This is a genomic window from Gallicola sp. Sow4_E12 (assembly GCF_052116305.1).
GTDB lineage: Bacteria > Bacillota > Clostridia > Tissierellales > Peptoniphilaceae > JBQKLI01.
In genome coordinates this window covers 1-96,654 of sequence record NZ_JBQKLI010000010.1, presented here as the reverse complement: position 1 = coordinate 96,654, position 96,654 = coordinate 1, and the positions used below count along the sequence as shown (strand labels likewise).

Here is a 96,654-nt window from a genome sequence, read left to right as displayed (position 1 = left end):
ATTTACTTAAACTAAATGGCAGACCAAGAAAATGCATAGAATTCAAAACACCTAAGGAAGTCCTTTTTAGTAGCTCACATTAGGTGTTGCATTTGAATTGACAATTCATCTACAAAAAAAAGAAGGTTTCCCTTCTTCCTTTTTACTTCATTTTTCTGCTGCCTGGTTTTACGACTTCTATACCTTCTTTACATAGAGGACAATCATCTGCGTCATATGTTTTTATGTCTAAAGAAACAGCAGGGTATAATTTTACTCCGATATCTTTGCCGCCTGTACGGTCTACTATAGAGGCGATTCCAACAACTTCTCCTCCGAGCTCTTCTAAAACTTTCTTCGTTTCCATAGAGCTTTTGCCCGTTGTTACTACATCTTCTACAATTAGGACTTTTTGTCCCTCTTTTATTTCAAAACCTCTTCTAAGAGTCATCTCGTTATCTACACGTTCTGTGAAAATTGCAGGAACGCCTAAAGCTCTGCCCAACTCGTAAGCAATAACAATTCCGCCCATTGCAGGTCCGCAGACAATATCTATTTCCTCGTCTTTTAATTTTTCTTTAATAAATGTACAGACTTCTTCTGCTTTTTCGGGATATTGTAATAATCTCGCACATTGAACATAACGGTCGCTGTGTTTTCCAGAAGAAAGTAAAAAATGTCCTTCTAATAATGCATTGCTCTCTCTCAGTAATTCTATCACTCTATTTTCCATAATAATCCTCCTCGTCGATTATATAATACCTCTGATTTCATCTAAAGATTTAATATTCTCATCTTTCATAAATTTTTCCATCCCTTCAATGATGTCTATCATAACTGTCGGTTCTATAAAGTTCGCTGTTCCTACCTGAATCGCTGTGCTTCCAGCCATTATAAATTCTATGGCATCTTCCCAAGATTGGATTCCGCCCATTCCTATTACAGGAACTTTTACAGTATCATAAACTTCTTTTACCATTCTAAGAGCAATTGGCTTAATAGCCGGTCCTGACAATCCAGCCGTAATATTATTAAACACAGCTTTTCTCTTATATATATCGATTGCAATGGCGTTGAAAGTATTCACTAAAGACAAGCAGTCAGCACCTGCTTCTACACAGGCATAGGCCATTTGTTGAATATTTTCTGCATTCGGAGATAATTTAACCATTAAAATTTTATCGGTTGCTTTACGAACTTCAGAAATTACCTTTGTAGCATCGGGACATCTAATACCAAAAGCCATCCCTCCCTCTTTAACATTCGGACAGGATATATTCAGCTCGATGATTTTAACATTTGTCTGACTGATTAATTTTATGCTCTCCACATAATCTTCTACCTGTGCTCCGCCGATATTTGCCAAAATTTCTGTATCGAAAGACTCCATAAACTCTAAATCCTTTTTAATGAATTCTTCTACAGAAGGATTTTGCAGGCCGATAGAGTTCATAATTCCTGAAGGAGTTTCATGAATACGGATCCCGGGATTACCATCTTTTTTAATCAAAGTTAATCCTTTTGTAGAGATTCCGCCTAGACGATTCAAATCCATATAAGTTTCAAATTCTCTTCCAAAACCGAAAGTTCCGGATGCCGCAATGACTGGGTTTTTTAATTCTACACCGCATATATCTGTTTTAAGCATCAAAAACCACCTCGCTCGCTTCAAATACCGGTCCATCATAACACACTCGCTTAACGCCCTCTGTCGTTTTTACTCCGCATCCTAAACATGCCCCTATGCCGCAGGCCATATGAGCTTCTAAAGACAAGAATACTTCTGAGTTCAGATCAAGTTCTTGAACCGCTTTCATCATCGAATTCGGTCCGCAGACATAAACTTGATCGTATTCATCTTTTACCAGATTCGTTACATATCCTTTCCTTCCAGTATTTCCATCTTCTGTTGAAATTAAAATTTCTTCCGTGAAGTTTTCAAATTCTTCCGTAAAGTAAGGTTCATATTTGAATCCAGCATATAAATCAATCGATCCTTCTAAGTTTTTTGCTAAATATAAAAGAGGTGCAATTCCAATTCCGCCGGCAATCAAGGCGGTCTTTTTACCTTTTTTAATCTCAAATCCATTACCTAATGGACCTAATAGATCGATCTCGTCTTCTGCATGGAGCTTAGATAATATTTCTGTTCCCTTTCCAACGATTAAGTATAAAAATGTAATTGTTTCGTCATCTCTGTCGCAGATACTTAAAGGTCTTGCAAGAAGTGGATAGCCGTTCCATGCTTTAAGCATATAAAACTGTCCCGGCTTGCCTTCGAATTCGCCCTTAAGAACCATTTTATAAACATCTTTGCCTGCCTTTTCATTGCTAAGAATAATTCCTTTTTTGTAACCTTTATCTTCCATAGATATCACCTCTCATTTTTTCTACGGCTTCTCTTGTGTATTCTTGGAATTTTTTCTCGCCATCTTCATGTTTTTTGTAGGCTGTGATAATTCCTCTAGAAGAGTTTACGACCCCGCCGTTAAAATCATCTAAATAAAGACGAATATCTTCTGCTTTGCCACCTTGTGCTCCATATCCTGGAATCAAGAAAAACGAATTCTTATAACGTTCTCTTATTTCTTTGGCTTCCTCACTATGGGTGCCGCCTACTACAAAGCCGATATTGCTGTAGTTATTTTCTCCTAAATAAGAATTGCCCATCTCATAAATGGCGTCTCCAATATGATAATAAAGCGGCTCCCCCTTATAATCCAAATATTCGATATCTTTCGCTCCCGGATTAGAAGTTCTCAGCAGCACAAAAATACCTTTATCGCCTTTTTCTACAAAATCTAAATAAGGAGTAATGCTGTCAAAACCCATGTAAGGATTAATGGTTATAAAATCTACTTCAAAATCGCCGCTAAAATGAGCTTTTCCATATTCTTTTGCAGTATTTGCAATATCTCCTCTTTTTACATCCCCAATGGATAAAAGATTTTTCTCTTTTAAATAAGATACCGTTTTAGAGTAGGCTTTCATTCCCTCAAGTCCCATCGCTTCATAATAAGCAATCTGAACTTTATAGATTCCTGTTATATCCTCAGTGCAGTCTATAATTTGCTTATTATATTCAAACACTATCTCCGCTATATCAGATGATTTTTCTTTAATAGAAGATGGGATATAATCAAGATTTGTATCTAAACCTACACATACAAATCCTTTTTCTCTTACATTTTCATATAAGCGGTCAATTATCATAGCAATTCTCCTTTATCGTATTTTAATTCTCCATTTACAAAGGTTTTAAGGATGCTTCCTTGTACATTCATTCCATTATAAGGAGTATTTCTAGATTTGGACAGAAATTTTTCAGAATCGATTGTTGTTTTTCCGTTTAAATCTATGATTGTAAAATCAGCGTCATAACCAGGCAAAATTCGTCCTTTACTATTCAGTTTCAAAATTTTTGAGCCGTTGTAGGACAATAGAGCGCTTAATTTTGATAAAGAAAGCTTTTCTTCTTGGACTAATTTTTTATAGCAGATGTAAAAACTAGTCTCCAAACCTACCATCCCCGGTGCTCCTGCCTCTTTATCTTCTTTAGAGTGGGGTGCATGATCTGTACCGATGCAGTCTACGACTCCATTTTTTATACTTTCAATTACAGCTTTAACATCTTCTTCCCCTCTTATCGGCGGATTTACACGATAATCCAGGTCGTAGAAAAAAAGATGATGTGGTGTCACTTCGCAAGTAACAGGATATCCCATTTCTTTGCCAAAAGCGATCGTCTCTAAAGAGTCTTTTGTGCTGACATGGGAAAAGTGGATTTTACAATTTGTTTTTCCAGATAAATAGACATCACGGATCGTGATAAGATCTTCTGCTAATCTATAATCAATAGGAGATAATTCTCCATCTTCCGCATGAACCATAATTCCTTTGTTTAAAGAAGCTGCTTTAAGCATTGCTTCATACATAATTTTATTTGACAGAATACCTTTCCCATCATCCGATAAAAATGGAATATCTTCAGAAAGGGATTCCATATCGATTAACTCTTTTCCCAACAATGCTTTTGTAACACTCACTACCTGCAGTATATTAATTTTTGAAAGAGATCTTCCCCTCTCCATTATATTATCATATAGTTCGCTATCATCTACTATAGGCTTTGTGTTTGCCATTAAATGAACTGTAGTGTAACCTCCTGCAAGAGCCGAATTGGAACCAGTTTCTAAATCTTCTTTATACAAATAGCCGGGATCCCGGAAATGAGCATGAAGATCGATGAAACCAGGCCATAAAGTTAGCCCTGTTCCATCGAATACTTCTTTTTCTCCACTGTCTAATTGTCCGATTTTTTGAATCTTGCCGTTATCAAATTCTATATCGCTGATTTCATCATAAAAAGGATCGATGATTCGAATATTTTTAATGATCATTATTGTGATCCTCTAAATGATATAAATGATCGCAATAATCACATTTATAAAGTTTCTTTTCTCGATTAACTAAAGAAAACTTATGAACAATATTTCTCTCGGTACTGGTAATACAACGAGGATTGCTGCATCTTAAAATATCTTCCACTATTTCAGGCAGACGAATATTTACTTTTTCTTTTATCTTTTCGTTTTCAATTATATTTACAGTAAGAGAATCATCTAATAAACCTAATATCGACAAATCCATATCGAGAACATTTTCGATTTTTATCATATCCTTAGTACCGAATTTTTTTGAACTTGCATTCATAATTAACGCCACTGTATAATCGGCCTTATCCAGTTCTAAAAATTTGAATATTTCATAGCCTTTTCCGGGCTGAATATGATCGATTACAATTCCCCTTGATATACTATTGATATTTAACATTATTCAACCCCCAATAATTTTAGTATCAACGCCATACGCGCTATCACACCATATCGAGCCTGTTCAAAATACATCGCTCTAGGATCATCATCGACTTCTACTGCAATCTCGTTGACACGTGGAAGCGGATGTAAAATAACCAAATCAGATTTTGCATCTTTCAATTTTCTATTATCTAAAATATAGCGGTCCTTTAGACGGATATAATCAGCCTCGTTAAAGAAGCGTTCCTTTTGCACACGGGTCATATACAAAATATCCAGCTGTCCTATGACTTTCTCTAATTTCTTAGCTTCTTCATAACTGCATTTTTTGTTATCCAGTTCTATTTTTAAATACTCAGGGATCTGGAGCTCTTCTGGAGATATAAATACAAAATGATTATCATCGTAATTGCTCATGGCTTTTGTTAAGGAATGAACCGTTCTTCCAAATTTCAAATCTCCGCAGAAACCGATCGTCAAACCGCTGAATTTTCCTTTTGATTCTTTTATTGTCAACATATCTGTTAATGTTTGAGTTGGGTGCTGATGACCGCCGTCTCCCGAATTGATAAGAGGTACAGAGCTGTAATGGCTCCCCCAGTTTGATGAACCTTCTTTAGGATGTCTCATGGCTATGACATCCACATAATTGCTCACCGTTTTTATGGTATCTGCTAGTGATTCTCCTTTTGAAGTAGATGAAGACTGGCTCTCTGAAAATCCGATACAATCTCCGCCGAGTCTGTGAATCGCAGACTCAAAACTTAAACGGGTTCTTGTAGACGGTTCAAAAAAAAGAGTCCCTAAAATTTTTCCCCTACATGAATTAGAAAAATTCTCAGGACTCTTATTAATGTCTTGAGCTAATGCCATTATCTCGTCAATCTCTTCAACGCTAAAATCATCCGTATTGATTAAATTTCTACCTTTAAGCATTGAAATACCTCCTTTATTATTAATCCTTTTTTATGGATATGCTAATCTTTTTCGTAATTAAAGATACCACAACTCATGATGAATAACAAGTAAATAAAATCATTATTCTTCTTATATTTTATATTCTCAATATTTGGGTATATATAAATAGAAATACTTAATCATCTTGAAAGGAGAATTAAATATGACTACTAATGAAAACAATCTAAAAAAAGACTCTAAAGAGCCGGCTAAAGGAACTTATAAAGCTTATAAAGACGATAAGCGCCCATTAGATAATGAAACAGATTCTGATATCTATTCAAACAGTACTTGCGAAGAAGGCGATACTAAGATGAAAATTCCAACTGAAAATTCTGTAGAAGATGCTAGAGAATGGACAAATGAAAATCAAAAATAAAAAAAATTCTGATCATTTTTTAATGATCAGAATTTTTTTATCTTATTTGTCCTTGACCTAATATAATATATTTGCTCGATGTCAGCCCTTTCAGGCCAACAGGACCGCGAACATGAAGTTTTTGGGTCGAGATTCCCATTTCGGCTCCCATTCCAAATTCTGATCCATCTGTAAAACGGCTGGATGCATTGACATAAACGCAGGCACTATTCACTCTTTGAGTAAATGCCAGGCTATTATTGTAATCGTTTGTAATAATAACATCTGAATGATGGGTTCCGTATTTTTCAATATGCTTAATAGCTGTATCTACAGAATCCACTACTTTAATAGAAAAAGCATAATCTAGATACTCTTTATAAAAATCTTCTTCTGTTGCCGCCGAAGCATTTTTGATTTTACCGATCGACTTCTCACAGGCATGCACATCGATTTTATACTCATTGATAATCTTCTCAAGCCCCTTGTAAAAGGAATCCCCGACAGTTTCATGCACTAAAATTGATTCCATGGCATTGCAGACACCGATTCTTTGAGTTTTTGCATTTTCAATTATTTTCAATGTCATATCGATATCAGCACTTTCGTCTACATAAATATGGCAATTTCCTTCTCCAGTTTCTATTACCGGCACTGTTGCATTTTGAACTACAGATTGAATTAGTCCTCTGCTGCCCCTTGGAATTAATACATCTACATATCCATTTAATTTCATCAATTCCTGAGCAGATTCCCGTGTAGTATCTTCGATAAGCTGAACACAGTTAGGGTCTGTGCCACAATTTTTAAAGGCTTTTTGTACCGCTTCTACAATTTTTTTATTTGTTTCTATGGCTTCTTTTCCGCCTCTTAAGATTAAAGAATTCGAAGACTTTAAACATAAAATACTACAGTCTAAAGTAACATTTGGACGTGCTTCATATATTATAGCAACGACTCCTATTGGCACGCTTGTTTGACCTATTTTAAGTCCATTAGCAAGGGTTTTCATATAATCCATCTTTCCAATTGGATCTTCAAGATCATAAACTACTTTTACTGACTCCTGCATTGATTTTATACGATCTTCAGTAATTAATAATCGGTCAAGCAAACCTTCGGTAAGACCATTTTTTCTGCCGTTTTTCATATCTATTTGATTAGCTTCAATAATTTCATTTGAAAACTCAGATAATTGATTGGATATTTCTTGTAGAATTTCATTTTTTTCTAAGGTAGTTTTCTCTAGCAGTTCATAAGATGCTTCTTTTGCTTTTTCACCTATATGTTTTAACATTCAGTTCTCCTTTTTCTAAAAATAGTTCCAATTTCTTCGCCGTCTACAATTCTGCGGATAATATTCATATCCTCGCCGCTTGCGATAACAACATCGATGTATTGATCTAAACAAAGCCTGCAGGCATTGATTTTAGTTACCATACCGCCAGTTCCGACTTTTGTATTGCTCCCTTTCGCAATTTGGAAAAGAGATTGATCAAATTCATTTACTTCTGTAATTAATTTGGCATCTGGATTTCTATGAGGATCATCGTCATACAATCCGTCAATATCAGATAAAATAATCAGCAAATCCGCATGAATAAAACGAGCAACTACTGCAGAAAGGGTATCATTATCTCCATATTCTATTTCTTCTGTAGAAATCGTATCATTTTCATTGACGATGGGAACTACATCCATATCCAGAAGTTTTTCAAACACATTAATTGTGTTTTCATACATGGTGGGGTCTGTTTCGATTTGACGTGTTATTAATAATTGAGCAATATTATAACCGAAATCATTCATAGCCTTTTTATATGTGTTCATCAAGACAACTTGTCCGACAGCAGATGTTGCCTGTTTGCCTATCGTATCTCTAGGTCTTTCTTCTAAACCTAGAAACTTCGTACCGCAGCTGATCGCAGCAGAGGACACTAGTACTACTTCTACTCCATGATTTTTCAAATCTGCGATAGCCCAAGACAAATCCTCAATTTTTGAAAGATCCACAGTTCCATTTTTATGGGTTATAGAAGAGGTCCCTACCTTAATTACTACCCGTTTAACTTTTTCTTCAAATCGTTTCATTTACCTTTCCTTTAGCTCCTGCTGTAATTGAGTAATTGATTTGGTTGAAATATTTTCCTCCGATATTTCAAGCAGTTCAATAATCTCCTTTAAATCTTTCTGATTTTTAACTTCTATTTCCATATAGGGATATGGATAGGTCTTCTCATCCCAATAATCAAAATCTAGTCTTGCTCCTTGGAATTCATAGGAATATCTTTCCTTAAACCCTTCATGCATCTGGTCAAACTGTAAATTTTTTAATATTTCTTTCATTCTATCCACATGATCAAATTCTACAGTATATTCATAATTTTCTCGGACTGTATCATTTTGTATCTTCTTTTTGAAAGTAAGCTGATTCTTCGAAATATTATTATCCAGATCTTTTAGCTGACGTATTCTTAGATAGGAATCTTCCTCTATTAAATCAAATGAAGAAGAACTAATTACAGTATTTATCTGCTTTTCATGAGCTATTTTTTTTGCTCCTAATGCTATAGCCCTTTTCTTTATCTTCTCGATATCTTCATTTAATATTTTGACTTCTAATTCCTGTTCCATTATTCTCCAAAAGCCTCCTTGTCAATAATGACAGTAACATCTGGATGCAGGTGCAGCAAAGAAGCAGGACATTCCGTTTTTATTTTTCCAGATCGAAGAATATAATCTGCAGCTTCTTTTTTATTTTCGCCGCTGATAAGAAGCAGGATTTTTTTTGCACTGAAGATTGAACCCATCCCCATGGTAATCGCTTTCGTAGGAACGTCTTTTTCTGAATTAAAGAAACGGGCATTTGCCTCTATCGTCGACTCTGTAAGATTTACAATATTTGTTTCCACTTTCAATTCTTCAGCCGGTTCATTAAATGCAATATGTCCATTAACTCCGATACCAAGTACCTGGATATCGACACCGCCTGACTCTTTCAGCATATTTTCGTATTTTTTTGCATCTTCTTCGGGATTTTCGCCATCGCCTTTTGGAAGATGGATATTTTCTTCTGGAATATTCACATGATTAAATAGATTGTCATGCATAAAATAGTCATAACTTTGATCATGATCTTTTGATAATCCAATATACTCATCGAGATTAAATGTAGTCACTTTGCTAAAGTCTAACCCATTCTTATTCGCTTCGATTAACTCTTTATACATCCCTACCGGTGTAGAACCTGTAGCCAGCCCTAAAACAGCCTTGTCGTTTTTTTTGATAATTTCAATAAATATTTTCGCAGCTTCTTTGCTTAACGTTTCATAATTTTGAGTTTTAATGACTTTCATTCTTTCACTCTCCTACTTTTATTGGATAAAATTCTAGATAATCGCTAGAAGTACATACGTATTCAATACCATTATACGTCCCTTCTTGTACATTTTGCAAACCATCTCCATGGAGATGGCCATATATACACTTTTGAACATTATATTTTTCCATGATTTTACCAAATTCGTTTGGAATTCTCTCTTCGGAAAAGGGCGGATAATGGAGCATGCATATTATCTTCCCGCCTTTCGTGCTTTGTAAACTAAGTTCAAGCCGCAGAAGTTCTCTTTCAAATATTTTCACATCTTTATCGATGAAGTCTTTATGGCTTTTATCAATCCATCCCCTTGTGCCAGCTATCGAATACCCGCTATGTTCAAATGAATTATTCTGTAAAAATGAAATCGTCGATAAATTCAGTTCATTTAATTTTTTTAATGAATTCCACCAGTAATCATGGTTGCCTTTCAATAATATTTTTTTCCCAGGAAGCCTGTCAATACGATTCAAATCAACGGCAGCTTCCTTTTCATTCATCGCCCAAGTTATATCTCCCGGCACTAATACTAAATCTTCATTCTGGATAATATTTTCCCAATTCAAAAAAATACGCTCCTCGTAATTTGACCATGAAGATCCGAACAATTCCATTGTTTTCTTTTTTGTATAATCCAAATGAAGATCTGATATGCTGTAAATCAATAGTGTAACCTCTTATAAATTCATATAATGGTATTCAATGTTTTTATTATCCAATAATTCTTTTTCTCTTTGCTGACAGGTAAACAATAGTATTTGACGATAATCACTGATTTCAGCTAGATAATCAAGGAGAATACCCAGCCGTCTTTGGTCTGTCCGAATGAATGCGTCATCTAAAATCAGAGGAAATTCGTCTTTAAAGATCTCTTCAATCAAGAATAAACGAATTAAAATCATAATCTGATCAAAGGTTCCAGAGCTTAAACTTTCTTCAGAGATATACTTATCGCTGCTGTTTAGAAAAGATAAATTAAACTGATCTCCCATTTTAAAAACAGCACCTTCCCCTCGCAATTCACTCATTAAAGTAGAAAGCATTTTATTAATTCTAGGGATATAATTCTTATAGATATTATTTTTTGCAAGATTAATCGATTCGATGGCAAGTTCGATCCCTTTTCTTCTATCATTATAATACTCTATTTTAACATTTAATTCCTCTACACGCTCTGTGGACTCTAACAATTGTTCAAGTTTTGGTTCCAAAAAGGATATTCTTTCCTTCAAAGCAGATATTTTCGTGCTGTTATCTCTAACCTTTTCGTTTATCGTTTCAAATTTCTCTACATCTTTCTTTTCCAGCTTCAGATCTCTCAAATAATTCAAACGTGTAAAATCAAATTCACTTTCTACTTGTTTTAAGAGTGATTTTTTTTGTATGCAGGTTTCAATAATTGATTTTTCTCTGTTCTTCAAATTCTCTAATTCTTCAAAAGTAAGAATATCAACTTTATCAATTTTGAATAAAAAAGCTCTAAGTTCCTCTGTTTTTTCATCTTCCTGGCGGATCAAATAATCTATCCGAAGATCATAGTCCTCTATCTGTTCTTGAATTAACGTATATTCGCTTGTTGAAGAGGCATCGGTATGTAGAGGCATATAATTCTGCAGCAGCTCTTTTGTAGATAGTTTAGGGAGATCGTAGTCCATCACCAAACTTTTTGTTTTCTGCTTAATCTCATCTTTTAATTTCTTTTGTGCAGAAAACAAAAGCAGAACTGCCAAGATCACCGCAGCCAATAATACTAACGATATATAGAACACATTGATTTGTCCGCTATAATAACTGTATAAAAACATCAGTAATGGAAGTATCGAAAAGAAGAAAATATATTGTATCCTTTTCGATAATTTTTTATTTTTCACATACCTTTTTTCAATTTCTTTATACCGATTTTCAACATCTTTATTAAGATGAAATTCCGAATGCAGTTTTTTTAACCGCTGGAAAGATTCTTTTTTAGCCGTGGATATTCGATCATAATCATTTTTAATTCGATCTAAAGAATGCAGGTTCGATATGTACTGGTCTATCTCTTCATCTGAGACAGTGTTCAATAAATGAGATGTTTTTATTTCCAATTCTAGAGATTTAATTTCATTGTTCAAATTATTCTTCATATTCATAGCCGATTCTAAACGGCTGCGTTCTTCGAATAAGGCTTGTGTTTGAGATAAGCTGAACTCCTTCTCTAGCAACTCCCTTTCTTCTTCTAATGCTCTTAACTGGCTTATGGAAATCTTATACTCTTTTCTTATATCTTCTAAAGATTCCAGCTCTTTCAGCAGATTCTCTCTTTCATGGTGCAGGGAGCCTAATGGTTTTTTCTTTGCCTTTGTTGTACCTATTTCATTTTTTAAATTCACTAAATACTGTAAACTGGAATAAGCAGAAAATGACTCTAAAGCTTGTGCAGAATGCTGAGTCAATTGATCTTGAAGTATTTCTTTTGTCTGATCTTCCATACTCAATAGATCTTCTTGTATCACAAAAACTTTTGAAAAAAGCTCGGAACCTATGCCGAAAAAAAACTCTCCAGGAAAAGAAAGATTGGACCTGGAATAACCTTCCAGCTCTGGACTAATATCTGTACCCGTTGTTTCATCATAGATGTAGTACTCTTTAGAAATAAAATCTCTATAAATCCTGTATTTATTTGAATTTGTTTCAAAAAGTATACTTCCCCGATAGTTTCTGCCCTCCCACGGCATATATTTATCATAATCAGCGGTAGTACGAAGAGTTCTTAAATAAGACTTCGCAAAACCGTAAAAAATTCCTTCTATAAATTTGAAAATTGTAGTTTTGCCGCTTTCATTTTCTCCATAAAGCACATTAAGACCTGTACTAAAATCGATAATCTGATTATGAAATTTTCCAAAATCGATTAAATTTAATTCAACTATTTTCATTTTTCACCATGTTCTATCAAAGCCTCCAATCCAACTTGCAATGCTATTTTTGAAGCAGGATCTTCTTTGCGCATTTTTATTTCATCAATGAATAAACCGATCAAATTAGACCGATTTAATTCATAAATCTTTTCAACATCATATTCTTGGCTGATATTATCAATTATTTCTATATATTCAAAAAAACCGCCCAACTGTTCCTTTAGGCTCTCCATATCAATTTCATATTCTTTAGATAATGACCCTTCTAAAATCAACCTCAAATAAACTTTATTTGAATAGTTCTTTTTTATTTCCGACAGTTCCCCTTCCAATTCATAATAATTAAAACTATTATCGATGGTAAAGACATGCTCCAAGAAAACACTCTTTGAAAGAGAGATTCTTTCTGTGCGTAAAACTCCATCTTCTATTTCTCCGTAAATAACACCATGGGCGCCTTTCTCTCCAAAGTCTAAAGGTTCTATCGAACCGGGATACATCGTTCTAGAATCGGCTGCCGCAGGCTTATGGATATGGCCAAGGGCTATATAGTCGAAAGGATACTTCTTAAGCTCTTTTCGGTCAATTGAAAGATATGGAGAATCTCGGTCATATACATCTCCATGGATAGCTAAGATATTTGTTTTCTCTTCATTCAAAAGCAGATTGTCTAAAAGATTTTCTTTTTTGAAATGCTGATTTTCAAAGGCTATTCCGTATATGTCCGCCTTCGGAAATTCAAGCTTTTCAATCCTTTCATTTTTAAACAAAAAAACATGATCAGGCATTTTCACAACAGTCCATAAACTGTCCTGCCGATAGGGATCATGATTTCCTGGTGTAATAATTATATTGATTTCTGGAATAAGATTAAACAAATCCACTAATCGCTTCATTTCGGAAAGTGTAAAATACTCTTCATTAAAGAGGTCTCCCGTAAGAAATATAAAATCAACTTCTTTCATTTTTGCTAGTTCAAACAAAGACTCTACACTTCTCCATATATCGTTACGCCTCTTAATCGCAATTTCTCTTAAAGACGAATGAGCAAAACTTGCGGATAAATGAAAATCTGATCCATGTAAAAAAGATAACACAATGCCTCCTATCCGTAATAACGGTATTTCTTCTTATGGTCTAAACGAATATATATCTTAAGCTGATCTTCTCCCAATTCAAATAATTTCATAAATTTGATCAGCAGATTACGAATTTGAATTGTATTAAAGTGGGTCTCGGCATATAATTGTCCGATTTTTACAGGTTTTTGAAGTTTTGAACTGTCTTTTGAAAAATAAGGTTTCTTAATCCCGTTATATCTGGCTTTCTTTTCTACTGAATAGAATAGTAAAGGATCCATCCTGCATAATTCTTGTAAAATCTCAATATAGAGTTCTTTGAAAGAATTAGCTTCTTTATATTTGTTTTCAATAAATGTATAACCTTTTGGTTTCGTATAAGTAAAATCATCGCTTAAAGTTAAAAAGTCTTTTTTATTTTCTTCATCTAATTCTTCAAACAAAGATAATTGTATCCCTTCTACCGGCAATATATTTAGAATTTCTTTAAGAAGTCTGCTAAATTCGTCTATTTTAGTATAGTAATCCCGATTTTCATATTGATCTGCTTTTTCAAAATCTTCCATCAAAGCAGTACAATGATCGTAAAGTTCCAATATTAATTGTGGGTTTTCGTTTTTAATCTGATCAAAATACCGCTTCATAATAAACCTTTCAAATAGTGTTCTTGTCTTTTACGAATAGCTCGTATAGATATTGTGCAAATACAGAAGGCTGGTTCAAATCAAAATGAAGTCCTTCTCCAGTATAAGGTATATCGCTAATGATCCCTAAACGATTCACAGGATTGGATTGGGGGACTTCCGATACGCTTTTTCTTAAGATCTCGAACTTTGGCAGCGGTTCTCCTTTAAGTCCTTCTATAATCATAATATCCTGCTTTCCTCTTTCTCGTTCGAGAATTTCTTTATAGTCAATTCTATTTTTTTCATAACGAATTTGTGCTATTTTTTTTTCGTTAAAAATAATCACATTCTTTGCCCCGGACTCAGCGTAAGAATAGGTATCTGTACCTTTTTGGTCTATAGAAAAATCATGTCTCCCATCGTGTTTTAGTACTGCGGTTTCTACGCCCATCTCCGACAAAGAGCGAAGAACTCCATTAATAAAGGTCGTTTTTCCAGTATTTTTTAAACCACAGATGCTTATGCTGTTTCCAAAAGATCGTATATATTCATTCGGACGATTAACATTGTCCAATAAATTTAGGGGAAAAGCCGTTTTTTCTAGGGGTATATATTTCACCCGAAGCATCTTTAGTAAAGAAATCAGCTTCAGCTTTTTTTGTTCTAGTGAAATTTTAAAAAACTCTGCCAGTTCTTTACGGTAAAGACCGCATAAAGGATGTATTTTTCCATTCAATGTAAAGAGAACACAGTCGTAATCTTCCTCTATAAAAAGTTCTAAAAAATCCGGTATTTCTTTTTTTATAAAGGGGAGATCGACTGCGCAAATAAAATTCCATCTATAGGAAGTCGCCTTTAATACTTCATAAATTCCGCCCACAGGTCCTGTTTCTGAAAAGCTGTCTTCTACAATAGTAATATCTTTGACTGGAAGAGAAGAAAGAGTCTCTTTATGATTTACTGATAGGTAGATGGGATATTTTTCCCACATCTTAATCTTTCTCTCTAAAAAACTGCAGCCAAAAAAATCAAGCTGGCTTTTAGCTGTTCCCATCCTGCTGCTTTTTCCACCTGTTAATATACTGATTCCTATCATAATTATGGAAGGTAAAAACCTTCTATCTCCTCTCCGGGTTTTATTTCTGTATTTGGCCTTTGGATAACCATAACATTGCAATCCACCATATTTGATATCACGGAGGATTTATGCACCTTATCTACTAGATAAACCTTCCCTTGTTTTTCCTTCGCCCGAACGAGTCTTGTTAAACGGCTTTTTTTAAGATAACCTTCTTCTATAACAAGCTTAAATCTTTTCAATTGTAAATCTTCGCTTCCATAAAAGGCAGATGCCACCGGCCAAAACAAAACATTAAAATTAGCTAATGAAGCATAAGGGTTGCCTGAAAAACAAAGCAGAAGCTTGTTTTTATAAGATGCTGCTAATACAGGAGTACCTGGCTTCATAGCTACTGAATGAAATAAAATCTCTGCTCCTATATGCTTCATTACATCTGGCATTAAATCTTTATCTCCTACTGAAACGCCCCCTGTAGTTAAAAGGATATCGCTTTCTTCCAAATTAGATACTATCTGCTCAGATAGACCTTGAATGTCATCGGAAGAAATAGATAGATTTTGAATTTCTATGCCGTTGTGAAGAAGATTTGAAGCAATAATATAATTAGTGCTGCTAAATATCTTTCCTGGTTCCAGCTTATTTCCTGGTTTCAGCAATTCGCTTCCGGTAGAAATCAAAGAAACCTTCATCGACTTAAATACGGGTACCCGATCCCTTCCTATACTTGCCAAAATTCCTAAATGAGTACTAGTAATTTTTGTTCCTTTTGAAAATATTAAATCGCCTTTTTTAACATCTTCTCCTATAGGGCAGTAATGATTGTAAGGCGGGATTTCTTCGTAAATCTCGACTTTGTGCTCTCCATAATTTGTCAGCTCCTGCTTTATCACAGAGTCATAGCCTTCTGGAATAAAAGAACCGGTCATTAACCGAACAGCTGTTTTTTCACCAGCCTTGATTGTAGAAAAATCACCGGCATATATTTTTTCTATAACAGTAATTTCTATAGGATTATCTTTTGAGGCGCCTTTTGTATCGATAGACCGCAAAGCATATCCATCCATTGCAGATTTCGGAAAATCCGGTACATTAATATCTGAATAAATATTTTCTGCTAAGATTCTTTCTGTCGAATCTAAAAGAGAGACGACCTCAATATCGTTTTGCCTGCGGACTTTTTCTACTAGTATTTGGACTGCTTCATTTATTTCTATCATATTAATCTACTCGATTTCTATTTACACAAGAATTATTTTTCAAATTCTTCCTTTAGTAATTCGTACAATACTTTCGCTTCTTCTTCCGACAATGTAATTCCTTTGCTCATTCTAGTATGATCGGGATTCCATTCTCTAATATCCATCTTCGCTTCTCTTTCATTGAAGCTGACAAAATTCAATTCTTTACGCCATCCCTTTGCATTTTCCGATAATACTCCAAGTTGTTCAACAATATCATATTTAAATTCAGCCATATTTTTCCTCCCTTATTGTGGTAATTCTACTGAATTAGGCAATATTGACATAAAAATATAATCTAATTCATCAATAGATACTTGTAATATAGAGATATCTTGATAGATCTGATCCCTAATCTTCTGATTATTCATTATTTTTATAGGTGTTGCAATCGACTTATCTTTACGCGATAAAGAATGAAGATTCTTTTTATCCATTTTTTTAAGCGTATTCAAATAAAACTTCATCATTCGCATTGACTTGAAATGTAGCGCATGATTTGCTCGTATAACAATTTCTTGAACTGCATCAAATTCCATAAAAGGAGTAGCTATTTCATTAATTTCATCAAACATTTTAAAGATTCGATTTAAATCCTCTCTGTTTTTTACATCCATGGTATACTGGGCATCGATATTAGAGGAACAGGATTTAATAAGAATCTCTTGTATTCTCAAATTATTAACATTGCTGTCTCTTTCTTCTTGATCGATTTTTTGATAAATGCTGTTAATAAAATTTTTAGTTTTCAAAAATTTGCTTTGCTGATGAAATAATTCTAAAGCTCTTGTTCTCTTCATTAATGTTCGCTGCAAAAAGCTTCTTTCTATTAAAAGATCAGAAAAACTTTTTTTTCTAAGTATTTCCATCTGTTCATTGCTTAAAGTGGTCGGTAATATTCTATAAAAATCGCTTTCGTTATTTATAGTTATATTTTTATTCATTTGTATATCACCCCATTATTCAATATTGTACAGATTATAATAAAAAAAGTAAAGTTTTTAGACCTTCCTCAAAGATTATGATATTATTATTTAGAGGTGATGAAATGAAAGATCGTAATAAAGCTCTTCGAATAGTAGCTCTGCTATTAGCATTGGCTATGATTATACCTATGATAATGGTGTTCTTTGTAAGATGATTATCACAAAAATAGGCTACGACGATAAAACAAATTTGTTTATAATCGAAACTCCGAAAGAATCTTTCCAGATCAGCTATGAGGATTATGAAAAATATCATCTTCAAAAAGATCAAGAAATTAATCCTGATCTCTACGATAAACTGAAGAATATCGCACTAAAAAACAAAGCTTATGCCGATGCAATTAATTTTTTGTCTTATCGAATCCGAACTGAAAAAGAAATCAAGGATAAATTGAATAAAAAATACAGCTTTGAAATTGTCTCTAGTATAATTGAAAAATTGACAAGAGAAGGTCTGATAGACGATTCTTATTTTGCGAGGGTTTATATTGAATCAAAATTAAATACAACAAATTGGAGCGTAAGAAAGGTAAAATATCAATTAGGAAATTTAGGAATCAGCAATGATGTTTTTGAAGAAGAGCTGTCAAAACTGGACTTTAGCACTTCTGAAATCCAAAACGCTCATAAATTAGTCTCTAAACAAATCGAAAAATGGAAATCAAAATACAGCGATACTTATGCTTTAAGAAACAAAATCTATGCATATCTCTCCTCTAGAGGTTTTAATTATGATACGATCTCTGCTGTAATGGAGGAATTCGTAAATGAGTAATTTTGTTTATATGCTGCTTTGCAATGACTTATCCCTTTATACAGGATATACAACGGATTTAGAACGCAGAATTCAACAGCATAATGCAGGAAAAGCTTCTAAATGCACTCGGTCTAGACTTCCTGTAGAATATATTTTTTATCATTCCTGCGATACAAAAAGCGAAGCTTTAAAGCTGGAATGTAAAATCAAAACCCTTAAAAGATCTCAAAAGATCGACCTTATTCAAGATGAACTGTTTAATCTTTTCACGCAGGACAAAGAATTTGATACTGTTTTTAAAAAAATAAAAAACAAGGCCTGATATATCCTATAGAGCCTTGTTTTTTATTTGTAGTGAACCATAATTTGATTTCTATCATTATATAATGTACTGTAGCCTGCATATAGACATAGAAACACTGTCAAAGAAACAACAGTTGCAATCGCTATGATGATCGCTATCTGATAAATGATCGCCGTCATCGGAAGAGTGCCTGATAAAATTTGTCCCGTCATCATTCCTGGCAGATTCACTATTCCCATGCCCAGCATACTATTTAGAGTTGGAAGCATAGCAGTTTCCATAGCTCTGTTTACAAAAGGAATTAGTATTTCTTTTGGATGTGCCCCAGCATTTTGAAGGGCTTCAATTCGAGCAGCGTTACCCCGGATCTGTTCTGCAAAGCTCTTTAATCCAAGCTGTACTCCTGTCATAGAATTCCCGAAAAGCATCCCCCCTATAGGAATAGCATATTGGGGATTAAACAGGGACACGCCTACTACAATATAAATAAAAAAGAGCAGAACCGCAGACCCCGAAAGACCTATAGATATTGCAATAATCCTTCTAAATCTTTTATTATCGATTTCAAAATTGCTGAGAACTCTGTAAATAGAAAAGACAATCATAGCTGCCAAATAGCCAAGTATAAAGACAGGATGGGGATTCTTAAAAATATAAGTCAATACAAGTCCCGCAAGCACCAGCTGCAGCGACATCCTAAACCCCGCCAGCACCAATAGTCTTGTTTTGTCGATACGGGAAAACTTCATGATCCATAAAATGATTAATAAAAGTATATAGACACTTCCAAACTGAACCAGACCAATTTCTGTTACATTTGAATTCATTGCTCATCCCTTCCAATACGGATAATTTCCTCCGCGAATTGTTCTTTCAACTGCTGATCGTGGGAGACTACTATTATAGTATTTTCTTTTTCTTTTCTTAAAGCTATTAAATTTTCAAAAAGTTCAGAAGCTGTTTTATCGTCTAATGCTGATGTCGGTTCATCCAATAACAGCACCTTCGGCTGAAAGGATAGAAAGATTGCCAAATATACTCTCTGCCGCTCTCCCCCTGATAATTTTGCACATAGGGTATCAAGAGGAAAATCTGCCATACAAAGAGCTAGGTAGTAGCGGAATTTTTCCTTTGAAGGTAGAGGCGTTTTTCTGTATTTGTAAAAACGTTCAAAATTTTCCTCAATTGTTCCGTCAAATAAATAGATCTGCTGGCTGACCAAAAGCACTTCCCTGCGCAGTTCTAAAGTATCCCATTGTTCTAATGGCTTTTTTTCATAAAGGATCTCTCCGCTTTCTGGAGAAATGGTTGCATTTAAGAGATGAAGCAGCGTACTCTTTCCTGTTCCGCTTCCTCCGATTATAAAGGTCGTTTGATTGGAAAATATCTCAATTGAATCATAGTTTATTTTGTCGTAGACCCTGACATTTTTTATTTCGAACAGCTTCTGCATCCTGTTTTATCTCCATTAAGCTCCAAAGTTTCCTGTCTTAGTTAAGTAAAATATTGCAATCGTACCCGGACCTGTATGTGCACCAATAGTACAACCAATATCAGATACAAATATATTAGATGCCCCTATTTCTTTTTCAATGATATTCTTTATTTTCTCAGCTTTCTCTAAACTATAGCTGTGATAGACATAAATCTCTTGTTTCTGCAGCTCTTCTTTTGTAGAATCTTCCAGCATCATTTTCGCAAGGAGTTTATATACTTTCGTTTCGCCGCGAGCCTTGTCGTAAGACTCTAATTTTCCGTTTTCTTTATTAATACGCATTGCAGGTTTAATATCCAGTACTCCAGTAACAATCTTTGCAGCTTTGGAGATTCTGCCGCCGCGGTATAAATAAACAAGATCTTCAGCACAGAATAAACTATTTAAATTATCAATTAAAAATTCTGCATACTTCTTCACATCTTCTAGACTATGGCCCTGATCTATATATTTTTGCAATTGAACAGCTATTAAAGATACACCGCCAGAAGCCCCTTTCGTGTCAAAAATATGGACATTATCCTCATTATTTTCATCTTTCAGTTTTTGATAAGCTATCTGTGCGGATTGGTAAGTCCCAGAGATGCCGGATGACATCGCTAAACAAAGCACAATATTTCCTTTTTCTATTTCTTCTTTGAAAACTTCATAAAAACTCTCTGGCGAAGGCTGAGATGTTTTATATACAGTACCTTCTTTCATATTTTTATACAATTCTTCTTTGCTTAGATCATAGTAATCTTTATATTCGATACCTTTATTGGAATCGATTACTGTTAAAGGAACAATCTTCATAATCTCCTGATCTATCCAAGTAGATGGAATATCGCTACCGGAATCAAGAACAATTTTTATCGTCATAGTATCACCTCTCCTAAATTATACCATAGAAAAATTATAATTTATGAAATTGACTCGATGAACAGTATTCTATATAATAGGACTGGAATTCAAAAATCGGAGGATAAAAATTATGTTAATTTTACCAGAGGGTTACAGCTCATCATTAGATATCATAGAAACTCAGAAAGCAATCAAGTCTATTAAAGATTTTTTTGAATCTAATTTGGCAAATAAATTAAATCTTACACGTGTTTCTGCACCTCTTTTTGTACCGCAAAGTACAGGGGTCAATGATAATTTGAATGGTGTTGAAGTACCGGTGCATTTCAAATTCCGAAATGGAGATCAAGTAGAGGTCTTGGAAATTGTACAATCTCTAGCGAAATGGAAAAGAATTGCATTAAAAAACTATAATGTTCAGCCCGGATATGGAATCTATGCGGATATGAACGCCATACGACCTTGTGAAATTACAGATAATACACATTCTCTTTACGTGGATCAATGGGATTGGGAAAAAGTAATTACAAAAGAACAACGTACTAAAGAATTTCTGATTTCAACAGTAGAGTCCATCTATGGCTGTCTTTTAGAAACTCAAGAAATGCTTAAAAATACTTACAGCGGATATTCCCCTGTATTAAAAGATAATATTCACATTAAAACATCACAGGAACTGGAAGATTTATATCCTTCTTTAAGCCCTGAACAACGAGAAAAGGCATTTTGCCGCGAACACGGCGCACTCTTTCTTATGGAAATCGGAGGAGTGTTAAATTCTGGAAAACCGCACGATAATAGAGCTCCAGATTATGATGACTGGAGCTTGAACGGAGATATTATTGTGTGGAATCCAATTCTCGAGGACTGCCTTGAGCTTTCATCTATGGGAATCCGTGTAGATTCACAGTCCCTGGTGGAACAGCTTCGTATTCAAAATGAAGAAGAACGATTAAAATTAGAGTATCACAGCATGCTGACAAGCGGTCTCCTCCCCTTGACAATAGGCGGCGGTATCGGACAGTCAAGAATTTGTATGCTTCTTTTACAAAAAGCTCATATCGGGGAAGTCCAATCCAGCGTATGGCCAGAATCTATGATTCGAGCCTGCAAAAACAACGGAATAAATCTTTTATAAAAATATAAGCTGATATCATATTGATATCAGCTTTTTCTATTTAAAATAACAGCAGCCCAGCTTTTCTAATACTTTCATAAACTCTTCATCCGGTACCGACTGAATGCTTATTTTTTCACCCGTGTTTGGATGAATAAATTCCAACCTGCAGGCCGATAAAAGCTGTGAGGATACCTTTAACTTTTCTTTTCTTAGACCATATACCGGGTCTCCTACTATAGGATGATGTATATATTTCATATGAACCCTGATTTGATGAGTCCTTCCTGTGTCAAGATGGATCTCTGCAAGACTATAATTATCATTGTTCCATACTATTCTATAGGAAGTATGCGCCTCTTTTGAATTTAAGCCGTTTACTGCCATCTCTGTGCGTTTATTCGGGTTTCTTCCAATAGGCGCATAGATATCTCCTTCTGTTTCGCTGAAATCTCCATTGCAAAGGGCATAATAAATCTTTTTAATCTTTCGTTCTTTAAAAAGGATCTGCAGTTTTTCATGGATTTCATTGTTTTTTGCAATAATAAGCAGACCTGTTGTATCTTTATCTAAGCGGTGAACAATTCCGGGCCTCTCCTCTCCTGAAAGGTTTGATAATTGATCAAAGCGATACAATAGGGCATTTACAACTGTATTTTCTCTTACAGAGTCCGTAGGGTGTACGATTTTCCCTTTCGGTTTAAATAAAATAAGCAAATCCTCATCTTCATAACGTATATCCAACGGGGAATTTTCCTTCTGTATTTTCATTTCCTCTTCAGGGAGCTGAATTCTTATAATATCGTCTTTTTGAACTTTATAATTCGACTTTCTTTTTTTTTCATTTACAAATACAGATTCTTTTATTATTTTTTGAAGTTTCGATCTGCTGATATTTTCTATATTTTTTGATAGAAAAAGATCAAGTCTTGAACCTTCGCCATCTTTTATTATAAATTTTAGTTCTTTCATTATATATTCTCTATTTGCCAATCTATGGGCTCTTCCTTATGCCGGATCAAAAATTGATTCGTCTTTGAAAAGGGTCTGCTTCCGAAAAATCCTCGATGAGCCGATAAAGGAGATGGATGAACAGACTTTAAAATAAGATGATTTTTGTTTTTAATCAATGGAATTTTGTTGATTGCGTTTCTGCCCCAAAGAATAAATACCATTTCTTTTTCTCTGCTGCCCAACAGTTCAATAATTCGATCCGTTAAAATATGCCATCCTAAATCTTTATGGGAATTCGCTTGGCCTTCACGTACTGTTAAGGAGGTGTTAAGCAGTAAAACACCTTGTTCTGCCCATTTCATAAGATAACCGTTATTCGGAATGCTGCAGCCTAAATCTTCATGAAGCTCTTTATAAACATTTCTAAGGGAAGGCGGAATTCTTGTTCCCGGAAGTACTGAAAAACTAAATCCATGAGCCTGGCCTTTACCATGATATGGATCCTGCCCTAAAATTACTACTTTGACATCCTCATAATCGACGCGTTTTAAACTTTCGAATAATAGTTCTTTGTCAGGAAAAACAGTATTGTGACGGTATTCCTCAATTAAGTTTTTCCTTAGTTTACGATAGTATTCTTTATTCCACTCTTCTCTTAAGAGTTCATCCCATTGATTACCAATTTCTACCACTCTCTTTTTCCTCCTTTTGAAACGATGACAGTATAAGAACAATACATCCTATCACTACAGCCATATCTGCTATATTAAAAATCGGAAACCCGTACCCGTTTGGAAAACGATAGGATATAAAATCAACAACAAAACCTCTAAATATTCTGTCAATCATATTTCCAACAGCACCGCCCAAAACTAACCCTATCCCTAATCTCATAAGAAGGTTTAAAGACTCTTTGTGTTTTAAATAAAAATAAACTAAATAGCCGATTATAAGAATTGAGCTAACCATCAAAAACCATTTCTGATTTTGTAATATACCGAAGGCTGCACCTCTATTTTCAAGATACACAAGAGATAAATGGTCTCCTATTAATGAAATGGTTCTTCCGTCTTTTAAATTGATTGCTAAATATTTCGTAATCTGATCTATAATCAGAACTGCTACAACGACAATTGGCAACATAATCTGCTCCTATACTATTTTTTTAATCAGAAGAATAAATTTATCTTTTCTGCTTTTCCCAAGAACCTCCGTTATATAAAAACGACCGTGCTTTCGGACAGAAATCATATCCCCTTTGGAAAGAATCTTGTTCTTGGACTTGATCAATTCATGATTGACTTTGACATATTCCTTCTGCAATAAAGTGTTGGCTTTGCCTCTCGAAATATGAAGAACAGAAGAAAGAAGCACATCGATTCTCATAGAACTGACGGTAACTTTTTTATCCATTGTACTATCTTCTTTTATTGGAATCTCTTCCTCGAAAACTTCCAATTTCACGCGATTTCTACCGACCTTTTCCAGATTCTGGATAATAAAATTTGTAATTGTTTTTTTTAATACTACATATGCAGTGTTCTCATCTATTATAATATCGCCTATTTTTTTTCGCTCAAGACCTAATCCCAAAAGAGATCCTAAAATAGAGGAATGTGTTAACTCCTGGGAACAGCTGATCTTAACAATCTGGACTTCTTCTCTAATATCTTTAGATTCTAAATATTCGCCCATTAAGACAACGGCTCTTTCACAGCCTTCATAACCGCCATACTTTATATAATCCATCTTCTGATTGTTCAATAATGAAACTGCATATTCCAGTTCCTTGGGATTAAAAAAATCTGAGCAGACTACGATTGGCTTGTTCAGTACTAAAACGAGACTATCAATAAACGAATCGATAGTCTCTTTTATTTCCGGATCAGCAATGTGGCCGATGATACTATTTTTTAAAGTACTCTTATTAATAATTCTATTACACCTCGCTCGATAAATGACAGGATTAGTACTGTCAGGATAGGAGACCAGTCGATAATACCTCTATTAAGTCCTATAGATTGCAGAAAGTTTCGCATCGGTGCTAAAAAGATTTCTGTGAAATCGTAAAGATATCGGATAATAGGATTATCCATTGGCGGTCTTATCCAAGAAAGCAGAATCCTGATTAGAATCGCATAATTTATAATACGGAATATAACGCTAACAAATCTATAAATATTCATACTTATAACTGATAAAATCCTTTACTTTGTATTTGGTCTTTGATTTTTCCATCAATATCTATTCCATTTGGAGCGATTACGAATATGTCTTTCGTCACTTTTTGGATTTTTCCATCTAAAGAGTAGATGCCGCCGCTTACAAAATCGAATATTTGTCGTTTTTTATCTAATTCAAGCATTTCTAGGTTAAGTACGGCTACTTTTCGGGATAAAATATCGTCTAGAACTGCAGGAGCATCATCAAAATGAATTGGTTCATGTATAATAATTTTTACTCTATCTTGTGCATTTTCTTTAATATTAACAATATTGGATCTCTTAATACGATCATAGCTGTTTTTATCTTCTTCAATCATTTTATCTTCTACAGCTTCTTCTTTATAAGGTGATTCATAGTCGTCGTATTCAGGATATTCCTCATACTCGTCATAGTATTCATCATTATACTCATCACCAAAACCTAACCATTCTTTAACCTTGCTTGTAAACTTTGCCATCCTAACTCCCCCTATTTTTTACTATAATCTCTTTCTCCAAATATGGATGTGCCAATTCGAACCATATTAGACCCTTCTTCTATCGCTACTTTAAAATCATGGCTCATCCCCATAGAAAGATATTCCATATCAAAATTGTTTAATTTTCTTGAATTAATATCATCATATAATTCTTTCATTTTTTTAAATATAGGTCTTACTTTCTCCGTATCTTCAAAAAATGGTGCAATCGTCATAAGACCTTTGATTCTAACAAAACTACAATGTTCAATTTTTTGAATAAACTCTTCGAGATTTTCCAAATAAATACCCGCTTTGCTTTCTTCTTCTCCAAGATTTATTTCTATCAGACAATCGACGATCTGCTCTTTTTGACGTCCTCTTTTTTCTATCTCTTTAAGCAGCGAATTTCTATCTAACGAATGAATCAACACAGATTTATCTATTACATCTTTAACTTTATTGCTCTGAAGTGCACCAATCATATGGATACGGACACTATCGCCTAGTTCTTTCTCTTTGCGAAGGATTTCTTGGACTTTGTTTTCTCCAATATCTGTAATGCCCCATCCTATTGCTTCTTGAATTTTGTCGCAATCTACAGTTTTAGATACTGCAATTAATGTAAAGGGCTCATTTTCCCGGTCTAAACGCTGCAGCAACTCTTCAATATCCCTGTTTATTAAATCTAAATTATTATAAATTGTCATAATATCACTAATTTAATAGTTCTCCTTCCTGAACGGCCTTTGGATTTAAAAGTATTTCATCGTAAGCCTCTACCGTTTTAATTTCTTTGTCTTTTATTTTTATAAAACCATCGTTCCCTGCATCCAACACATATTTATTATTCTTCTCGCTTAGAATCTGAATCGGTTTGAAAATTACTATACCGCTGGCATCGCGAACAAAAACACCGTCTTGATCTTCTTTTTTTAATATGGCTGATTTCGATACTTCAAAGGCATTTGTCTCATAATTGATGATCGACATCTTTAAGGATCTGTCACGTTTTATGTGATTAAAACCTTCATCAAATACCGCATTGATTTGTGTGAAATCTTTTCCAATGCTTAAAGACTTCACAATTCCTTTAAAAGAATTGTCGCCGATTGCAATTGTTATAGGCGAACCTATTTCATAAGACTTGTACAAATCTTTATTTCCAACGGATAAGCGTAAAATATAATTAAGGTTGTTTATAACCTTATATCCTTCTTTTTTTTCCGGGAATTTAGCTAACGCTGCTTCAGAAAAGAAAAAGTCATTGTCAATATCATTTACGATATCATAACTTAAAACACTTTCATAATAATCGATTCCATTGACTATTTCGCCAGTATTTAATGTGACTACATCTTTACCTTGCTTTGTAATGATATCTTGATGAATTTTTAATCGAGATAAACGATCATATATTTGATCTTCCGTTAAATTAAAGTTTCTAAAATTCTCCGAATACCAGTTATTGACATTCATCAAATTGTTCTGATCTATTTCTCGAAGAAGTACATCTAAATTCTCTTTTGTTAATTCTTTGCGCGATATTTCGTTTTCATCATAACTTACTAATAGTTCTTCTAAGGTTTTGATTTCGCTTTCTAATGCTTTGATATTATACCCTGTAGTATTTGAATAATTTTCGTTCGTTTCCATCGGCGTACCTACTGAAACTTTCTGATCATTATTTTTTACGGCTCCCGTTGTGTTATATACAACTTCATCCCGTATAATCAAAGCTGTCGTGTCGATAATAGAACTATAGGTTGATGGTACTGTTAAGGTCGCCGATCTATTTTTGTAGAAATGAATATATAAATTGTAGATTAATAAAGCGGCTAGAACTAATCCAGCTATCCTAAAGATAGGATTTCTCTTTTGTCTCTTTGGCGAGACTCTTCTTTTTTTTGAATTCATCTTTCCAGTTCTTCGTCTCTCCAAGTACTATCACCTCATCCATAAACATATATAATACTATAATAGCATAAATCATAATAGATGAAAACGAATGAGGCGGCTTCAAAAGGGTTGATTTCTATGTGCTTAAGATATCTTTTTTCTTATCAAATCTCCTCTGTTAACCTCTTCTTCCAGAGGCACAAAAAATACTTCACGAGCATGATTTGCCACTTCGATTTCTTCGCCTTTTTCATTGATCATTTGGGAAATATTACAAATTTTAAAACCATCTTCAGGCCCGAATATTTCCACCTCGTCCCCTTTAAAAATTCGATTTCTCTGCTCAATCTTCGCCATTCTTTTCTCTTTATCATAATCGAGAACTATTCCGACAAAATCATAATCTCTGATATAGGAGCTGTTCTCATATAATTGATCTTCTTCAGTCGGTTTGTTTAAGAAAAATCCTTGGGTGAAATCACGATAGCTGACTTTCTTTATTTCACTTAATAATCTTTGTGCTAATTCAGCAGTATATTCCCCTCTGTAATATGCATCGATTGCTATTCTATAAGATCGAATTACCGTCGCAACATAATACTGGCTTTTAACCCTTCCTTCGATTTTAAAAGAATCAATTCCGCTTTCTATTAACTGCGGGATATATTCAATCATACATAAATCTTTTGAGTTAAATATGAAGGTGCCGCCATCTTCTTCTACTATAGGATAATACTCATTCGGTCTTTTTTCTTCTACAAGACGATACTTCCATCGGCAGGCTTGTGCACAATCGCCTCTATTTGCATCTCTTCCTGTCATATAATTACTCAAAAGGCATCTGCCTGAATAAGAAATACACATTGCCCCATGGACAAAAGCCTCTAAATCAACATCTGGTACCGCATCTTTTATTTTTCTGATCTCTTCTAATGATAGTTCCCGTGCAAGAACAATACGCTTCATTCCCAATTCTTTCCAAAATTTTATGGTTAAAGAGTTCGTTGCTGAAGCTTGAGTGGATAAATGAACTTCCATTTCTGGAGCAATATCCTTTATCACTGAAAATATTCCAGGATCAGATATAATCAGTGCATCTATTTTAAGTTTCACTAATTTCTGGACATATTCTTCGATTCCCACTAAGTCTAAGTCATGGGGAACAATATTCATTGTTACGTATATTTTTTTATTTCGTTCATGGACATATTCTACAGCTTCTTTCATCTTCTCATCTGTGAAATTTTTCGATGCAGTTCGCAGTCCATAGGCTTCCCCAGCCAAATAAATTGCGTCTGCGCCGTAATCTATGGCCATTTTTAGTTTATCTAAATCTCCAGCAGGAGCTAAAAGTTCAATTTTTTTCAATATCTGCACCTCTTTAATCTTTAATTGTAATCGCCATTCCGTCATCAAGCGGAATAATTGAAGTAGAAACTCCTTCAAGATTTGTGATATATGTTAAATATTCCCTTAATCTGCGAACGATCGTTATTTTTCTATGTTCTACTAAATCATCTGATGCAACCATCCCTCTAAATAAAATATTATCAGAGAGAATTACGCCTCCGCTGTTTAAGCGCAGCAAAGCTTCATCAAAATATTCTTTATAATGGCCTTTTGCTGCGTCTAAAAAAACAAAATCGAAAGGACCCTCCAAAAATCGGACAGCCTCTAGTCCATCTCCGCAAATAGAGTGAATATGTTCTCTCGCATCTGCTTTTTGAAAGTTTTCTATGGCTTTATAATACATCTCATCTTTGATTTCTATAGTTGTAATATGACAATCCGGTTGTGCTTTATACATAATTAAAGCGGAGTAGCCGATTGCTGTTCCTATTTCGAGGATTTTCTTTGGTTTTTTCATTTTGACAAGAGTCTCTAAAAACCTGGCCACTTCAGGCTCAATAATCGGTACAAAATGCTTTTTTGCATATTCTTCCATCTCTAAAAGCTGAGGATCTTTTGTTTCTGTTAATCCTTGTATATATTCAGTAATATAATCTTTTGTAATATTTGTCATTTTTCACCTTTGCAAAAACTTAAGAAAAGCTTAGAATTTCTCTAAGCTTTTCTACTATACTTCTACTATTATCGGCAGAATCATTGGATTTCGTTTGATTTCTGTAAATACAAAGGACTTTAAAGCACCTCTGATTTTATACTTAATAGTGCTCCAGTCTCTTATCTGCTTTTGGCTGCAGTCGTCTAATACCTTAGCTACAACTGCTCTTGCTTCATCCATAAGATCAGTATGTTCTTTTACATAGACAAATCCTCTCGAGATGATATCCGGACCTGCTACCACTTCTTTTTTATCTTTATTAACCGTAACAACCACGACGATCAAACCGTCTTCAGAAAGATGTTTACGATCTCTTAAAACTACATTCCCGACATCGCCCACACCTAATCCATCTACTAAAACATTGTCAGCGAAACTTGTTTCAACGAGTTTTGCAGTTTTTGAAGTGAATTCAATTGTATTTCCATTTTCTGCAACAAATATTGAATCTTCATCCATTCCTAATTTCATAGCTAGATTTTTATGAATTTTTAAATGTCTCGCTTCGCCATGCACCGGTATAAAATATTTCGGCTGAACAAGACTATGGATCAATTTCAGTTCTTCCTGACAAGCATGACCGGACACATGAACATCTGCCAAAGATTGGTATATTACTTTAACTCCGATTTCCGTCAGTTTATTAATAACACCATATACTGTTTTCTCATTTCCCGGAATAGGAGAAGCAGAAATGATTACCGTATCTGAAGGAACTAAATGCACCTTTCTATGATCTCCATAAGCCATACGAGTCATAGCACTCATAGGTTCTCCTTGGCTGCCTGTAGTAAGCAGACAAATCTCATGATCTTCATAATTATTAATTTCATTGATATCAATAAACGTTTCTGGCTTTACTTTCAGATAATTCAAATCTGTAGCAACAGAAACGGTATTTAACATTGAACGGCCAGACAACGCTACTTTTCTTCCATTTTCTTCAGCTGCAGAAATGATCTGCTGGATTCTATGAACATTCGAGGCAAAGGTTGCAACTACTATTCGATCTGAAGCTTTAGCAAATAATTCCTTAAAGGTTTCCCCTACAGTGCTTTCACTTAAAGTATAGCCTTCTCTTTCAACATTTGTACTGTCTGCGAATAAAGCTAAAACTCCCTTTGAGCCAAGAGCTGCAAGTCTGTTTAAATCCATTTTATCCCCATCTATCGGAGTATAATCGATCTTAAAATCACCTGTAAAAATCAGTACTCCCATAGGAGTATGAATTGCAAAACTTACAGCATCCGGTATGCTGTGGCTGGCTTGAATAAAATCGATTTTAAATACACCCAGTTTGATGCTTGCACCTTTATCTACAACATGAAGACAATTTTTGCTGAGATTATGTTCCTTTATTTTATTCCCTAAAAGTCCCATAGTAAGTCTTGTACCGTATACAGGGATATCTAATTTTTTTAATACATAAGGAATCGCTCCTACGTGATCCTCATGTCCATGGGTTACTACTATACCTCTAATTTTATCTTTGTTTTTTTCTAAATAACTGATGTCGGGAATGACAATATCTACTCCCAACATGTCCTCATCCGGGAAAGTCATTCCGCAGTCCACTATAATGATATCTTCTTTATATTCAACTACAGTCATATTTTTCCCGATTTCTTTTAGTCCTCCCAATGGGATTACTTTTAATTTATTCGGTTTTCTTGACACTTTATATCTCCTTCTTATCCTCTTCAGGATTTTGACATTCGGAGCATAATCCATAGAATTTTAGTTCATGATCTTGAACAACAAAACCATATTTATTTAAAAGCCCTTTTTCTATCTCTTCTAACAGACTCTCTCTAACTTCTAGAACTTTACCACAATTATTGCAAATAAGATGATGATGCTGATGTTCCTTATCCTCATCTGCTATTTCATATCTATATCGATTATCATCGAAATCTAATTTATAAGCGATATTTAATTCCTCAAATAATAAAAGAGTCCGATAAACAGTCGCTATGCCGATGTCTTTATCCATTTTGTTAACTATAAGATGTATTTCTTCAGGGCTTAAATGCGTACCTTTATTTTCATTAAGCACTTCGAATATCAATTCTCTTTGTTTCGTAAGCTTATAGCCATTTTGGATGAGCAACTCATGTAATCTTTCAGATTTCATGACTACCTCCATTACTGTGTTTTTTCTTCTTTTAATTCCTCATAGATCGCACAGGCATCATCTAATTCATCTTGATCCTCGATCCCTATAAAATTTACTTCATTGTCTACGTACTGAATTTTAAAAATATAATTTTCGCCGTCTTTAGTTGATGTCATTACAGCATAATCATCATCGTCCATGCCGAATGTATCTAAAAGATCAAAAATTTCTACTTCCCCATTTTCATCCGTTAATTCTAAACGATTCATCTTTTCCACCTCTATTGACAGTCTAAATAATTTTGTAAAATATAAGATGCAGCTACTGTATCGATCTTCTTCTTGCGGTCTTTTCTGCTGACATTGCCTTCAATTAATATTCTTTCAGCAGATACCGTTGTTAGACGCTCGTCATGAAATACAACTTCAACTCTCGTTCTTCTTTTCAATTTTTCTACGAAATCCATAACTTTTTCGCTCTGGGGTCCTATTGAATTGTCCATATTTTTGGGAAGTCCTACCACAATTCTAGTTATCTCATATTTTTCGATTAAGCTCAGGATTTCCTTCACATCTTTTTTAATACCTATTCTTTCTATGGTATACAATCCTTGAGCTGTTATAAAAAACGGATCGCTTATAGCAACGCCGATGGTTTTGTCTCCAACGTCTAAACCCATGTATCTATTCATTTAAATCACCTTTATATAGAAATCTTCGCATACAGTAGCACAATAACCGCATAATACGCATCTGCTGCTGTCTACGACAGCTTTATTATCCACAAGAGATAAAGCCTTTTGACCGCATCGTTTTACACAATTTCTGCACCCGATGCAGTAATCTTCAATAATCAGTTTTCTTTTTTTATGGCTTAATGTGCTTTTAAGCACTTCTGGATATATGCCATTTTCCAATAAAGAAAGATTGCAGTCTATTTCCTCTTTAGATTGAAGTCCAACAGCTATAGAATCAATAAATTCGCATTTTTTCAAGAATTGAAAGGCTTCTTCTATCTCTGCTATTAAATGACCTCCTCCTAAAGGTTTCATACTATAGATTCCCTTCGAAAGAGCTTTTGACTGACGAAGGGCCTCTACCATATCTTCAGCCGTTCCATCTGCTATGCCTAATCCTTTTTTATTTAGAATCGGATGAAGAACTTCAATCTCTTTATATTTGTTCGCTCCAAGGACACCACTTACTCTGTGAGTGGATAATCCGACTGCACGAATGTATCCTTTTTCTTTTGCTTTGATGAGATACTCTAACGCTTCGTAATGGCCTTTTATAGTATGTTCTGATTCCTGCTCATGGAGAAGAAATATATCTATATAATCCGTACCCAAACTCTCCATAGCTTCTTTTAACGCTTTTTCTGCAAGCTCTTCATTCCACGCATAAGTTTTCGAACTAATAATATAGTCTTGTCTAGGAATATAATCTAAAGCCTTTCGGATATACTGATAGTTTTCATAAAGCTGTGCCGTATCTACAAATTTGATACCTTTATCGTATCCATAACAAAGGAGCTCTGCACCTTCTTCTACAGTAAGATTCGATTGAAAGGGAGTCATTGTAAGACTCCCGAAACATAAAGGCGAAACTTCTATATCGGTCTTTCCCAAAAATCTTTTCTTCATTTATTTCTTCTCAATAATACCTAAATCATTTAAATAATAATTTAGAAGTTCTTCCAATAATTCGTCTCTATCTACTTGTCTAATTAAATTTCTGGCATTGTTATAGCTTGTAATATACGTCGGATCTCCAGACAATATATATCCTATTATCTGATTTTTTGGGTCATAGCCTTTTTCCTGCAAAGATTGATAAACTTTTTCAAGAATATCCTTAATCGCTATTTGTTCTTCTTTCGGAAGCACAAAGCGGACCGTTTCATTTTTATCAAAATCTTTATCCATTCTAATCTCCCTTCTGATTATAACATCTGTTCAACAATAGTTTTAACTTGTCCTAATGCTTCATCCACTTTAGAAATATCTTTTCCTCCAGCTGCTGCGAAATCTTTTCTGCCTCCGCCGTTTCCGCCAGTAATCTGTGCAACTTGTTTGACAATATTGCCTGCAAATACACCCTTTTCTATAAGATCTTTCGTTACCATAGCAATGAAATTCAGCTTTCCTTCTTTAACTGTCGAAAGTACAATAACTCCTGATGCTATCTGATCGCGAATTTTATCTCCAAGTCCTCGAATGGTATCCATATCCATATCTTCAAACTGGAAAGCAACAACTTTGCTGCCGTTGGATAATTCAGCAGCCTGGTCTAGTACGTCGTTTAAGGACTTAGCGCTCTCTTCTTGTTTTAAATTATGAACCTCTTTTTGAAGACCTTTGTTTTCACTCTGAAGTTCAATAATTCTTCGATCAAGTTCTTCTGGTGCAGCTTTTAATAAAGTACCGACATTTGAAAGGACACGGTCGGAACTTGTCATATGCTTATAAACTTCCCTTCCAGTAATTGCTTCAATTCTACGAATACCTGATGCGACAGAGGACTCTGACATGATTTTCAACATTTGAATATCAGATGTAGTGCTGACATGGGTACCTCCGCACAATTCCACAGAATATCCATTGCCCATATTTACTACACGAACTACATCTTTGTATTTGTCTTCAAAAAGGCCTATCGCACCTTCCTCTTGGGATTCAACTAAGCTCATTTCTCGAACAGCAACGGGAAGTCCTAAAGCGATTTGTTCGTTTACAATCTCTTCGATTCTTTTTAAATCTTCTTTTGAAATCCCTTCGAAATGAGTTAAGTCAAAACGAAGTCTCTTAGAATCTACATAGGAACCTGCCTGATTGATATGTTCTCCCAACACTTCTCTTAACGCTTTATTTAACAAATGGGTAGCAGAGTGGTTTTTCATCGTATCCCGTCGTGTCATAATATCGACTTCTGCTTCTACTTTGTCTTTTACAGATAAAGATCCCTCAGCAACCTCTACATGATGAAGTATTGCAGCATTTTTGTTCTTCTGAGTATCTCTTACTTCAGCAAAACCAAATTCTCCTCTTAAAAAGCCGATATCTCCCACTTGACCTCCGCTTTCGCCATAGAAAGGAGATCGATCTAGTACTATTATACCCTTTTCTCCCTCAACAAGTCGATCTGTCTCTTTGCCTTCTTTAAATATCCTTAAGATTTTTCCAGATGAAGCAAGCTCGCTGTATCCTAAGAACTCTGTTCCATCCAATTCTTTAATTACAATATTGTCTGTTTTTTCCCAAGCCTCGTTATCCCCGTCTTCTCGAGCGCTTCGAGATCTTGTTTTTTGTTCTTCCATCAGCTTTTTGAATGTTTCTTCGTCTACTGTGTAGCCTTTTTCTTCTGAGATTTCTTTTGTTAATTCATAAGGAAAGCCAAATGTATCATATAATTTGAAAGCATTTTCTCCGCTGATAGTGTTCCCTTCTTCGCTGTCCATGATTGATTCTAAATGTTTTAGACCTTGTTCTAGGGTTTCTTGGAATTTTAATTCTTCTGTTTCCAGTATTTTAAAAATCCTTTCCTGATCTCTTGTTAACTCAGGATATTCTCCGCTATAAGAAGACATTACCGCTTTGGATATTTCTGTTAAGAATACACCTTTAACACCGAGAAATTTGCCATGGCGGGATGCTCTTCGGATTAATCTTCTTAATACATATCCTCTTCCCTCATTGCTTGGAATAATGCCATCATATATTAAGAAAGTAGCTGCTCGGATATGGTCGGCAATAATACGTATAGAAACATCTTTTACAGAGTCTTCTTCGTATTTTATATTTGCTTTTCTTTCTATTGCATCAATAATATTTTTAATCACAGATACTTCAAAAATGTTGTTAGCACCTTCTAAAACCAGTGCAATTCTTTCTAGTCCCATTCCAGTGTCGATATTTTTATGTTCCAAGGGATGGTATTCTCCGTTTGCATCTTTGTTGAATTGTGTAAACACCAAGTTCCAAACTTCTAAATAACGATCACAATCACAGCCTGGTTTGCAGTCAGGATCGCCGCAGCCGAATTCCTCTCCTCTGTCAACATGAATTTCTGAACAAGGACCGCAAGGTCCTTCTTCTAATTCCCAAAAGTTATCTTCTTTTCCTAAGCGAACGATTCTTTCTTCTGGAAGACCAATTTCGTTTTTCCAAATATCATAGGCCTCATCGTCTTCAAGATATACAGAAGCCCATAACAGCTCATCTGGTATTTCCATTTTTTCAGTTAAAAACTCCCAAGCCCAAGTAATAGCTTCTCGTTTGAAATAATCGCCAAAAGAAAAATTTCCCAGCATTTCAAAAAATGTACCGTGGCGATGGGTAATTCCAACTTGGTCTATATCTCCTGTTCGTATACATCTTTGAGAAGATGCAGCACGATCTTTCGCCATTTTAAATTCTCCGGTAAAATATCTTTTTAAGGGAGCCATCCCTGCATTAATAAGCAGTAAACTCTTGTCGTGTTCAGGAATTAAAGAGTAAGACTTTAGAATTAGATGTTCTTTCTCTTCAAAAAACTTCAAAAACTCGCTTCTAATTTCGTTCATGTTCAAATTTTTCATATATATAAATAACCTCCAAAATTATAGAGTCGAATCTGTTTCTTCCTCTTCTTCATCTTGAATAAAGAAGTCTTTCAAATTCGGCTTAATATGTTTAAAAATAACTTTTGCAGTTGCCACTACCGGCACTGATAAAACCATTCCGGGAACTCCAAACATTCCTCCGCCTATTACTAAACTCAATAATATAAGAATCGGATTCATCCCTATGCTGGCGCTTAATACACGTGGCGCTAAAATATTATTCTCTGCCCATTGTATAATGACAAAGAAAATCCCTACCCAAACAGCCTTAATCGGATTATCTAAAAGAGCTAAAATAAAGGCAGGTAAAAAACCTAAAAATGGACCGATATAAGGAATAATATCTGCAACAAACGTAATAATTCCGATGACAAGAGCAAAATCTATCCCTACAATCAAAAGCATAATTGTAGTTAAAACCCCTACAAAAAACGCCATAACAATTCTGCCGCGGACAAAATTTGAGTTTACATTGTCTATATCTGCAAAAATATTATTGACTTTATCCCGGCTTTTTATAGGAATTAAACCGCTTATATTTCGAATTATACTTTCTTTATCTAATATAAAATAAAAACATAGTATCGGTGCTAATACAATTCGAACGAGATTGCTGATAATCCCTGAAGCAGAATTTGAGAGACCGGTAAATCCTTCTAACGCTCTGGTTTGCAGATTTAAAAATAAATTTTTCATTTCTTCTGTCATTTGAGTAGCAAAAGTATTCATCATCGCATTCTTGCTAAATAAATTTTCGTTTATATTATTGATCCATAATAAAGTATCATTGATTAAAGTCGGCAGCTGAACCAGAAAATCCTTTACTTGCCGAACCGTCTGAGGGATCAGCAGCAGTCCTAAAACAGCAAATAATGCCACAACGCCTAAATAAACAATTAATATTGCCCATGATCTTTTTATCCCTCTTTTTTCTAATCTCTTTACAAGAGGATTGATTAAATATGCTAAAATTAATGCAATAATTATAGTTACAACAGTATCCATTAATATCTTATAACGATTAAATAAATACAATGTTAACAATACTAAAACAATAATTACAGCTGTTCTCTTAACAGAACTGAGGTCTAGAATAATTCTATTGTTTCTGTTAACTTTTTTATTCCCTATATTGATTAAATAATAAATCAGAAGACACACTAAACTGATTACTACAATATTCAATACATTTGATAACAGTCTTGGAACATCAAAAGGCATTTTCTCAGCTCCTTCCTTCGATAGTGTAAAACAATCTATCATCTATTATACTACAAGGGTAGAACAAAAAAAAGGAGCACGAAACGTGTTCCTTTTTTAACTATTTTACTACAATATTAAATATTTTACCTTTTATATAAATCTTTTTGACAATATTTTTGCCTTCTAAATGCTTTAGAACAGCTTCGTCTTTATTTACTCTTTCCATAATTTCATCTTCAGAGGCTTCAACGCTGATTCTAATAGTACTTCTCAGTTTGCCGTTTACTTGTATCGGCAGATCAATTTCGTTATCTACTGTCTTTTCTTCCTCATATAGCGGCCACTGTGTATCAGAGATTTTTCCTTGATATCCCTTTAACTGCCATAATTCTTCGGTAATATGAGGGGCTACGGGATTTAAAAGGATAAGGTATGTTCTAAATTCATCTTCTGTAACGCTTCCCTTTTTATTAAAATCATTTAATAAAGTCATAAGCTGAGCTATAGCTGTATTAAATTTCAGATTTTCGAAATCCTGGCCTACTTTTTTTATGGTTTTATGCATTGCTGTTTCTAAATCCGCAGAGTAGCCTTTTTCCTTATTAACATTGGCAGATGCATTCCACACACGTTCCAAGAATTTACGGCAGCCTTTTACTCCATTTTCGCTCCAAGGTACAGATTTTTCAAAATCCCCAATGAACATTTCGTAGGTTCTTAAAGTATCTGCTCCGTAATCATTTATAATATCATCTGGATTGACTACATTTCCTCTAGATTTGGACATTTTTTCCATATTGTTTCCAAGAATCATACCATGGCTCGTTCTTTTCCTATAAGGCTCTTTCGTTGGTACAACACCAAGATCATATAAGAATTTATGCCAAAATCTTGAATAAAGCAGGTGAAGGGTTGTATGCTCCATACCTCCATTATACCAATCTACAGGAGTATAATAGTCTAAGGCTTCCTCGCTTGCTAGAGCCTTGTCGTTATCTGGATCCGTATAACGAAGGAAATACCATGAAGATCCTGCCCACTGGGGCATAGTATCCGTTTCTCTCTTCGCTTTCTTTCCGCATGCAGGACACGTTGTATTCACAAAAGAATCTATTTTTGAAAGCGGCGATTCTCCGTCATCTGAAGGCTCATAGTTTTCAACATCTGGAAGCTCAACAGGAAGCTCTTCTTCCGGTACCGGAACCCATCCGCACTCATCGCAATAGATTAGAGGAATTGGTTCACCCCAGTAACGCTGTCTCGAAAATACCCAATCTCTTAATTTGTAATTCTTTTTCGCCTGTCCGATTCCTTTTTCTTCCAAATACTCGCGCATCTTAATTTTTGCATCTTCTACAGAAAGACCATCTAAAAATCCCGAATTCATCATGGTTCCTGTTTCTGTATCTGTATAGGCTTCTTCGCTGATATCTCCACCGGCAACAACCTGAACAATAGGAAGATCGAATTTTTTCGCGAATTCATAATCTCTTGTATCATGACCTGGAACCGCCATAATTGCACCAGTCCCGTAGCTCATTAATACATAGTCGGAGACATAGATCGGAATTTTCTTGCCTGTAGCTGGATTTACCGCCTCAAGACCTTCAATTCGAACGCCTGTTTTGTCTTTATTCAACTCTGTTCTTTCAAATTCAGATTTTTTAGAAACTTCTTTTTGATATCTGTGAATCTCTTCCATATTTCCAATTTGGTCGTGGTATTTATCTAATAGAGGGTGTTCAACAGCTATTACCATATAAGTAGCACCAAATAATGTATCCGGTCTTGTTGTATACACTGTTAAGGAGTCCTCTGTATCCGCAACTTGAAATTCCAATTCGCAGCCGTAAGAACGTCCAATCCAGTTAATTTGCTGCGCTTTAATCTTGTCTAAATAATCTACATCCTTTAGATCATCGATTAAACGATCCGCATATTTTGTGATTTTAAGCATCCATTGGCTTTTAATTTTATGAACGACTTCCGCTCCGCAGCGCTCGCAGACTCCTCCTACTACTTCTTCATTGGCTAGACCGCATTTGCAGGACGGACACCAATTTATAGGCATCTCTGCCTTATAAGCCAAACCTTTCTCGAATAGCTTTTGGAATATCCATTGGGTCCATTTATAGTACTTCGGATCCGTCGTATTGATTTCTCGATCCCAATCAAAAGAAAACCCGATTGACTTCATTTGTTCTTTAAAATGAGCAATATTTTCCGCAGTTACTATACTTGGATGTACTTTGTTTTTAATCGCATAGTTTTCCGTCGGAAGACCAAATGCATCCCAGCCTATAGGATAAAGCACATTATATCCCTGCAATCTTCTTTTTCTAGATACAATATCTAAAGCAGTATAAGGTCTAGGATGGCCTACATGCAGACCTTGGCCTGAAGGATAAGGAAATTCGATTAATGCATAAAATTTCTCTTTTTCTTGATCGATTTCTGTTTTGAAGGTTTTCTCTTCCTCCCAAATTTTTTGCCATTTTTTTTCAATAGCATTTGGATTATAAGTATCCATGTCATTCCTCCTGTATATGAATAAAACATATTATCGTTCTCTTTTAAACGCTTTTATCAGTATATCATTATTTAAAATAGCTTTCAATGAAGAGCCTTTAATTCTCTTTAATCGATAAATAGTTCCCCAGCAAAAACAAAAAAGAAAGCATAAATCCGCTTTCTTTTAAAAGATATTATTGTAATCCTTGATAATCAAGAAATAATCTCGTTCTGTCTTCTTTTGGATTTAACAGAACTTCATCAGGAGTTCCTTCTTCTACGATAAAACCCTGATCCATAAAAATCACCCAGTCTGCTACTTCTCTGGCGAAATCCATCTCATGGGTTACAATAACCATAGTACGATCTTCCTTCGCCAAATCCTGTATTACTTTCAATACATCTTTTGTTAATTGGGGATCTAAAGCCGATGTAGGTTCATCAAAGAATAAAACTTTCGGATCCATAGCCAAAGCTCTAGCAATAGAAGCTCTCTGCTTCTGTCCTCCTGAAAGCTGATAAAGAAACGCATCCCCTTTTTCTTCCAAACCCATTTTTCTTAGTAGAAGATTTGCTTCCTGCAAGGCCTGTTCCTTCGTTTTTTTCAAAACATGAACTGGTGCCAGCGTAATATTTTCTAGGACAGACAAATGAGGAAATAAATTAAAATCTTGGAAAACCATACCGAATTTTCTTTTAATTTTCTCTAGTTCCTCGCCTGATGCATAGACAACATCTCCACCTTCCATATCTGCTAAAACATCTTCTTCATACTGGATTTTTCCGGCATCGATAGCTTCTAAAGTTGCTGCACAGCGGATCATTGTAGACTTGCCAGAGCCAGATGGTCCTATAATTACAAGAACTTCCCCTTGCTCTACCTTTAAGCTGATATTTTTAATAACTTCTTCATTTCCAAAAGACTTTCTAATATTTGTCATTTCTAAAAGATTCATATTTTCCTACCTATAATAATTCAAACGATTTTCAAATTTTTCAAAAATAAAAGCTACTAAATAGTTCATCACATAGTAGAAGACTCCTACAGCAATTAAAGGCGTTAAAGATGATGTTCTCGCTGACATGGCTTTTGCAACAGTGAATGTTTCGCTTACTGCAATAACAAAGGCCAAGGATGTATCTTTCACTAAAGTAATTACTTCATTTGTTATAGAAGGCAGCACCGTCTTTACAACTTGCGGAAGTATAATCTTGAAAAATGTTTGTGAAGTAGATAAACCCAAAACCTTCGAGGCTTCGTATTGGCCTTTAGGAATAGCATCAAAACCGCCTCTGTAAATTTCCGCAAAATAACAAGCATAATTAAGGACGAAAGCTACAATTACTGCCGTGAATCGATCTAAGGTATTAAGCCCCATCAAATAAGCCGGACCGTAGTATACAAACATAAGCTGAAGCATTAACGGAGTACCTCTCATAATGGATATAAAGAAAGATGTTATCTTAGATAAAGGCATAAATTTTGATTTCTTTGCAAGCATAATGATAATCCCAAGAGGGATAGACATTAACGCTGTTAAGAAAAAAATTATTAATGTATTTTTGAAACCGCTGGATAATTCTGTAAAAACACTAATTATATTCATATTATTCGCCTAATGTAATAATATCCTCTGCGAAGTATTTGATGGATAATTCTTGCAATTTATTTTCATCATTTAATTCTTGCAGCGCCTTGTCAACTTTAGCTGTAAGCTCATCATCACCCAGTTTAAAACCAACTGCATAATCTTCTTCAGATAAAGCTTCCTCTATTACTCTAAACTTTCTTCCTTGGCTTATATTATATCGTGCAACTATTTCATCCATTAATACTGCATCGCAAGCGTTCACTTCTAAATCATTTAAAGCCGTCATATTTTCCCCAACTCTAGTTACTTCTCCAAGACTGTCTTTAAATTCTTTGTTCGCTTCTAATGCATTATCTGATGTTGATTCTTGCTGCAGTTCAACTCTTTTGCCAGCCAAATCGCTTAAACTTTGATACTCGGAATCCTCTAACACTACAAGAATTTGTCGGTTTTTCATATAAGGTTTAGAGAAATTATATTGACCTTCTCTTCCAGTCATTGTAAAACCATTCCAAATGCAGTTGATATTTCCTGTTTCCAACTCCGCATCCTTTGAATCCCAGTTTACCGGCTGAAGTTTAATATCCATGCCCATTTTTTCTGCTGCAAGTTTTGCTAATTCGATATCAAAACCTGTAAATTCTCCATCTTCACCTACAAATCCCATAGGCGGGAAGTTTTGATCAAATCCTACAATCAAAGTATTTCCTTCTGCCGTTTCTGTGTTCTTTTCGCCACCGCCGCAGCCGGCAAGGGTAAATGTTAATAATAAAGCAATAATCAGTACACCAATTTTTTTCATTTCATTCCTCCATATGTATATTCATTACAATACTATACTATCACACTGTTTTATTTTGGTAAATCTTTAATAAACTAATATTTACAAGAAGTTCACATAAAAAACACGTCTCTGCAAAGGAAACGTGTTTTTTATATTTGTTTTTTGTTTTTAGAATTCGCATTGACCTACAGTTCTTGGGAATGGCAGGACATCTCTTATATTACTCATGCCGGTAATATACATAACCATCCGTTCAAAACCTAATCCGAATCCGCCGTGCTTCACTCCGCCGTATTTTCTTAACTGGAGATACCAGTCATAGTCTTCAATGTTCATACCGTTTTCCACAATTTTTTCTTCAAGAATGTCAAGGCGCTCTTCCCTTTGGCTGCCGCCGATAAGCTCTCCAATACCAGGAACTAATAGATCTGTAGCAGCAACAGTCTTGCCATCGTCATTATTTCTCATATAGAACGCTTTGATTTCTTTCGGATAATCTGTAATAAATACAGGTCCTTTGACAACTTTCTCTGATAAATATCGTTCATGCTCTGTCTGAAGATCAACACCCCATTCTACAGGATATTCGAATTTTTCTTTGGAATTTTTTAAGATTTCAATCGCTTCCGTATAAGGAAGTCTTTTAAAACTTGAATGAAGTACATTTTCAAGACGTTCCATAAGATTTTTGTCTATCCGTTGGTTGAAAAATTCCATATCTTGAGGACATTCTTTCAGAACATAATCAATAATATATTTAACCATGTCTTCTGCTAAATTACATACATCTGTTAAATCCGCAAAAGATATCTCCGGCTCGATCATCCAGAATTCCGCTGCATGTCTTGCTGTATTTGAATCTTCTGATCGGAATGTCGGTCCAAATGTATAGATGTTTTTATAAGCCAATGAATAGGCTTCTCCTTCCAGCTGTCCACTTACAGTTAAATGAGCATTTTTATGGAAGAAATCTTGAGTATAATCGATATTTCCTTCTTCTGTTAACGGAACATTCTGAAGATCCATTGTTGTAACAGTAAACATCTCTCCAGCGCCTTCTGCATCGGATGTAGTTATAATCGGTGTATGCACATAGATGAAACCTCGTTCATTGAAGAATTTATGAATAGCAAAGGATAACGCGCTTCGCACTCTAAAAACAGCATTAAAGGAATTCGTTCTGGGTCTAAGATGCTGCAATGTTCTTAAATATTCAAAGGTATGTCTTTTTTTCTGTAAAGGGTATTTTTCAGAAGAGAGTCCTTCCACCACTATTTCAGTTGCCTGAACTTCAAAGTCCTGCTTTGCTTGAGGTGTTTTCACCACAATTCCCTTCACTGTTATACCTGAACTTAGATGAAGCTTTTCAAGTTCCTTGAAGTTTTCCAGTTCTTTTGGAACAACAATCTGCAAGGATTTAAATTGGGATCCATCATTTAATTCGATGAAACCAACATTTTTCGTAAAGCGGCTGTTTCGAATCCAACCGTTTAGTTCAACCTCCTTTTCTAAATATTGTTCATAATTGTTCCATAATTCGCTAATCAACATTCTTATCTTCCTCCCGCTGGGTTAATAAATTCATAAACTCAATAATGTCTTTTTCATACCCGATCTCTTTTGGATTATAAAATTTCTCATTCTTGAATTCTTCAGGCAGATACTGCTGTTTTACATATCCGCCATAATCATGGGGATATAAATATCCGGATCCTCTGCCAAGATCCTTTGCTCCGTTAAAGTGGGCGTCTCTCAAATAACTAGGTATCGTCATTTTTCCGCCTTGGTTAATTTTTTCTTCCGCTTTTAGTATCGCTAAATAAGAAGCATTGCTTTTGGGTGCTGTAGATAAATAAAGCACACCTTGGGCTAAATTAAGCTTACATTCCGGAAGTCCTATGACTTCGCAAGCTTTAAAGACAGACACTGCTATATTTAATGCATTGGGGTCTGCATTTCCGATATCTTCACTGGCAAAAATCACCATTCTTCTAGCAATAAATTTCGGATCTTCTCCTGCTATTATCATTTTGGTTAAGTAAAACAAAGCTGCATCCGGATCAGAGCCTCTCATTGATTTGATAAACGCAGAGATTGTGTCATAGTGTTCGTCGGAATTTTTATCATAGCTTACAGTGGGCCTGATTACAGAATTTTTAATAGAGTCCTCATCAATAATAATTTTTCCGTCTGTTTCTTCTGAAGATAGTACCGCTATTTCTAAAGTATTTAAGGCATTTCTGCCGTCTCCTCCTGAAATCTGCGCTAATAATTTCAAAGAATCTTCGCTGATATCGATATTCATATCTCCTAATCCTACCGGATTCTGGAGAGCCTTCTTGAGCATATTTATAATCTCCTCATCGGGCAGACGATGGAGTTCAACTATAAGACATCTGGAAACCAAAGCTTTATTTACCTCAAAATATGGATTCTCTGTCGTTGCTCCGATCAGAACTACAGTCCCGTTTTCAACGAAGGGAAGCAATGCATCCTGTTGGCTTTTATTAAAACGATGGATTTCATCTATAAAAAGAATTGTTCCTTTATTATAAAACTTCAAATTATCTTCAGCAGCTTTCGTAACAGCTCGGATATCCTTCACTCCTGATGTTACTGCAGAAAGTTTCTCGAATATACGATTTGTCTGCTTTGAAATAATCATCGCCAATGTTGTTTTTCCTGTTCCAGGCGGTCCATAAAAAATCATAGATGGTACTTTATCTGAAACGATCATTCTATACAAAGGCTTGCCTTTTGATAAAATATGCTGCTGCCCATAGAAATCATCAAGATTTTCTGGTCTGATTCTGCTAGCTAACGGCGCATTCTTTTTTCTTGTTTTTTCCAAACTGTATTCGAATATATCCATTTCCCCTCATTTCTTTGTTTTATATCAATAGACCTGCCTGCCTTATCCTTAAAGGATAACGATCTTTTACTATTATACAATAATTATTAGAATAATACATTTGATATAAAAACAAAATAATTCCACAAATTTATGCCAAGTAAAAAACAGAAGAGTTACTCTTCTGTTTTTCCTTTTATTTTTTCGATTTCTAATAAATAGGAATCAATATCTTTAAATTCTCTATATACAGAAGCAAACCGTACATAGGCTACCTGGTCAATATTTTTCAACCGCTCCATAACCATTTCGCCTATTAGAGCTGTTTCGATTTCAGATTGATTCAAATGATTCAATTCAAATTCGATTTCTTCAGATGCCTTTTCTAGAACTTCTAAAGGCACCTTGCGTTTTTCGCAGGCGTGAATCATACCATTTAAAATTTTATTCTTATCAAATTTTTCCCTCTCTTTATTCTTTTTTATCACGATAATAGAGTGGTTTTCGCATTTTTCATAGGTTGTAAAACGCTTCTTACAATCTTGGCATTCTCGTCTTCTTCTGATCTCGCTGTTATTTTCTACAGCTCTCGAATCGATAACTCTGGTACTTTGATGATTGCAAAAAGGACATTTCATTTCTTAGAATCCTCTTTTTCTTAAGAAAGAAGGAATTTCTATATCGTCAGAGCTGGAAGTTTCGCTTTTTTCTGTTTTGCCTTTAGATTCTTGAGAAGATTTCGGTGAAGTTACTTTATTTGCATCAAATCCAGTAGCTATTACAGTAATTTTGATATCATCTTTTAAGGATTCATCGATTCCTGCACCGAAGATTATATTTGCATCAGCATCTACTTCTTCACGAATTAAATCTGCTGCTTCAGTAACTTCGAACAAACCTAAGTCTGACCCTGTAACATTTATAAGCACTGCTTTTGCCCCGTCGATAGATGTTTCTAATAACGGACTTTTAATCGCAAGCTTTGCTGCATCAATCGCTCTATTTTCTCCTGTTGCTTGTCCGATACCCATATGAGCTATTCCTTGATCGCTCATAGTTGCCTTCACATCTGCAAAGTCCAAGTTAATCAAGTTTGGTACTGCGATCAAGTCTGAGATACCTTGAATACCATTAAACAATACTTGATCTGCCATCATGAATGCTTCGGCAATTGAAGTTCTTTTTTCCGCAACTTGTAATAATCGGTCGTTTGGAATAGTAATTAATGTATCTACCTTGTCTTTTAACTGCTCTATACCTTGTTCAGCTTGAACTTGTCTTTTTCTTCCTTCAAAAGCAAAAGGTTTCGTTACGACACCGACTGTTAAAATGCCCATCTCTTTGGCTGTTTCAGCAACTACAGGAGCTGCTCCTGTTCCAGTACCGCCGCCCATTCCTGCAGTAATGAAGACCATATCCGCTCCTTGAAGAGCCTCTTCAATTTCGTTTTTGCTTTCTTCTGCTGCTTTCTGCCCGATAGATGGATCTGCACCGGCTCCTAAACCTCTTGTCAGTTTTTCTCCAATTTGAATTTTTGTATCAATAATTGATGAATTTAAAATTTGACGATCTGTATTGATCGCTATGAATTCTACTCCTCTTAAACCTTCGCTGTACATTCTAGAGATAGCGTTGTTTCCGCCGCCACCAACACCAACTACTTTTATTGACGCCATGTCGTTATTGCTTACTTCCATTTCAAAACTCATTATTCTTCCTCCTTAGGTTCTCTCGATTATTGCTTATACTATAATTATATAGGAAATAAAACTTTCTGTCATAGAGATTCAAGCATATTTAGGCCTGTATTTTTTCTCAAATTTTATTGGTCTTAAAATCTAGTAGATTAACTTAATTACTTTAAAACTTTAAATATCATAATCAATTCTTGGTTTTATAGTACAACTTTACAATTTCTTCGATTATCCTTGTTTTTATCTTTGTTTATTAATTTTATTTTTCATTCTCTCTTTATACTTAAAGTACATCAAGGTCTGTTGTTTGCTGCAGGATTCTCTTCGGGAGCCTTTCTATCTTCACTGGAATTATTCTCTATATTTAAAGTATCTTTTTGATTCTTAGGGATTATAATAGGAGGCTGATTATTGTTTAAAATGACTTTTTCCAATAGAACTTCCTTCTTATTGCTCTCCTCTAAAATCTTTCTCAATACTCCCATTTTGCTAAAAATATTTTCAATATTTCCAAACTCCACAATAGTATTGTCCTTTAATATAATTTTCATATTCCCGGGGTTTGAAAGATCGATTTCTTTTATATATGGATACAAATTATATTCAACAATGGATTTATTTAAATCTCTAATATAGGAATCTTTCGGAAGAGCTTTTGTGCTGTTTAATTCTTCTATCATTATACCGGTAATTTTTATGATCTCTTCTTTTCCTTCATTGTTGTCTGGGGATATATCTCCGTCGCCGCTTATTGTATAGATTTTATTATTCGATTCAAAATAAGCAAAAGTATAATTTTCTTCCACCGTAATGTGAACTCTATTCGGAATATGGCGGTTAATCTTAACGGATTGAATATCTGGAATTTTTTTTACTGCTTCTTCCGATTCTCCTGTTTTTATCCTGAATAAATTATCTCCCTTTTGAAAGTTCACCGCTTCGATTATTTTTTCTTTCGTGTTTTTAACCGCCCCGTTAACTGTAATATACTGAATATTAAATATTGGATGAGTTAAACCCAGATAGACCCCTACCGCCGCAATGCCTATTACTAAAAATAATATCCAGCGAAATAGAAACAAAAAAGTATTTGCAACTTTTTTAACCTTTCTTTTTTTATGCTGTTTTTTATAATTAGATGAGATATGTGAATTTTTCTGCTGCTCTTTGTTTTTATCATCAACCATAATGTCACCTTATTTTCTTAATGATTTCATCTACAATAATTTTTGCAGCATTCGGCTTTGCAAGTTTTTTCGAAGCAGATTCCATCTCCTCAAGTCTTTGAGGAGAAGAAATAATCCGATTAATTTCTCGAAGCAAAATCGACCCTGTTAAATCTTTTTCCAAAATAACACTAGATGCCCCATTCTTTTCATATACTCTAGCATTATATTCTTGGTGGTTTTCTGTAGTATAACCTTTTGGTATAAGGATACTTGCTAAACCGACAAAAGATATTTCCGCAAGGGTAATAGCACCTGAACTTGTAATGATCAAATCCGATACATTGTAAGCTTTATCCATTTCCTTCATATAGGGATACACTTTAACATTATCAGGAATAGTTTCCGCATTTTTCAAAAATTCATCATAATTATTCTTACCTGTAACATGAATAAGCTGGATATTTTGATTCTTGCTAATATCCTTGAGTATTTCTAAAACAGCGTTGTTGATAGAGGCAGCACCATTGGATCCTCCAAAGCTGAAAATCGTCTTTTTATTCTTGTCTAGTCCAAAATAATTATAATCTGCACTTTTATCCCAATCCATATCTGCAAATCGATTCCTTATAGGGTTTCCAGTGACAACAGCGTTAGCATTTTTTTTAAAAAATTTTAAACTTTCTTTGAATGTAACAAAATATAGATCTACATAATTTGATAAGATCTTATTCGTAATACCAGGATAACTATTTTGTTCATGGAAAAGAGAAAATATACCCTTTCTTGCAGATGCAAACAGTACAGGTCCGCTAACATATCCTCCTGTCCCTATAACCGCATCCGGCTTAAATTCTTTTATTATTTTTTTAGACTCTCTCAATCCTTTGAATAACTCTTTCGCTGCTATGAAGGATTTTATATTCACTTTTCTTGGCAGTCCTTTTACATGGATCGTTTTAAAATTTATTCCCAAATCAGGGATAATATTGTTTTCTAAACCATGTGCAGTTCCAACATAAAGAATCTCGGTATTCGGATCTCTTTTTTTAAATTCTTCAATAATGGCAACAGCAGGATAAATATGGCCTCCTGTACCGCCGCCTGAAACTATGATTTTCATCTATTTGTCTCCTTCATATATGTCTGGCTATGAATATTTTGCAGTATTCCAATAAATGCTAAAAATATTATTAGAGATGTACCTCCTTGGCTGATAAGGGGCAGTGTAATACCTGTAGGGGGAAACAAACCTATTACTACAGCAATATTTAAAAAAGCCTGCAGTCCTACAATAAGTGTAATCCCTATAGCTAAATATCGTCCAAAAAGATCTTCGCATCGAAAAGCAATTTTTATGCCCCTATATATTAATACAATATAGAGAGAAATCACAAATACTGCTCCTATAAAACCTAGTTCTTCGCAAAGAATGGCAAAAATGAAATCGCTATGAGCTTGGGATAAGTAAAAGTACTTTTGGCTTGATTTTCCGATTCCTACGCCAAAGAGCGAACCAGAGCTTACCGCAAACAAAGACTGCACCAGCTGCCATGCTTCATCATCTCGATAAGCTAAGGGGTTAAATATAGCCCTGACACGGCTTAAACGGCTATAAGCGCTGTTTGAATAGAAAATAGCAATCAAGCCAAATATTACGACGAAAACACCTGAAACAAGAAAATGTTTAATATTTGACCCTGCTGCTAAAAATAATAACAAAACTGCTGCAATAATTACTATAGCCGTAGATAAATCCGGCTGAGTATATACGGCACCTCCTGCAAGGCCTGCTATTAATATCATCGGAAAAAACCCGTAGGCTAAAGTTTTTATCTTCTTCTGATTATTAGATAAGTACCAGCTTGAAATGCAAACCGCTCCGAATTTCAATACATCAGAAGGCATAAAGCTCATTCCGCCTATTTCAAGCCATCTTCTCGCATTATTTACAGTAGAACCCAAAGGGCTGTGAACCAAAAGAGCCAGAAATAGTGAAATAACGAATATCGGAATAGCATAATTTTTGAATATCTTATAGGGAAACTTCATGCAAAAAAGCATCACTACTATACCTGCAAGACCAAATAGCAGCTGCCGCTGAAAAATAAAGAATGGAGAATTATTTTCAGCTGCAGAAGCCGGCCAAGAGGAACTATAGACCATTACAAGACCTATAAGAAACAGCAGCAGTGTGACAATTAACAGAGATTGATCATATTTGCTCTTCATATTGCCACCTATAATTCTCTAACTTTTTTTTTGAAATCTCTGCCTCTGATTTCAAAATTATCATACATTCCCCAAGCAGCAGAGGCTGGAGATAGCAAAACGATATCGCCTTCATCAGATAAACAATGGGCTCGATTAACGGCTTCATACATACTTTCTACTAATTCTGCTTTGATACCATAATCCGCTGCATATTCAGCAAATAATTCACGAGTAGCTCCGAATAAAACTAAATGTTTCACTCGGTTTTTCATAACTTCAAAGAGAGGTGTCAAATCTGCTTTTTTATCATAGCCTCCCGCCAAAAGGATAATAGGACGATGAAAGGCTTCTATAGCTTTGATGCTGGCATCCACATTCGTACCTTTCGAATCGTTGTAATATTCCACCCCTTTTATCTCTCGAACAAACTCAAGACGATGTTCTACGGCTTGAAATGTCCGAATAGTTTGTCCTGCTTTTTCCATATCTAAATTCATAGCTAACGATAATCCTAATGCAATTAATACATTTTCAACGTTATGGCTTCCTTTTATAGGAATATCCTCTACCTTTAAAAGAAAATCTTTTTTTCCATCCAACTTTGAGTAGATTTTTCCTTCCTCTACAAAAACATCTCCTGATTGCTCGTTGGCGTTTGTTTTAATGATTCTAGAAGGTATCTCTTGAAGCATTTCATTCAACTCAGGATTATCTATATTAATGACCATAAAATCACTGCTATTTTGATTTTTAAATATATTCTTCTTTGCTTTTATATATTCCTCATAATTTCCATGCCAGTCTAAATGATCCGGCGAAATATTGATGATAGCTGAATACTGTGGATGAAATTTGTAAGTATTTGCTAGTTGGAAGCTGCTGCACTCTATAACAAAAACCTCATTTTTCTCTCCATTATAGATTTCCCATAGCATGCCGAGCCCAATGTTTCCAATAGCTTTTGCCTTTAATCCGCATCCAATTAATATTTCCTTCATCAACGTAGTAGTTGTTGTCTTTCCATTTGTCCCTGTCACAGCAACGATCTTTCTATCAGGAAAAAGCCTCGTAACAAGCTCCAAATCGCTTACAACTTCTAACCCTTTTTCCAAAGCTTTTTTTACAATCGGATTATGTACTGGTATCCCTGGACTTTTCAAAAGCACCTCTGCTTTTTCAAGACCTTCGTCGATATCCTTAATCCATGTATAGTTATAGCCCTCTAATTCTTTAAATACGTCTTTTAAATCTTCTTCATTTTTTTCATCATAAATATATACTTCATTTTTTAATGAGCATAGAGTTTTCACAGATGATATTCCGGAAATTCCCAGCCCATAGACTAAATATTTTTCCATTTAACTATCCCTTTTTATAAAATTTCAGACCTGCTTATAAATTATATCGAAACGGAGATTAGACTACAAGATAACAGGAAAAGGCAAAAGAAATTCTTTTGCCTTCACAATCGTCAGCTTCATTCAGCCGAAGTTGTATTTTCATTCCTGCCTCCTCCTGTTTCGGCATTTTGATCATTTTCAATGCTGTTTTCAAGAGTTTCATTATTTGTTTCTTCAGATTCATCATTTTTAATAATAATTTTAATCTTAGATCCAGGTTCTATTAGTGTCCCCGCTTCCGGTTCGGTCTTTATAATTTTCCCTTCAGTATCCCCGCTTAGTTGATATTCAATACCCAGCTCTTTCAATTGAGCTATTCCATAATCCATATTATCATTCACTAAATCAGGTATTTTGATCAATGCAAGACCGGATGGGTCTGCAACAAGTTCTACTGCAGTACCTGCAGAAACCTTAGTATAAGCCTGAGGCGACTGCTGTTGAATAATCATATTGATATCTGTAGAAGAATTGTAGATTAAAGATTGAAGACCTTGATCTCTTAACGTTCTCGTAGCATTTTTTAAAGTCATACCTGTTACATCCGGTACGGATATATTTTGTGCTGCAATCTCTTCATCTTGATTGTAATCTGCAGGATATTTATTTTCTCTGATAATATCTTCTAGTATATTCTTTGCTACAGGTCCGGCAACTGTATTTCCGCCGTTATCTCCCTGCGGTTCGTCTACTACTACTAAGATAGTGTATTTTGGATTATCTACTGGATAACTGATAAAAAAGGACGCATCTGTTTTATTGTCTTTATACTGGCCATCTTCCAATTTTATACTTGTACCTGATTTTCCACCAATCTTATAGCCTGGAATAGAAACAGTACTTCCTGTTCCTTCATTAATCACAGAATAAAGAAGCTCATTCATTTTAGCACTGGTTTCTTCTGAAATCACCTGTCTTTTTACAACAATATTCTTGTTGTCTTCAATTTTTACTTCTTCTTCATTTTTCTCTTCTTCTGATAAAACTAATTTAGGCTGAATGATATAACCGCCATTTACAACAGCATTCATCGCTGTAATCATTTGAATAGGAGTCGCAGATAAACCATGGCCGTAGCTCAATGTTGCAAGTTCAGCCTCACCTATAGAATCTACATTTTTGGGTATAAGCCCCTTTTCTTCTCCAGGAAGTTTTATTCCTGTTTTTTCCCCGAAACCAAAACCTGATAAATATTTAAAAAACTTTTCTTTCCCTATTTCCCGGATAATCTGAACAAATGCAGGGTTGCAGGAGTTGTTTAGCGCTTCGGACAGTGTCTGCTCACCATGAGGATCATACCATCTGTGGCATCGGATTTTAACACCTGGTATGTCTGTAATAAAACCTTCGCATACATATTTTGAATCTTCCTTTGTTGTCTTTTCTTCTAAAGCAACTGCCGCAGTAATAGCTTTGAATACAGATCCAGGCTCATACGTATCATTAATTGAAAAACTTCTCCAAATATCATAATAATAATTCGTGCGTTCTTCCGGATCCATTTCTTCTATCAGCTTTTTTTCTTCCTCTGTCCGTCCTACCCGAGGATTGTTTGGATCGTACTTTGGAAAATTTTCCATGCCTAAAACTTCTCCAGTTTTAGGTTTCATTACAATAACAGACATTTTTTTCGGATTATATTTCTTCATCGTTTCTTCGCCGTATTTATTAATGATACTTTGAATTTTATAATCTATTGTAAGAGATAATTCTTTTCCAGCTGTGGGTTCAAAAAGATTGCCTTGATCTTTTGGAACAGCTCTCCCATAAAGTATGTTTTTCCCGGGTGTCCCCCGCAGATCCTTGTCGAATGTGTTTTCTACTCCATAAACACCTTTATTTTCAAGATCAGTAAAACCAAGAAGATAAGATCCCATCTTGCCGTTCGGATAAAAACGATTTGTTTCACTATTGATTGAAATACTCTTATAATTATTTTCTTCGATAAGTTTATAGATTGCCTGAACTTGATCTATTGTAAGACCTGTAGCTAATTTTACCGGTTTCGTATCCTCCATTTTTTCTATTATGGCAGAACTGTCCAAATTGATTATGGAACCTAAAGACTCGGCAATTTTTGTTTTATCTTCTTCTTTTATAGACTGGGGAGTTACATAAACTGTATTCATCTTTACATTTTGAGCTAATATATTATGATTTCTGTCATAAATCGCTCCTCGACTCGCTGGAATATTAATGGTCTTTGTTTTTTGTATCTGAGCCTCTTTTCTATAGACCTCTCCGCCCGCTATCTGTAGTTGAAAGAGTCTAATAAAAAAAACGAAGCCCAATAATAGACAAAGGATAAACAATACAGCAACTCGATTCTTTGTTATCCTGTCGTTAGAATTTCGTTTTTTATTATATTTTTTCATATTTAATCCTTGTTATTTTATTCAACTTTATCCTTGGAAGAAGTATTGCTTTTATCAACATAAAGTTTTTGTGTTCTTCCTTCTAAATTCATCGACATATACTGGTCTTTTCTTGGATAATCCATGCCTAGACTGCTTCTTGCAATTTCTTCAATTCTATTAGAATCTTTGTAAGGCTCTAAATTCATAATTAAATAGTCCCTGTGTCCTTCCAATTCCGTTCTGGATACTTCAACTTGCTGCAATTCTTTGTTTTGTAAATTTACAAGAGTTGAACCATATGTAGCTAATAGCGCCATGGAAACAAAAAAGATAAACACGAAGACAGAGGCAGCCTTGTATAAAGCAAACGTTGATTTTCTTTTCTTTGCTGCTGCAGCTCTTTTTACCGTTTTGATTTTAACTTTTTTCTTTTCTCGAGGAAAAGTTTGAGGAAGGGCTTCATTATAATATTTTTTTCGAACTTCCATAATCCTCTCCTTATACTTTTTCACACACACGCAGCTTTGCGCTTCGTGATCTTGCGTTATTCTCTTTCTCAGTTTCCATAGCTTCTATTGGTTTTCTAGTAATGATTTTTACTTTTCTTCTATGATCGCATACACAAACAGGGATCTCCGGCGGGCAAATACAGTCTTTATTTAATTCTTTAAAACTGTTTTTTACAATACGATCTTCAAGAGAATGGAACGTGATAATACAAAGTCTTCCGCCCGGTTTGAGCCGTTCCACAACTTTCGGAATCACCTCTTCTAACACTCGAAGCTCTTGATTTACTTCTATACGGATTGCTTGAAATACACGTTTAGCAAAATGTCCTTGAATCTGTCTTTGTACTTTTTTAGGAATTGCATGATCTAAAACTTCAACCAGATCCAATGTTGTTGCTATTTTTTGATCTTGGCGTTCTTCAGCAATTTTCTCAGCAATTCTTTTACTCCATTTTTCTTCTCCATATTTATAGAAAATCTCTGTCAAAAATTCTTTCGGATATTCATTTACAACAGTAAATGCGCTTAATTCTTGATCCTGATCCATCCGCATATCCAAAGGAGCGTCTTTCATATAGGAAAAACCTCTTTCGCCTTCATCTAATTGATGTGAAGAAACTCCTATATCAAGAATAACACCATCCACTTTTTCTATATGAAGATCTTCCAACACCTTATCTATATGTACAAAATTATTTTTTACAAACACTGTTTTATCTTGATAGTCTTTTAGGCGCAGCTTCGCCGCCTTAAGCGCTTGCTCATCTTGATCGATACCAATGAGTTTTCCATTCTTTCCTAATTTTTTAACAATTTCTAAAGAATGTCCGCCGCCCCCAAGAGTTCCATCAACATAAATTCCATTTTCTTTTATGTTTAAATTCTCTATTGTTTCTTCTAGCAATACTGAGATATGCTCAAAATTCATATTATCATCCTTATAAATCAAGATCTGTGATCTTTTCCATTAATAAATCGTAATCCATTTCCTCTGCTGTAGAGTAGTTGCTCCATCTTTCTAAATCCCATATCTCAATTCGAGTTGCAACACCAATTAGTATTACTTCTTTATCGATTCCAGCATATTCTCTCAAATTAGGAGGAAGAAGCACTCTTCCTTGTTTATCCAATTGAGCTTCCATTGCACCAGAATAGAATAATCTTTGTATCGCTCTTCCCTCTCTTACTGATACGGGAAGGTTCAATATTTTTTCCCCAAAGTTTTTCCATTCTTCTTCAGGATAGACGAATAAACAGTGGTCCATTCCTTTTGTAATGTGGAAAGAGGCTCCCAAATCTTTTCGATATTTTGCTGGCATAATAAGGCGGCCTTTTGTGTCTATTGTATGTATATATTCGCCAATGAACAATTCAACCCCCGCCTTTTCGCTCTACTTTCCCCCACTTCACTCCACTACTATTATATTACTGAATATTGCCCATTTTTACAAGCGGACCATAAATTCAGAACCTATGTTTATTCCTGTATTTCAAGCCGTTTCTTAACGATTTTTCTATAATGTGGAGGAATGTGGTGTGTTTTTTGTTAAAAAAAGAAGAAGGTATGATCTTCTTCTTAAGAATATTTCTTTATTTTCTCTTTTCAAAAACAAACTGAACCAATAATGCCGCCACTCCCAAGAGCACAATAACTCCTCCTGGCTTTAAGCCCAGAAAATAAGAGATATGTATTCCGGCCATGGTATAGATTACAGCAAGTATCACCGCTGTAGTTACAGTGCTTTTATAGGACTTGGAAATCCGCATCGATAATGCCACTGGAAGAATCATAAGAGAGGATATCATAAGAACTCCTACAGCACGGGAGGCAACAGCTACTGTCAATGCCGTAATCAAAGTAAAAACAGTATTGATTCCATTTACAGACACTCCTGCAAGTTTTGCACCTTGTTCATCAAAAACGATATACAAAAGACCTTGATATAGTAATGCATATACCGCTAATACCACAAAGGATATCGCAAGGATAAGAAAAAACTCAGAGTTTGGTATGGCAACAATACTTCCAAACATAAAAGATTCTAAATTTGAAGTACCAGGAACAAAGTCGGATAATATACCAGCTAATCCAATCCCGGTACTCATAATAATTGCAGTGGAAAGATCCGAGCCTCTGGGAAATTTCCTTCTCAGTCTTTCCATTGAAAATCCAGCTAAGAGACAAACGGCAACAGCCCCTGCAATAGGATTCCAGCCGGCAATCAACCCGATAGAAACCCCTGCTAGGGATGCATGGGATAAAGCATCGCCCATCATGGATGTTCTCTTGTTTACCATAATTGTCCCTATACATGGAATTATTAATGAAATGAGCAGTCCAACCAGCACTGCTTTTCTCATAAACTCGTAACTATAAATCTCCATCAAGCAAATCCGTCCTTTCATCTAATTTTTTATAAGAAATTTCGAAAATACGATTGAGATGTTTTTTCATATAATCCAGTTCATGTGTGACGATTAAGATTGTTTTTTGATGAACTTTATTTAAATGATCCAGTATTTCAAATAATGTATCTTTGCTTTCCTTGTCTACTCCTGCTGTAGGTTCATCGAATATGAGCACCTCAGGATTATTCACTAAAGCTTTGGCAATCATGACGCGCTGCTGTTCCCCTCCGCTCATACGATTGTAATTATAATCCATTTTATCTGTAAGATTCACCATTTCCAACGCATATTTTGCTCGTTGCTTATCTTTCTTAGAAATAAAATTCAGCAGTTTATTCTTTTTATACAAATTTAAGGATACTACTTCCAGAGGCGTTATAGGAAAAGCTACAGTAGACTCTCTATTCATCTGAGGAACATATCCTATTAATTTTGAATTTATTTTCTCTTTTCCTCTTTTAATCAGAATTTCTCCTGTATCCGGTTTTAATTCTCCTAGGATCAATTTAATAAACGTACTCTTACCAGAACCGTTAGGACCAATAATGGCAGCATAATCCCCTTCATACAGATCCATGCTGATATCTTCTAATAAAGGGGATTCATTATATGAAAAATTTAAATTTTGAATATGAATTATCTTTTCCATAGACCTCCTAATTCGTCGCTTCTATAAAATGCTCTAGATTCTTTCTTAAAAGTGAAATATAATCTTCCTTTGCATCGACTTGTTCTTGGGAAATTCCTTCAAGTGAATAAATAGGGATAGACTTTCCACCAGTTTCTTTTACGATTGCCTCTGCAGTTTCGGAAGATGATCCTTCTCCATACAACACATCCGTTATCCCTTGTGTCTTTGCTTCTTCTATAATATTTTTCATCTTAGCCATATCAAGACCGCCCTCTCCATGAACTCCAGATAAAGGGATCTGTTGGATTCCATAATCTCTTTCGATGTAAGAAAAAGCTTTGTGAGGAACTATCATCTTTTTAATTTTTGAATGCGATAATTTTTCTGTATATTCTTGATCTAACGCGTTTAAATCATTTTTTAATGATTCATAATTTTCTTTAAAATAATTTTCATTTTCTTTATCTAAGGAAATCAATGCATTATAAACATTGTCGGCTTGAATAGATGCTTCTTTCGGGCTGATCCAAAAATGCGGATCATGATCTCCATGAGAATGTTCTTCCTCATTGTGTCCCTCTTCATGTGCATGATCGCCATGCGCCTCCTCTTCATGGCCATGTTCTTCTTCCTCTTCATGATCATGAGCTTCTTCTTTTCCTGAAATAAGATCGATGTTTTTTGAAGTATCGATGATATTAAGATTTTCCTGAGAATCTTTAAACTTCTCAAGCCAGCTCTCCAAACCTGCTCCATTAATAATTAAAGCCTCTGCCTTCGTTAAATCAGCGATTTGTTTCGCAGAAGGCTCCCAGCCGTGAACAGAACTTGAAACAGGCATGATGTTTTTAACTGTAAATTTATCTCCCGCTATCCTCTTAGTCATATATTCTAAGGGATAAAATGATGTGTATATCACCTTTCCGGAATCTGTAGTACTGCTCTGTTCTTTTTTACCAGTTGTTTGGAAAGCACTTAAAACAAATGCCAATACAAGCGCTATGACGATAAGATTTTTTCTTTTCATTATTTCCTCCTGTTTTTTAATGCAAATAATTCTCATTTGCGTTTAATTATAAAATACTTTATAATTATTGTCAATGAACATGAAGGAGTATTTATGAATACAGAATTGAAAGATTATTTAAAAAAGAAAAACTTAAAAGCTACTAAGAATCGGATTACGATTTTAAAATATATCAACAAAAGAAGAGACCCCTTTTCTGCCGAAGATATAAATAAAGATTTAATGGATCAAAACCCGATAAATCTGTCCACTATTTATAGGACCTTAAATATTTTCTTAGATAATGATATTCTCCAGAAAGTTGCTGAAATAGACGGAGTATTATATTATCAAAAATTACAAGAAAATCACCAGCATCAGCTTATCTGTACAGAATGCAAAGCTGTTGTTCCCATAGAAAATTGTCCGATTGCAGAATGGAAAGATTCCTTAGAAAAGATGACCGGCTATCAAATAGCCAGCCATCATTTAGAACTTAGAGGACTCTGTCCGAATTGCCAGCGAAAAAAATAAAACAAATATAATATTTCCGTTGGTTTATTACAGATACTTTTTCTATTTTATTATTCTTTTGGCGCCCAGATTTTTTCGATTTCTATAGCTAGACCATCTTCTCCATTCGTTTTGGTAACGAAACGAGCTGCTTCTTTCGCATCATAAGAAGCATTTCCCATGGCATAGCTTCTTTTTGCCCAACGAAGCATCTCTACGTCGTTGCCACCGTCGCCAAAAGCCATTACCTCAGTGTCTTTAATGCCAAGAATTTCGCACAAAGCTTGAAGTGCCTTTCCCTTATGGACTCCTGAGCCGTTGATTTCTAGATTACCTGGCATCGAAGAAGTCATTTCTATATCATTAAAATCTTTTAACTCTAGGAACAAGAATTCTTTCTCTTTTTCCTCCACATCTAGAACATTTATTTTTTCTATTTGAAGATTTTTCAATTCTTCCACAGACTGAATCGGATGAATCGCCTTCTTTAATTTTCTCATAAATTCATCTGATAATTCTGGATTTACAAAATGATTTAATGAATCCTCCAGCATATAGGATTCTCCCTCAGCGTATATTTCATATCCGCCGCCGTATTTTTCAATCAATCCAGTGAGCTTTTTCAGAGTGTCATATTCTAGGCCATTATTATAAATCTCTTTTTTCGTAGAGACATCAATGATCCCTGCCCCGTTTGAAACAATGGCATAGTCTACTTTATAGAGCTGTTTTATAACATCTCCCATGATGGAAAGGGTTCTTCCGCTTGCAATTACAATTTTTATCCCTTGCTCTGACGCCTTTTGGAAGGCTTCTCTATTCCTTTGAGATATGGTTAAATGATCTGTTCCCATCAGGGTCCCGTCTAGATCTGTAACAATCATCTTAATAGACATATTTCCTCCTATTATGTGTCTTCATTTTTAAACTTCTGCCACTCTTAATTTAACATAAAAAAGCTTTCTCAAAAACATTCTTTTTTATAAAACAAAAGACCAGAGCAGTACAAACTGCTCTGGAAATTATATCTATAACACTAAATGTATTTGTATCTACTATCTGCTGATTTTCTTTTTAATCTCAGCTATTAATTCCTGCAAATCCATGCCGGTATTTTTGCTCATCATTTTTATATCTGCTTTTTGCACCATTATTCTTGCTAATGGGGTTTTAAGCTTTGAAAACGCCGGGTGGATATCTTCCATTTCCTCTCTTAATTTTGGATACTGCTGGAAAAGCTCTTTTAATTTTGTATTTTCATTAATAGTATCCGCTGATAAATTCCCAGAGATTTCAGTATTTTCTTCATCCTTTTTAACATTCTTATGAGAGTCGCCGCCCCAATTCAGTAGTGTTTGCGAACCTTCCAGCTTTCGTATATGAGAAGCATCCTGCATCATTTCTAGAACACCTTTGAATCGCCCTTCTTCATCTCTCACAGCTGTGTAATGAATGTAGATAAATACATCTTCTTTATTAATCCAAAATTCTACTGTATCTTCTTCGCCGGATCTAAATTTCTTTAGGATTTCTTCCACGATATGAACGCTTGCTCTCGGATGGCAGTTTTTCACATTTCGGCCTATAACATTTTTGCTTCGAGGAAACACTCTATGTTTTGTATCTGAATAAAAGCGTACAAGTTCATTTTCATCTACATAGGATAAATCCACCGGCAGATGCTTAAAAATTAAATTGATTTGTTCAAGAGAAAGCTTTCCGGTTGCTACGTCAAGCTCTTCTGGTTTTTCCGATCCGATATTATATTTGCTTAATAAAGAAGCTAAATCCTTAGCAAAGGGCGAGTCTAGATTTTTTTCCTCTTTTTCCGGCTGTTTATTGGTGCTGCTTTCCACTTCAATCCATGCAAATCCGATTTCTTTATCTCCTTCAGCCATCTGTTTAAAGTCTTCACCAGAAAGCATCGATAAAGCAGTAGGATACAGTACAGATTCTTCCTTTTGCAATAAATCTTTTAGATCTTCTATAATCGTATTTTGAAGTTTAATAAATTCTTCTTCCTGATTTTCATCTAATAAATCTCTGGCTTCTTTTATTTCATCGCGAACAAAATCGTCTAAAGTCCACATCGTAGTCGTCGGCCGGTCAAAACCTTTCTTTTCCAATGTAGCATATAGCTGATTTTGTTTCCGTGAAAAATGTTTCTTAATTTCATCTAATTTATCATAGATTTCATACCATTGATTTTTAATCACTGGATATTGAACTAAATCTTCGATGGAAGAAATAATTTCTCGTATCACATCATTTTCTCTGTAATAACACATTATCGGATGATTCTTATCAAGATCCGGCCTATCTGTATCCATAATTCCTTTAAACAAATTAAGCATCCTTTGGATGTCTTCTTTTTGGCATTCATCGTCATCGATATGCTTTAACTGCTGTTCTGCCAAAGCAATTTCATAAGGCTTGATTTTGCCTGCTTTATTTAGCAATTCTTCTTTTGCTTCTTCCTCTGTAATCTCTCTTCTATTATATCTATTGCTGATTTCAAAGATAATTTCTAATCTCTTGTTGTCTGTTTTGGGCAGGTAATTTTCCATTTCCATAGAGTTAACTCCTTTTTAAGTTATCATTCACTAACATTATAACCTAAGTATAAGAGAATAAGAGAAGCAAAACTATGATTTAAATCATAGTTCGATAAAAACACCTATAAACAGGTGCTTTCCCGAAATGTTTTTTTATTTTAGAGCATCTCAATAAATGCTGCAATACGAGTATCTACTTGTCCACTGTCCGCTGTAGAATAATCTGTTTCTAATTTCATATAAGGAATCCCTGCATTTCTTACAGCTCTTTCCATCTTCGTCGCTTCAATATTAAAAGTATGACAAGCTTGAAGGATTACTTCGATGACGCCATCTCCCTTATATTCTTTAATGGCTTCTAAAGTATGATCCATTCTTCCATCATTCGGTGTAAGAACTGAGCAGTTTACCTCAAGATAACGATCGGATATAGCCCGCATAATATCCTCTGCTTCAGTATCGACCATCTGCATTTGAGTTCTCTCTCCGCCACAATCGTCTTTATAAACAATTACTCCGCCATTCGCTTCAATAGGACCGCCTATTTTTTCGATGACTCCGCTCATTGGACAGCCTGTTATTAAAATTCTCTTCGCATCTATGGATACAGGTCTCTCTCCTCTTTCGTACTTCTCCTTTGCCTCTTTCGTGAACTTTCGGATCGCTGCTATTTGATCTTCTAGCTTAAAGGAAAATGTACCCTTCATCACTTCCAAAAGCATATCTGTTCCCACTGCCATAGGAGGCTCCGCTTTTTGTATTTCAAACATTTCGATAAGAGCTTTCCGTAATTCGTTACGTTTAACGGCGGCCTGTCTTAGATCTTCCTCTGATATTTCAACATCGAATTTTTTCTCCAGTACTTCTTTAAAATACTGGCATTCCTGATACCATGATTCTTTCGAATGAGGTCTATCTGTTCCTTGTGGTAAATGAAGCACATGAACATCCTTTAGATCCCCTAAAAGCTCATACATTTTCTTTTTTCCATCGCAAGTAGTTTCTCCCACGATTAAATCCGAGAAATATGTAAAAGGACAAGTTTCTGTTTTCGCAAACCCATAGGTTGATTTTATCAGCGGGCAAAGATTTTTAGGCAGATCGATTTCTGCATCGGCTATCGGTTCGTTGCTTGTACCGCAAAGGGCAACGCTGGCGATACCACCTGCATCCATAATTTCATTCGGAGTATAGGAGCAAAGATATCCAGCAAGTTTTCCACCTTGTTCTTTAAATTCCATAGCTGTTATAAAGCTCTGTTTTCTTGTATCAATATATTCATCAAATTTTTCCGGCAATGATAAATTCTTTTTCATAATTCACTCCTTAACTTAACTTTTTCTTCTGTAAACCACCTAAACTATAGCAAATCAGAAAAAGATTAGCGAGTTAAATAAATCTTTATATCGTGATGGACAATTATCAAAATCATTTATTCCATTATGAAATTCGTATAGTACTTGTTCTCGTATTCTGGACTTTTAACATCATTTTTGCCTGCTTCTATGGACTGCAGCAGCCATGCCATATTTTCCCCTAAGGTCCTCATAGTCTGAAGCCCTTCTAGATCTTTTTTTGCCTCTTCCGGGTTTGTACCATGAACCATATTCCAATACTGGGATCCTGCCAGATGTACATTGTTCATTTGAAAATACTTGTTAAGCCGGTCGAAAGCCGCAGTCGCCCCTCCCCTTCTGCAGGTGACTATAGAAGCCCCTATCATGCCTTCCAGTTTCTTGCCTCCTGCGTAGCATAACCTTTCCATAAAAGAACAAATCTGACCTGTAGGACCTCCGTAATAGACAGGAGATCCTATTACAATCCCCTGATACTGATTCATCTTTTGTATAATAATATTAACATGATCGTCAAAGGTGCAGATCCCTTCTTCATCGCATTTGCCGCAGGCGGTACAGCCGGCGATCGGTTTTTGTCCAAGATAAAGAATATCCGTTTCTATATGTCTTTTTTCTAAAGTATCCGCTACTTCTTTTAATGCAGTATAAGTGCATCCATTTTTGTGTGGGCTTCCATTAATCAAGATTACTTTCATATGATCTCCTTTTTATTTCTTCATGAAAAAAGAAACGAAAATTTCGTTTCTTTTTTATAGTATTATTTTTCTTCAATTTCTACAGTTTCAATAATTACATCTTCCAAAGGTTTATCATTTCCATCACGCTCTGTTTTGCTGATAGCTTCCACAACATCCATTCCTTCTAAAACATGTCCAAAAACTGAATGGCGGAAATCAAGCCAGTAGGCTCCTCCAAGTTTTTCATAAGCATCCACTACTTCTTCCGGATAGCCTTCTTCAACTCCAAGATCTCTCATTTGAGAAATCGCATCCCCTGGAACAGAATCTGCAGTCACAATAAAGAACTGGCTTCCATTTGTATTAGGACCTGCATTAGCCATCGAAAGAGCTCCATAAAGATTTCTATAATCCATGTCGAATTCGTCTTCAAAGGATGACCCGAAAGAGCTTTCGCCTCCTCTTCCTGTACCTGTAGGATCACCTCCTTGAATCATAAAACCTGGTATAACTCGATGGAAAACAACTCCATCATAGTAACCGCTTTTTGCAAGGCTGATGAAGCTTTCTACAGCTTTAGGGGCTGCTTCTGGAAATAAAAGGATTTCTACATTTCCCTTATTCGTTTTAATAGTAGCGATCTTGTCGCCCTCTTTTGGTTGCGATAATTGTCTTAATGTCATATATTACCTCCTGGGTATTTTAACTCTATTATACCCTAATAGAGCCTTGCTATAAAGTTTCTAGGCTTATTTCCACAACCTTTATTGACAGATTTCTCTCTAGATATTAAGATTGAAATCAAACAATATAGTTCTCATATTCTATTCTTATGAATTAGATGAAATAAATAAAAAGAATGAAAAGGTGATAGTATGAACGAAACAGTCGATAGAAGAATAGAAATCCTTAAAATATTAGAGGGACGCACAAAACCGATCTCTGGAACAGAATTAGCAAAAATATTCGATGTTTCCAGACAAATTATAGTTCAGGATATAGCTATACTGAAAGCAGAAGAACATCCCATCCTCTCAACAAATCGAGGTTACAAATTAGTCGATGAAAATAACTGCAGAAGAATCTTAAAACTCTCCCACGAAGATGAAGATATCGAAGAAGAACTAAATACAATCGTAGATTTAGGAGCTGTTGTAAAAGATGTCTTTGTAAACCATAAAGTATACGGTACTATTCGTGTCGATATGAATATACGCTCTAGAAAAGATGTGAAAAATTTCATGGCTACACTGGATTCCGGTATCAGCAGACCTTTGAAAAATCTTACAGAAAATTATCACTATCATACCATTACTGCAGAGAATGAAGATACTTTAGATGAAGTCGAGTTAAAACTAAAACGTTTAGGTTATTTATTAGAAAAAAGCATTTAACCCTTTTATAGGAGTTAAATGCTTTTTTCTTTTTAAAAATTTTTTCAGCTTCTTTTAATAATATCCATAGAGTAGAGCTTGTTTCCAACTCTATCTACACTCGCAAAAAATTCTGACACAGAATTATACGCTTTTGCTTTTTAACTATTCTTATTAAGCTGGCCTATCTAAGACAAATCCTGCAGCAGAGTATGATAGGAATTATTACTAAATTTTATCTATGAAGCAGCTCCTCTTTTGAGATTATATAGATGCCTTTCGCCATGCCAAGAGATCTTTTCTTGATCAAAACTTCCTTCGCTCTTTTCTGAAGCGAAGTTCTCGCTTTATACTCTAACGGATTATTTTTGATTGTACCAAATACCCGTTCTTCAAACTGTCTGCTCCTTCTTTTCTCGCTGATAATGTGATACTGTTTTTGAAACGATATAATATTCGAATTCCTTGGAAGCATATCTTTCAACTCTTGATTCAACAGCCAAGAGTCGCACACAAAAGCTATCCAATCAAAATTATAAAACTTATCATAAAACTTAGCTGCTTTTTTATAGGATTTCTGGCATTCTCTAAAATCCAAAGGGCCGCCTTCTTGTATATGAACGTTTAACTGGATTGCATTTTTTACAATTCCCCTCTTTGCAAGATATGCTTCCGCTTCAGGATCTTCTATTTTTTCAAATTGAAGCCGGCCTAGTTTGAAGACTCTCATATCCATCGTCAGTTCCAGCCATTGAAATTCTCGAATACCGACTTTACCGTATTTTTTATAATAATCCTTCGCCCATATATCAATGTCCGTTATCGAATCTTGAAATATTTCTAAATCGATTTTTTTCTGAAGATATTTTTCCCTTAGTTCATCTTTAAGTTCCTTTAGAATATAGTACATATTCTCATACAGAGAATCCTGGTTTTTCCTTACCTTTTTATAAAAAAGCTCTCTGTCGTTATAATAGATCGCTGCTAGATCTCTTCAAACTTCTTTAAAATCACAACCGCTGCATTCTTCGCATCTAGAATATTTTTCAGTTTTCCTGCCCAGTTCGATTTCCAAAGCTACAGATTTAATCGGATACAGCTGAAAAGAATCACCTATAGCGATGCTCTTTATATTCTTCATCTTTTCATAAATCTCTTTTTGTTTACTTAAAGGATAGGAAGAGGATCCGGGATAGTTTTCTTTTACAGCAAAAAGTCCCGTTTGTCTCTCTATGACTTTTATAAGTTGAGAGTTGATTTCATCTAATATAACAATTGCTATTTTATCCAGTATCAAGCCTCTTATCGCTTCTGATTCCTTCGTATACTGATTGATTTTATCTTGAATCTTATCTCCCACTGTATATATAAGAAAAGCTCTCCTGTCTTCAATGATATAATCAAAATCAATATCTATAAGAGAATAGACGGTGTTTATTTCTTCCTGTATCTTTTTTTCGATTATAACTGGAATTTCACGATTCTTATAACCTAAAAATCTGCTTATGGTCTCTCTTTGCTCTTCTAAGTTGAGAACGATATCTTTTTTAAAATCTTCAGAATAAATCTTACTTAAGCACTTATCCATTTTTCTATCTCCCTATTTCTTAATCGATCTCCTTGCAGTTTTAATCGCCGTCTGCAGATTCACAACAGGAGTATCATTTAAACAATTGCATCCAAAGGCACATAAATAATTACGGTAAGGATTCATTTTATGATTCAGTTCCTTTGTCTCTTTTTCTATTTCCTCTGCAGTACCTCTTCCGATCAACTGAATCGGATCTAAATTTCCGATTAAGACAATATCATCAGGTATTCTTTCTATTACCTTTTCATAATCCATAATCTGATCGAGACTCACTGCATGGAGATTGCATTCAAGCATAAGATCTAGAAAATGTGAAGTATCTCCGCAGATATGCATCCCTTTCCAACATTTAAGACGGTCAAAGATCGAATTAACTCTTGGAATAACATATTTTATAAAATTGTCGGGACTTAATGTTACAGTGCCTGGCTCAGAAATAGAAATATATTGGGCGCCGCTTTTTTCAACCGCTTTTGCATATCGAAGCACCGTTTCCGTCGTAAAGTCTAAAATTCTTTCCACAAATTCCGGATTCTTTACAATAGAACGAAGCAGATGAGTGGCTCCCGCTAATTGGATCGCTAAGGTGAAAGGACCTTGAATAGAAACATAGAGCGGTTTATTGATATGCTCTGATATCAGCTTTAAACTTTCTAAATTAACGGGCATTCGTCCTGAAGAAAAAGGATCAGGAACTTCAAGTTTCAGTAAATCCTCATTTCTTTGTATTGGATGGCTGATTACACTTGGGAAATCATAATCCGGTTTTAGAATTTCAGAACCTATCGTTTCACAAAATATAATCCCGTCGCATAAAGAGTAGATAAAATCCGATTCGAAGACTTCATTCATTTTCTGTGCCAGTTCCAGCTGTTTTAAAGGGTCCTCGTAAACTTCGTAAGCCGTATATCCTACAAGCTCTAAACCGTTTGTTGCCATATCCGGCAAAAAGAATCCTCTTTTTTCACTGTTAATATACTCCAGTAAAGACATCTTGCGCCAATGCATCTACTTTTCCTCCATTAAACTGCGGACTAATTGAACGGCTTCCATCGCATTTTTGGAATAGCCGTCAGCACCGATTTTATCAGCATATTTTTGACTGATACATCCTCCGCCTATGATGACCTTAGGTTTTTCTGAATCTTTGATATTTTTATTCTTCATAAGATCTACTGTTTCTTTCATAACCTCCATCGTTGTGGTCATCATTGTAGATAGAGCGATAATATCCGCTTTTTCTTCTATGGCTCTTTCTACAATATCTTCGGCTTTTACATTCAAACCCATATCAACCACTCTAAAATCCGAAGCTTCCATCATGATTTTTACAATATTTTTACCGATCTCATGAAGATCCCCCTCTACAACTCCTAAAATAATTTTAGGTCCTTGGCTTTCCTTTTGTATGCCTTTACCTTTTAAAAATTGAACCCCTTTATTTAAAGTATCCGCACATACGATCACTTCTGGTATATAGTATTTATTTTCTTCATATAATTTAGTAACTTGAACCATTCCGGCGCTTAAACCCTTTTCGTAAATATCTACAGTAGAAATTCCGCTGTCTATCGCCTCTTGAATCAGGATCTCTATCCGATCTTCATCCATATTATAAACAGCTTCAGCTACTTTTTCTAATGCATTCATCTTATTTCTCCGCTATTTTTTCTATTAAAGAATTTCTAAAATTCATATATTTTTCATATTCCAGTGAATAATGAAGTTCTACTTCTAAGGCATTTATATAATTCATCTCTTCTTTTTTTCCAAGGATTTCTTTAAGCCCTGAGCGGATTCTATCTGCGTTGATACTGTTTTCTGCCTCTTTTAATAGATAAAAATCCTGAAGCCCATAAAGGAAATTTTTCATTCGGATGGATGCTAAAGGATATCCATTTTTCCCAGGATAGACAAAGAACATATCCCCCGCTGTCCATTTCTCTTTTTTATAACTTGCATCATTAAAAACATCCCCCGGCCAAATACCGAAAGACCATCTTAAAAAACCATCTACATTCATAAAATAAGTAAACCAGCCCTTTATACGGGATTCGATAAGAGGCGATTCTAAAAATATATTCAGATTTTTAGGAAAACAACAGGAATACCAGGTTAATTTTCCGTTTTTTTCTATAACTTCTGCTCTCAATCTTTCAAGGTCTTTCAAATTATGAACCAGCTCGCAGGTGCTAAGAGAAATAGAGTGGATATATTCATCATTGTTTTCAAAAAATTCCTGATTATGGATGGCACATTTTAGAACAATCTTTAACCCGCCAGCCGCTTCCTTAAAAAGCTTTATCGCTTCTTGAAAAAGTTTTGTATTGTTAGGCTCATCACTCATGATAAGAGTTTTATCCCATAGTTTTAGATCTTCTAGATGATGGAAGACAATTGCTAGATATTCCTTCACTTCATCTCTTAAAGTAAAACACTTATAAGACTCACTTTTTTCATCATAATAGGAGATACGGATAGGGTCTTCATAATCTTCTAAAGGATTCCCGAAATCAACACGATCCCAGTTTCCAAGGATCCCGAAAAGGTTGATCTCTTGAGAGATCCCGTGTTTTTCGCATAAGGAGATAAAGCGGTCAAACGCAGTGAAGTCGCAATTTATTTTACCCTCAATATTTTTCCATACTTTTACAATATTAAGTTCAAATAAATTATTATGATTCTCTTCTACTTGATAACATCTCTGGCCTGCCCAAGAAAAATCTGAAATGATAAGATCACAAACCTTTTGTCCTAGTTTTCCCATTCCTTCTAGATAATGATCGATAATTTCGAAATGCACTTCGCTAAAATAAGGAACATCATAGGCCCTTGCCCAGTTACAGGGATGCTGCCACAGGTCGAGATAAAATAAGGAGTCTTTCATGTCCGGTATAGAAATATCAGCTATAGAAATCTCAACCTCCTCTTCATATACAACTTCCTCTGGAAGATATTCCTTCGAATAATAAACTTTTATGCCGAGAATAATCTTTTCCCCTTTAAAATCTTTCGGCACCTTTCCAGAGATATAAAGAAGCTGGTCTTTCGTTTCCGACAACTTTGATCTTTTGTCGGATAATATATCAGCTATATTATTCCCATGATCCTCCACCGCATACTCAGCGATCCGCAGTTCAAAATAAGAATTGCAATTATTCCCTTTCTCTTCTCTTGCTTCTATTACTACACGGTACTCGTCGATTAAACCTTTCCAAGAGATATCTTTATAATCGTTAATCGTTGTATAAAACTCATGGTCTTTTCGTATTAGAAACTGCAGTCCGAATTCTTCGTTTTTTAGAACTTTTAACTCTTTGAAAAAATCTGTTTCAGGTATATTTCCTGCCTTATGTTTATACGCGCTATTTAGTAAAAAATACTCTTTCATATAGAACTCCTTTGTTGTTTCATCTTTCTTTCTCTAGCTAGATTATAACAAAAGGATTTCCATGTTTCATTATGCATTTGTTTGCAACTTGATGTATTATCAAAATGATATCTGGAAAAGCAAAAAACTGCAGCCGGTTCAATGAATGGCTGCAGCTTTTTTATTTCGATATGTTTTTTATTTATTTTCTATTCTTAATACTACTCTTCCTCCATGTTCCTGATTTTCTAGGATCAGTTCTCCATGGTGTTTTTTAGCGATTTCCTCTGCTATAAAAAGACCCATCCCGTAGTGTTTGCCGCTTCTCTCTTTATCATGGGTGTAAAATTTAAGCTTTCCTTTTTCAAGGGATTCTTTTGTAAACCCTTCTCCTTGATCCTCTACGATGAATTCTGTATAAAGATCCTCTTTCTCTAGTATAAAGGAGACTTCTCCCCCTTGTGGAGTAAATTCTACGGCATTTGTTAAAATGTTTGACAATGCTCTAATAAGCAGTTCACGATTCCCGTAAAAATCCTCTACATTATTATTGATTATTTTGACCTTAATATCTCGAGATCTGAGCAGTGAATGCATCCCCTCCATTAACTCCCCTACAAATACAGAAGTATGAATTTCTTCCATGCTTTGTTCTGTCTCTTTTGGAGGAGAACCGCCGCCCACTAATAAACCTAAATAATTTTCAACTTTTCTAGAATTTTCTTGAATATCTTTTAATATCAACTGGTCCATATTCGAATTTTCAGCTTCTAAAAGCAGCTCTGTATTCCCTTTGATTACCGTTAGGGGTGTTTTAATATCATGGGCTAAAGATGCTGTCTGGAATTTCTGTTCTTCTTCCTTTTTCCACTGCTCTGTCAAAGAGTTCTTTAAAGAATTTCTCATGATATCAATAGACGTGAGAACAGAATTAAACTCCTGAATAGAAGAGATCGGAAGGATAAAATCCAAATTTTGTTTTTCGATTTTTTTTACCGTTTTGATAATTGGCGAAACTTCTTTTTTTAATTTTCGATTAAAAATCTTAGAAAAAATTAATATTAATATTACGATCACAGCAAAACCAGAAGCCGCAAAAATTGGAATTGCTGGAAGATCTTTGTAAGCTAAGAATGGAACAGTCATCATATAAGGAGCATAAACTTCAAGAAGCAAGTAACCCTGATCTAAAGTATAGATGTGAATACTCTGATCATTGTTTCCACTATAACTTACTGATCTAAATTCTTCTAACCCTCTATTTTTAAAATAATCGATAGGTAATTCTATATAGTACAAATAGTCTTTATCCTCCATATTCGTCGTGGTAGGCATTCCGCTTTCATCGTAAAGGATATATTTAGTCTTTTCTGGTAATACTCTAGGATCAAAAGGACTTTGATTTAAAAATGCTGGTTCTACATTTAAAACTTTATTGATACTCGCTTGATCTCTGCTGGCATATCCTTGGTATTTCGAAAATCCATAAAACCAGAATAAGAAAGCTACCCATAAGGCTATCAAAACTCCTAATAATACAAAATATCTTATAAATAGGTGATTAAATTTTACTCCTCTTTTTTCCATTTATAACCCACCCCCCAGACGGTTTCAATAGGCTTTTTATCAAATTTTATTAATTTCTTTCTAATGTTTTTTATATGGACACGAATAGAAGAAATATCACTTTCGCTGTCGTATCCAAATATGGATTCTAAAATTCTTTCTAAAGAAAATACCTGCCCCCAGTTTTTAGCTAAGAACACGCAGATATCGTATTCGCTTTTTGTTAAGATTATTTTCTCTTCATCCTGTTCTATAAACAGTTCTTTCGCCTGTATATCAAAACGATATTCTCCTCTTTGAAAACTGTGTTGTTTTTCCCGCTTTTCTCTTCTCAAATGAGCCTCGACTCTTGCTCTAAGCTCTGTAATGCTAAAGGGCTTTTTAATATAGTCGTCTCCTCCGCTTGAAAATCCTTCCAAAAGATCTTCTTCCATTGTCTTTGCGGTGATAAAAAGAATGGGAATATCCACTTCCTTTCGTATTTTTCTACAAAATTCAAAACCGTCGATTCCCGGCATCATTACATCTAAAAGGAGTAGATCGATCTTAGAAAATTCATCCGGGCGCAGGTTGCTGCAGTTATTTCGAATCTTTACCCCATACCCTTCTTTTATCAAAACTCTCTCGATCATCCTGCAGATGCCAGGATCATCGTCTATCACGAATATATTTGGCATTTCTCTCACCTCTTTTGTCATCTTTATTATAGAATGAATTTATTCTTAAATTCTTATAAAATGAGATGCAAGTTCAAAATAGATAATTAAGCTTAATGTATCTACTACTGTTGTAATCAATGGTCCTGCCATAATCGCCGGATCCATTTTTAGTTTTTTAGCAGCTATAGGAAGTATCCCCCCTATTACTTTAGCAGCAGTAATAGTAAACATAAGCGTCACTGAAATAAGCAGGGCAATATCCATAGGGACTCTGTCAAATAACAATACTTTAGTAAAATTCACAAGGGCAATGATGAAACCTACGAGTATACTTACTTTAAATTCTTTAAAAATGACCTTAAAAAAGTCTCTTGTATGAATTTCCCCAGTAGCAAGCCCCCGAATGATTAAGGTGGAACTTTGGGAACCTGAATTCCCCCCTGCATCCATAATCATCGGAATAAACATATTTAAGACAATCATAGACTGAATTAAAGTATTATAATGGTTCATGATCTGGCCTGTAAAGGTGGCCGTTATCATAAGAATTAAAAGCCAAGCAACTCTGCTTTTCGCAAGTTTGAACGGGGATGTGTCCAGATATTCTTCTTCTTGTGGGATCATAGCCGCCATTCTTTGAAAGTCTTCCGTAGCTTCTTGTTCCATAACTTCTAAAATATCATCTACAGTAATAACTCCTGTCATTCTTCCTTCGCTGTCTACAACAGGCATTACTACGAAACCATATTTGTTAAAAACATTTGCTACGATTTCTTGATCGTCCAGTGTATGAACAGAAATAACATCTTCATCCATCAGTTCGGAAATTTTTGTTTTCGATGGCGCGGTTATAATTCTTCTAAGGGTGACAAATCCTAGAAGTTTTTTCGTCTCATTCGTCACATAGCAGGTATAGACTGTAACTTTATCATCACCTGTCTCTTTGATGATCTCAAGGGCCTCTTCCGTCGTCATAAATTCCTTAAGCTCTACATATTCTATGGTCATTAAAGATCCGGCAGAATCTTTTGGATACTTTAGAAATTTATTCATTAAGTTGCGTTCTTCTTCATTTGTATTTCGAAGGATATTCTTCACAATTCCCGCCGGCATTTCTTCCATTAAGTCTACACGGTCATCAAAATACAATTCATCGATTATGTATTTGATTTCGCTGTCGGTCATCCCCTTTAAAAAACGATACTTTACATCTTTTTCCATTTTGGAAAATACTTCAACTGCATCTTCTTTTTTTAAGAGTCTAAATACGAGTATCGCTTCCGTTAAATCCAATTCCTCTATATAATCTCTTATGTCTACGGGATTATATACAGAAATCGCATTTTGCAGCCCTTCATAATCCTTTTTTATTAAAAGATCATTCATCTTTCTATAAATCGCGCTCTCATTTCTTAAATAATTTTTATTCAATTGAATCACTTCCTTTTACATTTTTTCCACTCCAGTTTAAAAATATTATTAATAATATGCAACGAACCCTGATTATAACAGATTCCTGTTTTTAATTCAAAAAAACCGAGTCCTTTCAAAAGGACTCAGTTTTTGATTGATTATAAACTTTTTTCTTTTGCTTGGACTACTTGATCCATCAATAAAGTAGAAGTAATTTTTCCGATTCCGTGAGTTCTAGGAGTAATTCCTGCTACATAGTCTTTTAAATCTTCAAAGTCTGCATCTCCTGATAGTTTTCCATCAGCATCCGCACTTACTCCAACGTCCACAACGATGGAATCTGGGTTTACATAGTCTCTCGTTACAGATTTTGCTCTTCCTGTTGCAGAAACTACGATATCAGCAGCTTTTGTTACTTCTGGAAGATCTTTTGTTCTAGAGTGGCAGATTGTAACTGTTGCGTTTTCATTAAGCATCATCATAGCAAGCGGCTTTCCAAGAACCATGGAACGGCCAATAATAGCAACATTTTTGCCTTTTAAATCGATATCATAGGCTTCTAATAATTTCATACAAGCATAAGGTGTTGCCGGCTGGAATCCGTCCGTTTCCCCTTGGAAAACTTTTGCTAAAGATTTTGAAGTCATTGCATCTACATCTTTTCTATAGTCTAAGGATTCTTCTACTTCTTTATCATCGATATGTTTTGGCAATGGTCTAAACAGAATAACTCCTGTTACATGATCGTCGCTATTTAATTTTTCAATTTCAGCAATTAATTCTTCTGTAGTGATTTCTGCATCTAGTAAAACTTGTTTTACTTCGATGCCGTAGATATCGCTTTTCTTAAGCAAACCTTTTTCATAAGAAATATCATTAGGATTTTCTCCAACTCTTACAATGGCTAAGCAGGGTGTATTTCCTTCTTTTGATAATTTCTCAACTCTTCCCTTGATACTTTCGTCCAGCTTTTCCGCTAGATCATCTGAATATAAAATTGTCATAAACTTCCTCCTAGAATTCTATCTTTTGTACTTCCAATATATCTAAATCCAGTATGGCAATACTTTCTTTATCTCCGCCTCGAGCATAAGATGCGCTGCCTGGATTAAGAACTAAAATATTGTCGATCATTTCTTCGTGGTACATATGAGTATGTCCAAACAAAACTACATCCGAACCATGTTCTTTTGCATTTATCAAAAGCATATTCAGCCCTCTATAAACACCAAGGCGATGTCCATGAGAGATAAAAAAGGATTTCCCTTCTATGGTTGTGTATAACTCTTCCGGTTCTGTATAGGCTAAATAGTCGTTGTTTCCTTTTACAATTATAAGGGGAATATTTGTTAATTCACTTAATATCTTACCGTCTTCAACAAAATCGCCCAAATGAATAATATAACTAAGATCTAATTCCTTTAAAGGTTCAATCAAATGATCATATTTGCCATGGGTGTCGGCGATGACTGCTACTTTCATCCTTTATACTCCTCTAATAATATTCGAAGCTGATTCAACGCTTTTGCTCGATGGCTTAGTTTGTTTTTCTCTTCATCGCTCATTTCGGCAAAGGTTCTGCTTTCCCCCTGAGGAGTAAACAGGCAATCGTAACCAAAACCGTTATCTCCCGCTTCTTCTCTATTTATAGTACCATAACAGCGCCCTTTTGCAAAAGTTTCATGGCCTTTCGAATCGATAAAACAGACAACCGTTTCAAAGTAGGCTTTTCTGTTATGGATATCCTTTAATTCATCTAACAGTTTTTCTCTATTAGCACTATCATTTCCATCCATTCCCGCGTATCTGGCGGAACGGACACCAGGAGCTCCATTTAAAGCTTCTACAAATAGTCCTGTATCGTCTGCGATTACAGGAATCTCCTTGATGGCATAGATAGCCTTCGCTTTTATCAAAGCATTTTCTTCAAGGGTAGAACCATTTTCTTCGGGATCAATATCGATTCCGGCATCGTCTTTCGTTAAGATATCAATATCCAGATTCGATAAAATCTCTTTCATTTCTCGAACTTTCCCTTTATTATGGGTCGCAAGAATAATTTTTTTCATTTATATCACCTTGTATAGTTCATCTGCATAGGGAGGAAGGATTCTTTCTGAAACTCCATCTGTTATAATTATCGGTTCGTCCCCTTTGACAACCCCTATCTTTGTTAACTTAATATTTGAGCCTTCGAACTTTTTTTCTAAAGATCCATCAGAAGAAATTATCAGCATAGAACCGCTGGAAATAAGACGAAATGGTTTAATATTAAAATAATCGCAGATTTTTTTGGTAACCTCCAGCACAGGTACATTTTCACAGACAATTTCAATGCCTTTTTTTATTCCCTGATACGCTTCACATACGGCACCTAAGAGACCGCCTTCTGTTACATCATGCATATAAGACAAATCTTTATTCTTGGCATATTTTGCATCATCTTGCACAGAAATCCATTTTAATAAGCCCTTTGCATAATCAAGTTCCTCTTGAGTCATGACGTTTTTGAGTTCTTCCTCTTTGTCATGGGCAAGGATTGCTGTTCCCTCTATTCCAATATATTTTGATACGTAAACAGAATCCCCCTCTTGGATTTTATCCGCTGGAATCTGATCTTTTTTATCGAGTATACCAATAGAGGTAGAAGACAAGACAAATCGGTTAACTGCATCCGTAATTTCTGTATGTCCCCCTATAATTTCAATTTCCAGTTCTTCGGCTCTCTTAGAAGCATCTGCCATGATTTCTCTAATATCTTGGGGTGTTGTTCCTTCAGGAGCCAGTATTGTCAATAAAACCCCGATATTTTCCGCACCTGAAGTGGAGGTGTCGTTTACTGAGATGTCTACAGCTAAAGAACCGATATTTTCCTTTGCACCTGTAATGGGATCTGTGGATAGAACACAGATCTTCTCACCAAAGTCGATCTGTGTCGTGTCCAGTCCCACCCCGGCGCCTACTAAAACTTCTTTTCGATGGAAGGAAATAGATTGTAATATATCCTGAAGAGTTTCATTTTCTAATTTGCCAGTCGCCATATTTACACATCCTACATCTTGTTTATATTTTCGCGTAATAATTCGTTGAATTTCTGCGGATTCCCTTTTCCTTTAGAAGCTTTCATACATTGTCCAACAAGGAAACCTAGAGCTCTGTCTTTTCCATTTTTAATATCTTCTATGGACTGAAGGTTATCAGAAAGAACTTTTTCTACAATTTCATTTAATGCAGAATCGTCTGTAATTTGAATAAGTCCTTTTTCTTTCACATAATTCGTTGGTTCCACACCTTCTTCAAACATAGCTCTTAAAACTTTTTTTGCAGTATTATTGTTTATTTTTCCATCTTTTACGAGGAATAATAGATCTGCTAATTGTTTTGGAGAAATTTCGATCGTTTCGAAACTTTTCTCTTCTTCATTAAGTCTTCTAGAAACATCTGAAAGAATCCAGTTGCTTGCAAGTCTTGGATCTTTTACGAGCTCTGCTGTCTGCTCAAAATAATCAGCAGCTGCTTTAGAACGCGTTAAAATATCTGCATCATATTCATCGATCTTATATTCGGTAATAAATCGGTTCATTTTTTCATGAGGAAGTTCTGGAAGTTCGCTTTCGATTTTATCGATGAAGGATTGTTCCAAGGAAACAAAAGGAATATCTCCTTCTACTGAAAAACGATAATCATTCCCCTCTTCTTTTCTTCTCATCACTTCTGTATGTCCTGGATCTTCTACCCATCTTCTTGTTTCTTTATGTCCGATTTCGCCTTCTTCAGCCATCTTAAAATGGCGTCTTGTTTCGTATTCGATTGCTTTTTCAACAGCTCTGAAAGAGTTCATGTTTTTTATTTCAGATATCTTCGTTTTAAATCCCTTTTCTTTGTCGACGACATTTAAGTTGCAGTCGCATCGAAGAGAACCTTCTTCCATCTTCACATCTGAAATACCTAGATACTTAATACGTTCTTTTAAAATATCTAGAAATTGTCTAGCCTCTTCTGCACTTTCCATATCCGGTTCTGTTACGATCTCAATAAGAGGAACTCCACAGCGGTTATAATCCATTAACGTATTGCCTTCTTCATTATGGATGGACTTTCCTGTATCTTCTTCGATATGAATTCTATGAATCCCTATATCTTTTGATCCATTCTCAGTTTTTATGGTAATTTTTCCTTTGCTGCAAAGGGGAAAATCTTCTTGGGTTATTTGATATCCTTTCGTTAAGTCTGGATAAAAATATTTTTTTCGATCCATTTTGAAATCTTTTCTGATCTCGCAGTCAAAGGCAAGCCCTGCCATAACTGCATACTCTACAGCTGTTTTATTCATAGCAGGCAGAGCACCAGGATGTCCTAGACAGATAGGACAAACATTGGTATTCGGTGCTTTCCCGAATTCATTTTTACAGCCGCAGAACATCTTCGTTTCTGTCGCAAGCTCCACATGTATTTCTAATCCAATTAATGTTTTTAAACTCATCCTATTTACCTCCCTCGAAACAATATGCTGCATTTAACACATTTTCATCATCTCTTCGATTTCCGATAATTTGAAGTGCTCCGGAAATTCCTTCTCGTACTGGGAGGGATATAGCACAAAGGCCTGCTAAATTTACAGGAACATCAAATGTTCCGTCATCATAATCTGCTAAAGGATCTCCTGCTCTTGCACCTAATTCATAGGGAAGATCTGTTGATGTTGGTGTTGCTATGAAATCAACTTCTTTAAATTTCTCTTCAAATTCTTCCTGTAATAATCTCCGCACTTTTAAACCTTGTTTATAAATAGCCTGATCATTTTCTGCAGCTAAATAATGAGTACCCATAGCAATTCTTCTTTGTACTTCTTCGCCGAACTCTTCGCTTCGTGTTTTTACAAAGAGTTCTCGTGTTGTGCTATAATCTTGCGCCAAGTAACCATAGCGGATTCCGTCAAATCTTGAAAGATTGCTGGAAACTTCACAGGACATAATTACATTATATAAAGGAGTAGAATATTTTATATATTTGAAATCTATAGGAACTATTTCCGCCCCTAAACTCTTTAGTCTTTCTATAGCAGTATTATAATCTTCAACTACAGTCTTATGGATTGGAAAAGCCTCTGTATCGATCACGCCGATTTTTTTGCCTTTCAACGTATATTCTTCTTTTAGCTGCAGATCTAAAGACTCTTTTTGGCTGCTGGTCATATCTTTAGAATCATGACCGCCTATAATATTTAATGTTGTGACAATATCCTCAACACTTTTTCCTACAACCCCTACTTGATCTAAAGTATTTGCCATAGAAGCTACACCGTATCTGGATACGGAACCGTAACTTGGCAGAAAACCAGTCACATTGCAAAATGCAGAGGGCTGTCTGATAGATCCCCCTGTATCGCTTCCGAGAGAGATGTTCACAAGACCTGTAGATACACTTGCTGCTGAGCCCGATGATGATCCTCCTGGAATTAATTTAGGATCTAACGGGTTTTTTGTCGGTCCGAAATAAGAAGTTTCAGAAGCTCCGCCCATAGCAAATTCATCCATATTTGTTTTTCCGATAATAACCGCATCTTCGCTTTTTAATCGTTCAATAACAGTAGCATTATAAACAGGCATATAATCTTCTAATGCTTTTGAAGCGCAAGTAGTACGCAGCCCTTCGGTTAAGATATTATCTTTAATTGTAATAGGAATTCCAAATAATCTGCCGGGTGTTTCATTCTTTTCCAATTTTTCCTTCAAAACATTTATTTGTTCCAATACAAAATCTTTATCAAATGTAATAAAAATATTAAGATCTTTTGTTTCCTCTATTTTTTTGAAAAGTTCTGAATAATACTTATCAATATCAATTTCTTTATGAATCAGCTTTTCTCTTAATAAACTTGTTTCCATTCTCCACCTCTAGTCAATAACTTTTTTTAGTCTGAAATATCCATATTCTCGATCTTTTGCATTTTCTAACGCTTTTTCCCGATCTAAACTTTCTTCTGGTATATCCTCACGGAATACTGCCTTCTCTTCTTGGATCATTTCCAAAGGCTTCACATCAGTTGTATCCACTTCCATTATTAATTCTGCAAAATCTAATACTTTTGTATATTTTTCAGCTAAAATATCAACACGGTCTTCCTCTAAATTTAAATGAGCTAAATCATAAATTCGAATTACTTCTTCTTTATTTATCATGTCACAAACTCCTTTTAACAGTATAAAATATATTATAACACAGTACACCATCCTATATAATTATGATTGAAACATAATTGATCTTCTTAAATATTAATTTTTTTTCATAGAAGTCTCCCTCCCATTATTCAGGGAATTAGTTCGGAATATTTTTACATTAACGGTATATGTTTATATTTTAACCCTGGTTTGCTTTTTATTTTTCTTACAATTGTGGTATACTTAACTCTTGAATTGGAGGATGAATAAATATGAATTTTACACGCAACACCGGTAAAAAATTATTGACCGCCTTAATCTTGACTCAAGGCCTCTTTTTACCTATCTCAAGTGCAGCAGCGTCTGAATATAATCAGCCGATTCAGCAAGAATCTGTTTCTACTCAACAAAGAGAATATTTGAACAATGCTGTTTATTTTAATCAAGCGGAGGAGCCTTATCGCAGTTATCCATATGGCGAAGGCGAATTCGGCACAATAATCAACACAGGATGCGGCCCTACCGTTATGGCAATGGCAGCTTCTACTTTGCTGGATAAGAACATCAGTCCTATTGAAATGGCGGACTTATCTGCAAAAACAGGCAATATTATGCCAGGAAACAATGGTACCTTATGGCAGTTCTTCTTTGATGCCGCAGATCAATATGGTTTAAAAGCTACAGCTACCAACTCTAGAGATGAAATAGTGAAAGCATTGAAAGAAGGAAAATTAGTAGTGAATAGTGTGAATAGTAGCATGGGAGGCTATTGGACACAGTATGGACATTTTATCCTTCTTACAGATGAAGTCGATGGACAAATCGCTGTCAACGATCCTGCGTATCGTTCAAAAAGCAATCTTTATTCAGAAGAAATGGTGTTTGGACCAAGCAAACAAATGTGGATTATTGAAAAATAAATTATTGACTTAAAAAGAAGTGTTAGATTTCCTAACACTTCTTTTTATGCTTTAGAATACATTTCGATAAATTCTTCTTCTGATATTACTGGTACGCCCAACTCCTGAGCCTTTGCAAGTTTGCTTCCTGCATTTTCTCCTGCTATAACAAAATCTGTATTTTTCGACACCGAAGAGCTGGTCTTTCCCCCTGCATTTGTGATTATATCCTCAAGCTCTTTTCGTGTATAAGATTTTAAGGATCCGGTTAATACAAATTTCTTATCTGCTATCGACTCTTTTGTTTCCTGTTTGGCTGCTTTTTCAAAAACAATTCCACGTTCCAATAAGTGATTTATCCCTTCTATGATCCGATCATCATGGAAAAATTTTACAATCTCTCCTGCGACAATGGAACCAATATCTGGAAGTTCAACAAGTTCTTCTTCCGTAGCATTTTTCAAACTTTTTAAGTTCGAAAAAACTTTTGCCAGATCTTCTGAAGTCTTTATTCCTACATGGGGGATCCCTATCCCATATAAAAACTTTGCAAGTGTTGTCTCTTTGCTTCTTTCTATTCCTGCAAGGAGATTTTGAGATTTCTTTTCTTTAAAGCCTTCCAGCTTTAAAAGATCCTCCAAGGTCAACTCATATATTCCGCTTAATTCTCTAACATTTAACACTTCTATGATTTTTAGAACAGTTTTTTCGCTTAATCCTGCTATATCCATTGCATTTCTAGATGCAAAGTGAACCATTCTGGAGACCAGCTGGGGTTTGCAGGAAAGAGAATTTGGACAGAATATATGAACTCCTTCTCTTATAATCTCTGTCCCGCAGGAAGGACAGACCTCAGGCATAGGAATAGCCCTTGTAACACGATTATCTTCAAGTGTTCCTAATATTTCCGGAATCACATCATTTGATCTTCTTACTAATACTCTAGCATTGATCGCTACATTCTTGCGGAGTATATCGTCATAGTTATTGAGTGTGGCTCTTTGAACCGTAACATCTCCGATCTCTACAGGCTCTAAAATTGCGGTAGGTGTTATTTTTCCGGTTCGTCCTACATTCCACTCTACATCAAGCAGAATTGTGGAGTATTCATCCGGCTCAAATTTATAAGCAATCGCCCAGCGGGGAAATTTATTGGTATAGCCTAATATTTTTCGTATCTCAATATCATTTATCTTTATAACTGCCCCGTCTGTTAATATATCGATTTCTTTTCGAAGTTCCTGAATCTCGTCGATAGCTGCTTTTAATTCATCAAAGGATTTTACAAGCTTTCCATAAGGATACACTTTTAGATGATTCTCTTTTAAGAAAGAGAATATCTCTTCCTGAGTTTTGAATTCTTCTTCCCGATATCCTACATTATAAAAGTAGGCCGTTAAATTTCTTTTCTTTGTTTGTTTTGAATCCAAATTTCTTAAGGCTCCGGCAGCGGCGTTTCGTGCATTCTTTAAGGGAATTTCGTTTTCTTCATTATACTTTGCCAAAGCGGACAAAGGCATAACACCTTCCCCTTGTATTTCTATCAATCCAGGATAATTGATTCTCATAGGAATGGACCCGATCGTCTTCACTTGAGGGAGAATTTCTTCTCCTACAACCCCATTCCCCCTTGTCGCTGCCATAACAAGTCTTCTTTCGTCATAAGTAAGATTTATCGTTAAGCCATCGAATTTTAATTCTACAAAATACTCCACTTCGGACAAGCGGGTATTATGTTCTGCTTCATACTGGCGAAGGAGCTTTAGATTACGGTCCATCCAGTTCTTAATAGCTTGTTCGTTTTGAGCCTTGTCGAGACTGTACAGACTGTTTATATGAACATGCTTTTCAAACTTATCCAGCACTTCCCCGCCTACTCTCTGAGTTGGGGAGTCTTCTAACACAATCCCGGTTTCTTTTTCCAAAATTTTTAGTTCATCATATAAACGATCATATTCCGCATCGGAAACAACCGGTTCGTCTAATGTATAATAATGATAATTCCAATCATTCAACTGTTTTACTAATTCTTGGATTCTTTTTTCCATATTAGATTCTCTTTATAGGAGCTAAATTTTTATTCAGCTTTTTAATTCCTTTCTTTTCAAATGAAATGACTAGTTCGTCGCCGCCCTCTCGTTCCGTAACAGAGACAACCATTCCTTCCCCAAACTTTTTATGTACTACTCGATCGCCGGCTTTAAATTCTTCATCTGCAAGATCTTGATCAACCTTTTTGGCTGTTTTAGCCCCCAGCAAGTTATCTCTTACCGACGCTTTCATCGTTGATACTGAATCGCCATAACTTTCTCTAAAATTAATTTCTGTTGTTTCTTTCGTTTCCTCTTCCACGATTGTTCCTCCCATTTCTTTAATAAATCTTGAGGGGACTGTCATTTTGGTCTCGCCAAAGACTCTTCGCATCTGCGCCCCTGTTAAAAATAATCTTTCTTCAGCTCTCGTTACTGCAACATAACAGAGTCTTCTTTCTTCTTCTAATCCTTCTCTTTCGTCAATAGATCTGCCGCTTGGAAACAAACCGTCTTCTAGACCAGTTACAAAGACCACTTTATACTCCAGCCCCTTTGCAGCATGTATCGTCATTAAAGAAACTCCTGCTTCATTCTCTTCTGTTTTATCCACGTCCGACAATAAACTTACAGATGCTAAATAATCTTCTAGGCTAGGCTCTTCCGTATTTTCTTCATAATCTACAATGGCATTGATGAAAGATCCTATATTTTCTATACGAGTTTGATCTTCTCTTAAGTTCGATTTTTCAAGCTCCTTAAGATAACCGCTTCGTTCCAAAACATATTCTACAAATTCCGATACTTTAAATTTCTCAATATTCGATTTCATATCTGTTATCATATTCCGGAATTCTTCCAGCTTTTTTAAGGACCGAGTCCCGATACTTTTCAATTCTTCTTCAAATAAAAAATCATAAATCGAAATTCCGTAATTGTTGGCAAAGTTTTCTAACTTATCTACTGTCGCCTGGCCAATTCCTCTTTTCGGTTTATTGATAATTCTTTTTACAGATATATTGTCGTTCGGATTGATAATCGTTTTTAAATAAGCTATCGTGTCTTTGATTTCCATTCGATCGTAGAATTTCAGTCCGCCGATAACTTTATAAGGAACTCCTTCACGAAGAAGCATTTCCTCGAATCCTCTAGACTGAGCATTGGTTCGATAAAGGATGGCCATATCAGAAAAATGATACCCTTCATAATGCATATGCTCTATCCACTGCACAACCTGCAGAGATTCTTCTCGATCTCCCGGAAGATAAAGGAAAGGAATATCGCTGCCTTCTCCTTTAGAAGTCCATAAGGATTTCTCTTTACGTCCTTCATTGTTTTCGATGACTTGATTTGCTACATTCAAAATCTTCTGTGTAGAACGGTAATTTTCTTCCAATTTTATAACTTTAGCACCAGGAAAATCTTTCTCGAAATTCAGAATATTGCTGATATCCGCTCCTCGCCATCCGTAAATTGATTGATCCGCGTCTCCTACAACACAGACATTTCCATAGGTTTTTCCAAAGGCCTGCATCAACTCGTACTGGCTTTTGTTTGTATCCTGATATTCATCAACGAAAACATATTTAAAACGATCGCTGTATTTTTTGCGAATATCTGGATTCTTGTCGAAAAGTTCTAAGGTTTTAATAATAATATCATCAAAATCTAATGCATTATAAAATTCACATTTATGTATATACTCTTCATAAAATTCACCATAAAAGCGGGTTGTCGGATTATCGCCATAATTTGCTTCTATATAATCTCTTCCCTCGCCTAGATTTTTTGCTTGGCTTACTATGGACAAGAAGCTGTTGAACTGAAAACTCTTGGTTTCTATGTTTTTCTCTTTTAAAATCTCCTTAACAAGAGATTTCTGATCTTCTCTGTCATATATTGTAAAACTGCTGTTGTAGCCAATATGTGTAATATCCCGACGTAGAATTCTCGTACATATCGAGTGAAACGTTCCTATCCACATGTCTGATACATCTGCATTTAAAAGTTTTGACACTCTGTCTTTCATTTCTGATGCAGCTTTATTTGTAAAGGTGATCGCAACGATTTCATAGCGATTCGCCAACTTTTGTTCCATTAAATATGCGATTCTAGTTGTTAACACCTTTGTTTTTCCACTGCCTGCTCCTGCGAGAACAAGTACTGGACCTTCCGTTGTTAAAACCGCTTGTCTTTGTCTGTCGTTTAATTGATTAAGATCCATGCGTCCTCCTTAACAAAAAAATAAGGCAACGGGAATAAACCTATTCCCTGCCATATGTATAACCATAGTATATCATAAAAAAGACACTTGTCGAAAATTTTTTCGAAAGTGTCTTCTCTTTATTTTAAGACTAAAAAATATAAAAGTACGATAATCCCTAGTATAATTCGATACCAGCCAAAAACTTTAAAGCTGTTTTTCTTAATATAAGATAACAGGAATTTAATAGCGATAATAGATACAATGAAAGAAACCGCCATTCCCAATATCAATATAAAAAATTCATAAAAAGTAAAATTAAAACCGAATTTTACCAGTTTCAGAAAACTCGCTCCAAACATAACCGGGATCGCAAGGAAGAATGTAAACTCCGTGGCTACAACTCTTGATAAACCAATCCAGATCCCTCCTAAAATGGTGGCGCCAGATCTGGAAGTTCCAGGAAATACCGCTGCAATCAACTGAAATAATCCTACCATAAATGCGTCTTTATAGCCGATCTCCTTAATACTTGTTACTTTAGCCTTGTGTCCCTCGTTTTTGTCTTCAATCCAAATAAATGCAATACCAAATACTATAAGAGCAATAGCTACTACAAAATAATTATAAAGATATTTATTGATAAAGTCATCAAAGATCAGTCCTATCACTGCAGCTGGAATACATGCTATTAATATTTTTACCCACATATCAATGCGTTCCTTATCGAATTGGTATGTACCCGATGCCTGTTTCGTGAAAGGTATTATGCGGTTCCAATAAAGAACGACTACTGCTAGGATTGCTCCAAGCTGTATGACAACTAAAAACATTTCCATAAATGCTTCTGATAAGTTTAATTTTATAAATTCATCTACTAAAATCATATGCCCTGTAGAACTTACTGGAAGCCATTCTGTAATTCCTTCTACGATCCCTAACAAAATTACTTTTAATATTTCAATAATAATGATCATCTCCTTTTGAAAATCAGATTCTATTATATAATGAACGTCCCTGCTCTGCAATAAAGAAAACTTACAATATTGCAACAAAAAAACGGCAGAGAAAAACTCTGTCGTTTTTAGTTGATTCTTATCTGCTGGCACCTCCGCCGCCGGTAAAACCGCCTCCGCCTCCGAAGCCGCCGCCAAAACCACCGCCGCCTCCTCCGCCGCGATAGCTTCCTCCACCGAAGCCTCCTGGGAAGAACGTTCCTCCAAATGGTCCGGATCCATAATATCTCCTTCTCCTGCCTCTAGGTCCCTTCGGTCCGCTGAAGAAAGAAGAAATAATAATAAACATTATAAAGATAAAGATCGCAAACCCAAAAGACATCCCGTCTTCTTCCTCTGTTTCATAAGCGGAATAGTCTCCCGTCAATTCAACGTCATAGAATTTTATAATATCCGCTATCAGAGCATTAAATACTTCATTTGTCGTATTGTCCAGCTCTTCCGGTGCAGCATCTGCAATTCGTTTCCCTTCATCTCTTAAAGGAAACACCATACGTTCATCTAAAATTCTGCCAACTTTTCCATCATTTAATGTTTCTTCTAAACCATAGCCTACTAAAACGTCAATACCTGGATCTTCTTCATCTCTGCTTAATAGAATAAGAACCCCGTTGTTTTTCTTTTCATCTCCAATTTTCCAAGTATTGAAAACTTTTACAGCATAGGAAAAAGAGTCCTGACCGCCTAAATCGGAGGTCGTATACAAAACAACTTGGGCTCCAGTTTTCTGGTCTAATTCAATATTTGTATCTGTAATATTTTTCTTCGTCTCCTCCGACAGCACCCCAAGCTGATCCAAGTAAAAGGTATCCGGCGCTTGCGGTAGTTCAGCAAACGAGGGCACAACACTCCCGATTGTTATACAAAAAGTTAAAAGGAGAAGAAGCCACAACTTCTTTCTCATTTGTCTCTCCTTTTAATTGAATTGAACCTCTGGGGCTTCCTGAGATTCTGGGGAAGCTTCAAAATATTCTTTCGCTTCGAATCCTAACAGCCCTGCCATCATTACCATAGGAAATCTGTTTCGAGTATTGTTATACTGCTGTACAGATTCATTATAATTTCTTCTCTCTACAGAAATTCTATTTTCAGTTCCTGCTAATTCATCCTGAAGCTGAATAAAGTTTTGATTTGCTTTCAAGTCAGGATAAGCTTCTACTACTACATTAAGTCCGCTTAAAGCTCCTGTCAGCTGGTCATTCGCTGCAGCAAGTTCCTGGGGCGACTGTGCATTGTCAATTCCTGCTCTTGCTTCTGTAATTCTTGTCAGCACTTCAGATTCATGATCTGCATAGCCTTCCACTGTACGAACTAGATTTGGTATCAAATCTGCTCTTCTTTGGATGACAGTTTGAACCTGAGAATATGCTGTATTCACATTTTCATTCAATCCTACCATTTTATTATAAGACGAAACTCCAAATATTAATAATAAAACGACGACAACAACAATTGCGATTAACCCTGTACTTTTCTTCATAAAAATACCTCCTTCAATTACTGTTTAATTTATACCCATATTTCCTGATATTAGTATTTTCCGTCTTTAAAGTTTCTTGATCTCTTGTTCTGAAATTCGATAAACTTCTAAATTTTCCAAAGCTTCTTCAATTAATAGATCTGCATCCAGCAAAGCTTCATTCTCTTCAATATCCTTTATCCTTGGCTTTGTAGCTGGTCTTTTTGGTAAAAATACTGTACAGCAGTCTTCAAAGGGTTCAATAGAAATATCATAAGTATCAATATCTCTCGCCCAATCTATAATTTCATTTTTATCCATTCCCACGAGAGGGCGCAGAATCGGCGTTTCTACAGCTGCCTCTACCACGGTGATTCCTTGTATCGTTTGGCTGGCAACTTGCCCTAAGCTCTCTCCTGTGACCATCATTTGATACTCTTTGCTCTTGCAGATTCTTTCCCCTATTTCCATCATAAAACGTCTTGATAGAATCGTCATGTAGCGTTCTCTGCATTTCTTATTGATTTCCCTTTGAATCGGCAGCAGATTAATACTGTATAAAGTAATATTTCCTAAATAGAAACTTAATTTTTGCGCCAGTCTCTGTACTTTTTCAAAACCACGGTCGCTTGTAAAAGGATAGCTGTGGAAATGAAGGCCTGCAATTTCTACACCTCGTCTACCCATTAAAAATCCAGCTACCGGGCTGTCTATTCCTCCGGACAATAATAAAAGCCCTCTTCCTGAACTTCCAATAGGAAGACCACCCCAAGCCTTAATTTTTTCTGTATAGATATATACATATCTTTTTATATCGACAAATAGAGTATAGTCAGGATTATGCACATCTACAGACAGTTTTCCATTATATGCCTTTAATAAAATTCCACCCAAATGAGGATTTAGAACAGGCGATTTTGGAGTGAAACCTTTGTCGGATCTTTTTACCTGCATCTTAAAGCTTGTATTGTCATGTATTTCTAATTCTTTTGCAAAGTCTAAAACCCCCTTTTCCATATCTTCTACAGATTTTTCTGTTCTAAGACAAGGGCTGATATATACAATACCGAATACTTTTTTGATTTTCTCGATTAAATTAGGAAATTCATCTTTTTCCGCCTCTATATAAACTTTTCCTTGATCTTTATAATAGCCCTGTATAGGATATTCTTTTATACTTTGCAATACTTTTTGAATTGCTCGATCTTCGAAATTTTTTCGATTGTCTCCCTTGAGCGTTAATTCCCCAAAACTTACCGATAATACCCAGTCCATTATTTCCTCCTAATAATCTTTCTAATTTCTTCTACGGCTTCTTTTAATTTGTCAAGAAATCTCTCAACTTCTTCTCTTGTTGTTAAATCTGAAAAGGAAATGCGGATACACCCTTCTTCATATTCTTTTTTGATTTTAATCCCTTCTAATACTCTACTTTTTTTGTCTTTTTTGCAAGCTGAACCAGAAGATACGTAGATTTCATCCTGTTCTAGAAAATGTATAAGCACTTCTGACTTGATATCTTTAAAGCAGATATTTGTAATATAAGGGCTTCCATTTTCTATGGTAGAATTCATTTTTATATCTTCTATCACAGATAATTCTTCAAACAAATATTCTTTCAACTCTGCTAATCGTTTAAAATTTTCTTCAATCTGCTGATAAGCCTTTGAAGCAACAAAACCTAAAGCCGCTATACCAGCAACATTTTCCGTTCCGGAAGAAATATTATTTTCTTGGCCCCCTCCGAGTATTACCGGCTTTAAGGGAGTACCTTTTCTTGCAAAAAGTGCACCAACACCCTTTGGGCCGTGAAGCTTATGGGCTGATATAGAAAATAAATCTACTTTTGCTTTATTTAGATCTAAAGGGATTTTCCCAAAAGACTGAATCCCGTCTACATGAAAAAGAGTCTTTGGATTTTTCTTTTTTATGGCTATCCCGATTTGTTCTATAGGCTGCACCGATCCAAGCTCGTTATTTACTGCCATAATCGATACCAGCTTTGTGTTTTCATTAATTTTTTCGATGATATCATCTACAGATACAAAGCCTTTTTCGTCTACATTTATATAATGAACAGGATACTTTTCTTCTATTTTCGAAAAAACTTGTTCTACTGATGAATGTTCGGTTACATCTGTGATAAACTCCTGATTTTTATTTCCCGTAACTTGGCTTAGTATGGCAATATTATTACTTTCGCTGCCGCAGGACGTAAAAAAAATCTCTGAAGGACTGGCTTTTAAAACTTCTGCAATAAGATCTCTCGCTTTATTCATATGTTTCTCCGATTTAAAGCCGAAGTCATAAAGAGAAGATGGATTGCCAAAATCTTCTAAATATATTTTGTTCATAATCTCAACTGCTTCTGGATCTACCTTTGTCGTTGCAGCGTTGTCTAAATAAATCATGCTTTTCCTCTTTTCTTTATAGATTATTAAAAACAAGAAAAGATGCTTGAATTTAAGCATCTTTTCGACGATACATATTATTAATATCCTAATTCTTCACCAATTAGAATAACATTGATATTTGAATTCGTATTTTTTTCGATTATAGTAAGCACATTGCAGATACGATCCTTAGAAGTACAATCTGTACAAACGCCTGTTACAACACATGGAGTATTAACACCCAGTCTTTGAGCATTTTTAGGCGCAGCAATTTGTTCGATTCTTGCAATACCTTCATCTACAGTTTCTACTAGCTTATTAATCCCGCAGACGATAAACACTTCTTCGTGATGATAAAAAGTATTTGCAACCCGATTGCCCGTACCATCCATATTGATGATCTTACCATCTTTCGTCACAGCATTTGCAGATGAAAAATAAATATCTGCATTTAAAGCACGTTCTTTCATATCTATTATTTCACTGTTTCGCCAATGCCAATAGATATTAAAACCAGCCTCTGACAATCTATCGTATAAATGAAGCTGCTCTAATGTCATTGAGCCTCCGAATCCAATAGATGCTTTCGTAGGAAGGTTTCGGATAGCATAATCCACAAACTCTTTTCCTGTTTCAAAATACTCTACTTGGAAACGATTCTTTTTTAACCCTCGAATATATTCTTCCAATTGTTCCATAGCACCCTCCCTACAGTATTATAATACAATTCCTATCCTTTTGAAAGTCTTTTATCAATATACTTTTTTAAAGATTCTGCATCATTTTATGGGCGAAGCGAACCATATGGCGGTTTACTTTTTTCGCCCATTCCTTGTCTGTAGAATAATGCTTATTCATAGCTTCTGTACTATATCCATTAAAATACCTGCCGTTATCTGTTAGATACAGATCTTTGATTTTTCTGCTGACTTTTAATACAGAATCTCCATAATGATTATAATCAGAAGCACTTTCCATCGGGCTTTGATCATAGGCATTGAAACCGAACAAGTTATTCTTCTTTTTAGCAATATTGCTTCTTCCGTAATTCGATTCATGATTTGCAATTCCCACTAAAAGAAGGGAATTAATACCTGTTTTCTGTTCTGCTTCATAAAAATATTTTCCTAGACCCTCAAGTCCCGTTCCTGCCAGTCCCCTATCCAGCTCCTCCGGAGAAAAATCAGTTTTATACATAGGATAAAATATATTCTTTTCATCTATCCCTGGAGTTCCTTTTATTTCAAACACTTTTACATCTTCCTGAAGCTTTTTATATCTGCTATTGATGGATGCCGCATCCTGTTTTTTCATTTTAAGGACAATTCCTATAATCTGGCTGTTTTCTCGTCCTTTAGAAAGATCTAGTATTCCTATTATAGAAATAAACAGAAATACTGCTACAGCAGTTTTCTTTAAATCTATTTTGAACATATAGTTATTTTCTCAACTCCTATCTGATTATAGTATAATACAAAGGGGTGATATTATGAACTGTAAAATGACCAGCACTGCCAACTTAAATGAGAATGAGATAATCCTTTTTATATTAGGCGATGAGAAAAAAGAATCTATTCAAGCAATTGCAATAAAGGATCACGTTTCCACTGAAATCTATTTAAAAGATAATGTAAAAGTAAAACATTTACAAAATTCTATAAAGAATAAAAGAATAATAACATTTAACGGAACCTCTTATGATCTGCCCTTATTGCAGAAAAATAATTTTAAGCTTGAAAAAAAGAAGCATATGGATCTGTATTATTTTTATAAGCAGAATGTTTATACAGATCTCAAACGATATACTATGGAAAGCATTTTAGCAAATCGTTTCTCCGATTATGATCTTTCTTCTCTAAAAGTTTTAAATGAATACTTTCATAATGATATAGATAGACTTTACAAATCGCTAGAAGACCATATCAAGGCGCGTTTTGAGATTTACAAAAGCATGCAGGAAATCTTACTAAAACATAATTTTTCATTTCATTTATTGGGCAAAGAGCATGTTCTATGTCTTCACAAAGTACAGTTTGTAAAGGATTTTCTTCTTCTTACATTTTTTACACTTACTCCAGCTATGCAGATGGAATTTCATTTCGACCATGCAGAAATCAAAACAACAAGCGAAAATACTATTCTAGTTCGAACTCCATTCTATTCTGGAAGTATTGGCAAAAATACGGAAGGGAAAGCAATCCGAACTGAATTTAGCGAAATTCAAGATAACAGCCTTACAGAAAATTTTTATCTTATCGAGAAGGAACATGTCCTTTTATTAAACTCTCTAGAAAAATGGATTAAAATACTTTTTGATAATTTATAAAACTTTTTTTAACAAAACTATAAACTTCTTGACATAAAAAATATGGAAATGTATCGAACTCATTTCCATATTTTTATCTGTATGTATCTTTTGTAGTTCTATAAAGTAATAATTTCAAACCCTTCGTCTATATACCTTGCCATAGAAGGATGTCCCTTCAGCTCGTCTAGAAGCTGAATTCCAGACTGCTCATTATATGAAAGAACTCCCATTTGGTCTGAACAGGCTCTGCATACCCCATCCATAATACCCATAGTTATCGTTTTTTGAAAGAGCGGATTCTTTTCTTCAATGAAATCTTCTAACAAAGCTACCGACTTTCCCTCTAAAATTAACTTCACTTCTATTCCTGATTCTTTCATCTCTATTGCATTGAGCAATGCATGGGTAAAGCACATCCTATCACCCATAAAAGTAAAAACTGCAACTTTTCTCATTCTTTCCTCCTTATTTAACAAACAGTATTTTATTATCAAAACATGAGTATATAGATACTATAATTCAAAGAAAAAGATTTTAAAAGTATTTTCGTTATTTATATCCTAAGAAATAAAAAATCTAATTATTTATCTTATCCTTCTCTTTTATTGATTGTTAAAATATTTCTATCCACATAATTTTACATACATTAGCAAAGTATACTTATGCTGCCTCTTTTTAACAAGGATACTTTAAATAGAAATAAAAAAAGACCCTATAATTAAGGTCTTTTGATGGTGGGCCTGGGGGGACTCGAACCTCCGACCTCACGCTTATCAGGCGTGCGCTCTAACCAGCTGAGCTACAGGCCCCTGTTGGCAGGGAGTAGAGGATTTGAACCCCTGACATCTGGTTTTGGAGACCAGCGTTCTACCACTGAACTAACCCCCTATAATCTTGGTGCCCAGAGCCGGAATCGAACCAGCGACACGAGGATTTTCAGTCCTCTGCTCTACCGACTGAGCTATCTGGGCAAAATTGTTCCTATATACAAAATATTTCTTGGCTACGCCAAGAAATATCCGTATTTGGTGGGCCTTCAGGGACTCGAACCCAGGACCTACCGGTTATGAGCCGGGCGCTCTAACCAACTGAGCTAAAGGCCCAAATATTTGGCGGAGAAGGAGGGATTTGAACCCTCGCATCCCGTAAAGGATCTACTCCCTTAGCAGGGGAGCCTCTTCAGCCACTTGAGTACTTCTCCGTACTCGTAAAATATGTTTTAAAATAAAATTGGCGGAGAAGGTGGGATTCGAACCCACGTGGGCTTGCACCCTAACGGTTTTCAAGACCGCCCCGTTATGACCACTTCGGTACCTCTCCGTAATTTATGGTGACCCATCGGGGACTCGAACCCCGGACACCCTGATTAAAAGTCAGATGCTCTACCAGCTGAGCTAATGGATCATATGGCTGGGCTGACAGGACTCGAACCTGTGCATGCAAGAGTCAAAGTCTTGTGCCTTACCGACTTGGCGACAGCCCAATATCTGGCGCACCTAGGAGGACTCGAACCTCCGACACACGGATTAGAAGTCCGTTGCTCTATCCAGCTGAGCTATAGGTGCATTATGGAGCGGGTGAAGGGAATCGAACCCTCGCAACCAGCTTGGAAGGCTGGGGCTCTACCACTGAGCTACACCCGCATGTCCTCGTTAAATCGCTTTACTGATTTAGCCGACTTAATAAGTATATCATATAATCTTTTGATTGTCAACATATTTTTACGTTTTTTATTTATTTTTTAGAAAGTACTATGGTGGAGGAGAGTGGATTCGAACCACTGAAAGCGAAGCTAACGGATTTACAGTCCGTCCCCTTTGGCCAACTCGGGAACTCCTCCAAGCCTATCCTGTATATTTGCTAACAGGATATAAGATAAATGGAGCTGGTGGGAGGACTTGAACCCCTAACCTACTGATTACAAGTCAGTTGCTCTACCAATTGAGCTACACCAGCATAGTAATATATTTCTTATTCTAAGAAAAAATGGCGACCTGGATCGGGCTCGAACCGACGACCTCCAGCGTGACAGGCTGGCATTCTAACCAACTGAACTACCAGGCCATGTTAGAATAATATTATTTAATTCCACCATATTAAGTAAAATGGTGGGAGCTACAGGGCTCGAACCTGTGACCCCCTGCTTGTAAGGCAGATGCTCTCCCAACTGAGCTAAGCTCCCATTATGGTGACCCTACCGGGATTCGAACCCGGGATACCGCCGTGAAAGGGCGATGTCTTAACCGCTTGACCATAGGGCCTCGTTCTTGACGACTACCTTTTAAGTATATAACAGGTAATGAATGTTGTCAAGCTTTTTTTTAAAGTTTTTTAAAGCTACTTGTTTTTGCTGTCCTTCACTTGACTGCTTATTTATAATACAATGATTTCTTTTCTTTGTCAACTATTTTCTTGAATTTAACATAGAGATAATAAACCCGAGAATTCAGCCAAAAAAATAAGTCAACGAAAACATTACAATCTAATCGAAATCTCTAAACATGATTTCTCATCAAAATTTATCCATAAAATAGTCTATAATAATAGTAGTTACAAGAAAGGAGAAATATTATGGCCAGCATCTATACACACTTTATATTCGGTCAAGAAGTTTTGAAGAAGCTTCCCAGCAAATTTAGAAATATTATCGAAAAACATATTGATTATTATATATTAGGACAACAAGGACCCGACTTCTTTTATTTTTACAAACCTTATACGAATAAAGGTTCAAAGATCGGTTCCGAAATTCATCAATCAACATTTGAAAACTTCATCAATCGCAGTAAAAAGAGCCTGAAAGATCCCTCTGAAAAGCAGCTTGCTTATCTGTTTGGGTTTTTATGCCACTTTGCATTAGATATTATGGTACATCCCTATGTTAATAATCTTGAAGTTGAGCTGCAGTTGTCTCATATGGAAATAGAAACTGAACTAGACCGTTATTATATGATCCAAAAAAGACGTATTCCTTATGAGGTTGAAACTTATAAACTAATTCCAAATGATATAACCATTTCTGAGAAAATCAGTCCAATATTTTCAGATTATGATAACGGAGACACTTCTCTCGTTAAGAAATCTATACAAGATTTTTATAAATACAAAAAGCTGCTGCACTCCCCTACAAGAAATAAAGAAAAGCTTATTTTCTTCACCATGAAAAGACTTGGATTGTATAACAAATTTAAAGGTCAAGTACTTACGCATATGCCCGATAAAAGAGCATCTATAAGCAATGAAGTTCTATCGAAACGATTTAATGAAGCAATCCCGGTGGCAGTACATCTCATTGACAACTACTATAATTATCAAATTTATAATGGGCGTTTATCCCATTATTTTAACTATAATTTCTCAGGAATCCAATTAAAGAGTATCTGAACATCTCTTTTGCCTGTTTTTTCATTTTAAAGCCAAAATTTGAAACCTCTTTACTGAACGCTTAAAGCTCATCAGTAATAGAGGTTTTTTTATTTTTCGTCTTCAGTATAAAAAGATAGAATTCTTTGTATATACCGATTGATTTTTAACTTTATCAGCACCAGATTTACTAATAGTATCCTAACAGTTAGATCTATAGAAACGTTTCTGTCTGACAATTTTTTAAAACATAAAAGTTGCATTCTGCTTCTTTCATTATGGAAAATGATACAATATGAATGTTGAAATAATCCGCAGCTTTGTTAACCCTTATTATAAAATCGATATAAGACTGTCTATTATACAGAATAATTGATACTATTTAAATTAATACCCTCTTATTCTCCGCTATATAATTTTTATTCTATTTATTCCCCTATTATTCACACATATTTAAACAACAAAAAAACAGCCTAAGCTGTTTATGGTTGCGGGAGCCGGATTTGAACCGACGACCTCCGGGTTATGAGCCCGACGAGCTACCGAACTGCTCCATCCCGCGCCGCTAAAATAGTATAGGCAAACCTTCCGAAGACGATTTGCCTAAAGACTGGTGCCGAGGACCGGAATCGAACCGGTACGATCTTTAAGGATCGCAGGATTTTAAGTCCTGTGCGTCTGCCAGTTCCGCCACCCCGGCATATGGCTCCCAGGGTGGGACTCGAACCCACAACCTATCGGTTAACAGCCGAGTGCTCCACCATTGAGCTACCTAGGATTACCAAATGCGTTGATACATTTCATACTAGATGAGTATATCATAAGTATTCTTTTTTTGTCAAGTTATTTTACAAACTCTATCTCAAGATAAAGTCTGTAAAATAATTGATTTGTTGAGCGACTACCTACTCTCCCAATCCGTTTCCGGATAAGTACCATCGGCGCAAGAAGGCTTAACTTCTGTGTTCGAGATGGGAACAGGTGGATCCCTTCCGCCATCGTCACTCTACTTTTGGGTTTACGGTTAACTTTATGTTGTAAATCCCCTATTGTGTTGTAAAACTGTTTGCTGTAGTTTTCGAAAAGTGTGGAGTGTGAAAGAGTGGAGAGTGAAGTCGTGGTTAAAAGACTTCGTCTTTTCTCTTTTTCATCCGTAGTTTTCTTTGAAACAGAAATACATATTCCTGGTCA

The 96,654-nt window shown here is 35.3% G+C and carries 98 protein-coding genes, 18 tRNA genes and 1 rRNA gene; 9 read left to right on the top strand and 108 right to left on the bottom strand.

Annotation, left to right across the window (positions count from 1 at the left end):
• Window positions 1-142: 142 nt before the first annotated feature.
• Genes pyrE through pyrB form a run of 7 tightly spaced genes read right to left on the bottom strand, consistent with a single transcriptional unit; the run spans window position 143 to window position 5,732 of the window.
• On the bottom strand, window positions 143-712 hold the full coding sequence (gene pyrE, locus ACTQ46_RS07060; protein ID WP_441748420.1) for an orotate phosphoribosyltransferase: 570 nt from the start codon (window positions 710-712) through the stop codon (window positions 143-145).
• Window positions 713-730: 18 nt separating this feature from the next.
• Window positions 731-1,627, bottom strand: a complete 897-nt coding sequence (locus ACTQ46_RS07055; RefSeq protein ID WP_441748419.1) for a dihydroorotate dehydrogenase — start codon at window positions 1,625-1,627, stop codon at window positions 731-733.
• Window positions 1,620-2,348: a dihydroorotate dehydrogenase electron transfer subunit gene (locus ACTQ46_RS07050; RefSeq protein WP_441748417.1), complete on the bottom strand. Its 729-nt coding sequence runs from the start codon at window positions 2,346-2,348 to the stop codon at window positions 1,620-1,622. Before ACTQ46_RS07050 ends, ACTQ46_RS07055 begins: the two co-directional genes overlap by 8 nt.
• Window positions 2,338-3,192, bottom strand: a complete 855-nt coding sequence (pyrF, locus tag ACTQ46_RS07045) for an orotidine-5'-phosphate decarboxylase (RefSeq protein WP_441748415.1) — start codon at window positions 3,190-3,192, stop codon at window positions 2,338-2,340. Before pyrF ends, ACTQ46_RS07050 begins: the two co-directional genes overlap by 11 nt.
• A complete protein-coding gene (locus ACTQ46_RS07040; RefSeq protein WP_441748413.1) occupies window positions 3,189-4,379 on the bottom strand; it encodes a dihydroorotase in 1,191 nt (396 codons plus the stop codon). Before ACTQ46_RS07040 ends, pyrF begins: the two co-directional genes overlap by 4 nt.
• On the bottom strand, window positions 4,369-4,812 hold the full coding sequence (locus ACTQ46_RS07035; protein WP_441748411.1) for an aspartate carbamoyltransferase regulatory subunit: 444 nt from the start codon (window positions 4,810-4,812) through the stop codon (window positions 4,369-4,371). The genes ACTQ46_RS07040 and ACTQ46_RS07035 overlap by 11 nt, the downstream gene beginning before the upstream one ends.
• A complete protein-coding gene (pyrB, locus tag ACTQ46_RS07030) occupies window positions 4,812-5,732 on the bottom strand; it encodes an aspartate carbamoyltransferase (RefSeq protein ID WP_441748409.1) in 921 nt (306 codons plus the stop codon). The genes ACTQ46_RS07035 and pyrB overlap by 1 nt, the downstream gene beginning before the upstream one ends.
• Before the next feature lie 184 nt (window positions 5,733-5,916).
• Between pyrB and ACTQ46_RS07025 the strand changes: the two genes are divergently transcribed.
• Entirely contained in the window at window positions 5,917-6,132 is a 216-nt protein-coding gene (locus tag ACTQ46_RS07025; RefSeq protein WP_441748407.1) for a CDIF630_02480 family spore surface protein, read from the top strand.
• A 37-nt stretch (window positions 6,133-6,169) separates the two neighbouring features.
• Here ACTQ46_RS07025 and ACTQ46_RS07020 read toward each other — a convergent pair whose 3' ends face one another.
• Genes ACTQ46_RS07020 through ACTQ46_RS06965 form a run of 12 tightly spaced genes read right to left on the bottom strand, consistent with a single transcriptional unit; the run spans window position 6,170 to window position 17,355 of the window.
• The gene (locus ACTQ46_RS07020) at window positions 6,170-7,408 is read right to left on the bottom strand and encodes a glutamate-5-semialdehyde dehydrogenase (RefSeq protein WP_441748405.1); all 1,239 of its coding nucleotides are present in this window, start codon (window positions 7,406-7,408) and stop codon (window positions 6,170-6,172) included.
• Window positions 7,402-8,202: a glutamate 5-kinase gene (proB, locus tag ACTQ46_RS07015; RefSeq protein ID WP_441748403.1), complete on the bottom strand. Its 801-nt coding sequence runs from the start codon at window positions 8,200-8,202 to the stop codon at window positions 7,402-7,404. The genes ACTQ46_RS07020 and proB overlap by 7 nt, the downstream gene beginning before the upstream one ends.
• Window positions 8,203-8,745 (bottom strand): class IV adenylate cyclase, encoded by a 543-nt coding sequence (locus tag ACTQ46_RS07010; RefSeq protein ID WP_441748401.1) that lies wholly within the window; start codon window positions 8,743-8,745, stop codon window positions 8,203-8,205. It abuts the gene before it with no gap.
• Window positions 8,745-9,467, bottom strand: a complete 723-nt coding sequence (nagB, locus tag ACTQ46_RS07005; protein WP_441748399.1) for a glucosamine-6-phosphate deaminase — start codon at window positions 9,465-9,467, stop codon at window positions 8,745-8,747. The genes ACTQ46_RS07010 and nagB overlap by 1 nt, the downstream gene beginning before the upstream one ends.
• 4 nt (window positions 9,468-9,471) lie before the next feature.
• The gene (locus tag ACTQ46_RS07000; RefSeq protein WP_441748397.1) at window positions 9,472-10,152 is read right to left on the bottom strand and encodes a metallophosphoesterase; all 681 of its coding nucleotides are present in this window, start codon (window positions 10,150-10,152) and stop codon (window positions 9,472-9,474) included.
• 12 nt (window positions 10,153-10,164) lie between these two features.
• Window positions 10,165-12,405 carry an ATP-binding protein gene (locus tag ACTQ46_RS06995; RefSeq protein ID WP_441748396.1) on the bottom strand — a complete coding sequence of 747 codons (2,241 nt, stop codon included), beginning with the start codon at window positions 12,403-12,405 and terminating at the stop codon, window positions 10,165-10,167.
• On the bottom strand, window positions 12,402-13,484 hold the full coding sequence (locus tag ACTQ46_RS06990; RefSeq protein WP_441748394.1) for a metallophosphoesterase family protein: 1,083 nt from the start codon (window positions 13,482-13,484) through the stop codon (window positions 12,402-12,404). The genes ACTQ46_RS06995 and ACTQ46_RS06990 overlap by 4 nt, the downstream gene beginning before the upstream one ends.
• 8 nt (window positions 13,485-13,492) lie before the next feature.
• Window positions 13,493-14,110, bottom strand: a complete 618-nt coding sequence (locus tag ACTQ46_RS06985; protein ID WP_441748392.1) for a hypothetical protein — start codon at window positions 14,108-14,110, stop codon at window positions 13,493-13,495.
• Window positions 14,111-14,120: 10 nt separating this feature from the next.
• On the bottom strand, window positions 14,121-15,188 hold the full coding sequence (gene mobB, locus ACTQ46_RS06980) for a molybdopterin-guanine dinucleotide biosynthesis protein B (protein WP_441748390.1): 1,068 nt from the start codon (window positions 15,186-15,188) through the stop codon (window positions 14,121-14,123).
• A gap of 2 nt (window positions 15,189-15,190) precedes the next feature.
• Complete coding sequence (locus tag ACTQ46_RS06975) at window positions 15,191-16,390, bottom strand: molybdopterin molybdotransferase MoeA (RefSeq protein ID WP_441748388.1); 1,200 nt, start codon at window positions 16,388-16,390, stop codon at window positions 15,191-15,193.
• A gap of 32 nt (window positions 16,391-16,422) precedes the next feature.
• A complete protein-coding gene (locus ACTQ46_RS06970; protein WP_441748386.1) occupies window positions 16,423-16,647 on the bottom strand; it encodes a YdbC family protein in 225 nt (74 codons plus the stop codon).
• 12 nt (window positions 16,648-16,659) lie between these two features.
• Entirely contained in the window at window positions 16,660-17,355 is a 696-nt protein-coding gene (locus tag ACTQ46_RS06965) for a hypothetical protein (protein WP_441748385.1), read from the bottom strand.
• 193 nt (window positions 17,356-17,548) lie between these two features.
• Between ACTQ46_RS06965 and ACTQ46_RS06960 the strand changes: the two genes are divergently transcribed.
• Together ACTQ46_RS06960 and ACTQ46_RS06955 are read left to right on the top strand one after the other, a co-directional pair.
• Window positions 17,549-18,172 (top strand): regulatory protein RecX, encoded by a 624-nt coding sequence (locus ACTQ46_RS06960; RefSeq protein ID WP_441748383.1) that lies wholly within the window; start codon window positions 17,549-17,551, stop codon window positions 18,170-18,172.
• The gene (locus tag ACTQ46_RS06955) at window positions 18,165-18,476 is read left to right on the top strand and encodes a GIY-YIG nuclease family protein (RefSeq protein ID WP_441748381.1); all 312 of its coding nucleotides are present in this window, start codon (window positions 18,165-18,167) and stop codon (window positions 18,474-18,476) included. The genes ACTQ46_RS06960 and ACTQ46_RS06955 overlap by 8 nt, the downstream gene beginning before the upstream one ends.
• 23 nt (window positions 18,477-18,499) lie before the next feature.
• Here the strand turns inward: ACTQ46_RS06955 and ACTQ46_RS06950 are convergent, their stop codons facing one another.
• The 3 genes from ACTQ46_RS06950 to ACTQ46_RS06940 are packed head-to-tail and all read right to left on the bottom strand — an operon-like array spanning window position 18,500 to window position 20,814.
• A complete protein-coding gene (locus ACTQ46_RS06950; RefSeq protein ID WP_441748379.1) occupies window positions 18,500-19,285 on the bottom strand; it encodes an ABC transporter permease in 786 nt (261 codons plus the stop codon).
• Complete coding sequence (locus ACTQ46_RS06945) at window positions 19,282-19,911, bottom strand: ABC transporter ATP-binding protein (protein WP_441748377.1); 630 nt, start codon at window positions 19,909-19,911, stop codon at window positions 19,282-19,284. Before ACTQ46_RS06945 ends, ACTQ46_RS06950 begins: the two co-directional genes overlap by 4 nt.
• Window positions 19,912-19,926: 15 nt before the next feature.
• On the bottom strand, window positions 19,927-20,814 hold the full coding sequence (locus tag ACTQ46_RS06940; RefSeq protein WP_441748375.1) for a DegV family protein: 888 nt from the start codon (window positions 20,812-20,814) through the stop codon (window positions 19,927-19,929).
• Window positions 20,815-20,923: 109 nt separating this feature from the next.
• Here ACTQ46_RS06940 and asnA point away from each other — a divergent pair, with 109 nt between their 5' ends.
• Window positions 20,924-21,934: an aspartate--ammonia ligase gene (gene asnA, locus ACTQ46_RS06935; RefSeq protein ID WP_441748428.1), complete on the top strand. Its 1,011-nt coding sequence runs from the start codon at window positions 20,924-20,926 to the stop codon at window positions 21,932-21,934.
• 36 nt (window positions 21,935-21,970) lie between these two features.
• Here asnA and ACTQ46_RS06930 read toward each other — a convergent pair whose 3' ends face one another.
• The 37 genes from ACTQ46_RS06930 to ACTQ46_RS06750 all read right to left on the bottom strand — a co-directional run bounded on the left by ACTQ46_RS06930 (window position 21,971) and on the right by ACTQ46_RS06750 (window position 58,577).
• Entirely contained in the window at window positions 21,971-22,885 is a 915-nt protein-coding gene (locus ACTQ46_RS06930; RefSeq protein WP_441748373.1) for an RluA family pseudouridine synthase, read from the bottom strand.
• Window positions 22,885-23,559, bottom strand: coding sequence for a uracil-DNA glycosylase (locus ACTQ46_RS06925; RefSeq protein ID WP_441748372.1), 675 nt, complete (start codon window positions 23,557-23,559; stop codon window positions 22,885-22,887). The genes ACTQ46_RS06930 and ACTQ46_RS06925 overlap by 1 nt, the downstream gene beginning before the upstream one ends.
• Window positions 23,543-24,010 carry a signal peptidase II gene (gene lspA, locus ACTQ46_RS06920; protein WP_441748370.1) on the bottom strand — a complete coding sequence of 156 codons (468 nt, stop codon included), beginning with the start codon at window positions 24,008-24,010 and terminating at the stop codon, window positions 23,543-23,545. Before lspA ends, ACTQ46_RS06925 begins: the two co-directional genes overlap by 17 nt.
• Before the next feature lie 9 nt (window positions 24,011-24,019).
• Complete coding sequence (locus ACTQ46_RS06915; protein WP_441748368.1) at window positions 24,020-24,631, bottom strand: YlmH/Sll1252 family protein; 612 nt, start codon at window positions 24,629-24,631, stop codon at window positions 24,020-24,022.
• Between the two features lie 149 nt (window positions 24,632-24,780).
• Window positions 24,781-25,053, bottom strand: a complete 273-nt coding sequence (locus ACTQ46_RS06910) for a YggT family protein (protein WP_441748366.1) — start codon at window positions 25,051-25,053, stop codon at window positions 24,781-24,783.
• Between the two features lie 2 nt (window positions 25,054-25,055).
• Window positions 25,056-25,550 carry a cell division protein SepF gene (locus tag ACTQ46_RS06905; RefSeq protein WP_441748364.1) on the bottom strand — a complete coding sequence of 165 codons (495 nt, stop codon included), beginning with the start codon at window positions 25,548-25,550 and terminating at the stop codon, window positions 25,056-25,058.
• A gap of 11 nt (window positions 25,551-25,561) precedes the next feature.
• Window positions 25,562-26,260, bottom strand: a complete 699-nt coding sequence (locus ACTQ46_RS06900; protein ID WP_441748362.1) for a YggS family pyridoxal phosphate-dependent enzyme — start codon at window positions 26,258-26,260, stop codon at window positions 25,562-25,564.
• A gap of 7 nt (window positions 26,261-26,267) precedes the next feature.
• Entirely contained in the window at window positions 26,268-27,491 is a 1,224-nt protein-coding gene (locus ACTQ46_RS06895; protein WP_441748360.1) for an HlyD family efflux transporter periplasmic adaptor subunit, read from the bottom strand.
• A 102-nt stretch (window positions 27,492-27,593) separates the two neighbouring features.
• Entirely contained in the window at window positions 27,594-28,817 is a 1,224-nt protein-coding gene (locus ACTQ46_RS06890) for a peptidase U32 family protein (RefSeq protein ID WP_441748359.1), read from the bottom strand.
• Between the two features lie 13 nt (window positions 28,818-28,830).
• Window positions 28,831-29,472, bottom strand: coding sequence for an O-methyltransferase (locus ACTQ46_RS06885; RefSeq protein ID WP_441748357.1), 642 nt, complete (start codon window positions 29,470-29,472; stop codon window positions 28,831-28,833).
• Between the two features lie 54 nt (window positions 29,473-29,526).
• Window positions 29,527-31,245, bottom strand: a complete 1,719-nt coding sequence (locus ACTQ46_RS06880) for a ribonuclease J (RefSeq protein WP_441748355.1) — start codon at window positions 31,243-31,245, stop codon at window positions 29,527-29,529.
• On the bottom strand, window positions 31,193-31,648 hold the full coding sequence (locus tag ACTQ46_RS06875; RefSeq protein WP_441748353.1) for a Fur family transcriptional regulator: 456 nt from the start codon (window positions 31,646-31,648) through the stop codon (window positions 31,193-31,195). Before ACTQ46_RS06875 ends, ACTQ46_RS06880 begins: the two co-directional genes overlap by 53 nt.
• Before the next feature lie 11 nt (window positions 31,649-31,659).
• Complete coding sequence (locus ACTQ46_RS06870) at window positions 31,660-31,899, bottom strand: DUF1292 domain-containing protein (RefSeq protein WP_441748351.1); 240 nt, start codon at window positions 31,897-31,899, stop codon at window positions 31,660-31,662.
• An 11-nt stretch (window positions 31,900-31,910) separates the two neighbouring features.
• Window positions 31,911-32,321: a Holliday junction resolvase RuvX gene (gene ruvX / locus ACTQ46_RS06865; protein ID WP_441748349.1), complete on the bottom strand. Its 411-nt coding sequence runs from the start codon at window positions 32,319-32,321 to the stop codon at window positions 31,911-31,913.
• Window positions 32,322-33,272: an aldo/keto reductase gene (locus tag ACTQ46_RS06860; RefSeq protein ID WP_441748347.1), complete on the bottom strand. Its 951-nt coding sequence runs from the start codon at window positions 33,270-33,272 to the stop codon at window positions 32,322-32,324.
• Window positions 33,273-33,554 carry an IreB family regulatory phosphoprotein gene (locus ACTQ46_RS06855; protein ID WP_441748345.1) on the bottom strand — a complete coding sequence of 94 codons (282 nt, stop codon included), beginning with the start codon at window positions 33,552-33,554 and terminating at the stop codon, window positions 33,273-33,275.
• Between the two features lie 17 nt (window positions 33,555-33,571).
• Entirely contained in the window at window positions 33,572-36,205 is a 2,634-nt protein-coding gene (gene alaS / locus ACTQ46_RS06850) for an alanine--tRNA ligase (protein ID WP_441748343.1), read from the bottom strand.
• A 21-nt stretch (window positions 36,206-36,226) separates the two neighbouring features.
• Window positions 36,227-37,450 (bottom strand): AI-2E family transporter, encoded by a 1,224-nt coding sequence (locus tag ACTQ46_RS06845; RefSeq protein WP_441748341.1) that lies wholly within the window; start codon window positions 37,448-37,450, stop codon window positions 36,227-36,229.
• 100 nt (window positions 37,451-37,550) lie between these two features.
• Complete coding sequence (leuS, locus tag ACTQ46_RS06840; protein ID WP_441748339.1) at window positions 37,551-39,962, bottom strand: leucine--tRNA ligase; 2,412 nt, start codon at window positions 39,960-39,962, stop codon at window positions 37,551-37,553.
• A 175-nt stretch (window positions 39,963-40,137) separates the two neighbouring features.
• The gene (locus tag ACTQ46_RS06835; protein WP_441748337.1) at window positions 40,138-40,899 is read right to left on the bottom strand and encodes an amino acid ABC transporter ATP-binding protein; all 762 of its coding nucleotides are present in this window, start codon (window positions 40,897-40,899) and stop codon (window positions 40,138-40,140) included.
• Between the two features lie 6 nt (window positions 40,900-40,905).
• Complete coding sequence (locus ACTQ46_RS06830; protein WP_441748335.1) at window positions 40,906-41,550, bottom strand: amino acid ABC transporter permease; 645 nt, start codon at window positions 41,548-41,550, stop codon at window positions 40,906-40,908.
• Window position 41,551: 1 nt separating this feature from the next.
• Window positions 41,552-42,337, bottom strand: coding sequence for a transporter substrate-binding domain-containing protein (locus ACTQ46_RS06825; RefSeq protein WP_441748333.1), 786 nt, complete (start codon window positions 42,335-42,337; stop codon window positions 41,552-41,554).
• 150 nt (window positions 42,338-42,487) lie between these two features.
• Window positions 42,488-43,870 carry an asparagine--tRNA ligase gene (gene asnS, locus ACTQ46_RS06820; protein ID WP_441748331.1) on the bottom strand — a complete coding sequence of 461 codons (1,383 nt, stop codon included), beginning with the start codon at window positions 43,868-43,870 and terminating at the stop codon, window positions 42,488-42,490.
• On the bottom strand, window positions 43,860-45,191 hold the full coding sequence (locus ACTQ46_RS06815; RefSeq protein WP_441748329.1) for a replication-associated recombination protein A: 1,332 nt from the start codon (window positions 45,189-45,191) through the stop codon (window positions 43,860-43,862). Before ACTQ46_RS06815 ends, asnS begins: the two co-directional genes overlap by 11 nt.
• 155 nt (window positions 45,192-45,346) lie before the next feature.
• Window positions 45,347-45,808, bottom strand: a complete 462-nt coding sequence (gene nrdR, locus ACTQ46_RS06810; protein WP_441748327.1) for a transcriptional regulator NrdR — start codon at window positions 45,806-45,808, stop codon at window positions 45,347-45,349.
• Between the two features lie 3 nt (window positions 45,809-45,811).
• Window positions 45,812-46,879 (bottom strand): cell division protein FtsZ, encoded by a 1,068-nt coding sequence (ftsZ, locus tag ACTQ46_RS06805; protein WP_441748325.1) that lies wholly within the window; start codon window positions 46,877-46,879, stop codon window positions 45,812-45,814.
• Between the two features lie 278 nt (window positions 46,880-47,157).
• The gene (locus ACTQ46_RS06800) at window positions 47,158-48,051 is read right to left on the bottom strand and encodes a cell division protein FtsQ/DivIB (protein ID WP_441748324.1); all 894 of its coding nucleotides are present in this window, start codon (window positions 48,049-48,051) and stop codon (window positions 47,158-47,160) included.
• Between the two features lie 4 nt (window positions 48,052-48,055).
• Window positions 48,056-49,153, bottom strand: a complete 1,098-nt coding sequence (gene murG / locus ACTQ46_RS06795) for an undecaprenyldiphospho-muramoylpentapeptide beta-N-acetylglucosaminyltransferase (protein ID WP_441748322.1) — start codon at window positions 49,151-49,153, stop codon at window positions 48,056-48,058.
• The gene (ftsW, locus tag ACTQ46_RS06790; RefSeq protein ID WP_441748320.1) at window positions 49,150-50,262 is read right to left on the bottom strand and encodes a putative lipid II flippase FtsW; all 1,113 of its coding nucleotides are present in this window, start codon (window positions 50,260-50,262) and stop codon (window positions 49,150-49,152) included. The genes murG and ftsW overlap by 4 nt, the downstream gene beginning before the upstream one ends.
• 8 nt (window positions 50,263-50,270) lie before the next feature.
• Window positions 50,271-51,602, bottom strand: coding sequence for a UDP-N-acetylmuramoyl-L-alanine--D-glutamate ligase (gene murD, locus ACTQ46_RS06785; protein WP_441748318.1), 1,332 nt, complete (start codon window positions 51,600-51,602; stop codon window positions 50,271-50,273).
• 119 nt (window positions 51,603-51,721) lie between these two features.
• Window positions 51,722-54,019, bottom strand: a complete 2,298-nt coding sequence (locus ACTQ46_RS06780) for a penicillin-binding transpeptidase domain-containing protein (RefSeq protein WP_441748316.1) — start codon at window positions 54,017-54,019, stop codon at window positions 51,722-51,724.
• A gap of 17 nt (window positions 54,020-54,036) precedes the next feature.
• Window positions 54,037-54,489, bottom strand: coding sequence for a hypothetical protein (locus ACTQ46_RS06775; RefSeq protein ID WP_441748314.1), 453 nt, complete (start codon window positions 54,487-54,489; stop codon window positions 54,037-54,039).
• A 10-nt stretch (window positions 54,490-54,499) separates the two neighbouring features.
• Entirely contained in the window at window positions 54,500-55,438 is a 939-nt protein-coding gene (rsmH, locus tag ACTQ46_RS06770) for a 16S rRNA (cytosine(1402)-N(4))-methyltransferase RsmH (RefSeq protein ID WP_441748313.1), read from the bottom strand.
• A 10-nt stretch (window positions 55,439-55,448) separates the two neighbouring features.
• A complete protein-coding gene (mraZ, locus tag ACTQ46_RS06765; RefSeq protein WP_441748311.1) occupies window positions 55,449-55,880 on the bottom strand; it encodes a division/cell wall cluster transcriptional repressor MraZ in 432 nt (143 codons plus the stop codon).
• 220 nt (window positions 55,881-56,100) lie between these two features.
• Window positions 56,101-56,895, bottom strand: a complete 795-nt coding sequence (locus tag ACTQ46_RS06760; protein WP_441748309.1) for a metal ABC transporter permease — start codon at window positions 56,893-56,895, stop codon at window positions 56,101-56,103.
• On the bottom strand, window positions 56,882-57,568 hold the full coding sequence (locus tag ACTQ46_RS06755; protein WP_441748307.1) for a metal ABC transporter ATP-binding protein: 687 nt from the start codon (window positions 57,566-57,568) through the stop codon (window positions 56,882-56,884). Before ACTQ46_RS06755 ends, ACTQ46_RS06760 begins: the two co-directional genes overlap by 14 nt.
• A gap of 7 nt (window positions 57,569-57,575) precedes the next feature.
• Window positions 57,576-58,577 carry a metal ABC transporter solute-binding protein, Zn/Mn family gene (locus ACTQ46_RS06750; RefSeq protein WP_441748305.1) on the bottom strand — a complete coding sequence of 334 codons (1,002 nt, stop codon included), beginning with the start codon at window positions 58,575-58,577 and terminating at the stop codon, window positions 57,576-57,578.
• Window positions 58,578-58,670: 93 nt separating this feature from the next.
• On the opposite strand from ACTQ46_RS06750, the gene ACTQ46_RS06745 reads away from it, so the two are divergent.
• Complete coding sequence (locus ACTQ46_RS06745) at window positions 58,671-59,090, top strand: Fur family transcriptional regulator (RefSeq protein WP_441748303.1); 420 nt, start codon at window positions 58,671-58,673, stop codon at window positions 59,088-59,090.
• A 50-nt stretch (window positions 59,091-59,140) separates the two neighbouring features.
• Here the strand turns inward: ACTQ46_RS06745 and ACTQ46_RS06740 are convergent, their stop codons facing one another.
• The 5 genes from ACTQ46_RS06740 to ACTQ46_RS06720 all read right to left on the bottom strand — a co-directional run bounded on the left by ACTQ46_RS06740 (window position 59,141) and on the right by ACTQ46_RS06720 (window position 64,342).
• Window positions 59,141-59,965 (bottom strand): Cof-type HAD-IIB family hydrolase, encoded by an 825-nt coding sequence (locus tag ACTQ46_RS06740; protein ID WP_441748301.1) that lies wholly within the window; start codon window positions 59,963-59,965, stop codon window positions 59,141-59,143.
• Window positions 59,966-60,124: 159 nt separating this feature from the next.
• A complete protein-coding gene (locus ACTQ46_RS06735) occupies window positions 60,125-61,642 on the bottom strand; it encodes a PAS domain-containing protein (RefSeq protein ID WP_441748299.1) in 1,518 nt (505 codons plus the stop codon).
• 140 nt (window positions 61,643-61,782) lie between these two features.
• Window positions 61,783-62,940, bottom strand: a complete 1,158-nt coding sequence (locus ACTQ46_RS06730) for a double-cubane-cluster-containing anaerobic reductase (protein ID WP_441748297.1) — start codon at window positions 62,938-62,940, stop codon at window positions 61,783-61,785.
• Window positions 62,941-63,056: 116 nt separating this feature from the next.
• The gene (locus tag ACTQ46_RS06725) at window positions 63,057-63,677 is read right to left on the bottom strand and encodes a flavodoxin family protein (RefSeq protein WP_441748296.1); all 621 of its coding nucleotides are present in this window, start codon (window positions 63,675-63,677) and stop codon (window positions 63,057-63,059) included.
• Window positions 63,678-63,739: 62 nt separating this feature from the next.
• Entirely contained in the window at window positions 63,740-64,342 is a 603-nt protein-coding gene (locus ACTQ46_RS06720) for a peptidylprolyl isomerase (RefSeq protein WP_441748294.1), read from the bottom strand.
• Window positions 64,343-64,534: 192 nt separating this feature from the next.
• On the opposite strand from ACTQ46_RS06720, the gene ACTQ46_RS06715 reads away from it, so the two are divergent.
• Window positions 64,535-65,053 carry a transcription repressor NadR gene (locus ACTQ46_RS06715; protein ID WP_441748292.1) on the top strand — a complete coding sequence of 173 codons (519 nt, stop codon included), beginning with the start codon at window positions 64,535-64,537 and terminating at the stop codon, window positions 65,051-65,053.
• Between the two features lie 214 nt (window positions 65,054-65,267).
• On the opposite strand, the gene ACTQ46_RS06710 is transcribed toward ACTQ46_RS06715, so the two are convergent.
• The 15 genes from ACTQ46_RS06710 to gatC all read right to left on the bottom strand — a co-directional run bounded on the left by ACTQ46_RS06710 (window position 65,268) and on the right by gatC (window position 79,813).
• Complete coding sequence (locus ACTQ46_RS06710) at window positions 65,268-66,011, bottom strand: acyltransferase domain-containing protein (protein ID WP_441748426.1); 744 nt, start codon at window positions 66,009-66,011, stop codon at window positions 65,268-65,270.
• A gap of 15 nt (window positions 66,012-66,026) precedes the next feature.
• On the bottom strand, window positions 66,027-66,620 hold the full coding sequence (locus ACTQ46_RS06705) for a hypothetical protein (RefSeq protein WP_441748290.1): 594 nt from the start codon (window positions 66,618-66,620) through the stop codon (window positions 66,027-66,029).
• 12 nt (window positions 66,621-66,632) lie between these two features.
• Complete coding sequence (locus ACTQ46_RS06700) at window positions 66,633-67,631, bottom strand: uroporphyrinogen decarboxylase family protein (protein WP_441748288.1); 999 nt, start codon at window positions 67,629-67,631, stop codon at window positions 66,633-66,635.
• Window positions 67,632-68,273: a cobalamin B12-binding domain-containing protein gene (locus ACTQ46_RS06695; protein ID WP_441748286.1), complete on the bottom strand. Its 642-nt coding sequence runs from the start codon at window positions 68,271-68,273 to the stop codon at window positions 67,632-67,634.
• Window position 68,274: 1 nt separating this feature from the next.
• Window positions 68,275-70,014, bottom strand: a complete 1,740-nt coding sequence (locus ACTQ46_RS06690; protein ID WP_441748284.1) for a DUF4091 domain-containing protein — start codon at window positions 70,012-70,014, stop codon at window positions 68,275-68,277.
• A 177-nt stretch (window positions 70,015-70,191) separates the two neighbouring features.
• Entirely contained in the window at window positions 70,192-71,580 is a 1,389-nt protein-coding gene (locus ACTQ46_RS06685) for a sensor histidine kinase (protein ID WP_441748282.1), read from the bottom strand.
• The gene (locus ACTQ46_RS06680; protein ID WP_441748280.1) at window positions 71,562-72,236 is read right to left on the bottom strand and encodes a response regulator transcription factor; all 675 of its coding nucleotides are present in this window, start codon (window positions 72,234-72,236) and stop codon (window positions 71,562-71,564) included. The genes ACTQ46_RS06685 and ACTQ46_RS06680 overlap by 19 nt, the downstream gene beginning before the upstream one ends.
• A 45-nt stretch (window positions 72,237-72,281) precedes the next feature.
• A complete protein-coding gene (gene mgtE, locus ACTQ46_RS06675) occupies window positions 72,282-73,604 on the bottom strand; it encodes a magnesium transporter (RefSeq protein ID WP_441748424.1) in 1,323 nt (440 codons plus the stop codon).
• 185 nt (window positions 73,605-73,789) lie between these two features.
• On the bottom strand, window positions 73,790-74,635 hold the full coding sequence (locus ACTQ46_RS06670) for a bifunctional 5,10-methylenetetrahydrofolate dehydrogenase/5,10-methenyltetrahydrofolate cyclohydrolase (RefSeq protein WP_441748278.1): 846 nt from the start codon (window positions 74,633-74,635) through the stop codon (window positions 73,790-73,792).
• 10 nt (window positions 74,636-74,645) lie between these two features.
• Window positions 74,646-75,113, bottom strand: coding sequence for a metallophosphoesterase (locus tag ACTQ46_RS06665; RefSeq protein WP_441748276.1), 468 nt, complete (start codon window positions 75,111-75,113; stop codon window positions 74,646-74,648).
• Window positions 75,110-75,700, bottom strand: a complete 591-nt coding sequence (gene rdgB / locus ACTQ46_RS06660; protein WP_441748274.1) for an RdgB/HAM1 family non-canonical purine NTP pyrophosphatase — start codon at window positions 75,698-75,700, stop codon at window positions 75,110-75,112. The genes ACTQ46_RS06665 and rdgB overlap by 4 nt, the downstream gene beginning before the upstream one ends.
• Window positions 75,701-76,672: an AIR synthase family protein gene (locus tag ACTQ46_RS06655; protein ID WP_441748272.1), complete on the bottom strand. Its 972-nt coding sequence runs from the start codon at window positions 76,670-76,672 to the stop codon at window positions 75,701-75,703.
• 11 nt (window positions 76,673-76,683) lie between these two features.
• Window positions 76,684-78,114, bottom strand: a complete 1,431-nt coding sequence (gene gatB / locus ACTQ46_RS06650; protein ID WP_441748270.1) for an Asp-tRNA(Asn)/Glu-tRNA(Gln) amidotransferase subunit GatB — start codon at window positions 78,112-78,114, stop codon at window positions 76,684-76,686.
• Between the two features lies 1 nt (window position 78,115).
• A complete protein-coding gene (gatA, locus tag ACTQ46_RS06645) occupies window positions 78,116-79,519 on the bottom strand; it encodes an Asp-tRNA(Asn)/Glu-tRNA(Gln) amidotransferase subunit GatA (RefSeq protein WP_441748268.1) in 1,404 nt (467 codons plus the stop codon).
• Window positions 79,520-79,528: 9 nt separating this feature from the next.
• The gene (gatC, locus tag ACTQ46_RS06640; RefSeq protein WP_441748266.1) at window positions 79,529-79,813 is read right to left on the bottom strand and encodes an Asp-tRNA(Asn)/Glu-tRNA(Gln) amidotransferase subunit GatC; all 285 of its coding nucleotides are present in this window, start codon (window positions 79,811-79,813) and stop codon (window positions 79,529-79,531) included.
• Between the two features lie 251 nt (window positions 79,814-80,064).
• Here gatC and ACTQ46_RS06635 point away from each other — a divergent pair, with 251 nt between their 5' ends.
• Window positions 80,065-80,712 carry a C39 family peptidase gene (locus ACTQ46_RS06635; protein WP_441748264.1) on the top strand — a complete coding sequence of 216 codons (648 nt, stop codon included), beginning with the start codon at window positions 80,065-80,067 and terminating at the stop codon, window positions 80,710-80,712.
• A gap of 44 nt (window positions 80,713-80,756) precedes the next feature.
• Here ACTQ46_RS06635 and ligA read toward each other — a convergent pair whose 3' ends face one another.
• The 9 genes from ligA to ACTQ46_RS06590 form a co-directional block, all read right to left on the bottom strand.
• A complete protein-coding gene (ligA, locus tag ACTQ46_RS06630) occupies window positions 80,757-82,739 on the bottom strand; it encodes an NAD-dependent DNA ligase LigA (RefSeq protein ID WP_441748262.1) in 1,983 nt (660 codons plus the stop codon).
• Window position 82,740: 1 nt separating this feature from the next.
• Window positions 82,741-84,945, bottom strand: a complete 2,205-nt coding sequence (locus ACTQ46_RS06625) for an ATP-dependent helicase (RefSeq protein WP_441748260.1) — start codon at window positions 84,943-84,945, stop codon at window positions 82,741-82,743.
• A gap of 119 nt (window positions 84,946-85,064) precedes the next feature.
• Window positions 85,065-85,895, bottom strand: coding sequence for an undecaprenyl-diphosphate phosphatase (locus ACTQ46_RS06620; protein WP_441748422.1), 831 nt, complete (start codon window positions 85,893-85,895; stop codon window positions 85,065-85,067).
• Between the two features lie 124 nt (window positions 85,896-86,019).
• Window positions 86,020-86,844, bottom strand: coding sequence for a TPM domain-containing protein (locus ACTQ46_RS06615; protein ID WP_441748258.1), 825 nt, complete (start codon window positions 86,842-86,844; stop codon window positions 86,020-86,022).
• Between the two features lie 12 nt (window positions 86,845-86,856).
• On the bottom strand, window positions 86,857-87,420 hold the full coding sequence (locus tag ACTQ46_RS06610; RefSeq protein ID WP_441748256.1) for a LemA family protein: 564 nt from the start codon (window positions 87,418-87,420) through the stop codon (window positions 86,857-86,859).
• Between the two features lie 66 nt (window positions 87,421-87,486).
• On the bottom strand, window positions 87,487-88,674 hold the full coding sequence (thiI, locus tag ACTQ46_RS06605) for a tRNA uracil 4-sulfurtransferase ThiI (protein ID WP_441748254.1): 1,188 nt from the start codon (window positions 88,672-88,674) through the stop codon (window positions 87,487-87,489).
• Window positions 88,674-89,810 carry a cysteine desulfurase family protein gene (locus ACTQ46_RS06600; protein ID WP_441748252.1) on the bottom strand — a complete coding sequence of 379 codons (1,137 nt, stop codon included), beginning with the start codon at window positions 89,808-89,810 and terminating at the stop codon, window positions 88,674-88,676. Before ACTQ46_RS06600 ends, thiI begins: the two co-directional genes overlap by 1 nt.
• Before the next feature lie 80 nt (window positions 89,811-89,890).
• A complete protein-coding gene (locus ACTQ46_RS06595; RefSeq protein ID WP_441748251.1) occupies window positions 89,891-90,490 on the bottom strand; it encodes a lactate utilization protein in 600 nt (199 codons plus the stop codon).
• A 67-nt stretch (window positions 90,491-90,557) separates the two neighbouring features.
• Window positions 90,558-91,226, bottom strand: coding sequence for a glucosaminidase domain-containing protein (locus tag ACTQ46_RS06590; RefSeq protein ID WP_441748249.1), 669 nt, complete (start codon window positions 91,224-91,226; stop codon window positions 90,558-90,560).
• A gap of 55 nt (window positions 91,227-91,281) precedes the next feature.
• On the opposite strand from ACTQ46_RS06590, the gene ACTQ46_RS06585 reads away from it, so the two are divergent.
• On the top strand, window positions 91,282-92,118 hold the full coding sequence (locus ACTQ46_RS06585; protein ID WP_441748247.1) for a ribonuclease H-like domain-containing protein: 837 nt from the start codon (window positions 91,282-91,284) through the stop codon (window positions 92,116-92,118).
• A 98-nt stretch (window positions 92,119-92,216) separates the two neighbouring features.
• Here the strand turns inward: ACTQ46_RS06585 and ACTQ46_RS06580 are convergent, their stop codons facing one another.
• The 16 genes from ACTQ46_RS06580 to ACTQ46_RS06505 all read right to left on the bottom strand — a co-directional run bounded on the left by ACTQ46_RS06580 (window position 92,217) and on the right by ACTQ46_RS06505 (window position 94,361).
• On the bottom strand, window positions 92,217-92,555 hold the full coding sequence (locus tag ACTQ46_RS06580) for a cytoplasmic protein (protein WP_441748245.1): 339 nt from the start codon (window positions 92,553-92,555) through the stop codon (window positions 92,217-92,219).
• 277 nt (window positions 92,556-92,832) lie between these two features.
• Window positions 92,833-92,909, bottom strand: a tRNA-Ile gene (locus tag ACTQ46_RS06575).
• Window positions 92,910-92,913: 4 nt separating this feature from the next.
• Window positions 92,914-92,988: transfer RNA gene (locus ACTQ46_RS06570), tRNA-Trp, on the bottom strand.
• A 7-nt stretch (window positions 92,989-92,995) separates the two neighbouring features.
• Window positions 92,996-93,071 (bottom strand) — tRNA-Phe (locus tag ACTQ46_RS06565).
• A 55-nt stretch (window positions 93,072-93,126) separates the two neighbouring features.
• A tRNA-Ile gene (locus ACTQ46_RS06560) sits at window positions 93,127-93,203 on the bottom strand.
• Window positions 93,204-93,210: 7 nt separating this feature from the next.
• A tRNA-Ser gene (locus ACTQ46_RS06555) sits at window positions 93,211-93,301 on the bottom strand.
• A 30-nt stretch (window positions 93,302-93,331) separates the two neighbouring features.
• Window positions 93,332-93,420 (bottom strand) — tRNA-Ser (locus tag ACTQ46_RS06550).
• Window positions 93,421-93,428: 8 nt separating this feature from the next.
• Window positions 93,429-93,504, bottom strand: a tRNA-Lys gene (locus ACTQ46_RS06545).
• A 3-nt stretch (window positions 93,505-93,507) separates the two neighbouring features.
• Window positions 93,508-93,583, bottom strand: a tRNA-Gln gene (locus tag ACTQ46_RS06540).
• Between the two features lie 5 nt (window positions 93,584-93,588).
• Window positions 93,589-93,665, bottom strand: a tRNA-Arg gene (locus ACTQ46_RS06535).
• A gap of 4 nt (window positions 93,666-93,669) precedes the next feature.
• A tRNA-Gly gene (locus ACTQ46_RS06530) sits at window positions 93,670-93,743 on the bottom strand.
• Between the two features lie 111 nt (window positions 93,744-93,854).
• Window positions 93,855-93,940 (bottom strand) — tRNA-Tyr (locus ACTQ46_RS06525).
• A 40-nt stretch (window positions 93,941-93,980) separates the two neighbouring features.
• Window positions 93,981-94,056 (bottom strand) — tRNA-Thr (locus tag ACTQ46_RS06520).
• 31 nt (window positions 94,057-94,087) lie between these two features.
• Window positions 94,088-94,164, bottom strand: a tRNA-Asp gene (locus tag ACTQ46_RS06515).
• 42 nt (window positions 94,165-94,206) lie between these two features.
• Window positions 94,207-94,282: transfer RNA gene (locus tag ACTQ46_RS06510), tRNA-Val, on the bottom strand.
• A 4-nt stretch (window positions 94,283-94,286) separates the two neighbouring features.
• Window positions 94,287-94,361, bottom strand: a tRNA-Glu gene (locus ACTQ46_RS06505).
• A gap of 310 nt (window positions 94,362-94,671) precedes the next feature.
• Here ACTQ46_RS06505 and ACTQ46_RS06500 point away from each other — a divergent pair.
• Entirely contained in the window at window positions 94,672-95,484 is an 813-nt protein-coding gene (locus ACTQ46_RS06500; protein WP_441748243.1) for a zinc dependent phospholipase C family protein, read from the top strand.
• A 464-nt stretch (window positions 95,485-95,948) separates the two neighbouring features.
• Here the strand turns inward: ACTQ46_RS06500 and ACTQ46_RS06495 are convergent.
• The 4 genes from ACTQ46_RS06495 to rrf form a co-directional block, all read right to left on the bottom strand.
• Window positions 95,949-96,025, bottom strand: a tRNA-Met gene (locus ACTQ46_RS06495).
• 49 nt (window positions 96,026-96,074) lie between these two features.
• A tRNA-Leu gene (locus ACTQ46_RS06490) sits at window positions 96,075-96,163 on the bottom strand.
• A gap of 3 nt (window positions 96,164-96,166) precedes the next feature.
• Window positions 96,167-96,241: transfer RNA gene (locus tag ACTQ46_RS06485), tRNA-Asn, on the bottom strand.
• A 114-nt stretch (window positions 96,242-96,355) separates the two neighbouring features.
• Window positions 96,356-96,472: ribosomal RNA gene (rrf, locus tag ACTQ46_RS06480) — 5S ribosomal RNA — on the bottom strand.
• Window positions 96,473-96,654 lie beyond the last annotated feature (182 nt).

Bases quoted from the DNA above. Each gene is read 5' to 3' on its own strand.
- gatA (WP_441748268.1), bottom strand. From the start codon at position 79,519: ATGGAAACAAGTTTATTAAGAGAAAAGCTGATTCATAAAGAAATTGAT.
- pyrF (WP_441748415.1), bottom strand. From the start codon at position 3,192: ATGATAATTGACCGCTTATATGAAAATGTAAGAGAAAAAGGATTTGTA.
- ACTQ46_RS06635 (WP_441748264.1), top strand. From the start codon at position 80,065: ATGAATTTTACACGCAACACCGGTAAAAAATTATTGACCGCCTTAATC.
- ACTQ46_RS06985 (WP_441748392.1), bottom strand. From the start codon at position 14,110: ATGAAGCGGTATTTTGATCAGATTAAAAACGAAAACCCACAATTAATA.
- ACTQ46_RS06590 (WP_441748249.1), bottom strand. From the start codon at position 91,226: ATGTTCAAAATAGATTTAAAGAAAACTGCTGTAGCAGTATTTCTGTTT.
- ACTQ46_RS06875 (WP_441748353.1), bottom strand. From the start codon at position 31,648: ATGAAATCTGAAAGATTACATGAGTTGCTCATCCAAAATGGCTATAAG.
- nagB (WP_441748399.1), bottom strand. From the start codon at position 9,467: ATGAAAGTCATTAAAACTCAAAATTATGAAACGTTAAGCAAAGAAGCT.
- ACTQ46_RS06665 (WP_441748276.1), bottom strand. From the start codon at position 75,113: ATGAAAGTAGCAGTCATCGCCGACACCCATGGCAAATATGATCATTTG.
- ACTQ46_RS06910 (WP_441748366.1), bottom strand. From the start codon at position 25,053: ATGAATATTTATAGATTTGTTAGCGTTATATTCCGTATTATAAATTAT.
- ACTQ46_RS06870 (WP_441748351.1), bottom strand. From the start codon at position 31,899: ATGAATCGTTTAGAATTAACGGATGAAAATGGGGAAGTAGAAATTTTT.
- ACTQ46_RS06885 (WP_441748357.1), bottom strand. From the start codon at position 29,472: ATGACAAATATTACAAAAGATTATATTACTGAATATATACAAGGATTA.
- ACTQ46_RS07035 (WP_441748411.1), bottom strand. From the start codon at position 4,812: ATGTTAAATATCAATAGTATATCAAGGGGAATTGTAATCGATCATATT.
- ligA (WP_441748262.1), bottom strand. From the start codon at position 82,739: ATGGAAAAAAGAATCCAAGAATTAGTAAAACAGTTGAATGATTGGAAT.
- ACTQ46_RS06715 (WP_441748292.1), top strand. From the start codon at position 64,535: ATGAACGAAACAGTCGATAGAAGAATAGAAATCCTTAAAATATTAGAG.
- ACTQ46_RS07040 (WP_441748413.1), bottom strand. From the start codon at position 4,379: ATGATCATTAAAAATATTCGAATCATCGATCCTTTTTATGATGAAATC.
- ACTQ46_RS06595 (WP_441748251.1), bottom strand. From the start codon at position 90,490: ATGGAACAATTGGAAGAATATATTCGAGGGTTAAAAAAGAATCGTTTC.
- ACTQ46_RS07010 (WP_441748401.1), bottom strand. From the start codon at position 8,745: ATGGAACAGGAATTAGAAGTCAAAATATTAAATGAAGATATCGAGAAG.
- rdgB (WP_441748274.1), bottom strand. From the start codon at position 75,700: ATGAAAAAAATTATTCTTGCGACCCATAATAAAGGGAAAGTTCGAGAA.
- ACTQ46_RS06600 (WP_441748252.1), bottom strand. From the start codon at position 89,810: ATGATTTATTTAGACAACGCTGCAACGACAAAGGTAGATCCAGAAGCA.
- ACTQ46_RS07055 (WP_441748419.1), bottom strand. From the start codon at position 1,627: ATGCTTAAAACAGATATATGCGGTGTAGAATTAAAAAACCCAGTCATT.
- ACTQ46_RS06780 (WP_441748316.1), bottom strand. From the start codon at position 54,019: ATGAAAAAATATAATAAAAAACGAAATTCTAACGACAGGATAACAAAG.
- ACTQ46_RS06775 (WP_441748314.1), bottom strand. From the start codon at position 54,489: ATGGAAGTTCGAAAAAAATATTATAATGAAGCCCTTCCTCAAACTTTT.
- ACTQ46_RS06500 (WP_441748243.1), top strand. From the start codon at position 94,672: ATGGCCAGCATCTATACACACTTTATATTCGGTCAAGAAGTTTTGAAG.
- ACTQ46_RS06955 (WP_441748381.1), top strand. From the start codon at position 18,165: ATGAGTAATTTTGTTTATATGCTGCTTTGCAATGACTTATCCCTTTAT.
- ACTQ46_RS06625 (WP_441748260.1), bottom strand. From the start codon at position 84,945: ATGGATCTTAATCAATTAAACGACAGACAAAGACAAGCGGTTTTAACA.
- ACTQ46_RS06825 (WP_441748333.1), bottom strand. From the start codon at position 42,337: ATGAAAAAAATTGGTGTACTGATTATTGCTTTATTATTAACATTTACC.
- ACTQ46_RS06720 (WP_441748294.1), bottom strand. From the start codon at position 64,342: ATGACATTAAGACAATTATCGCAACCAAAAGAGGGCGACAAGATCGCT.
- ACTQ46_RS06610 (WP_441748256.1), bottom strand. From the start codon at position 87,420: ATGAAGAAAAGTACAGGGTTAATCGCAATTGTTGTTGTCGTCGTTTTA.
- alaS (WP_441748343.1), bottom strand. From the start codon at position 36,205: ATGAAAAATTTGAACATGAACGAAATTAGAAGCGAGTTTTTGAAGTTT.
- ACTQ46_RS06760 (WP_441748309.1), bottom strand. From the start codon at position 56,895: ATGGAGATTTATAGTTACGAGTTTATGAGAAAAGCAGTGCTGGTTGGA.
- pyrB (WP_441748409.1), bottom strand. From the start codon at position 5,732: ATGCTTAAAGGTAGAAATTTAATCAATACGGATGATTTTAGCGTTGAA.
- ACTQ46_RS06615 (WP_441748258.1), bottom strand. From the start codon at position 86,844: ATGAGAAAGAAGTTGTGGCTTCTTCTCCTTTTAACTTTTTGTATAACA.
- pyrE (WP_441748420.1), bottom strand. From the start codon at position 712: ATGGAAAATAGAGTGATAGAATTACTGAGAGAGAGCAATGCATTATTA.
- ACTQ46_RS06950 (WP_441748379.1), bottom strand. From the start codon at position 19,285: ATGAATTCAAATGTAACAGAAATTGGTCTGGTTCAGTTTGGAAGTGTC.
- ACTQ46_RS06750 (WP_441748305.1), bottom strand. From the start codon at position 58,577: ATGAAAAGAAAAAATCTTATCGTCATAGCGCTTGTATTGGCATTTGTT.
- mobB (WP_441748390.1), bottom strand. From the start codon at position 15,188: ATGATAGGAATCAGTATATTAACAGGTGGAAAAAGCAGCAGGATGGGA.
- gatC (WP_441748266.1), bottom strand. From the start codon at position 79,813: ATGATAAATAAAGAAGAAGTAATTCGAATTTATGATTTAGCTCATTTA.
- ACTQ46_RS06690 (WP_441748284.1), bottom strand. From the start codon at position 70,014: ATGAAAGAGTATTTTTTACTAAATAGCGCGTATAAACATAAGGCAGGA.
- proB (WP_441748403.1), bottom strand. From the start codon at position 8,202: ATGAAACGATTTGAAGAAAAAGTTAAACGGGTAGTAATTAAGGTAGGG.
- ACTQ46_RS06730 (WP_441748297.1), bottom strand. From the start codon at position 62,940: ATGAAAAAGAATTTATCATTGCCGGAAAAATTTGATGAATATATTGAT.
- mgtE (WP_441748424.1), bottom strand. From the start codon at position 73,604: ATGAATGATCTTTTAATAAAAAAGGATTATGAAGGGCTGCAAAATGCG.
- ACTQ46_RS06835 (WP_441748337.1), bottom strand. From the start codon at position 40,899: ATGAATCTTTTAGAAATGACAAATATTAGAAAGTCTTTTGGAAATGAA.
- gatB (WP_441748270.1), bottom strand. From the start codon at position 78,114: ATGAGTTTAAAAACATTAATTGGATTAGAAATACATGTGGAGCTTGCG.
- ACTQ46_RS06995 (WP_441748396.1), bottom strand. From the start codon at position 12,405: ATGAAAATAGTTGAATTAAATTTAATCGATTTTGGAAAATTTCATAAT.
- ACTQ46_RS06860 (WP_441748347.1), bottom strand. From the start codon at position 33,272: ATGAAGAAAAGATTTTTGGGAAAGACCGATATAGAAGTTTCGCCTTTA.
- ACTQ46_RS06685 (WP_441748282.1), bottom strand. From the start codon at position 71,580: ATGGAAAAAAGAGGAGTAAAATTTAATCACCTATTTATAAGATATTTT.
- ACTQ46_RS06695 (WP_441748286.1), bottom strand. From the start codon at position 68,273: ATGAATGCATTAGAAAAAGTAGCTGAAGCTGTTTATAATATGGATGAA.
- ACTQ46_RS06705 (WP_441748290.1), bottom strand. From the start codon at position 66,620: ATGGATAAGTGCTTAAGTAAGATTTATTCTGAAGATTTTAAAAAAGAT.
- ACTQ46_RS06970 (WP_441748386.1), bottom strand. From the start codon at position 16,647: ATGGCTGAATTTAAATATGATATTGTTGAACAACTTGGAGTATTATCG.
- ACTQ46_RS06725 (WP_441748296.1), bottom strand. From the start codon at position 63,677: ATGAAAGTAATCTTGATTAATGGAAGCCCACACAAAAATGGATGCACT.
- ACTQ46_RS06930 (WP_441748373.1), bottom strand. From the start codon at position 22,885: ATGAAAGAACTAAAATTTATAATAAAAGATGGCGAAGGTTCAAGACTT.
- ACTQ46_RS06880 (WP_441748355.1), bottom strand. From the start codon at position 31,245: ATGGATTATGCTCCGAATGTCAAAATCCTGAAGAGGATAAGAAGGAGA.
- ACTQ46_RS06745 (WP_441748303.1), top strand. From the start codon at position 58,671: ATGAATACAGAATTGAAAGATTATTTAAAAAAGAAAAACTTAAAAGCT.
- thiI (WP_441748254.1), bottom strand. From the start codon at position 88,674: ATGGACTGGGTATTATCGGTAAGTTTTGGGGAATTAACGCTCAAGGGA.
- ACTQ46_RS07020 (WP_441748405.1), bottom strand. From the start codon at position 7,408: ATGTTAAAACATATAGGTGAAAAAGCAAAAGAAGCATCTTATGAACTG.
- ACTQ46_RS06740 (WP_441748301.1), bottom strand. From the start codon at position 59,965: ATGTCTATTAAGATGATTGTTACAGATCTAGACGGGACCCTGATGGGA.
- ACTQ46_RS06845 (WP_441748341.1), bottom strand. From the start codon at position 37,450: ATGCCTTTTGATGTTCCAAGACTGTTATCAAATGTATTGAATATTGTA.
- ACTQ46_RS06580 (WP_441748245.1), bottom strand. From the start codon at position 92,555: ATGAGAAAAGTTGCAGTTTTTACTTTTATGGGTGATAGGATGTGCTTT.
- leuS (WP_441748339.1), bottom strand. From the start codon at position 39,962: ATGGATACTTATAATCCAAATGCTATTGAAAAAAAATGGCAAAAAATT.
- ACTQ46_RS06960 (WP_441748383.1), top strand. From the start codon at position 17,549: ATGATTATCACAAAAATAGGCTACGACGATAAAACAAATTTGTTTATA.
- ACTQ46_RS06830 (WP_441748335.1), bottom strand. From the start codon at position 41,550: ATGAATATAATTAGTGTTTTTACAGAATTATCCAGCGGTTTCAAAAAT.
- ACTQ46_RS06945 (WP_441748377.1), bottom strand. From the start codon at position 19,911: ATGCAGAAGCTGTTCGAAATAAAAAATGTCAGGGTCTACGACAAAATA.
- ACTQ46_RS06905 (WP_441748364.1), bottom strand. From the start codon at position 25,550: ATGGCAAAGTTTACAAGCAAGGTTAAAGAATGGTTAGGTTTTGGTGAT.
- ACTQ46_RS06655 (WP_441748272.1), bottom strand. From the start codon at position 76,672: ATGGCGACTGGCAAATTAGAAAATGAAACTCTTCAGGATATATTACAA.
- ruvX (WP_441748349.1), bottom strand. From the start codon at position 32,321: ATGAATAGATACATGGGTTTAGACGTTGGAGACAAAACCATCGGCGTT.
- ACTQ46_RS06965 (WP_441748385.1), bottom strand. From the start codon at position 17,355: ATGAATAAAAATATAACTATAAATAACGAAAGCGATTTTTATAGAATA.
- ftsW (WP_441748320.1), bottom strand. From the start codon at position 50,262: ATGAAGAGCAAATATGATCAATCTCTGTTAATTGTCACACTGCTGCTG.
- ACTQ46_RS06755 (WP_441748307.1), bottom strand. From the start codon at position 57,568: ATGGAAAAGATAATTCATATTCAAAATTTAAATTTTTCATATAATGAA.
- nrdR (WP_441748327.1), bottom strand. From the start codon at position 45,808: ATGAAATGTCCTTTTTGCAATCATCAAAGTACCAGAGTTATCGATTCG.
- ACTQ46_RS07050 (WP_441748417.1), bottom strand. From the start codon at position 2,348: ATGGAAGATAAAGGTTACAAAAAAGGAATTATTCTTAGCAATGAAAAG.
- ACTQ46_RS06900 (WP_441748362.1), bottom strand. From the start codon at position 26,260: ATGACAATTTATAATAATTTAGATTTAATAAACAGGGATATTGAAGAG.
- rsmH (WP_441748313.1), bottom strand. From the start codon at position 55,438: ATGAATTTTGAGCATATCTCAGTATTGCTAGAAGAAACAATAGAGAAT.
- ACTQ46_RS06815 (WP_441748329.1), bottom strand. From the start codon at position 45,191: ATGGATATATTCGAATACAGTTTGGAAAAAACAAGAAAAAAGAATGCG.
- murD (WP_441748318.1), bottom strand. From the start codon at position 51,602: ATGGAAAAATATTTAGTCTATGGGCTGGGAATTTCCGGAATATCATCT.
- asnS (WP_441748331.1), bottom strand. From the start codon at position 43,870: ATGTTGATTAGCGAATTATGGAACAATTATGAACAATATTTAGAAAAG.
- lspA (WP_441748370.1), bottom strand. From the start codon at position 24,010: ATGTTGCCAATTGTCGTTGTAGCAGTTCTGATTATAGATCAGATTACG.
- ACTQ46_RS07025 (WP_441748407.1), top strand. From the start codon at position 5,917: ATGACTACTAATGAAAACAATCTAAAAAAAGACTCTAAAGAGCCGGCT.
- ACTQ46_RS06670 (WP_441748278.1), bottom strand. From the start codon at position 74,635: ATGACAATTTTATATTCAGATGATCTAGCGGAAAAGCTGGACGAAAGT.
- ftsZ (WP_441748325.1), bottom strand. From the start codon at position 46,879: ATGAGTTTTGAAATGGAAGTAAGCAATAACGACATGGCGTCAATAAAA.
- ACTQ46_RS06735 (WP_441748299.1), bottom strand. From the start codon at position 61,642: ATGGAAATGGAAAATTACCTGCCCAAAACAGACAACAAGAGATTAGAA.
- ACTQ46_RS06975 (WP_441748388.1), bottom strand. From the start codon at position 16,390: ATGATAGAAATAAATGAAGCAGTCCAAATACTAGTAGAAAAAGTCCGC.
- ACTQ46_RS06700 (WP_441748288.1), bottom strand. From the start codon at position 67,631: ATGCATTGGCGCAAGATGTCTTTACTGGAGTATATTAACAGTGAAAAA.
- murG (WP_441748322.1), bottom strand. From the start codon at position 49,153: ATGAAAATCATAGTTTCAGGCGGCGGTACAGGAGGCCATATTTATCCT.
- ACTQ46_RS06585 (WP_441748247.1), top strand. From the start codon at position 91,282: ATGAACTGTAAAATGACCAGCACTGCCAACTTAAATGAGAATGAGATA.
- ACTQ46_RS06940 (WP_441748375.1), bottom strand. From the start codon at position 20,814: ATGACGATAAAAATTGTTCTTGATTCCGGTAGCGATATTCCATCTACT.
- ACTQ46_RS06680 (WP_441748280.1), bottom strand. From the start codon at position 72,236: ATGCCAAATATATTCGTGATAGACGATGATCCTGGCATCTGCAGGATG.
- ACTQ46_RS06800 (WP_441748324.1), bottom strand. From the start codon at position 48,051: ATGGTTGATGATAAAAACAAAGAGCAGCAGAAAAATTCACATATCTCA.
- ACTQ46_RS06855 (WP_441748345.1), bottom strand. From the start codon at position 33,554: ATGGATAAAGATTTTGATAAAAATGAAACGGTCCGCTTTGTGCTTCCG.